Origin of the sequence: Rhodococcus sp. APC 3903 (genome assembly GCF_030407755.1) — a bacterium.
Taxonomy (GTDB): domain Bacteria; phylum Actinomycetota; class Actinomycetes; order Mycobacteriales; family Mycobacteriaceae; genus Rhodococcus_F; species Rhodococcus_F erythropolis.
On sequence record NZ_JASDCV010000004.1, the window covers coordinates 227,112 to 340,199 of the forward strand.

The following is a 113,088-nucleotide window of genomic DNA, read 5'->3' on the forward strand; positions in this document are numbered from 1 at the left end:
GAATCGACAGGCGACTCGAAAAAACTTTCGGCGGGTTCGTCCGAGGTGCTGCCGTTAGGCTGAGTGTATGACCGAACGCGACCGGGACGCCGCTGGAAAGCCCCTCAATTCGCGGCCCCGCGACGGACTCGGCCGTCCACTGCCACGTGACGCAGCGGGCGGCGTCCCGCGCATTCCCGACGATGTGCGCCTCCCTCCGGACGAGTCGATCACCGAGGCTCAGCGTCTTCTCGACCACGGGATGCCTTTTCACGCGCACGAAATTTTCGAAGGAACGTGGAAGGACGCTCCCGCCGAGGAGCGTGACCTGTGGCAGGGACTGGCTCAATTGGCCGTCGGGCTCACCCATCTACTTCGGGGCAACAACACCGGTGCCGTCTCACTTCTCGGCCAGGGTCACGAGCGCATCAGGCACTACGAAGTGGAAAGCCCGCACGGCCTCGACATCCCCGGCCTGCTGATGTGGTCCGAGCACTTGCTCGCTGAAATCGATCGCCCCGGCGATTTCCCCGCCCCTCCGATTCCGAGGTTGAGAATCCCCTGATGCCCATCTTCCCCATGTTTCCGCTCGGCTCTGCATTGCTTCCGGGTGAGGTGTTGCCACTGAACATCTTCGAGCCTCGGTACCGCGCACTGGTAGAGAACGTTCTCGAAGCTGCCGACGGCCCACTGTTCGGAGTAGTGCTCATCGCTCGTGGCCACGAGGTCGGTGGCGGCGAATCACGCCACGACGTCGGCACTCTGGCTCGGATCGAGTCTCATGTCGCAATGGGTGCCGGGCGGTATCAGTTGTATTGCCGGACCGAAGACCGCATCCGGGTCAATCGATGGCTGCCGGACGATCCCTACCCACTTGCCGAGGTCGAATTGTGGCCTGACGAGAACAACGGAACACCAGTCACTGCTTACGAATACGACTCGCTCCTCGAGCGCATCGAGTTCATGTACGGAATGTTGGGAAAGCTCGCACTTCGGGCCGGCGAACAGACTCCGCGAATGCCCGTCCCACCGGATCCCTTGGATCCGCTGGGTTCTCGGCTGTATGCCCTCGCCAGGAGCATTCCGATGGGTGACGCCGATCGCCTGGCGATTTTGACCGCGCCAGGCGCCGACGAACGTATTCGCACACTCTCGGAGGCAGTCGAGAACACCATCGAGGTCGCGCAGTTCAATCTCCTCTGAGCGCAACTACGCCATCGTCTGACCCATGTCGATGACGATTTTCGTCCCGGTGACCGCGCGGGAGAGGTCCGTCGCAAGGTAGACCACGGCGTTAGAGATGTCCTCGATGGTGGTGCGTGGGACGGACGTGAGCGGCCACTTGTACGAGTTCATGTACTCCGGATGAGTAGTGAGTACCTTACCGACGTTGGGATCGTTGCCCATCTCGGTCTCCACCGCGCCAGGGTGGATGCTGTTGACTCGAATGTCGAAGCTTCCCAATTCCGTTGCAGCAGTGCGAGCCAAACCCACGAGGCCGTGCTTGGCCGCCGAGTAGTGCGCACAACCAGGCGCTTCGGCGACGCCGGCAGCACTGCTGACGATCACGATGGAACCACCGTTGCCGGCTTCGATCATCGAGGGAACCGCAGCTGTCATCGTGCGCCACACACCATTGAGATTGATGTCCACCAGCGTCGACCACTGTTCTTCCGGCATTTCCCAGAAACGATTCCACGTAGCGATGCCCGCATTGGCGATCACGACGTCGAGGCGACCGAACTTGTCGACGCCCGACGCCACCGCCGCCCGCAGCGCCTCGAGGTCACGTACATCCGCTACCGCGGTGACGATCTCGCGCCCCTCTGCTCGCACGAGACGGGCCGTTTCGTCGAGGTCGGCTTCCGTTGCGGCCGCGTAACCCACGTCTTCGGACACCGACGCGCACACGTCGACAGCGATGACGTCGGCACCTTCCTGCGCGAGTCGGATCGCGTGATTGCGTCCCTGACCCCGCGCTGCACCGGTGATGAAGACGACCTTGCCTGCCAAGAGTTGTGTCATGGCCGGGACGTTAGACGCTGATGTGGCCCGCTGCCCCTGAGTTCCCGCTCGGCGGGAATCAGCCATCCACGATCACGACGTGCAGATTTCGCGGACCGTGTACACCTTCGACGCGTTCGAGTTCGATGTCGGAGGTTGCCGACGGGCCGCTGATCATGGTGGTGGGACGCTGCGGCGTCAGCCGCGCAATCGCCTCCGGCACTCCCACTTCCACACTGCTGCGATACACGACGCAGATGTGTGTGTCCGGTACCAGCGTCAACGCACGGCGCCCCTGCGATGGACCGGCGTCGAGGAAGATGGTGCCGGTCTCGGCGCACGCTACCTTCGAGCCGGTGACAACGGCGTCGAGGTTCTCGAGTTCGGGAGCCGGTACGTCCGGGCTGTCCACCACCAGCGTTCCGTCGAACCCGGCTACCCATGATCGGTCGAGGCCGGCGGGGATCCCCAGAGTGTTCAGTCCGTGCTGTCTCAGTATTCCGGCGACGGCATCGGCGATTTCTGTTGCAGCGCAATGGTGAACGTGCGCCTTGTAGTCCTCGAGGCGGTCGACGAACAAATCGATGAGCTCCCCGTCTGGCATGGTTCTGCCAGTCCGGTAGTTTCGCGGTATCTCGCCTTCACCGGCGGGCGCCAAGGTGATGGCATCACGAATGCGTCCGAGCACCACGTCACGTGAATTCATCTGTCTGCCTTCCCGTCACGACGAGCCTCGTCCAATGCCTCGCGGCCTTCGTCGGAGTCCCACCAGGATCGGAAGGTCTGCTTGGGTGGAGCGGGAATGTCTCTGGCAGCTGTCCAACCGTTCAGTGGAGGGGGCAACGTGGAGATCTTCCCTTTCCTGCCGGCCACGACGCGTCCGAGCCCGGCAGCTTTCTGAGCCAGCGTCCACCTGCCCTCGGTCGACATCGCCAGAGATGCGGCTTTCATCGCCAAAGACTCTGCCGTGACACCGGATTGCTCGACCTTCTGGTGCCGCAATTCGACCAGCAGCGACGGGATGTCGATCTTGACCGGGCAGGCGTCGAAGCACGCACCGCACAGACTCGAGGCAAAAGGAAGAGTCGAATTCGGATCGTCTTTGCCATGCATGCCCGCGAGCTGCGGAGTCAGTACCGCGCCGATCGGTCCCGGATAGGTGGATCCGTAGGCGTGGCCACCGGTGCGCTCGTAGACCGGGCACACGTTCAGGCACGCCGAGCACCGTATGCAGCTCAGGGCTTCCCGCCCGATCTTGTCGGCAAGCGCGGCGGTCCGGCCGTTGTCGAGGAGGACCAGGTGAAATTCCTGTGGACCGTCGTCAGGCGTCACGCCGGTCCACAGGGAGGTGTACGGGTTCATCCGCTCCCCCGTCGACGACCGCGGCAACAGTTGAAGGAAGACCTCCAGATCCTGATAGGTCGGCAGAATCTTCTCGATGCCCATGACGGTGATCAGTGTTTTCGGCAGCGTCAGGCACATTCGCCCGTTGCCCTCCGACTCCACGACGGTCAGAGTGCCCGTGTCCGCGATGCCGAAATTGGCGCCGGAGACGGCGACGGGCGTCGTCATGAACTTGTGGCGTAAGAACTTTCGTGCAGCTGCGGCAAGTTCGGCCGGGTTCTCCCCGAGGTTCGGATCGACATCTGGCATCTCACGCAGGAAAATCTCGCGAATCTCTGACCTGTTGCGATGGATCGCAGGAACCAGGATGTGCGACGGTTTGTCGTGGCCGAGCTGGACGATCAATTCCGCGAGATCGGTCTCGTAGGCGATAATTCCCTGGGTTTCGAGATGCTCGTTGAGACCGATCTCCTGCGTTGCCATCGACTTGACCTTGATGACCTCGTCGGAGCCGGTGGCTTTGACAAGCTCGGTCACAATGGCGTTGGCCTCGTTGGCATCCGCTGCCCAATGCACCTGCCCACCGCGAGCGATTACTGCAGCTTCGAACTGTTCGAGCAGTTCCGGCAACCGCGCCATGACGTCGGCCTTGATCGCCGAACCCGCATCCCGCAGCTCCTCCCAATCGGGGAGCTCTCCAGTTACGTTGATGCGCTTGGCACGGATGGTATGCGTTGCCTTGCCGATATTGCGTCGCAGTTGCGCGTTGGCCAGCTCGTGATGTGCTGCGACAGGGAACTTCTCAGTACCTCGCAGGAACCCTGCACCTTCGGGTGACCTCGGCGGAAAGCTGGGCAGACCCAGCGTCACAGCGCTCATGCGTGCACCCGGCTTTCCACCGATGCCAGAATCTCCGCGAGGTGAATGGTCTTGGCGCCCATCTGCAGTCGTGACATCCCACCGCCGATGTGCATGAGACAGGACGAATCTCCGGCGCTGCAGAACTCTGCGCCGGTGTCGGCCACATGGCGAATCTTGTCAGCCAACATGGCCGTCGACGTCTCGGCGTTCTTGATGGCAAACGTGCCGCCGAAGCCGCAGCAGGAATCTGCTTCCGGGAGTTCGACCAGATCGATGTCGCGGACGTTGCGCAGCAACTGAAGTGGTTTGTCTCCCACTCTCAACATGCGCAGTGAGTGACAGGTCGGGTGATAGGTGACCCGGTGCGGGAAGTGCGCACCCACATCGGTGACACCGAGAACGTCCACGAGGAATTCCGAAAGCTCGAACGTCTTTGCCTTCACGGTCTGCACCTGCCCACACAGCGACGCGGTGCCGTAGCGCTCGGCGACGATCTCGTGTTGATGACGGATCGAACCGACGCACGATCCCGATGGTGCGACAACGGCGTCGATCGACGCATCACCGAAAGTATCGGCGTAGTTCGCGACCAGTGGCAGCGCGCCCGGCTGGTAGCCGGTGTTGACGTGCATCTGCCCACAGCAGGTCTGCCCGGACGGAAACACGACGTCGTGCCCGAGACGGGTGAGCAGGAGGGCGGTGGCCTTGACGGCGTCGGGAAACATCGTGTCCCCGATGCAGGTGGCGAACAGCGCTACTCGCATGTGGTTCCCCGCAATCTGTCGGTGTGGTCTGACCACAGTAATACATCCCCGGACAGGCCACCCCGTAAACGGCGTCCACCCGGTTATGCTCTTGCCTCATGCCGACCGAGCCGAGCCCGCGAGCGTGGGAACAAGTACTGAGCCACCTCGAACGTCGGCTCGTTTCAGGCGAGGTGTCTCCTGGCCAGCGCCTGCCGGGAGAGAGAATTCTGGCAGCAGAGTTGGGCGTCGGACGGTCATCGGTCCGAGAAGCGTTGCGGGTCATGGAAGCACTCGGCCTCCTCAAGGCGCAGACTGGCTCCGGCCCGACGTCCGGCGCGATGATCGTGGCCAAACCGACCGGCGGCATGACCATGCTGATGCGGATGCAGGTTGCAGCACAAGGATTTCCGGTCTCGGATGTGGTGAAGACACGACTCGTTCTCGAATCCGAGGTGATGCAGTCCCTGGCATCGCGGACCCCGACGCCCGACCTCAGCACGGCCGTCGAACTGCTCGACTCGATGGATGACGTAGATCTCTCCGCCGAGGAATTCCTACTACTCGACGCGCAATTCCACGTAGCGCTCGCCGACGCGGCGGGCAATCAGGTGATCGCAGCCATGATGACCGGCCTACGAGAGTCCATCGAGGCCTACGTTCTCGCGGGCGTGCAGATCGACAGCTGGCCGAGCACCTGCATGCGACTGCGTCACGAACACCGAGGATTGGTCGATGCGGTCAACGCGGGTGACGGCGAACTCGCACGTCAGCGCATAGTCGGACACATCCGCGGTTACTACTCGGAAAGCGCTCACTCCAGCCGGTGACAGGGGGTGGTAATTGCACCCCCAGAAGTCGTGTACTGTTGGTTTCACACCGACGCGGGGTGGAGCAGCTCGGTAGCTCGCTGGGCTCATAACCCAGAGGTCGCAGGTTCAAATCCTGTCCCCGCTACAAAGAAGAGGCCCGTAGGTTGCGAAAGCTACCTACGGGCCTTTTGCTGTGCACCTTTATTAACCGCCGGGGGTTAATAAAGGCGCACAGCAGTAGCTCACACCGCCACGTTGTGAAAATCGATCTCTGCGGCCAGCATGCCGGAGAACCACCGATCCAGGTCCTCGTCGGTGACGGACTCGGGCATGGCGTCCACCTCGCACGCCAGCACCGCCACCTGAGACACGAACGGCGGAGCGACATGCATGTCTACCCAGTCCTGCAACGCTGGTTCGCGCTGTACGTTCACTGCCGCCGCCTCCCGGCACCACGACAGATACAGGGTTTCCGCGGCGTACATGCCCACCAGGGCCGCCGCCCTGCCCTCTTCGCCAGCGAGGGTCAAGGCATGCGTCGACAGCACAGACGACTCCTCGACCAGAGCCGCTGCGTCCCCCGCGTACGGGAAGCGGGAACGCAACTGCGCGAAATACTCGCGCTGTTCGCCCACCAGGTTCGACATCGACGTCACGTGGTCGAGCGCGTCGTCGAGCGTCGGGGATTCGGCGACCACCAACCCCAACACCTTGACGGCCGTCAGTACGAATGCCTCTTCGATCACGAGGTACCGGCGGAATCCCTCATCACTCAACGTCCCGCCGATGGTGTCCTCGATGAATGGAACCGCCCGCGCGGCAGCGAGATTACTCTGCTGCCGCGCGAGCAGGTCTGAGGAGCGACTCATTCGCCGGCGACCCAACTGATCAAGCCGTCGAACAGGTCGGTGTATCCAGGCCACTGCTCACAGAACTCCGGCGGAGCCCAGTGCGGCGAGCAGTCCGAGGTGAAGACGATCGACCGTCCGGCGCCGTATTCACCGGCAGCGACAAGCGGATCGCCGTTGATGGTGGCAGGAACCACGGCACCGTCCTTCGCGACGACGCGGTTGTATCCCAGGAGCGCCGGCCAGGAATCGCCGGCACCACCGAGAGCCGGGTGAGCAGCATCGACGACGGTGGGAACGATCCCGGCCGGTGTCTCGACGCGATCGTCTTCGGCCAGCATCGTCACGGGTAGTACCTCGGCGATCGCGGTCTGGCGGAAAGCTGCTCGCGCCTGGAACCCGGAGAACGAGAGGTAGCCACCGATCATCATCAGTGAGCCGCCGGCGTTCACCCAGTCACGAAGCGCGACAAGGCGATCCTCCCCGGCGCGGAACTGGTCGAAGACACCGGGAGCCAACTGCAGCGAGTTCGCTCCGATGTCGGAGAGAACGACGACGTCGAACTGGGACAACGCTTCTGCGGTACCGGGGAACTGCGTCGGCACCAGGTGTGCGGGCATGTGTGTCACGTCGTGGCCACGTGAGGTGAGCGCATCCCGAAGCGGACCGACTCCCTCGACGTAGGAATGGACACTGAACTCGTCGACGCCCTTGACGTGCGTCGACGTCGTCATCCAGCTCTCGCCGGCGATCAGTACTCGTTTACCCATGACTGCTTCTGTTTCCTTTCGCGGCCTGCTCGAAGAGCGACCTCGGGTTGTCTCGCATCAGTGCGGACACTTGCTGGGGATCTACGCCTGCGCGCACCAACCGGGCGGCGAAGGCGAGTGGTACGTAGGAGAATCCGTTTCCGCCGTGCTTTCTGAGCATTGATTTGAGGAAGAGGTCGTGACTGAGCAGGAGCTGTGATGCGTGACCGGAGGTGACCAATCCGGCTACCGCAGTGGCTGTTTCCGCCGGATGCGGCGAAAGACCCTCGCCGGGGAAATCGAAAGGCATCCCGATCATGTCGAACTCGAGAAAGACACCGCGGTCGGCGAGCGATCGTTGGTAGTCGGCGTCGTGTCCGGACGGGTCCATGTGGCACAGGACCACTGCTTGCGGATCGACGCCCATCTCGTCGACCACGATGTCGACGACGTGATGTCCGACGCGCTGCCATCCCGGAAGGTGGACGAACAGGGGCACGTCCACCTCGCGCTGGGCGATGCATGCCGCCCTCAACGCTTTCGCCTCGTTCTGAGTGAAGAGCGGAGAGACTCCGATCTCCCCGATCACGCCAGGAGCCAATTCCTTTGCCGGATCGAACTCCTCGACGAGCGAACCGGCCAGATCGTCGACACCGAGTTCGTGCACCTCGACCGGATGGGTCGTCTCGAGGTACCACCCTGAACCCATGATCACTCGCACGTCTGACTTTCGCGAGAACTCCGCCAACTTCTCCGGTGCCCGGCCCAGTCCCGGCGGTGTCAGATCAACGATCGTCCGACCACCGAGGCGGGCGAAGTCCACAAGGTCTTCCACCACGGCCGCTGCGTCGTCGACTCGACAATTGTCGAGACTGTAATACGGATTGTCGTGAAGAAGCCAGGCATCCTCGGCGCGTACCGGACCGGCCAACCGCTGTGCTACAACCGGATCCGGGGCCTCGGTGTACGCACCGGTGACATCGTTGTGCAGATGTTCGTGTGGGAGAACCAGTCCGAGTTCCGAGCTGTCCACAGTTCCCGTGACAGTACGAACCTTGCTCATGAGCGTGCAGGCCCCGAGGGTGCGGACTGCAGGTGTCGCCACAGCGCGCTCAGGGTGTGTCCCCGCATGTTGATCCAGATGGCCAGTAGCAGAACGACACCGGTGATGATCGGTGTCAAGAACGGGCTCACACCGAGCAGGGTCAATCCGTTGGCGATGATTCCGGTCAGGACGGCGCCGATGACGGTACCGATCACGGTGCCGCGACCGCCGAAGAGGTTGGTACCACCGAGAACCACCGCGGTGATCACCGTGAGCTCGAATCCCGTTGCGGAGTTGGCCGAACCCGAGCCCAGTCGAGCCGCGATCAGCAGTCCCGCGATACCGGCAGCCAAGCCGGTGAAGACGAGCGTCATCATGAGCACACGACGCGTGTTGACGCCGGACCGTCGCACGGATTCGACGTTGGATCCGATACCGGTGACGTAGCGCCCGAAGCGCATGCGGTTGAGCGCAATTGCTCCGATGACCACGACTACGAGAGCAATCCAGGCGCTGGCGGAGAACCCGAGGAACTCAGCAGTTCCGAGCTTCGCGAAGTAAGTGTCGGCCGGAACCGGAACGGAGAATCCTTCGGTCCGATACAGCGCGATACCGCGAATGACGGACATCGTCGCCAGAGTCACGATGAACGGCGGAATGCCCTGATAGGCAGCGAGCCATCCGTTGACCAGGCCCCAGGCCGCACCCATCACCGGGGCGGCGACGAAGACCAGGGACGAATCGACGCCGGCCTGGATAAGCTCGGCACTCATCGCCGCGACGAACGCGACGATCGCACCGACGGACAGGTCGATCTGACCTGCCGTGATCACGAAAGTCATCGCCACCGCGATGATCAGAACCGGAGCGATCTGGGTTGCCAGGTTCGACAGGTTCGTGAATGTCAGGAACGACGACGTGGTCGCCGAGAAGACGGCTGCGACAGCAACTGTCACCGCCAGCATCGCGAGGGTGGGCTTGTTGACGCTGTCCCACAAAGAGGGTTTCGCGGCGAGCTTGCGCTCGATCGGCGCCTGGGTCTTCTCGAGAGTGGTCATGCCGTGGCTCCCTGTGTTGCTGCCGATGTCCGTTGCGGCACCGGAGTTCGAGTGATGAGTCCGACGAGGGACTCGATGTTCAGGTCGCCGATCGGAACGTCGTCGACGCTCTGCCCCTCGTACATGACCGTGATTCGGTCACATACGCGGAACAGGTCCTGCAGGCGGTGTGTCACGAGAATGACGCCCACTCCGGCCGCTGCGACGTCCGTGATCAGCTTGAGCACCGACTCGACCTCGGCGACGGCAAGCGCTGCGGTGGGCTCGTCGAGGATCCGTACGTCTGGCCGAAAGGAAACAGCGCGGGCGATCGCGACGGTTTGTCGCTGCCCGCCGGACAATTGCCCGATCTCCTGGTAGGTCGACTTCACCTTGACATGAAGGTCGGCGAGAATGTGAGCCGCCTTCTCGTGCATGGCATGCCGGTCGAGGAATGGACCTTTTCGCGGTTCTCTGCCGAGGAACAGGTTGCTCGCGACATCGAGCGTGTCGCACAGCGCCAGGTCCTGGTAGACGATGCCGATCTTCTTCTGCTGCGCGTCGAGCGGCGTCGAGAAGCGCACTGGTTCACCGTTGACGCGCATTTCGCCGCCGTCGTGCTGGACGGCGCCCGCGAGGATCTTCATCAGGGTGGACTTGCCGGCGCCGTTGTCGCCGACGACTCCGAGTACTTCACCCTTCGCCAGCCGAAGGTCAACTCCTTGAAGGGACTTCACCGGTCCGTACGACTTGGTGATGCCCGAGAGTTCGATCAGTGGAGGTGCCATGATTACTTCTCCAAGTAGTACATGTAGTCGGCTACGTTCTCCGGGGTCACGATCTGGGTGGGGACGGGGATGTTCGCCGGAGCGCCGCGACCACAAGCCAGGTCGATTGCCGAATTCATTGCCTCGTGGCCGAATTCGAAGGTGTTCTGCTGGACCACGCCTTTAAGCCAACCGGCTTTGAGTCCGCCTACCGCCTGATCCGAAAGATCCCAACCGACTGCTTCGATGCGATCCTGCGCCTTCTGACTGTTGACCGCCGCAACGAGTCCGATCAAAGCCGGCTCACCGGTTGCGTAGACGTACTTCATGTCGCCACCGCCGGTCAGCAGGTTCTCCGCTGCGGTCTGTGCGTTCTCCTGAATGTTACGTCCGTCCACGACGGTGCCGACGGTCATTCCGCGGCCGGTCACGGTCTCCGTGAAGCCCTTCTGCCGCTCCAACTGGACAGTGCTGTTGAGCGCGCCGACGATACCGACCGTTCCGGTGTTGTTCGCGACGTCGGCCAAGGTGTTTCCGATCTTGGCACCGCCCTCGGCATTGGCCGTACCGACCTGAGTCGACAGTGCCGGATCGTCGATTGTCGCGTCGACCGCAACGACGGGGATGCCCGCGTTCTTGGCCTTGACCACCGACGGCTTGATTCCGTCCGTGTCGATTGCATCGACGATGATCGCGTCGACTCCGGCGGCGATCAGATTGTCGAAGGCGTTGGCCTGCGCCACGGAATCGTCGTTGCCACTGATGATCTGCAGGTCGACACCTGCCTTGTCCGCGACGTTCTTGGCGGCATTGTTGATCTGGTTGAAGTACAGCGCCTGAAGGTTGATGGTCACCAGACCGACCTTGAGCTTACCGTTCGTCCCGTCACAGCTTTCGGCGACTCGGGTCGGCTGCGGGATGGACGAGCCACCCGATGCGTCCTTCGAGTCACTCGACGAAGCCGAGTCACAAGCGGTGAGCGTGAGCGCGACTGCAGCTCCCAGCGCCAGAGGCAATGCACGTTTCATCATCGAGTCTCCAAAAGGGTGTGAGGGGTCAATGTTGCTGTGAAGCTGTCCAATTCATCTCGGGTGGGGCATCCACGGGGTCCGGCAGTGGCGCAAGCCAAGGCAGCCGAGGCTCCCGCGAGTCGTGCAGCGTCCACCGGTGAGCGCCCGGCGTCGACAAAAGCGATGTACGTACCGCCGAAGCAATCACCGGCCCCGACGGCATCAACGACGTCGACCACTACTGCCGGTTCGCTCGTCACCTCGCCGCCCGGTGTGGCCAGTGTCCAACCTCGCGAGCCATCGGTCACCAGCAGGTGTGTGTTGTGCTCGGCGGCCAGTGCCTGCCACTGATCGAAACCGATCCCGAACTCGCCTTCCCACAGGGCACGCCCTACGACGACGTGGTCAGCGAGCGCGAATGCGCGCAGTGCCGCGGCTTTGTTTTCACAACCGTCCAGATCGATTACCAGACTTACGCTTCCCGGCAATCCCTCTGGCAGGAAGCCCGCACGGTATCCGTCGAGGAACAGCCGTCCACCACCGGCAGCAGCCAATCGGGTGATGACAACTCCGATTCGTTCGGCATCGTTCGGGTCGTCTTGACTGATGATGGAGCGATCGCCGTCCTGCGCGATGAGTACAACTGCCGTTGACAGGAACGCATCTCGCGGCGACCAACTGGTGTCGACGCCGTCAGCCTCGAGGGCTTCGAGAAACTCGGTGGATCGCGCGTCCGGGCCCACGGCACCGGCAAAGATCACCTGCGCGCCCATTCGGGCTGCGGATACCGCAGCATTTGCATTCATTCCACCGTCGATCTGACTGATGGCCGTTGCCTGCACGCGCTCTCCGAGCACCGGCACATGTGGAACATGTACCGTCACATCGTTGTTGGCGTATCCACAAAAGACAATCATGGTTACTTTCCTGCGGCCCGGGACACTTCGCGGACCTTCTCGCCTGCGACCCGTCCCCACCAGCGTCCATTGTCCTTGACCGAGGATGCAACTATGGCGCCGTCGCATTCTTTCATCAGCGCTGCGACATTGGCAGCCGTGATGCCGGATCCGATGATCACGGGAAGAACGGTGTTGTCTCGGATCACGGAAACCTCGTCGACCGAAGCGGCGTCACCGGTGCGCGAACCGGTCGCGATCAGGACATCTGCATCGAAGAACTCGGCGTCTTCGGTCTGTTCCGCGACGGTGCGGTCCGCAACAATGGCATGCGCACCATGCTTGACGTGCACGTCAGCGAAGATCCGGACCGGGTCGGCGCCGATGCGATGGCGAAAGCGCGTCGTCTTGGCCGCCTGACCCTCGATGAAGCCCTCATTGGCAATGTAGGCATTGGCCCACTGATTGACGCGCACAAAACTCGCGCCTGCCGCCCACGCCGCGGCCACTCCGCACTCGCCGGCGTTGGACAGGATGCTGACGCCGACGGCCTTGCCGAACTCGCCGACCACCGCTGCCGTGATGACTCCCATGCTGGCGGCGGTTTCGTATCCGTGTTCGCCGGGCTTGAGGAACGGTATGTCCCAGTGATTTTCGACGATCACACCGTCGAAACCGTTGTCGACGTACGCGTGCGCTTCCTCCACAGCGAAGCGAGCAATTTCCGAAACCGGCTGCCCGGTGTAGTGCGGGCTGCCCGGCAGAGCAGGGAGGTGGACGGCCCCGATGAGAGAAGGCGTGCCGGTGAACATCTCTGCCAACGCCGAGGGCTTGGGCGGAAAGACTCCGAGCGGTGATGCGGTCACTTCAGCTACCCCATTCCATGCGCAAGATTTGCGCTGTATGTCCATGCACAAAATCTGCACACGATGTAATCGATTGCCTTGATGAATTAGCAGGTTATGCGATCAACACCGGGTTGTGTCAAGGATTTCACAATTCGAATTTGTAAACGATTGCCTCAATCGCGTTACATGCGGGACACTGGACCGTGCGGTTCGATAACTTCGGACCCGAATCGAGCAGAAAACGGGGGACGCATGCGCAAGGCGACCATTCGCGATGTCGCGGAACTGGCCGGGGTCTCGACTGCCACCGTGTCGCGGGCACTGTCCGGATCCCGCCCTGTCTCGGACGAGCTTGCAGCGACGATCAAACGAGCCGCGGATTCTCTCGGATACTCGGGAAACATCATCGCCAGCTCACTGCGTCGTAATCGGACGGACACTGTCGGCATGGTGGTTCCCAGTATCGCGAATCCCTTCTTCACTTCGCTGGTGGTCAATGTCGAACACGTCCTGGCTCAGCGCGGCCTACAACTGTTCCTGTGCGATTCTCGTTCCGATCCCGACGTGGAAGCGCAGCGGCTCAAGTCGCTCGTCTCGCGGCAGGTGGACGGAATCATCATCAGCCCGTGCCACGGCGAATTGAGTGCCGAAGCAGTACGAGCCAGCGCAGCAACGCTTCCGGTCGTTCAACTGGACCGGTTTGCAATGGATACCCAGACGGACTGGGTCGGTGTCGACGACGACGCCGCTCAATCACTCGTGATGGAGCATCTGTCCGAGCGCGGCGCGCGATCGGCTGCCTTCATCAGTTCCGAGCTGACCAATTCGTCGACCGAACTTCGCCGGGCCGGATTCTTCCGCCATGCGGATCGAATGGGAATCGAAACTCGTGACGAGTGGACACAACTCGGCGAGTATTCGATCGAATGGGGACGCACGGCGTCCAACACCATCCTGACCGGCAAGACTCGCCCCGACGCCTTGGTCTGCGCCGACGACCTGATCGCGCTCGGTGTGCTGCAGACCTGCCACGCATTGGGCATCGACGTCCCCGGCGACGTTCTGGTCACCGGTTTCGATAACATCCCCTTCTCCGAACTGTGCAATCCGCCGTTGACCACGGTCGGACAGCCGCAGGAGAGAATCGCGGAAGAAGCTGTGCGACTTCTGGATCAGGCGATGAACAACTCTTCCGAGTCGACAGCCCACATTGCGCTTGCTCCTGAACTGATTGTCCGTCAGTCCACCGTCGGCCAAGCAGCAGCCACGGCACCGTAGGCAGCGATCGCATCGTCCAGTTCGGACACCTTGACGCTTTCGTTGGCCGCATGCATCAACGAGGGAGTGCCAGGGCCCCAGATCACGACGGGAGCGCCGGGGGCGGCCGCTGCCAGCACCGAAGCGTCGGTGAAGTACGAAACCGGTTCGGTTGCAACAGAGATCGGCAAGGTAGCCAACCACGGATCCGACGCGTCGGTACGCACACCTCCCAGGTGAATCGACGTCTCCACCGAGTCGACTTCCGGTTGGGCGCGCCACCATGCAAGCAGGTCTGCGCCGTCTCCCACCGTGCGGTGATCGATCACTGCACGTGCATTGTCCGGCACGATGTTCGGAGCCGAACCGCCGCCGACCAAACCGAGGTTCCAGGTTTCGGCGCCCAGAAACGCGTCGGACGACAGCGGAAGCTCACGCCGAGCTCGATCGACGACGTCAAGCAGTTTGAGGACAGCGTTAGTTCCTCGCTGCGGCGTACTCCCGTGCGCGGCTTTTCCTTTGACGGACACTTCGAGCCACAGTGCACCGCGGTGCCCCAGGTTGATGCGATTGCCGGTCGCCTCGGGAACGATGACAGCCCCGACCTCGAGATTCGCCACGGCGTCGGCCGAACGAGCGGCCCCGAGCGATCCGATTTCCTCGTCGCTCGTCAGCAGTAGTGCGACCGGAACTCCACGTTCGAAAGCGTCGACAACCGCGGCAGTAGCGGCAACAAGGCCGGCCTTCATATCCGATGTCCCTCTGCCGAGGAACAATTCGCCGTCGACCTGTGCGGCGTACGGGTCGAACTCCCAGTCGGAGACAGTTCCCACTGGCACCGTGTCCACGTGGCAGGCGAACAATAGTCTTGCTGCCGAGGGTGCAGCTTCGTTGGTGATCAAGGCCCAGGGATGATTGCCGGTCAGGTCTGACTCGACCTTCGCCTGTGGCGCACGTGAGAGAACCAACGAGGCAATCGAATCCATCGCCCGCCGTTGAGGAGCGGCCTCCCCCGAGACCGTGTCGAGAGCTACCAGTTCCGAGAGAAGTCCGAGGGAATCCATGTACCTATTCTTGCACTGCCACGGATTCAGTGCGCTGCCAGCTGGGCGATGACGACGTAATTGTCGTCGGTCGACTCTCCTTCGACGACATCACAATTGGCGAGGATCAACCGTCCCGGAACCGATTCGCGCAACTCGTGAGTGCCCAGCAGCGAACCTTTGTGCAGCGGCCCGACTGTTTCGACGTCGTACTCGAGTGTGCCGTTCGGTGTAGCCAGGAGAATTCGATCGCCCGGCTCCACTACCCGGAGCGCCCGGAACGGTGCTTCGCGAGTGGTGTAGTTGTGCCCGACGACAACAACGGTCTGTGTGGTCTCCGTTCCCGGCATTCCGCTCTCGCCCCACCACACCGGCAGTTCGTCGACGGGATTGAGTTGCTGCCCACTCTCGCCGCCGCGCATCAGTTTCTCCGAGTGCAACGGACTGCTCAGGTACGTGACCCCGGACGCAGTCCTCAACTCGATCCTCTCGGGTTCTGCCGGATCGACGGTCACCGAAGCCGGTGCAGCCGCGATATGCGACTGCACCGGCGAGCGGTCAGGTAGCGATCCCGCATTCTCGCCCGAACATCCGGATGCGAGGAGGGCGAGGATCGCTACCGCCGAGAGGCCGGCGCTACGCAGACGTGTTGCCCGGGCCGTCATGACGCTTGCGACGAACAACCACCGTCGTAGCTGCTGCGGCGGCAGCGCCCACGACTCCGACGCCGATCAGTACAGCCGGCAGGTTGGAACTGCTGCTGCCGCTGGTACTGCTGCTTGCAGTGTCACCGAGAGCAAGTTCGACGGGGGGCAGGCTTCCTGCAAGTGCCGGATCGCCGTCGGCATCGGTGACGTAGTAGTCGACGACGTCGAAGGCTCCCTTGTTGTTGTAGTAGCCGACCAGCTTGACGCCGGTCTTGTTCACTACAGCGGTGGTCTCGTCGACCTTCGTGACTCCGGAGCCGTCGTCGGTGTGCTCACCGATGATCACTTCACCGCCGACGCCTGTTCCGTTGTCGATCTCCTTCTCGCCCTTTGCCTTGAGCTCGTCGACGATCTTCTGCGCTGCATCCGCTTCGGCTTTCGCGGCGGCCGCGGCGGCCTGAGCTTCCTTGGCCTTTGCTGCTGCGGCGTCGGCTGCGGCCTTCGCGTCTTCGGCGGCGAGGTAGAGATCCTGCGCCTTCTTGCTCGCCGCTTCGGCAGCTTCGGCCTTCTTGGCGGCTTCGGCAGCCTTTTCGTCGGCAATGGCTCGCTTGTCGGTGGCAGCCTCGCCCGCAGCATCGGCTTCGGCCTGGGCCGTCTCCGCGGCCTTCTGCGCAGCGTCGGCGTCCTTCTGTGCGGAAGCCGCAGTAGCCGCCGCTTCATCTGCGGCCTTACGGGCGGCGGTAGCAGCTTCTACCTCGGTGGCAGCTGCGGACTCGGCTGCCTTGGCCGTGGTTTCAGCGGCGGTGGCCACCTTCTGAGTTTCCTTGACGGTGATCGCGAGCTGCTTGGCGTTCCATGCGGCGGCCAGCGCCTGAGCCTTAGCGACGGCTGCCTTCGCGAAATCCCAGTTCTTGAAGGCTTCCTCGGCTTCCTTGTTCTTGTCCGCAACCAGCTTGGCGTTTGCATCCGCGGCAGCCTTCGCCTCATCGGCTTTGGCTTGCAGAGCATTAGCCTCGGCGCGCGCCTTTGCTGCCTCTTCGGTCTTGGGCCCCGAACCGGCGGCCTTCGCAGCTTCCTCGAGTTCGGCAGCCTTGGCTGCGGCCGCGTCTGCTTCTGCCTGAGCTGTTTTTGCTACCTCTTTCGCATCGGCCGCCGCGGACTCCGCAACCTTGGCTGCCTCTTCAGCTTCCTTGGCAGACTGTTCCGCGGCCCCTGCCTCCGCCTTGGCCTTGGTCGATTCGACCGCCGCCTTGGTTGCCTCGACGCTCGCCTGAGTCATTGCCTCGGTCGCCTTCACCGAAGTGTCTGTCGCTGCGGACGAGTCGACCCCTGCCGTCGCGGCTGCTTCGGCGGCCTTCGCTGCCGCGTCGGCTGCTGCTTTGGCTTTTGCTTCGGCTTCCGCCAGTGCTGCGGCGTCCGTACCTGCGGTTTCGGCACTGCCCGCGCCCGCGACCCCGGCTTCAACCTTCTCGGGTGTGGTCTCGGTGCTCGTCGCCGCGTCGGCGTCGGTGGTGGCAGCTGCCTCTTCCTCTGCGCAGGTCACCAGCGGATCGGTACTCGGAGTACACACGGTTTCGGGCTCTGCCGATGCAATTCCTGTGCCGCCCACCGCCAATCCGAGAGCTAGTACGGCACCGGCGGCCGCAGAGCGGACCCTCCGAGAATGGGCGATGGACTTCTCCGACATAGCGCTCAACCTTTCGGCCTTCTTTACGAAGACGGCAATTCCGGCGTGGACAGCCTTTACTTCGTCGGCTGAGTTCCAGACGTTACGACCGGTCGGTCCGAAAAATTGAAAGCTTATGTTCGAGACGCAGGAATCAGGACCGCGGAACGCGCCCCATCAGGTAGAACTCCGGGTTGGGCAGCATGCCGGAGAAGCTCGCCATGCGATTGCTGAGCCCGAAGAATGCAGTGATCGCGGCGATGTCCCACGCGTCCTCGTCGCCGAAGCCGTGCTCACGGAGGGCGTCGAAGTCGGCGTCGGCGATTTCGTGTGAGGCGGAGTTCACCTTGGTGGCGAAGTCGAGCATCGCGCGCTGACGATCGGAGATCTCTGCGGTGCGATAGTTGACCGCAACCTGGTCGGCAACCAGCGGCTTCTTCTCGTAGATACGCAGAATCGCGCCGTGCGCGACAACGCAGTACGTACATTTGTTGGCCGCAGAGATCGTGGTGACGATCATTTCTCGATCGCCCTTGGTGAGTGCGGAATCTTCCTTGAGCATGATCGCGTCGTGGTATGCGAAGAATGCCCGGAACTCGGCTGGCCGCCGAGCGAACATCAGGAAGACGTTGGGCACGAACCCTGACTTCTCCTGGATCTCGAGAATCCTGGCGGCGATGTCCTCGGGCACCTCGGTCAATTCAGCCTGCGGAAAACGGGTGCTCACTGCGCCTCCTGGTCAACCATCGATGTTCGATTCAAGATAATGATGATTAACTGAGTTGTCCAGATGCATTTCCTGCCCTACTTTTTCGGGCACGGATAGTCGGGTACGGCCCAAGTGATCTGCGTAGCGTAAAACCCGTGAACAGGAAGACACGATGATCGACGGACTGAACCGCGCGCTCGACTACATCGAAAGCAATCTGAGCGGCGAGATCGACACAGCCGAGATGGCAAGGCTGGCAACCACCTCGGAGTATCACTTTCGGCGGATGTTCTCGGCACTGGCCGGCATTCCCGTATCCGAATACATCCGTCGACGTCGACTCACCCTGGCCGGTGCCGAGTTGTCCGTCAGCAGATCAGGAGTGTTGGAGACCGCCGTGAAGTACGGCTACTCGTCCGCGGAAGCCTTCACACGAGCGTTCACCGCATTTCACGGCGTGAGCCCCGGCGCGGTCAAACGCGCTCCCGCCGTTCTCAAATCACAACCGAAACTTGTCATTCACGTGACGTTGGAAGGAGCCACACCGATGGACTACATGCTTGTGGACAAACCTGCCCTGACGGTAGTCGGGTTCAAGACCCGGGTTCCACTGGTTCACGAAGGTCCCAATTCTGCGATCGAAGATTTCACCCGCTCCGTGGACAAGGTTGCGCTGCGCGGTTTGCGCGAGCTGTCCGATCAGGAACCGGCGGGAATCGTCAGTGTCGTCGACAATTTGGCGCATCCCAGAACCGAAGGTACAGAACTGGATTACTACCTGGGAGTGGTCACCGGCAAACCTTCACCCACGGGTTTCGATGTGCTGACGGTCGACGCACACACGTGGGCCGTGTTCACCGCCGACGGGTCGGCAATCGAATCCGTGCAGTACTTGTGGCGAGATATCTACACGGAATGGTTCCCGGCCAACCCTTTTCGCTCCGTACCTGGTCCCGAGATCATGCGTACCGAATACAACGACGATTTCACCGTCGCGCGGTTCGAGCTCTGGATTCCGGTCGAGAGCGAGCTGAACGACGTCGGGGCGTAAAACAGCCGCCGGGTCGGATGGAAGTCACGACCCGGCGGCTGAGCCATCAGATGAAACGGACTGTCAAAGAATCAGTTTCGCTCCGGTAGCGGCAACCACGTCGTCGACGCTGATGCCCGGCGCCGTCTCCACCAGGCAGAGACCGTCGTCAGTCACGTCGATCACGGCCATGTCGGTGATGATTCGCTGGACGCAGCCCTTACCGGTCAGCGGAAGCGAGCACTCCTCGACGATCTTGTGCTCACCCTTCTTCGAGACGTGCTCCATCATCACGATGACGCGCTTTGCGCCGTGGACCAGATCCATCGCGCCGCCCATGCCTTTGACCATGTGGCCGGGGATCATCCAGTTCGCGAGGTCTCCGGTGGCACTGACCTGCATGGCACCGAGCACGGCAACGTCGACCTGGCCGCCGCGGATCATGCCGAACGACGCTGAGGAGTCGAAGAACGACGCACCGGGGAGAACGGTGATGGTCTCCTTGCCCGCATTGATCAGCTCGGGATCGAGTTCGTCCTCGGTCGGGTACGGCCCAACACCCAGAACGCCGTTCTCCGAGTGCAATACAACGGTGATGTCGGTCGGGAGGTAGTTCGGAACCAGCGTCGGCATACCGATGCCGAGGTTCACGTACTGCCCGTCCTCGAGTTCGCGCGCGACGCGGGCCGCCATCTCTTCGCGGGTGAGTTTGATGGGTAGTACAGAAGTCATGCTCGTACCGTCCGATTCTCGATGCCGACCGTCACGGGGCCGACGTGGACAACACGCTGAACGTGAATGCCCGGCGTGTGGATCTCGGCGGGGTCGAGCTCACCCGGCTCGACGAGGTGCTCGACCTGCGCAATGGTGATGCGCCCCGACGTTGCTGCAGCCGGATTGAAGTTCTGGGTACTCGCGCGGTAGACGAGGTTGCCGTGCCGGTCACCTTTCCAGGCATGGACCAGTGCATAGTCGGCGACGATGCCGCGCTCCATCACGTAGGTGACGCCGTCGAAGTCACGAGTTTCCTTGGGCGGACTGGCAACTGCGATGCCGCCGTTGCCGTCGTAACACAGTGGCAGGCCGCCGTCGGCGACCTGGGTGCCGACGCCGGCAGGGGTGAAGAACGCGGGGATGCCCGCTCCCCCGGCGCGCATGCGCTCGGCGAGCGTGCCCTGCGGCGTGAGTTCGACTTCCAGCTCACCGGAAAGGTACTGACGCGCGAACTCCTTGTTGGAGCCGACGTACGAGCTGACAGTGCGACGGATACGCCCCTTCTCCAGAAGCACTCCGAGCCCGAACCCGTCGGTGCCGCAGTTGTTGCTCACCGTTTCGAGTGATGTCGCGCCCTGCTCGAGGAGCGCATCGATGAGGATTTCCGGCACTCCGACGAGCCCGAAACCTCCGACAGCGATCGTGACGCCGTCCGGCACGTCGGCGACGGCCTCGGCAGCAGTGGGAATGACTTTGTCCATCATGTCGATCACAGTAGCGCGGTGCGTACGTATTGTGAACCCCCGTGCGCATCACGAACATTTTTCGCCCCCGGCATTGCCTGGGTCACATCTACGAACTATTCTGTTCGCAGAGCGCAACACATGTACACATTGCGAACAACTTCACGTAACCGAACGACGAGGTTCCCTATGCTGCATCTACCGCCGAGGTACCAGCGGCCGACTGGCGTCAACGCCCCGGCCGATTTCGCGGACTACAAGACCACTTCCCTTCGCCACCCGAAGCAACCGCTCAAGCTGCTCCCCCAGCGCCTCACGGAGCTCACCGGGCCGGTATTCGGCGAAGATCGCGTCGGCGCCGGCGAAAACGACCTGACCATTGCCAACGGCGGCGAAGCACAGGGACAGCGCATCGTCGTTCACGGCCGTGTACTCGACGGCGACGGAAAGCCGGTCCCCCACACACTGCTCGAGGTGTGGCAGGCCAACGCCGGTGGACGCTACCGCCACACCGGCGACAACTGGCCCGCGCCGCTGGACCCGTTCTTCAACGGGCTCGGTCGCTGCGTGACCGACGCGAACGGCCACTACAGCTTCACCACGATCAAGCCGGGCGCCTACCCGTGGATGAACCACGACAACGCCTGGCGACCGGCCCACATCCATTTCTCGCTGTTCGGCACGGCATTCACGCAGCGCCTCGTGACGCAGATGTACTTCCCCGACGATCCGATGTTCTTCCAGGACCCGATCTACAACGCGGTACCCGAAGCAGCACGTCACCGCATGGTCAGCGTCTTCGACTACGACGCCACAGTCCCCAACTGGGCTCTCGGGTTCCGCTTCGACATCGTCCTGCGCGGCCGTAATGCCTCCGTATTCGAGAACGAGGAAGACCACGATGACTGATCACACCGCGAAGCCCGCACCCACTTATCCGGTCGTCCCCGGCGACTTCACCACCGCCCCCTTCGGGGTCACGCCCTCTCAGACCGTCGGACCGTACTGGCACATCGGCCTCCCCTGGACGGACGGCCCCGACGCTGCCCCGACCGACACCCCCGGACGAATCACGCTGGCCATCACGGTGATCGACGGCGCCCGCACACCCGTCGCCGACGCGATGATCGAAACATGGCAGGCCGATACGCTCGGACGCTTCAACCATCCGGACGATCCCCGCGGCGCAGTGGACCTCACTCCGGCGGGTTTTCGCGGATTCGCCCGCAGCGCAGCAGATTCCACCGGCACCGCACTGGTCTACACCGTCAAGCCCGGAGCGCAGCCCACTGAAACGGATGCGGACGAAGCGCCGCACGTCAACGTATCGGTCTTCGCTCGCGGCATGCTCGACCGCCTGGTCACCCGCTTGTACTTCCCCGAGGACACCGACGCACACGTAACAGATCCGGTGCTGTCCTCACTGAGCGAAACCGAACGCGCGAAGTTGGTTGCAACCAAGGTCGACGGTGGGTACTCCTGGACGGTCTATGTTCAGGACGAGGACGCGAACGGCGTCGAGACGCCCTTCTTCGAGCTGTAAGAGGAGTACACATGCCCACTCGCGGCGCACTGTTCGACCCGGTGTTCGGGGCCACCCGAGTATCGGAGCACCTGTCCGACCAAGCGTGGGTCACCGCGCTGCTCGACGTGGAGGCCGCACTGAGTTGTGCGATGGCCACTGTCGGGTTGGCCGACGGGGAACATTGCGCCGCGGTGGCGACCGCCGCAGCTGAACTCTCACAACCGGGCGGCCTGGACATCGTGGCGCTCGGCCGCGCGTCGGCCGCCGGCGGAAATCCCGTCATTCCGCTGGTGAAGATGCTGCGCGAAAGGGTGGGGCAGGAAGGTGTGCCTGCCTCCGTGGTGCACCCGGGCGCCACCAGTCAGGACATCATGGACTGTGCGCTGATGCTGTTGACGCGACGCGCGGGCGCGGTGGTTCTCGCCGACCTGACCCGCGCCGCCGATTCCGCCGCCCACCTCGCCCGCATCCATCGCTCTACTCCGATGGTCGCGAGAACCCTGGGACAACAAGCACTTCCGACCACCTTCGGGCTACTGGCATCGAGTTGGTTCACCGCACTCGACGCCGCAGCGATTCGTCTCGAAATCGTGCTGTCCACGTTGCCGGTTCAATTCGGCGGAGCCGCAGGAACACTCGCTGCGTTGTATCCCGACGGACTCAGGATCGCGGACGCGCTGGCCGACGAACTCGGTCTGGCCAGGCAGGTCACTCCCTGGCACACCGACCGCGTGACCATCGCAGAACTCGCGACGACTCTCGGTATCGTCGCCGGCGCCGTTTCCAAGCCCGCCACCGACATCACCGTCATGGCGTCCACCGAGCTGTCCGAGGTCGCCGAGAGCGCTCCGGGCGGCTCATCGGCCATGCCCCACAAGCAGAATCCGGTTGCCGCGATCACCGCCCGCGCGGCAGCGCGACGTACTCCCGCCCTGGTGGCCACAGCCCTGTCGAACATGGATCACGAATTCGCTCGCGCCGCAGGCCCCTGGCACGCCGAGTGGGAAACCGTCACCGATCTCCTGCGTCTGGCAGGCGGAGCAGCGCACCAGCTTTCCGTGAGCCTCACCGGCCTGCAAGTACACACCGAGTCGATGGCTCGTAATCTAGACATCACCGGTGGCCTGATTCTCGCCGAGCGTGTCACCAAGGCCCTGTCCGCACACACTGATCGAGCACGCGACATCGTCACCGCGGCAGCCACTTCCGGAACCAGGTTGGATCGTGATCCCGCCATCGCAGAGCACCTGAGCGAAACCGAGATCGCCGAACTACTCGACCCCGCACACTATCTGGGCCACGCCACCGATCTGGTCGACCGCGCCCTCGCCGAACGCCCCACAGGAGGATCTCGATGAGCGTCGCGCTCAACTTTCAACAGACCGGCAATCCCGATGCCCCGGCAGTGGTTCTCCTGGGTTCACTCGGATCCGATCTGTCCATGTGGCAGCCGCAGATTCACGCGCTGTCGAATCGCTACCGCGTCATCGCCGTCGACCATCGCGGCCACGGCAAGTCACCGGTGCCTGCGGGCCCCTACTCCATTGCCGATCTTGCCGGCGATGTCATCGCTCTCCTCGATTCGCTCGAACTCGAGTCCGTACATCTCGTTGGGCTCTCCCTCGGCGGCGCTGTCAGCCAGTGGATCGCCGCGCACCACCCCACTCGCGTCGAGACGTTGACGTTGATGTGCACGTCCTCGCAGTTCGCCCCGACTCAGCCATGGATCGATCGTGCGCAGGCTGTCCGTGCGGACGGCATCGCGTCCATCGCGGCCGCCGTCGTCGGACGCTGGTTCACGCCGGGACTGGCCGAAAACAATCCGGAGCTTGTCGCCCGCCACGTCGCGATGGTCGAAGCCACACCCGACGAGGGTTATGCCGCCTGCTGCGAGGCGCTTTCGATGTGGGACGGCCGCGCCGACCTGGCCCGCATCGTCGCTCCGACGCTCCTCGTCGCGGGCGAGCAGGATCCGTCGACACCTCCGGCGACGTTGAGCGCGATCGCCGACGGTATCGCCGATGCGGTACTGCACGTGGTCGATCCCGGCGCACACCTCGCCAACGTCGAACAGGCCGGGCGCGTCACCAAACTGCTTGCAACGCATATTGCCTCGCACACATCTGCGCTCGCCCAACGTAGCGCCGCGGTATCGGCAGGTATGACCGTACGACGTCAGGTGCTCGGCGACGCCCACGTCGATCGTTCCATCGCCGGTGCCACCGAATTCACGGCCCCGTTCCAGGACTTCATCACTCGCACGGCGTGGGGCGACATCTGGTCACGCCCCGGCCTCGATCACCACACCCGCAGGCTCCTCACTCTCGCGATCCTCACTGCCGTCGGCAACGAACACGAACTCGACATGCACATTCGCGCTGCGCTGCGTGCCGGGATCGATCCCGACGAACTCGTGGAAGTATTTCTCCATACCGCGGTTTATGCGGGTGTGCCGAACAGCAACTTGGCTTTTGCGCTGGGAAAGCAAGCACTCGCAGACCTCTCGGCCGAACCTGAGGAGAACGAGACAACATGAGTGAGAACAGCAGCGAGCAAGCGCCGGGACCGTCACCGGACTACGTGCAGTCGCTGGCACGTGGACTGTCCGTCATCAAGGCTTTCGACGGTGAGCACCCGCGTCGCACCCTCAGCGAGGTTGCCAGGCACACCGATCTCACGCGTGCGACCGCTCGCCGCTTCCTGCTCACGCTCGTCGAACTCGAATACGTACGTACTGACGGTTCGGTGTTCTGGTTGACGCCCCGTGTCCTCGAACTCGGCTACAGCTACCTCTCCAGTCTGTCCCTTCCCGAGATCGCCGGGCCGCATCTGGAAGCCTTGTCCGCCAAGGTCCGTGAATCCACGTCCGTGTCGATCCTCGACGGTGACGACGTCGTGTACGTGGCCCGTGTTCCGGTCAGCCGCATCATGACGGTTTCCATCACCATCGGCACGCGCTTTCCCGCGTACGCCACATCCATGGGTAGGGTTCTGCTCGCCGGCTTGCCGGACGACGCCCTGGACGCCTACCTCGCCCGAGTGTCCTTCGCCCGCCTGACCGGCAAGACCATCTCCACCGCCGACGGTCTGTGTGCCGAACTCGAGAAGATTCGCGCCGACGGATTCGCGATTGTCGATCAGGAACTCGAAGAGGGTCTGCGCTCGCTCGCCGCACCCATCCGGGACGCAACCGGTGATGTGGTCGCGGCTGTCAACATCTCCACCCAAGCCGCCCGCTACAGCGCCGAAGCTGTTCGCGGTGAACTGGTTCCGGCCGCAGTCGCCACCGCGGACGCCATCTCCGTCGATCTCGGACGTACTCAGTCGTCCAACAACCACTCGGCTGCCACTCGCTGACCGAGCAGACCCAAGGAAGAACCAATGCCTGACGTTGTCATCTGTGAACCGCTCCGCACCCCTGTCGGCCGCTTCGGCGGTGTATTCCGTGACGTAGCCCCGGAAGATCTCGCCTCGACGTTGATCGCCGAACTCGTCACGCGTACCGGCATTTCCGGCGCGGAGATCGACGACGTCATTCTCGGCCAGGCTTCGCCGAACGGTGAAGCTCCGGCGATCGGACGCATCGCGGCGCTCAACGCCGGTCTGGGCGTCGATGTTCCCGGCATGCAGGTGGATCGCCGGTGCGGGTCGGGATTGCAGGCGATCATCCAGGCCGTCATGCAGGTTCAGTCCGGTGGCAGTGATCTGGTCCTTGCGGGTGGTGCCGAGTCGATGAGCCAGGCAGAGTTCTACGCAACCGGAATGCGTTGGGGCGTCAAGGGTGAAGGTGTTGCGCTCAGCGATCGTCTCGCGCGCGCCCGCGTGACAGCCGGCGGACGCGACTTCCCGGTTCCCGGCGGAATGATCGAAACGGCAGAGAACCTGCGCGCCGAGTTCTCCATCAGCCGCGAAGATCAGGACGCACTCGCAGTGCAGTCGCATCAGCGTGCTGTTGCTGCACAGAAGAACGGCGTCTTCGCCGAGGAAATCGTTCCGGTATCCGTTCCGCAGCGCAAGGGTGAGGCCCTGCTCGTCGACACCGACGAGCATCCGCGGGCCGACACTTCGATGGAATCGCTTGCACGCCTTCGTCCCATGCGCGCAAAGATCGATCCGGACTCCACCGTGACGGCAGGTAATGCCAGCGGCCAGAACGACGGCGCAGCGATGGCGATCGTCACCACCTCAGACAAAGCCCGCGAACTCGGACTGCGCCCCCTCGCACGCCTGGCAAGTTGGAGCGTTGCCGGAGTTCCCCCGCGCACCATGGGCATCGGTCCCGTCCCGGCGTCGGAGAAGGCACTCGGCCGCCTCGGATTGACCTTGGCGGACATGGATGTCATCGAACTCAACGAAGCCTTTGCGGCACAAGCACTTGCAGTCCTGCAGAGTTGGAAGCTCGAAGCCGACGACCCGCGCGTCAACCCCAACGGCTCCGGCATCTCCCTCGGCCATCCGGTCGGTGCCACGGGTGGACGAATCCTGGCCACCCTGTTGCGCGAGATGGACCGTCGCGAAGCACGTTACGGCCTCGAGACGATGTGCATCGGCGGCGGGCAGGGCCTGGCTGCAGTGTTCGAGCGCCTGTCCTGATCAAGCCCCGACGTGCGCGACGCCAGGGTCACCGAGTTCGCCGCGTAGACCGTCGAGAAAGACACGCAGCAGTTCGGTGAGTTCGGCCTGCTGCTGCTCGGTGAGAATCGACGTCAGTTCAGCTTCACGGCCGAGGACTCGGTCCACCAATTGCTCCACCAGTTCGTGACCGGCGGCAGTGAGGGTCACGAGCACTATTCGCGACCCTTCCGCGGCGGAAGACCTCTCCACCAGACCCGCGTTCTCCGCGCGCGCGAGTCGCTGCGAGATCGCACCGGCCGTGACTCCGGTCTGCTCGGTGATCTGGCGAGTCGTCAACTGATACGGCTCGCCGGATCGCCGCAGGACACTGAGTAGGTCCAGCGTGGCTGTGTCCGCACCGGCCGAGGCGAGTACCCGTCGGCGATCCTCACCGAGCAACTTGGCGCACATCCACAGCCTGGTCACAATGCCGATACCCTCTACGGGCGTGCCCGGCCTTTCGCGAAGCCAGGCCAACGCAACCGCGTCCACCGCGTCGTCCGGGTTGTAATCGCCCACCACTGCACACCTCATTTAGCTCTAAATGATACGTTCTTCGTATAGGTCTAAACGTAGCTCACGGAGGTAGGCATGACACGCACAGTTCTGGTCACCGGCGGCGGAACAGGGATCGGACGCGCAGTTGCAGCGGCGTTCGCCCGAGACGGAGACACAGTTTTTGTCACCGGCCGACGCACGGAACCACTCGAAAAGACCGCAGAGGAGTTGGGTTCCGATGTTCACGCCTTGACGTGTGACAACTCCGACCCGAAAGACCTGAAGCGGCTGCAGGATTCGCTTCCGGGAACCATCGACGTCGTGGTGCACTGCGCCGGTGGCAACACGGACTTCGATCGCGAAGCACCGTCAGATCTGGAATCCCTGGCCGCCGGGTGGCGTGCGAATCTGGACTCCAATCTCATCTCGGCAGTGCTGACTACAGCCGCAGTTCGCGATCGAATCCCCAGCGGCGGTGCCGTCATCACCATCGGATCGATTGCCGCCGACAAGGGCGCGGGCGCGTACGGCGCTGCCAAAGCCGCAGTTGCGACGTGGAATATCGATCTGGCCGCCGAACTGGGCCCCGAAGGCATCACCGCGAACATCGTCTCCCCCGGCTACATCGCCGACACCGAGTTCTTCCGAGACTTTCTGACGGACGAGCGTCGCGCGATGCTGATCGAGTCCACCAGCACCAAGCGCGCCGGAACACCGGACGACATCGCATCAGCCGTCCACTTCTTGGCCTCACCGGGCGCCCGGCAGATCACCGGTCAGGTATTGGCAGTCAACGGCGGTGAGACAACCAGTCGCTGATCATGCCAGGTGACGCTCGAAGAACGAGTCGATTCGCTTCCAGGCATCCTGCGCTGCAACAGGATCGGGACCGATTCCGAGGATGCGCTCCAACGGACGAAGCACCTTGGGTCCGGCCTCCGCGTCGTTGAGGAACGCGTGGCCGGCGGTGGGGTACTCCTTGACGTCGTTCTCGATACCGGCATTGCTGAGCGCCGTCTCCAGTTTCGCTGCCGCGCCGCGGAGCGAGAAGTCCTTGCCTCCGAAACTCCCGACGATCGGGCACGCATCCACCACTGCCTCATCGAGTTTGCGTGGAAGCTGACCGTAGTTGACCGAGGCAGCGTCGAAATCTCCGGCGCTGACCATCGCGAAGCCGCCGCCCATGCAGAATCCGATGACACCGATCTTTCCGGTGCAGTCCGGGGATTCCACCAGCCAACTGCGAGCGACTTCGATGTCGGTGAACGCCTTGCCGTGTCCTCGAAGCATCGACGTCATGGTGGGCACGAGGCACCGCTTCGCCCCGCCCGCGCTGTAGAGGTCGACAGCAAGCGTCAAGAACCCCGCAGCGGCCAGCCGCTTGGCTTGCCGCTGCATCACCTCCTCGAGCCCGAAGGCCTCGTGAATCATCACTACCCCCGGCCACGGGCCGGGGGTAGTGGGTGTTTCGAGTATCGCTCGCAGCGGTTGTGATCCGCCGACTACTGCGGCGCGGCCCGTCAGATCTATGTCCACCATGTCTCGATGCTAGGCCGACGCTGCGTCCGTAGGCTCGGAAGCGAGGTCAGGGGAGCTGTTTTCCCTGGCCCGCCGCAAGCCCGGTCAAGACCTCGGCGAGCTGCGGCAAGGCGTACGGCGCGCTCAGTGGACCGAAATTGTCGACAAAGGCATTCGAGAGCAGAAGTTCGACCGGCGCATAGGCTCGCGCCTTCACCGCGGGGAGGTTCTGGAAAACTGCGAAGTTCTCCAACCTCGTCGTCGCTTCCTGATCAGAAGCGAGGCTGAGCAAAATGTCTGCGGGTGCGAGTACCTCCGCCTGCTCCATCGACAGCGCAGTCATCTGCTCGGCGTTGTATCCGCGATAGTTGAGTCCGAGTTCGCGCAGCAGAACCCCGGGCGCACTGGCATCCCCTTGCACATACAACTGATCGCCGTACATCGAGCCGATCATGATCGACTTGCCACCCAAGCCATTCAGCGAAGCGGCGGTGTCGGAGATCAGGGCATCGGTCCGGGCGATCGCTGCAGCAGCGGCCTCGTCGACAAAAGCGGCCTGCCCGACCGTGGCGACGCCGTCACGCCACGAGGTGGTCCAGTCCAGCGCGATGACCGGCGCGATCTGGCTGAGCCTCTCGGCTGCCGGTTCGAGATAGGTCTTCATTCCGATGATGAGATCCGGCGAGTAGCGCGCGATGATTTCCGGGCTGATTTCGCCTGTGGTGTCGAAGCTTTCGAGATCGGCTATTCCAGCGGTGCTCTGCCAAGGCAGTGCACCGCGGTCCCACGCACCCGTATTGCCGTAGGCGACTGGGTGAACGCCGAGAGAGAGCAGAAATTCGAGATCCGTGAAGTCGCTGGCAACAACGATCCTTTCCGGCTTCCCCGAGATCGTGGTGGTGCCGAGCGCATTGATCACCTCGCGTTGTTCGCCGGCATCAGCGGCATCTGACGTAGCCGAACAACCCGCAAGGATGGCGGCCGCTGCCACCGCACCGACGCCGAAGAACCCACGGCGACTGAGCTGGTCCACCAGTTCAGACGTCGTGGATTCACAAATCGTTCCGTACATGTATGCACTCTCCTTCTCGGCTGCTGCGCGCGCCGAGGGCACAGCGAATGAGAGGTTAGCCCACCCTCATCTTCCATAGGGTTCCTACGTTTGCGATTCCGAGAGATCGGAGCGATAAATATGGACCGTTCTCGAGCGGACAAGTGCATTCCCGCTGATCTATCACCGCAGGCAGTTGGGCGAGCCACCAGTCCCTGCCTTCGGCGATCGGGTCGCTCCAGCGTCGAAAATCAGTCGAAGATCAGTTGCCATTCCCTCCTCGAAAGCTTCCGAATTACCGTCTTTTGCACGTCGCCCACCGTTCGACTTGCGCGGCGTGGGAGGATAGACACATCGAGATCGGGACTTCGATGTGAGGGCCCGGATCGAGTTTGTAGGGAGTATCGGTATGGCACAGGGCATCGTGAAGTGGTTCAACGGCGAAAAGGGCTTTGGTTTCATCGCTCCCGACGACGGAACACCGGACGTGTTCGTTCATTACTCTGAAATCTCGGGCAACGGCTACAAGTCGCTCGACGAGAACCAGCGTGTGGAGTTCGAGGTTGGCCAGGGCCAGAAGGGTCCTCAGGCCACCAATGTGCGCGCTGTCTAATCAGTGACACAAGAAGAGGGCCGCACCCGCAAGGGTGCGGCCCTCTTCTGCATTGTCCTTACGGCGACCCGAGAAGCGCTGTTGCACGAGCAATCAGGTGATCGCGCAGTCGAATTACGGCGGGCGTCAGGCGGTAATTGCCGACGGCCAACGCGATGGTTCGATCGCGAACGCCCGTTACCGGAACAGCGACGAGATCCGGGTGATCGACCTCGGCGATGGGGAGCAACGCGATACCGAGACCACGCGAGACCAGGGCACGAATCGTTTCGAACTCCGTGATCTCGAATGCAACCCTCGGCTCGAATCCGGTTTGCATACAGCAAGAGTCGAGCAACATCCGAAGGTGATAGGTGGGCGGACTCGCGATGAATGTCTCGTCGACCAGTTCCGCAAGGTCGACACAATCTCTCGCCGCTAATCGATGTCCAGTACCCACATGCAGGAGTATTTGCTGATGCCCCAACAGCGTTGTGGGCAAGTCCTCCGGTGCTGGAATCATCACGGCAAGATCCAGACGCCCGTCTCGGACCATTTGCGCGAGTGATTCCCCATGCGCTTGCACAAGGTTCAATCGCACCCGCGGCGCCGCCTCGTGAAACTCTGCGAGCAGCGACGGGACGCTGATCGGGCCCAATGTCAGTGGAAACCCGAATCGTACGAGGCCACCCTCCGGATCGGCGTTACTACGGACCAGACCTACTGCGTTGTCCAGCTCCTTGACGAGGCGGCTAGTTAGTTCGTGTAATTCGCGCCCTGCCGAGGTCAGTGCAACCCGGCGCCCGACCGGCTGAAAAAGCTGAAATCCCAGCGTCTTTTCGAGCGTCTTCAATCTCCGGCTGAGCGAGGACTGAGGAATCCCGAGCAGGTCGGAAGCTCTCGTGATGTGGCCTTCCTCCGCTGCCACATCGAAAGCCGCCAGAAGCGGCGCCAGCCCTTCTACTTCAGCCGATCGAAACTCATCCATATTCGGATCATAAACCGATGGTTTCTTCATTGGACGGATGAGTCTGTTTGGGACCACGATGCACATACACCCCCCACCTCTGAGGAAAGGCCGCCCATGTTCACGTCGCAACCGTCGGGATCGAAACCTGGTTCCGAAGAGCCCCCACTCGACGCAATACTCATCGGCGCCGGGATCATGTCGGCAACGCTGGGTGCATTGATAGCGAGACTCCAACCCGATTGGTCCATCGAGGTACTCGAACGGTTGGGCGAACCCGCCGGCGAAAGCTCCAACCCGTGGAACAACGCAGGAACCGGCCATTCGGGCCTATGCGAACTGAACTACATGCCCGACCCCAGCGACCCCGCGAAAGCTGTAGAGATCAGCCACCAATTCCACCTGTCTCGCCAATTCTGGGGATCACTCACGGAAACCGGCGAGCTGAAACAAACCTCATCGTTCGTCAACCCAACCCCTCACATGGACGTCGTTTTCGGCGAACGAGACATCGAATATCTACGTCAGCGCCACGCCACGCTACACGGATTACCCGAATTCTCAGCCATGGAGTACACAGAAGATCCTCAGACGGTGAATAATTGGGCGCCGCTCTTGATGCGCGGCCGAATGGATTCCGAACCGATAGCTGCGACTCGATACGCAGCAGGTACAGACGTGGACTTCGGTGCTCTGACCCGAGAACTGCTTCACACCATGACAAATCGTGGTGCACGCATCCGCACGAGCCACGACGTAACATCACTCCAGCGCATGACAGACGGCACGTGGCTTATCTGTGGGCGAAACACTATCTCTGGCATTCGGTTCCAACTGAGATCAAGATTCGTCTTCGTCGGCGCAGGCGGGTACGCACTCAGGCTCCTTCAGAAGGCGCGAGTTCCCGAGGTTCGAGGCTATGCGGTGTTCCCACTCGGAGCCCAGTTCCTGCATACCGAGAAACGCACCGTCGTCGACTCCCACAACGCGAAGGTGTACAGCCAGGCCGCGATCGGAGCACCACCGATGTCGGTCCCCCATCTCGACAGGCGTATGGTCGACGGCTGCCCGTCATTGATGTTCGGACCGTATGCCACCTTCAGCACACGACTCCTCAAGCATGGCAAGCTAACTGACTTGTTCGCTACGATCCGATTCCGAAACGTCGCAGTATTGCTTGCTGTCGGAATACAGAACATCTCGCTTGTCCGATACCTGTTCAGCCAATTACTGTCATCGAAACGGCGCAAGTTTGCCGCACTGCAACGCTTCTATCCCGAGGCCGATCCCGCAGACTGGAAGCTGATTCAGGCCGGGCAGCGCGCCCAATTGGTGAAACCTCACCCGAGAAAGGTCGGGATGCTGACATTCGGCACAGAGGTAATCACCAGCGCAGAGGGATCGATTGCCGGTCTCCTGGGTGCATCTCCGGGAGCTTCGGTTGCACCATCTGTCATGACGGACGTACTCGCCAAGTGCTTTCCGAACCACATCGAGCAATGGATGCCGGCACTTAGGGAATTGATGCCGGCACTGACACCGATCACTGATCCTGAATGACGGCCAACGCTCCCACGATATTCGACTCCGCAACCGACTTCGAGATTCCGAGATCAGCCAGAACACCTGATCCGTCTTCGAGTTCGAGCAGCGCGAGCAGGATGTGCTCGGTTCCGATGTAGTTGTGGCCCAGGCGAAGAGCCTCACGAAACGTCAGTTCCAGAACCTTGCGCGCGCGAGCGTCGTACGGAATAAGTTCTGGCAGTTCGGAAGTCGGAGCCGGGAGTACACCGGCCACTGCAGCTCGGACGGACCCGAGCTCCACCCCCTGCGCCACTATCGCCTTCGCAGCCAACCCGGCAGGCTCCTCGACAAGCCCCAGGAGCAGGTGCTCCGGCTGGATCTCTGCGTTACCGGCAGCGCGGGCTTCGTTCTGCGAGGCCATGACGACGTTCTTCGCCCGGGGAGTGAACCGGTTGAACCCTTCGTTCGGATCCATCGGCTTCTGATCACTCGGCGCCTTGGGAACAAAACGCTTCTGCGCAGCCTGCTTCGACACACCCATGCTCGCACCGATCTCCGTCCACGACGCTCCCGACCTGCGCGCCTGGTCGACGAAGTGGCCGATCAGGTGATCTGCAACTTCACCGAGATGATCAGCTGCGATCACGGCGTCGGAAAGTTGGTCGAGCGCGTCGGTGTGCACCTTCTTGATCGCGTCGATGAGGTCGTCGAGTCGAACCTTGTTGGTCATTTCCACTGGCTTGCTCATGCGTCAACCATAGGTTGACGCAATCGAAAACGTCAACCCTAGGTTGACGATCGTTTTCGCCGCACTGCGATTAGCCGGAAAAGAACTCACGCAGAGCCGGGACAATAGCGTCGTCGGCAACGCCGTGACCCTGACCGGGGATCTCCAAAGTCTTTGTCCCCGAGACTTTTACAGCGATTCGCGTCGCCGAAGAAGGTGCCCATTGACCACTGTCACCGCCGTACATGACCAATGTAGGGACGGTAATGGAGGCAAGCCAGTCGAGCGACTGACAGCCGTGATCACACACGGCGACGTCGTAAGGCAAGGTGTGCGCGATGGCGCACATGTCGGGCCAATCGGCACTCCGCTTGATCTCGTCGACCATCTCCGGGGATGCACCCGTCAGATCCAGAAAACGCGTCACAGCACCTTCCCTGTCGCCGGCCGCGATCAACCGCTCCAGGTCACTTTGGGCAGTCTCGTCACGCTGGTCGTCGTCCATGTACGGCGCCTCGTAGACGGCGAGCTTACGCATCGGCACGGCCTGCGCTGCGGCTTCCAAAGCCAGCGCAGCACCCGACGACAATCCGTAGACCAGCGGCGTTTCACCGGTGGCAGCGACGACCGCCCGCAAGTCCTCCACCTCGGCGTCGATCGAGAACGCACGACTGTCACCACTGTCACCGCGTCCCCGCCTGTCGTACGAGTACACCGTGAAGTCCGCCGCCAACGCAGCAGCGAGAGAATCGAACCATCCTCGATCGCAGAACGCTCCGGCAACCAGAACCACTGCTGGTCCGGCACCGGAGCGTTCGTATGCGATGGTCGTACCGTCGCGGGATTGCACTACCGCTGGGGATTGCTCTGTTTGCACGTCGATCTCCTCAGGTTTGGTCAATGCCTACCTGATTAGACCGCCCGCGTTACCGAAACTCATCGGTCCGGTCGGCAGAGGCTTCAGCTGATCTTGTTGTACAGGGCATCCCAACCCTGTGCCACGTATGAAATCGTGTAGATCGAACCGTAGAACGTGGAGCCACCCAGACTGGTGACGTTGCCAGCCTGCACTGCCGGGAGTCGCTGCCACAGCTTGCTCGCCACCAATGCCTGGTACGCGGCACTGTCCTCGTTTTCGGTGATCATGAAGCCGTCGACGCCGGCCAGCACATCGAGGCCTTCGAGGCTGACGCCGCCCTCGGGATCGAGGCCCTCCGAGGTGGCAGTTTTGCCACCGATGTCGCCGAGCGTCATGTCGCTGGGCTTGTCGCCCTTCTCGGACGTACGGATGCTCGTGACGTACAGCGTGTTCGTGTCTGGCATGAACGAGACACTGGCAACGGTTTTGGACGCAATCTTCTCGGCATGACGACTGCGGATGTCGGAAATCAGATTGTCGTAGTCGAGCGTCAATCGATCGAGTGTGGCCGTTCGACCGAGCCAGCCCGACAGCCGCGAGAGGTTTGTACGCCAGTCGTCGGTGAACTCGGTCGTCAGAACCGGTGCGATGGTGGACATCTCGGCGACCGGCCACCACTCGCTCTCGTAGTTGAGGCACACGATCAGGTCGGGCTCGAGCGCCAAGATCTGTTCGCGGTTGGGGATCTCCGACAGGAACGGCACCGACGAATCGATAGGCACCCACGGTGTCGCCTGGGCGTACGTGTAGCCGACGAGCGGAAGTTCCAGAGCTACAGCAGGTTCCAGATCGAGCCGCGAGTCGATCGCGACAACCCTCTTCGGATTGACGGGAATGTCGTAGGTACCGAGAGGTGTCGTAACAGAACGCATTTCGGTTTCACCCGAACTGCTCCCGCTGTCACCGCAGGCCGCCAGGAACGCGCCCAGTCCGGCGATTCCGGCGCCGAAGCCGAACTGCCGACGTGTGAGGTCCGAAACGAGGCGGTTGTCGGAGTAGCCCTCGGGAAGCAAGAGCGTGGATTGAGCGGGCATGCGTGTCGAACCTCCAGAAGAAATGAATCATCCACTGTTGCGAGCGGATAAGGATGCCCTAACAGCGTACGCAGGGAGGGTCGTCGCGATCGGCCCAGAAATAGTCGAATCAGGCCAATTCGCACCCCTTACTTGTCGAGTTTGCGCATCTCGACGAAGTAGACCGCACTGAACGCGAGGTAGGTGCCGACGATTCCGAGGACCGAGATGATCAGGACGAGAGCGAGAAACATAGCCATGATGGTCTCCACTGACACGGGTTGTTCACGATGTCGATCGAGAGAAAATGGCTTCGAACTGCGGCGCTGCGACTCGAAGCGGGGCCGAAACTTTCGGTTACACACACCACGCTAGCCCCAGGCGTCTCGAGTTTCGATGAACTCGAGGTGAACACTCCTACGGCTACGTCACACTTTTCTGTCGGACGGTCAGTTCGGTCCGAGCACCTGTCCGGACCATTCGACCAAGGGCGTCAGTGCGCGCCACGCTGTGCGAACTTCCTTCAATGTCCTGGCGCTGTCCAGCCACGACGGGCTCGGGTAACTACGACCAGCAGTCAGCGACTTGTGACGCAGCAATTCGATCCGCGGGTGATCGACCGTGTATCCGCGAGGCGCCGTCTTGAGCTTGTCGCCGCCGATCGTGCATCCGGCCTTCTCGACGGAGGCCAGGATCTTCTCGAGCTCCGGCCCTCGAACGTCGTCGTCGACAGCCGCACGATAACGCGCGATGGTCTCCGAACTGCTGGCGTAGAAACCACCGGCCACCATCAACCCTGCCGCGTCGATCTGCACGTAGTAGCCACAGCTCTCGGCGAGACCGACGAACGCTCCCTGGTGTGTCTTGTACGGGATCTTGTCCTTCGAGAATCGAACGTCACGATATGGCCGAAAGAGCTTGGCCGTGCCGAATTCGTCCTCCAACGCCGCGGTCAACGACGCCATCGGACGACGAACCACTTCGTCGTACGTCTCCTTGTGCGCTGCCCACCAGGTCTTGCTGTTGTCGGCCTCCAGGTCTTCGTAGAAGTCGAGTGCAGCAACGGGTATGCCAGTGAACGCAGCCATGGCGTAAGCCTAGCTGCCTGTACGGCTTTGGACCGCCTGCCCTGCGACGATGCCCGGATCGGCCGGAATCCGTAGAATGCATGGGGATGATTTCCGAAATACAAGCATGGGAACTGACCGACACCAACCGAGACTGGCTGATACACCGACCCGTCGAGATCGCGATCTACGTGGCGCTCGCAGTCGTTCTGCGCTTCGCACTGCACCGCGGGATCGATCGAATGTCGAAGCCTCGCAAGTCTCCGAACGCCAAGGTGAACGAGCGCCGATCGCAGCGAGCCCGGACCATCGGTTCGGTACTCAAATCGACGGTGTCCATCGTCATCCTCGTCTGGTGTGTGCTGCAGATCCTCGGCATTCTCGGGATCAACGTCGCGCCGTTCATCGCATCCGCCGGAGTCATCGGTCTTGCCATCGGTTTCGGTGCACAAAACCTGGTGCGTGACTTCCTCTCCGGCATCTTCATGTTGCTCGAGGATCAGTACGGTGTCGGCGACGTCGTCGATCTCGGCGACGCGGTCGGCACCGTCGAAACAGTGGGCCTGCGTGTCACCACGATTCGAGATGCCAACGGCACCTTGTGGTACTGCCGCAATGGCGAAATCCTGCGAGTGGGCAACATGAGTCAGGGTTACGCCACTGCAGTTCTCGATCTCCCGATCGCCCACAACGCGAACGTGCACAAAGCGTGCGAGGTGGCGACGCGAGCTGTCCTCGAGGCGGCGGAGTCCGAACCGATCAGGGCGGACATGATCGACAAACCGGAGATGCTGGGAGTCAATTCGGTTACTGCCGAGGCAATTACCATTCGAGTGACGGCGCAGGTCAAGCCTGGGCGCCAGTGGGCAGTCCAGCGCGCATTTGCACGCTCGGCGCTGACTGCGTTCGAAGAGCAGGGAATCGAGGCACCTTACCTGCCTGTTCTGCGCTGACGGTTGAGACGGAATCGTCTGCCCTTTCCATCAATTACGCGAGCCCCCGGCGGGGTCGAAACCACCGGGGGCTCGCTGGTGCCTGAAGCACGATTCAGACGGTGGAGGTCGAGACCTCCCGATCTGCCGAGCTGTTGCCAAACACCCTGTGCAGGAACATCGTCAGAGCAATTGCTGCCACGATTCCGATCAGCGGCGGGATTCCCACCTCGAACTCACCGGAAAGCCAAGCGAGGAACGCTGCGACGGCATAGACGGCGAGGTTTCGCCAGTGGACCGGCTGCGGGGTGTAACCCTCGGGAATGCCGCGCCGCCAGCGGCACAGGAAGTCCGCGATGATCACACCGCCCAATGGCGGGATGAACGTTCCGAGCAGGCTCAGATAGTCGACAAGATGGTTGTGCACACCGGTCAGAGCGAGCGCCGTGCCGATCACACACCCACCGATGACGAACGGGGTCTTGCGGGGCTTTCTGAACAATTCGGCGCCGGCCACCCCGAAGGCGTATGCGGTGTCGGCGTTGCTCTTCCAGAGGTTCCCGAACAGCAAGACCAGGCCCCAGCCGACAAGCCCGAGGTTGTAGAGAATCAGCACGAAGTCACCTTCGTGGAACGTGATGGCTCCGATGGCACCGAACAGGATCATCAATCCGTTTCCGAGGAGGAACCCGATAACGCAGGCCCACACCGCTTGTGATCCGGAACGGGCAAACCTGGTCCAGTTGGGCGCTTGCGTTCCCGCCGATACAAACGTGCCGACCACAGTGGTGATTGCGAGCGCGATCGTCATGGTCGTCTGCGGTTGAACCGAGACCAGGCCGGAGAACCCACCGACTTCCTTGAGGGACCGGAACACGACCCAGCAGGCCAACGCCAGGATCAAGGGCGTCGAGACGAGCGAGACCCAATACATTCCGCGGTAGCCGTAGCAGGCGGTGATGCACATCAAGATGCTCGCCGCGATCATCACCGACGCCCGCGCGAGATAGGAATCCCAGCCCAATGCCTGCGCGGTGAGATCGCCGATCGTGCCGATGATGACTCCGTACCAGCCGATCTGGGTACCGCCCAGCAGGATCGAAGCGAGCTTGGACCCGCGAGTGCCGAAACTGTAGCGCGCCATCACAACTGTCGTCAGCCCGGTTCGAGCTCCGACGAACCCCATCATGGCGACGTACACCCCCAAGATGGCGGATCCGGCGGCGATCACCACCATCAGTTTCCAGAACGAGAACGCGGTACCGAGCGCTGCTCCGGCCAACATCGTCGGTGTGAAGATGGTGAACCCCAACAACACCACCGCGAGCGAGAAGAACGGCTTTCGTGCATGAAGCGGAACCGGACTAACGGGATAGTCCGGATCGATCGGGTGGCCTGTGCTCTCCGAATCGCCTGCGACCGTGGCAGGTTCGACGGCGCTGCTCATACAACTTCGCCGATGTCTTCGAGCCACAGGCTCGGGCGCTCGGCCAGCATGCGGTCCATCAGTGCCACACACTCCGCGTCGTCGACGACGTCGACCTGAATTCCGCTGCTGCGCAACCATTCTTCCGACGCCTCGAAGGAACGATTTTCGCCGACTACGATTCGAGGGATCTCGTACAGGCGCGCCGTTCCGGCGCACATGAAGCACGGTGACAAAGTCGTGTAGAGGACACACTCGCGATACACCGAGGCCGGCAGTCGTCCGGCGCGCTCGATGCAGTCGGTCTCTCCATGACGGATGGCGCTGTTCATCTGAACCCGGCGGTTGCGTCCGACTGCGAGGACCTCGCCGCGGTGAATCAGCGCCGCGCCGATCGGCACGCCGCCCTCCTCCCAACCGATCTTCGCCTGTTCGATCGCAAGTCCGAGAAAATACTCATCGGTGTGTGCCGGGTGGTTCATGTGCGCTCCTGGAGTCTGACCAAAATCGTCGATTGTGGCTCGTGTCACAATCCGACCACGGTGGTAACAGCCCGACAAGGGACAACCTGTCAGTTCGGCAGAACTAGCTCTATGACGAAGTGCCCCCTCGGCGGACGATATAGAAATGCTCCCGACTCTGCGACAAGTTCTTGCGATGCCCTCGTTCAAGGCCGCCGCAATCGAGGTGCTCGCGGGCGACGTCGATACCGCGGTGGTCCGCTGGGTCCATTCGTCCGAGGTGTACGAGATGGGTGGGCTGCTGTCCGGAGGTGAGGTCCTCCTGACCACGGGCCTCGGTCTGCACGGGCGATCTCCCGAGCAGCTCACCGCCTACATCGACCAGTTGGCGGACGCGGGATGCGTCGCGCTCGCGATGGAGGTCGGCCGCTCGTTCCTCACGGCCCCTCCCGAACTCGTCGAAGCATCGCGCCGACGCGGGCTCGCGTTCTTGGCCCTGCACGCAGTAGTGCCCTTCGAGCGGATGGTCGAAGACTTTCACGACCTCATGCTCCGCCGCACTCTCGGTTCGGCACAGGCGGGCGAGCCTGTCTGGCAAGAACTTCTGAGTCTCGTGGTGGCAGGCCAGGGTATGACCGCGCTGCTCGACAAGGTGTCACGACTCGCGGGGTGCGGCGTCGATCTCCTCGACGCGGATGGCAGAACCGTCGAGCGCAGCACAACCGGCGCAGAGCGATCCGAGACCGAACGCACGATCCACGACGTACGCGGTCCGACGAACTCACTCGGTCGACTTGTCCTGTGCGGGCCCGCAACTACACGCCGAACCGCCGTCGCAAACTGCGCCGCCGTCGCGGTGGCTCTGGAACTCGGCCGTCACGGCGATCTCGGCCCAAGACAGTCACTCGCCCAATCGGTGATCACCGACGTGGTGGGCGGTGTGCTCACATCGCACGGCGACTTGTCCGAACGACTGACAGCGGCCGGGTGGACGCCGTTGTCGGAGGGGCACCACGTCCTCGTCGCCGCTGTCGACATCGATCGGCAAACGCCGGTTCGAGAGCTCGCTGACCAAGTACGCGACGCCGTGCGGGCCGTGCTCGGCTCCTGTGTCGTCGGGACTGCGGCCAATCACGTCATCGTGCTCGCGCATGGGTGGGCGTCCGCATCCCCCGCTCGAGTGCGGACTGCGTTCACCGAAGCCGACGAGCTGCTACGCCGCGGGCCGGGCGGTTCCGCGGTACGCACGCTCGGAGTGGCGACGCCGGTCGAGGATCTGTCGGGCGTCGGTGCGGCGGTCGCGCAAGCTCGCGAAGTCGTCCAGATCGCACGGCGTTTCGGCACCCGGACCGGAGTGATCCTCGCCAGGGACGTCGGCGTCCAACGACTGCTCGCCGCCGGCACGACACCCGCTTCCTTGTCCTCGTTTGTCACGGAGCAACTCGGTTCGCTGATCGCTTACGACACAGCACATTCCGCCGACCTCGTCCGGACACTCGACGCGTACCTCGCACATCGGGGCGGCAAGGCGAGAACCGCGGATTTCCTCGGCATTCGGCGCCAGTCGCTTTATGCACGGCTCACTCGTATCGAGAAGCTGATGGGAGTTTCCCTCGACGATCCGGCGCAGGTGGTGTGTCTCGGGCTTGCACTGACCGCATGGCGCATGCGTACCGGCCTTGACCCACAAGCTGCGTTCGAGCGTCTCCCCGGGTGAGCGACAACCTCTGCGATGATGAACGAATGACCGGAGCAGCGGAATTGATGATCGAGATCCCTGCCGGCGAGGTGCATCTCAGAGACGATCGCAAAGGCACTGCGTGGACCTCGAAAGTCGAATCATTCCGCCTCGCTCGCCATCTCACCACCAGGGCACTGCTTCACGGAGATTCGGCGGACGATCCGAGCAAACCCGCGGTCGACCTCTCTTGGAAAGACGTCATCGCAACCTGCAACACACTGTCAGTCGCGGACGGTCTGTCGCCCGTGTATCACGACATCGACACCGAGTCTCCCTGGTGGGACCGGGCGGCAACCGGCTACCGACTCGCCACCGAGGCCGAGTGGCAGTACGCGTGCAAAGCCGGCACCTCCGGCTACCGCTACGGCGAAATCGACGAGATTGCCTGGTACAGCGACAATTCAGGGGGACGAGCACATGACGTCGGGATGAAGGCACCCAACAACTGGGGCCTGTACGACATGATCGGCAATGTCTGGGAATGGTGCTGGGATCTCTACGACCCCGAGGTTTACGGCACGTACCGGATCTTCCGCGGCGGCAGTTGGGCCGAAAGTGAGCGCGGTTGCGGCGCTACCGTACGGAGGCGAAGCCACCCGACGTTTGCCATCGACGACCTGGGATTTCGCCTAGCTCAGACGATCTGAGGGCAGACGGCCGAGGACTTCGAGCACAGCCTCGATCTCTTCTCGACTGCGCAGCTTAACTATCAGCAGCGACGGCACATCGACAAGGACCGTGGCCATACGCTCGCCGTTGCGTCCGTCGCTTCGCCAGGCCCAGCGCACCACATGATCCGGATCGAACAGAATGGTGTGCAGTGGCGGCTCCATGTTGCGATTCCACAACACCTCTCGCTGCAATCGCCGACGCACGGTTCGTGTGATCACCTGGCGCATCACCGTCCGCCGAGGCAGATCTAACCACAGCATCAGGTCCGCACGCTCGGCCAGAAGCTCACGCACCGCACCGTACTGCCACTCGGTCACCCAGGCCGGCTCACTGGAAAAGCGTCGTACTTCGGTTTCGAAACTCTCGAGCGGAACCCAGTCGGGCCCGTGGAACAGCGAGTCCAACTCGGTGTGTTCGATCCCGAGAAGCTGCCCGATTCGACCCGCGAGAGTCGTCTTTCCGGCGCCCGAGGTCCCCGCGACAAGGATCTTCTGCGGACGAGTCGTCAGCGAGGCGGGGTCTACGAAAGGCACCGATACACACTAGGTGCCTTACACTTCGCAGTCCACCCATTCGATGTAACCGGTGCCGTTGATCGACGCACCGTCGAAACTCCCCCGGTAGGTGTACGCGCCGACGTATCCCTTACCGTGGCCATAGCGCCACTCCGAGTCGATCTCGGCCTCGAACTCGACAATCGTCCTGCCGTAATCGCGTACCTGCCAACGCAGTACGCGCGGCACACGCATCTCACGTCTCTGCGGGTCGACATGCAATGCGTCAGCGTATTCGAGTACGTCGAACACCACATCGTCGAAGACTCTTGCGCTGCCGTCCACAGTCCGAATGTAGGCGAGCTTGCACGCCGTAACCCCTGAAGCTCGAACATCGGTGAGCAACAATTGATGCCGGTCGTCGAGCTGAACGATCTGGTAGGTGAAGAAATCGGCCGGGAGCTTCCAGGACTCGGGAAGGGCGCGGCGGGTCAACGATTGCGGTGTCATGCACCGCGCGTATTCGACGGTGCACGGAGCCGAAATACTCACCGGGCCATCCGGACTCGAGATCGTCCCGGAACACTGCGCCAGCAGACTGACGTGGTCGTAGACGGGATTGCGCACGAACCACGACGCTTGATCTGATGCCACGATCTCGAGATCGACGTCGAAAGAGTCGTATCGTCCGGTGACATGGAACTTCGGATAGCTGTTGTCGATGATCAGGTTGTCACCGAAGGCGATTCGCGAACCATCTTCTTCGAACGCACACTCATCGGCAGCGTCATACGCCCGATAGAAGTGATGCCCCGGCGCTGCGGTAGAACTCAGCACGGTTGCGGTGTTTCGCGCGTCGGGTGCAGCGAGATAGTCGTTGTCGAACACCACCGTCCCCGTTGCACCGATCAACGTCATGGTGTTGAGGTAACGGAAAGGCCCTGGCAGTCGGGGAACGAAGATCCCGTAGTGCGTCCACGCGAACTTCCGCGAAGCCAGGTGCGGACGCATCATCTCGGGCCGATCGAACGGGCGTACCGATTCCGCCATTCGCTTGTCGATCAGCGGTAGCGCGCCGTCCAGCAAGGCCCGAACCGCGGGTCGCCACAATCGGCGCGAGCGGGTGGCTGGAACAGGGTCGGAACGATCAACGGTTTGTCCGGTCACGCCCCTAAGTTAATGTAACCAGCCGTAACAAACAAGTGTCGAAGTTTCCTCGACGACCTCACACCCTGAACACCCGCGCCCTGCCCACGGGGCGAATAGCATGTGAGAATCCGCGTACCGGAACCGGTCGCAGAGAGGGCGCAACAATGCAGCACGAAGAGTCGTCGTTTACCGGAGTAGCCGGCACCAAGATCGTCTACGACGTGTGGACACCGGACCGCGAACCCACCGGGGTTCTTGTCCTGTGCCACGGACTCGGCGAACACGCGAGGCGCTACGACCATGTTGCTGCGCGGCTCGGGGAACTCGGGCTCATCGTGTACGCACCCGACCATCGCGGACACGGACGCTCTGGCGGCAAGCGCGTTCACCTGAAGGAATTCTCCGACTTCACCGACGACGTCCACACGTTGTTCTCGATCGTGACGGCGGCACATCCCGGCAAGGACAAGTTCCTGCTCGGCCACAGTATGGGAGGCGCAATCGCACTTTCTTATGCCCTCGACCATCAGGCCGATCTCAAAGCACTCGCCCTGTCCGGACCTGCTGTGATCATCGCAACCGGCACTCCGAAGATCGTGATGCAGCTGGGCAAGATCGTCGGCAAGTACCTCCCCGACGTGCCTGTCGAGAACCTGGAAGCGGCTGCCGTATCGCGTGATCAGAAGGTCGTCGACAAGTACAACGCCGACCCGCTGGTTCACCACGGCAAGGTTCCTGCCGGAATTGCGCGCGGCATGATCACCGCCGCGGAAGGCTTCCCGGCGCGCCTGCCATCGCTCACCATTCCCGTACTGCTTCAACACGGCTCGGACGACCGATTGACGGACCCCGCCGGCAGCAAGCTCGTAGCAGAGTTGGCCGGTTCTTCGGACGTCACCTTGAAGGTGTACGACGGCTTGTATCACGAGATCTTCAATGAGCCTGAGCAGGAAGAGGTTCTGAACGATCTGATCGAGTGGCTGCGCCCGCGGGTCACCGGAGCATAATCATGTCGACGTGCGGGATCCTGCTGGCTGCCGGGGCCGGATCCCGCATGGGCAAACCGAAAGCTCTCGTTACGGGCACGGACGGCCAGCCTTGGCTTCGCCACGGGGTGGCGACGCTGCAGTCCGCCGGACTCTCACCGGTCATCGTGGTTCTCGGCGCACAGGCCGAGGACGCCGTCGAACTGCTGCCCACCACCGATGTCATTGTGGTGAAATCGGATTGGGAACAGGGAATGAGCGCATCACTACGCTGCGGACTCGAGGCAGCCATGCAGATCGAGGGTGCCGAGGCGGCAGCGATCTCCCTGGTCGACGTCCCGGACCTGAACACCGACACCGTGACGCGAATCGCGGGTCAGGGCATCCCATCACGAAACATACTGCGAAGAGCTGTCTTTCACGGAAGGCCCGGCCATCCTGTCCTGATCGGACGCGACCATTGGCCGACGCTTGCAGAGTCACTCACCGGGGACGGCGGCGCCAACACCTATCTACGCGAACACGGCGTGGAGTTGGTGGAGTGCAGCGACCTCAGCAGCGGCGTCGACGTCGACTATCCCGAAGCCTGATCGCACTGTCACAATCCTCCCAGGTGGTGGGTGTCCGAATTCGGTGTAAAGATGATCCGATGAAACGTACCGTCGCCGCCCTGCTCGACATCGAGATCGACGAGGCGACCAACCTGGAGTTCAAGATCGCGGTGACGCGCGCGCCGGGTGTCGAACTGCTGGAAACGATGTCGTTCGTCCATGACGGCAATCCGATCGAACCCCGTGAGATCATCGCCGAACACGGCACCCGGATTCACCTACTCGACTGTGCCCCAGGCAAACTGATCGTCAGCTACGACGCAACCGTCATCGGCCGCGCAGAACCGTCGTCGGTCGGCGACTACGACGTGTCGAAATATCTGCGCCCCAGTCGGTATGCCGAGGCCGACAAGTTCTTCGGTTTTGTCGCCGGGCAATTTGATCTCGCCACTCCCCCGGCCGAACTCCTCCTCGAAGTCACGCGCTGGGTGAGTACACATTTGAGTTATGTTCCCGGCACCAGTCGCGGCACCGACAGTGCGGTAGACACCTTACTGGCAGGCGCCGGAGTGTGCCGCGACTACTCGCACCTGACCATCTCACTATTACGCGCCGTGGGGATTCCCGCGCGCTTGGTGGCCGTCTACGCGCCGGGCTGCGATCCGATGGATTTTCACGCCGTCGCCGAAGCCAGTATCGACAACGTGTGGCGCGTTGTCGACGCAACGCAATTGGCGCCGCGCAGCAATCTTGTGCGGATCTCGACCGGGCGAGACGCCGCGGATACCGCCTTCCTCGACAACCACGGCGGTTCGATCACGTTGCATGCCTCGGAAGTTCGCGCAGTCGTCGAGGGCGTTCTCGACAACGACGACTACGCAACACTCACGTCGATCGGCTGACAAACACCTCAGGCGCTGATCTGGTTCTGCGAGGCCATCGTTCGCTCGAGGAACTTGACCGTGAGATCAACGATCGCCTTACCCTCCCGAAGAGCTTTGCCGATCACCGGGAAAGCATGGATCTGCCCACTCCAGATGTGCGTTTCGACGGCTTGTCCTGCCTTGATCAGGTTTTCGGTCATGATCTCGACGTCCGGACGCATCAGTTCGTATTCGGCGGACACCAGGAACGACGGCGGAATCAGACTGGCGTCGGCGTTGATCGGAGACTGCGCACCAGGAATCTCGTCCGGACCCTCCAGCCACCGGTCCTTGAGCTTTTCGACCTGTGACATCGGTAGGTAGGCATCGCGTTTCATGAAATCGGGATCGTGGTCCTCGAGGTTCACGTTGAGAAGAGGGGAATATCCCACCACGGCAGCGGGCCGCGTGATTCCGCACAGTGCGGCAATTTCGGCGACCTTCATGGCCAGGTAACCGCCCGCCGAATCACCGGCAAGCACAATCTTGTTCGGGTCTTCCGCTGTCTCGAGCAACGCGGTGTACGCGGCCATCGCATCCTTGACGGAGGTGCCGATGGAACCTTCCGGCAGCTGACGGTAGCGCACGGAGATCACCGGCACTCCGGCCTTCGCCGAGAGCAAACCGCACAGCGCGCGGTGCGTTGCCAGACCGCAGAAGACGAACCCACCACCGTGGAAGTAGAGGATCGTGGCTCCGGCCAACTCGCCCTGCGCTTTGCGTGGATGCTGCACCTTCTCGCTTGGCACACCACCAAGCGTGAAAGGCTCGATGTCGAGGTTCTTCGGCTTCGGCAGTTTGTCCGCCATCGCGTCGAGTCGCTCGAGTTGGCGGATGCCGCGTTCCGTGGTCGGCCAGAGGGTGAACATCGGCTTCACGAACGTCCTGGTCAGGCAGAAGATAACCCGCGCTCGGGGACTCACGTTCCAATGCCATACCGTCGAATCTCGCGTCCGCATAGCGTCCTCCCAGGTCAAGACGTTTTGTGCATGTGAGTTACACATACTTGTCGACTGCTGTTGTGAACGATAACTGACGCTGCATCAAAACGACACGACGGGTAGGCATGAATTACTCGAGCGTGTGTAAGTTCGGCTCGCAATCACGGCTGGGAGAGATAAGCGGAGAGTCCGCGGTGCCCGCCACGCATCATCGCTTCATGATTCCACTCGAATACCGGCTTCGCGATCTTCGAGGCCAGACCGAGCGCTCCGAACACCGCTACTTGTTGCCGAAAGTCGGCGACGCAGCCAGATTCAGCGGGGCGTACCACCCAGCTACTCCACCCGGTCATGGCCCCGGAGAGGCGCACTTGCAGATGGCGGGCAACGGGGTCTTCGACCTCGCGTCGCCCGAAGACGAGCAGCGTCAGAGGGACAGCGCTGCGGATGGCCATGGAGCCCGAGTGCTCGTCGGTCGCCCGGACTCGGCGTATCTGAGGCCACCACTGCGAATACCGCTCGGCATCCGCGAGAACGTCGTAGACGCGGTCGGCAGAGGCCGGGAGCGTCCAGACGCTGTGGAAGTCGAAGTCGGTCACGATCAGGCCGTCTGAGCAGCAGCAGTCACCCATGCACCGTAACCCGAACCTCGGGTGCTTACACGCCTGGCATGCTCAGTATTCGAACGTCTCCACCCGTCGCAGGATCTCCTCCGCGATCTTGGCGGGACTCCCGCCCACGTCGACGACAATGGCTTGCTCGTCCGGGTCGACTGCCTCGAGCGTCGAGATCTGGGAGTCGAGGAGCGAGGCGGGCATGTAGTGATCGAGGCGGGCGGTCAATCGCTGGCCGATCTGATCCCGCGAACCGGCGAGGTGCACGAATACGACGTGCTCACCGCGAAGCACGTCGCGGTAGCTGCGCTTGAGTGCCGAACACGTGACGATGCCCGGCTGACCGGCGTCGGTATGGCTCTTGATCCAGACGGCGATCTTGTCGAGCCAGGGCCAGCGATCGTCGTCGTTCAGCGGATGCCCGGTCGCCATCTTGTCGATGTTCGCCTGCGGGTGCAGATCGTCGCCTTCTTGAAGGTCCCAGCCCATCGCTCCGGCGAGCATGCCCCCGACCGTCGACTTTCCCGAACCCGAGACACCCATCAGGACGAGCACGGGATACTGCTTCTGCTGTGCCGCTTCGCTGTTCATGTGCTCGCCTACCTAGATGAATGCGCTCAACACGAGCACTCCGGCCAGGCCCGATACCGAGATGATGCATTCCATCACGGTCCAGGTCTTGAGGTTCTGTACCACGCTGACGCCCAGATACTCCTTCACCAACCAGAATCCGGCGTCGTTGACGTGCGAGAGGAAGAGCGAGCCTGCGCCGATCGCCAAGACCATCAGCGAGACATGTGCGGACGAGAGGTCGGCCGCAACCGGAGCGAGGATGCCCGACGCTGTCACCGTTGCCACCGTTGCCGAACCCGTTGCGACGCGGATCAATACCGCTACCAGCCAGGCCAGGAACAGCACGGGAAGGCTGCTGCCCTTGATCGCGTCGGCGATCACTCCGGCGATACCGGTGTCGATCAGGACCTGCTTGAAACCGCCACCGGCGCCGACGATCAACAAGATGCCTGCGATGGGAGGTAGGGAACTCTCGAGTGACTTCGAGATGGCCTTGCGGTCCATTCCGCCGCCGCGACCCAGCAGCACCATTCCAACCAGAACCGCGAGACCCAAAGCCACAACGGGTGTTCCGAGGAAGTCGAGGACGGATTTGGGGAGTGCCTCGGAATCGGGTGCGATCACGTCGGCGAATGCCTTGCCCAGCATGAGAACAACCGGGAGGAGGATCGCTGCGAGAGTCGCCGCAAACGAAGGGCGCTGCTGCTTCTCTTCTTCACCTCGATCTTCGCCTGTGACAAAGAGATCCGGAACCTTCACGTCGACCCACCGCGCTGCGTACTTGCTGAAGACCGGACCGGCGAGAACAACAGTGGGGATCGCGACGAGGACACCGAGCGCGAGCGTGAGGCCGAGGTTTGCGTTCAATGCCGAGACTGCAACCAGCGGCCCTGGGTGCGGGGGAACCAACCCGTGCATGGCCGAGAGGCCGGCGAGGGTGGGGATCGCGATGCGCATCAGGGACAATCCGGATCGCCGCGCGACGAGGATGATGACCGGCATCAACAGAACGAGACCGATCTCGAAGAACATCGGCAGACCGATGACAGCGCCGACCAGAGCCATGGTCCACGGGAGTGCCTTGGTGCTGGAGCGGCCGACCAGTGTGTCGACGATTCGGTCGGCACCACCGGAATCGGCGAGGAGTTTGCCGAACATCGCGCCGAAACCGATCAGGATTCCGACGCTTCCCATGGTCGATCCGAAACCGGTGGCGAATGCTGCAACCGACTCTGCCGAACCGAGGCCGGCCGCCAGACCGACACCTACCGCGCCGATGGACAGCGCGAGGAAGGGATGCAGGTCGAGCCAGGTGATCAGCGCGATGATGACCGCGACGCCGGCGACTGCAGCGATGATCAATCGTGCGTCGCTACCAGCGGGGACGACCTCGGCCGCCAGCAATGCTGTGGTGTTCATAGGGACTCCCAGTCCGATGAGTGATTGAGGTCACTGTTCCTTAATTAACCTACAATTTCAAGAGCAGACACTAATTTGTAGTATTTATTCGCCTTGCACCGGGCTTACTCCATACGCATGGGACGATCTACGTATGCCTTCTGTCCCGTTTCAGCAGTTACACGACTCGATGCTGGAACAGCTCGGCCAAGACATAGTCGGTGGCGTTCTCGCCCCGGGAACCACGATCTCCGCCGACGAGGTGGCAACGCGCTACGACGTGTCGCGAACCGTCATCCGCGAAGTTGTCCGCGTTCTCGAATCTCTCGGATTGGCTTCGGTTCGTCGACGCGTCGGAATCACCATCCTGGGCTCCGAACACTGGAACTCGCTCGACCCCAATGTCATCCGCTGGCAACTGGCCGGTCCTGATCGGTTCGAGCAGCTTTCGATCCTGAGTGAACTCCGTTCCGGTATCGAACCCCTGGCGGCGCGACTGGCCGCAACTCGCGCAACACCCGAGCAGTGCGGCGCTCTGACCGCAGCCGTCATCGGCATGTCAGCTACCTCTCGCGCTGCCGATACCGGTGCCTATCTCGGCCATGACTCCGACTTCCACCGCACCCTGCTCGCCGCCTCCGGTAACCCGATGCTGCGGGCGATGTCGCAGATCGTCGTCGAGATACTCGAAGGCCGCACACGCCACTCCTTGATGCCCCACGAGGCCGACCCCGAAGCGATTCACCTGCACGGAGTGGTCGCATCAGCCATTCAGTCCGGCGACGCCGACGCTGCAGAAACCGCGATGCGCTCGATCGTCGCGGAATCCGCAGAAGCGGTCGAAACAATGCGCGAAAGCCCCGAACCGCCGCCTCATCTGTAAGTCGAGCCACAGACTCGCCGGAATTGGCCCGCAACTGCTCCGCAAGTGGAACGCTTGGCGCCATGACAGCACTCGCTACCCAGAACAGCGCACTCTGATGGCCCGCCCGGTACGCGTCGTCGTCCTCGGTGCCGGATCGTGGGGAACCACGGTGGCCGGCCTCGCTGCCCGCAACACTCCCACCCTGCTGTGGGCACGAAATTCCGAAGCGGCTGACGAGATCAATTCGCAACGGACCAACTCCAAATACCTTGGTGAGCGCAAACTTCCCAAGGGACTCAAGGCAACCTCGGATCTGGTCGAAGCCGCTCGTGAAGCGGACGTACTCGTATGTGGGGTGCCTTCGCACGCCGTTCGCGCCACCCTCGCCGAGATCGCCAACGAGGTTCGGGCGTGGGTCCCGGTGTTGTCACTGTCCAAGGGCCTCGAGCCCGGCACCCGGCAGCGCCCCACCGAAGTGATCGCCGAGTGCCTGCCCGGCCATCCCGTCGGACTGCTCGCGGGCCCCAACATCGCCAAAGAGATCGTCGACGGCATGGCCGCGGCATCGGTCGTGGCCACCCAGGACGATCGCGTCGCCGCCGCGCTGCAACCCCTGTTCGCGTCGTCGGTCTTCCGCGTCTACCGCAACACCGACGTGCTCGGCTGTGAACTCGGCGGCATCCTCAAGAACATCGTTGCCATCGCCTCGGGCATGGCCGACGGCCTGGGAGTCGGGGACAACACTCGTGCGATGGTGCTCGCGCGCGGTCTCGCCGAAATGACCCGACTCGGTGAAGCGATGGGCGCCAACCCGCGCACCTTTGCCGGCTTGACGGGCGTCGGCGATTTGATCGCCACCTGCATGGCTCCGACTTCTCGCAACCGTCGCGTCGGCGAAGCTCTGGCGCAGGGATTGACCGTCGAGGAGGCGGTCGCCAAGCTCGGCCAGGTCGCCGAGGGAGTAAAAACTGCCCCTACCGTCATGGATCTGGCTCGCGAATACGGAGTCGACATGCCGATTGCCGCGGAGGTCGAGGCCGTCATCGGTGGTCGCCAAAGTGCCAGCGACGCATATCGCGGACTTCAGAAAGTTGCCCCGGGCGGCGAGCACGAGGTGGCGTGAGGAAGATCTACAGGTATCTAGCGATTTGGCTAGATACCTGTAGATCGCCCGAGATCACGGAATTGGAGCGTCGACGAAGATGTCGATCGCCAACGGTGACTGACCGCCGTACTGCGAGAAGTCCGAAATCCCCGCCTCGCGCAGGACATCGACGTCGAGCACCGTCCGACCGCTTTCCGTGCCGGCGGGACGTCCGAGAATCTCGACAGCCGCATCGGCCATGATCTCGGGTGAACGCGAGTGATCGATACTGTCGTCTCCCCCGAGCAGGTTTCCGACGGCCGCCGTGGCGATCATGGTCTCCGGCCACAGACAATTACTCGAAATCGATGCACCTGAATACTCCGCGGCGATACCCAAGGCCGCCAATGTCATTCCGTATTTGGCCAGCATGTAGCCCGGATGAGCACCCAACCAGTGCGGCGAAAAGTTGAGCGGTGGCGACAGCGTCAATACGTGCGCGTTGGCCGAAACCCGAAGGTACGGAAGGCACGCGCGGGTGAGCGCGAAGGTGCCACGGACGTTGACCTGCTGCATCAGATCGAATCGCTTCATCGCGAGGTCTTCGGTTTTCGAAATGTCGAGGACGCTCGCGTTGTTGACCACGATGTCGATACCGCCGAAGTGCCCTACCGCTGCATCGACGGCGTGCGTGATGTCGTCGTCGTTCCTCACGTCACCGACGACGGGAACGGCATGACCCCCAAGCTCGTTCAACTCGTCCACAGCCGTGTGGATAGTTCCGGGCAACCGGGGGTCAGGCGTATCGGTCTTGGCGAGCAACACGATATTTCCGCCGCGGCGCGCTATCGCACGGGCGATGGCAAGTCCGATGCCACGGCTTCCCCCGGACATGATGGCGGTTCGTCCGCGGAAGTTCTTGTCGTCCAAAACGAATCCTTGTCATCGTCGACGGTCTTCGTCGCTGCGGATGTGGCCGCGGGAAGTCCCGGCACGACCACTCGTCGACTTCCACGATATGAGCGCCTTCACGCGATGACTACGGCCGCGGAGCATCAACAATCGTTGATCCATTGTCCCGTCAGGACAACTGATCAATGCGGTCAGCCACCCACCGGGCGCAGGATCCACCATCCGCCGAGCACGAGCACCGCGACGTTCACGAGCAGAAACAAACCGACCCAGACGATCGCGGGTATCGGTGAGAGCCTGGCCAATTGGTCGGCGTCCGAGTCCGGTGCCCCGCCTCGCCGCATTCGCTGCCGTTGAAGTTCCACGACCGGGCGCGGTCCGGCAAAGAGCAGGAAGAGCGTCAAGAAGTAGGCAGCAGCCACCTGCTGCTCCTGGGTCCCCCACCAGACGAGTCCGAACAACACGGCTCCCACCACGGCAAGTGAGAAGACTCCGTAGAGGTTTCGGATCAGAACCATCATCACCGCGATCACGAATACGCCGATCCACAACACCGAGACCGCACGCTGCGCGCCCAACAACCCGGCCGCGCCGAGTCCGAGAATCGACGGTCCGACGTACCCCGCGAACGTCATCAGAATGACGCCAAAGCCGGTCGGTTTGCCCGACGAAATCGCGACACCCGACGTATCCGAATGCAGGCGAAGACCTTTCAACCGTCGACCGACCAGGACTGCGACGATCAGATGAGCGCCCTCGTGTGCGATGGTGACGACGTTGCGGGCGATCCGCCACAGGTGTGGTTCGAGAACGATGATCACGGCGATCAACGCGGCCAGTTGAACCACCCACGCCGGCGGATTGGGACTGAGCGCCGCCACCCGATCCCACGCGGTTTCGAGCGCGTTCACTCCGCTTGTCCGCGCAGGTATCGGCCGAAGTGCGGGACCGTGAATCCGATGGACCCACGTTCTGCCGAATAGATCAGTCCCTTCTTGATCAGTCCATCGCGTGCCGGCGAAAGGGAAGCCGGCTTGCGCCCCAACTCGACGGCGATCTTCGCGGTTGCGACGGGTCCGTCGTCACCGGCGAGATCGGCCATGGCGCGCATGTACTCACGCTCCGCGGGCGTTGCTCGCTCGTACCGTGATCCGAAGAAGCCGACAGCGAGTTCTTCCTCAGCCGTCGGCGCGCCGACGCGCACGTCTTCTGCCGTGATCGGACTCGACGCCGCCACATCCCACGTGGCCTTTCCGTAGGCCTGAACGAAGTACGGGTACCCGTCAGCCGCTTCGTACAGAGCGTCGAGCGCAGATTCGGTGAACTCGACGTCCTCACGCTCAGCAGGCGCAATCAGTGCCTGATCTGCAGCTTCCCGCTCGAGCCGATCGATGCGGTGGTAGCTGAACAGGCGCTCCGAGTAGCTTTTCGACGCCGACAGCACAGCAGGCAGATGCGGAAGCCCCGCCCCGACGACGATCAACGGTGCCGCGTCCTGACTCAACTCGTGGCAGGCCCCGCAGATCGCCGAGACATCCGCGGCACCGAGGTCCTGCATCTCGTCGATGAAGATGGCGATCCCGACGCCGACATCCCTGGCCAGCGACGACGCGTCGAGCAGCAACTCGACGAGGTCGATCTCGATGTCGCCGCTGTCTGCCCGACCCTTGATCGCGGGTGCATCGATGCCTGGCTGCCAGCGCTCGCGCATTCCCTTGTCCGCAGTGGCGCGTAGGGCAAACGATTTGAGGACTCCGAGGAACTGCTCGACCCGCTCGGGATCGCGATGGGAGACCGCGATCTCTCGGACTGCCATGTGCAGCGCCGACGAGAGTGGGCGTCGTAAATCCTGATCGGGGCGCGCCTCGATCTTGCCGGTCCCCCAGCTTCGGGAGATCGCGGCCGAACGCAACTGATTGAGCAGGACGGTCTTGCCGACGCCACGCAAGCCGGTGAGGACAACACTTCGTTCCGGGCGGCCACGCGCAATTCGCTCGAGAACGACGTCGAAGGCGTCGATCTGCTTGTCGCGCCCGGCGAGTTCCGGCGGGCGTTGACCGGCACCGGGGGCATACGGATTGCGCACGGGGTCCATGCCCATCGACGGTACAAGCAGAGTAGACGAATATCCCGCTCTCTAGCGCGTGTCCTAGAGAGAACTAGGAACCGCAATATCGGCTCGACCTTGTCGAACCAGGCTCCCGGCATCGTCGTCTAACCGTCCAGGCTCGACGCTCGGGCGAAGTCCCCGGCCACTTGGGCCCCAATTGCCCCGGCCAGAATGATTGCCGGATGCGCCGCGGCAAGATAGAGCCCCGACACGCCTTCGGCGAAGCCCAGCAGCGGGCGGCCACCACGCGGGATGGGACGGTCAGCGACTACCGCCTCGATCAGTTCCACTTGGTCACCGTCCACGAGCTGACTGCGGATCGCGTGCAGCGTCGGCCCCGCAAGCTCACGAGCATCTCCGGAGAACCCGACCGGAACATCTTCAGCCGCAATCAGTGTCGTGTCGTCCAATTGCCGGATCTCGAAATCCGGAGTGGAGAGTATTCCGTTCACCAATGGGTGGGGCGTCGAGAATCTGATGAGGCAACACGGGGAGGCGTCGACCTCGACGTCGACTCCCGCCGACGCCGCGAGTCCAGGGATCGCGGTACCCGCAGCGAGCACGGTGGCCGATCCGTAGACGGGACCGTCGGCAGTCATTACTCCGTACACTCTCATGCCCTCCGTGAGCACCCCGCGCGCACTGACATCGGAATACACTGTGGCACCGCACTCTTCGGCACCTCGCAGGAGCGATCGAGCGAACGCAACCGGGTCAACGCCACCGTCATCAGGCGCGTACGCTGCGACCGAGGGGGCCGTCCGCAATCCCGGCTCACGAGCAAGGATTTCCTCTTTACCGATGAGGTCGACGGGATGGCCGAGTGCTCGATGAGCATCTACGAACGCTCGAGTCTCCGCTTCCGTCTCTTCCCAGGTGATCGCGCCTCTGCGGCGCAAACCGAATGGCTCGACGAGTTCGCGCTCCAGGCGGTCGAATTCGACTGCGGCGCCTTGCCGGAACGGATCTGAGTAAGTTTCTGCGGCGCTCTTCGAGAGGCCGACCCAGGCAAAGGAGTTGCCGGTCACCCCTCCTGCCACCGAGCCGTGCTCCAGCACGGTGACTCGGAGACCAATGCGCGCCAGGTGATACGCGATCGACGCGCCGACGACACCGGCACCAATCACCAGGATCGGTCTGTCGTTTCGACCATTCGGATGCGTCACCAGTGGACCATATCTGCGAGCCGCGACCTGGATCCACTCAATTTGGATGCGAGGACTTCGGCGTTAGCGGAGGACTAGGCCTGTTCCCGCTCGGCGTACATCGGGAACGATACGGTGTGCTCATGCTCTGGCGTTGGTTCGCAGTCGTGATCGTCATCCTCGCTGTTGCCGGCATTTGGCACGTGACCATCCCCGACCGTCCTGTTGCCGCAATAGTCGACGCCGAGACGCTGGGGTGCGCGACCCCGTATCCGATCGGCCCGCTCCAGACGACACCAACTGCGACAGTTCCAGACGATTTCGTACCCGTCGCCGCAGTCACGTGCGACCCGTATGTCAGCGACAACGTGGCAGCCGACCGAACCGTCAGCTTCTCTGCTCATCGTTGGGAGGGCGATTTCAGTCGGGCGGTGGAAATGCTGAACCGCTCGTCCGCGCACAAGACTTGGTTCCCCGAAGGCTGCGGTGACAACTACAGCCTGGCTGTCCTGGACCAATTCTGGTTGGTCGACGATCGAGGCCGAGCAACTCGGCCGGGGTATCCCTCCGATTCGTGTGGACTACCAAAACCCGGTGGCCTGGCCGCCATCAAGGAACTGACACCGGTCGGCAGTACCGAACACCGAATAGCGTTGTCCGACGACCAGATCTACGAACTGTCGCATTGCCGGCCGGCCTACCGACCAGCCACAACAGGTACCGCGGCGCTGACGTCGCTGTCGGCGGGCAGCGTTTTCTGCCGATTCTCCGCCACCGAATTCGTAGGCACATCGTCTACGACGGAAACCTTCGACGGACTTCCACCCGCTCCCGACTGTGACGCGGTGGCCACCGAGGTGGCGTCGACGATCTACGTGGACCGTCCTACGAACGAGGAACGATTACTCACCGTCGAGATCGACGGCTGTCGGCGCGTCATCGCCGACGGATACGCACCGATGCAAGCGTCGGACGAGCTGTTGGTGTCTTTCCGGTAGTGCTGCGCCACAATGCAGTTGATCTCCTGCCCGGATGCGTAGGTCCCGATGTGACCAGTGACAGCCCGCAACCCTGTCAGACGCCCGGGAACTGAAGCTGCGCTTGGGTCTTTCCCAGAACCGTCTGGCCCTTGTGCATGACGGTGACATCGATACGCACAGTCCGCGTTGTGGAGTCGATCCGCGCGATCTTCGCAGCGATGGAGAGATCAGCACCATCGACGGCATCGACTACGACGGGCCGAGTAAAGCGAGTTTCATACGAGATCACACCGCTCGGGTCACCAACCCAGTCGACGATGGCCTGCAAAGCAATTCCGGCAGTGAGCATTCCGTGCGCCAGAACTCCCGGTAGCCCAGCCGCAGTAGCGATTGCGTCGTTGAAATGGATCGGGTTCATGTCGCCGGAGGCACCGGCGTAGCGAACTAGGTCATCACGAGTGAGGACCAGATCAACCTTCGCGACGATGTCACCAAGGACGAGGTTTTCGAAAACCGGCACGACGGGTACGGTCATGCGCCTTCTCCTCGCGCCAGCAGGGTCGAGGTGACCGTTGCGACCAAAGCGTCGGTCACGTCGTGGATCTCGGAAACTGTCGACAGGATCGCACTGCCTGCTCGCACTGTCACCCCTGTAATCGTCAGTGTCGTAGACAGGTCATCGCCGGCGACTATCGGACGCTGATGCTCGATCTTCTCGGAAGTATGGACCACACGAGTCGGATCGAGCCCAGTATCCGGCGTGCGCAGCAGTGCCATGATCGCTCGCTGCTGGACAACGGTTGTGAATGTTGTCGGCGCGATGACATCGACGAACCCGGCCTCCCTGGCGACACCGACATCATGGTGCAAGGGATTGCTCGAACGCACCGCCAGAGCGAACTCGCGAATCTTTTCGCGCCCGACAAGGTACGAAGACGAGGGAAACACCCGGCCGGCGAGCGCTGGGTTCACAGGAGACATCCCGGAATACTAACGGCGGCCGACTTCGGGTTCATTCGTGGCCTGAGGTCTCGTCGGCCCGAGAATGCGATCGAGGAGACGCTCAACCAACTGGGCCGCCAATTCTGCTGTGGCGTAGCCGGGAAGCATCCCCTGGGCGAGCCCGGCGACAGCCGCCAGAATGAGCTCGGCGTCGAGGTCGGGATCCATTGACGGCGCAACCGCGTCCCGATTGGTCACTCGTTGAAGCTGGCCGGAAATGAGCACTGTCAACTCTCTTGGGGCAGTGAGGGTTTCCTCGGCGGCGATTCCTTGTCCGGTCAGTGCGGCAGCGTGGAAGGCACCGAGAACAATCGCTTCCTCCCGACGTTGTCGATCGAGTGGGAGCATGCCGACAAGGAACGCTGAAATAACCTCGCGGGGTGTCGCTTCCGCGCCAAGAACAGACAACTCCTGCATCAAGCGAGCACCCGCATCCTGACGCACAGCTTGATGCGTCGCGAGAAGGAATTCCCGCTTCGTGCCGAAGTAGTACTGCACAAGTCGCACCGAAATCCCAGCCTCGGCAGCAACGGACTGAAATGTCACCGCCGCGAGCCCACCGTCGACAATCACTCGCCGCACCGCATCGGTGATCTCCCGTTGCCTCACTTCATGGTCGACCAGTCGCGGCATGAGGCTGTCCTTCCCCTTTCGAATGGATGACTTTGACTCGTTAATGATACGCACGTACCGCATTAGTGATACGGTCATACCATCAAAATTGAATGCAGCGAGAGGGAGGCTCATGCCGAAGATCGGACGATTCAAGAACGAAGCATCAAAGCAGGCGTACGAGAGCATCTACCGAGAACTGGAGGGCACCTGGCCGGTTCCGTCGACACAACTCGACGTGCCGACATCGTTCGGAACCACCCATGTCCGTAGGTCGGGGACCGGCACGGAGACGCCGATCGTCCTGCTGCACGCAGTCGGCGCCAATTGTCTGCAATGGCACATCGTCATCGAGGACCTGTGCCGGGACCGAGTCGTTTATGCGCTGGACACGATCGGTACTGCAGGCCGCAGTGTGCAGACCGCTCCATTGACCGGGGAATCCGACTTCGCCACCTGGGTGGGCGAGGTATTGAACGAACTCGGGGTCGATCGCGTCCACCTGGTCGGCTACTCGCATGGTGCGTGGCACGCCGTTCTAGTAGCACTTCACGCCCCTGAACGACTGGCGAGTGTGACCCTAATCGAACCGGGCGGAGTCTTCGACAAGCCCTCGTGGCGTGTGCTGCTGAAGATGGTCCGCGCCGGTATGCGCCGCACCGACAAAAATATTCGCAAGCTCAACGATTGGCTGTCCCCCGGGTACGTCATCGGCGATCGCGAGTTCGCTTTGGTTACAGAGGCATTGAACTACCGGCCCGGTGTCGGGTGGGCACGAATGCTCAAAGATGCAGAAGTGCAGTCGATCTCGGTTCCAATGCTCGTAATCTCCGGCGCTGAGACGGTGGTCTCCAGCCCCGAGCGGGTGGCCGCGAGGTTAGCTGATCTTGTACCTGAAGCCGAAGTGGAGATTTATGCCGGAACCGGCCACGGAATCCTGGGACACATACCTGATCGGGTAATTCCCCGACTCATGAAGTTCGTCCGCAATCATGACGACGCGAAGCGGACGTGATCTCGCGGACCAGCCGCCGACAAGGTAGTGATGAAGCCGGTCAATCAGCCGGCCAAGGCGGTACAACTGACAGATGAGAACATTCCTCTCCGACCGCCGCGGTCAGGTAATGGTGGCCGTTGCCGCCGCCATTTTGGTCGTAGCGGGAGGTCTGTGGTGGACGAAGACCATCTCCTTCACCGAAACTGCAGTAGTTCAGTTCAGTAGTAATCGAACCGGACTCTACGACGGGTCCCCGCGCGATGCGTACATCGGTGATCGGGAAGCCTCCAACGGCATGTCCGTTCCTGCTGAAAAACTCGCGCAGATACTCGGTGGCAGTGCTTCCGACTACGAGTCCGATCTGACGATCACAGATGCGGACGTACCTGGGCTCGCGGTGACTGCCCGAGGTCGAACCCCCAGCGCTGCCCGAGCATTGGCGACCGACGCCGCCGAAGCTCTCTGTTCGATGTTCGAAGAAGCCAACGCAATGACTTCCGGAGGGTTCACGTTCACCGTCGTTCCACCGGGGAACTGACGGATCTATGGTCAGTAGCGCGGCCGCACCAGGTTTATGCCTGTTCGCGCTCGGCTGCGAGGGCGACCGCCTGTTCAAAGGTATGGACGAGCACTGCACGTCGAGCGACCTTGTGATCCTCGTCCGGTTCGAGTTCGTCAATGTAGCCATCCCACACGCGCAGATATCGATCGCGCCAGTCGATCAGCACTTGTGTCGATGGAAAGGTCACACCGACTCGTTTCGTCTGGGCAATATCGGTGAGGATCTCGAGCCACGCCGGCACCATCTCCCCGCCCCATTCATCCGGCTCCAGACTCGAATCATCTTCGAACTCGGCAGTGATGTCGTCCACGATTCGACCGGTCAGGGCCCCCAACCCATCCGCGACGGTGTCACTGTCAAAGTTTCCCGGACCCCAGACTCCCACAAGCCCTCCCATATCGATTGCGGATAAATTCAGGTCGACAGTCGCGTTCCCGTCGCAGCAGGCCGTGAGCGTGCCCGCAGTCGCAGGTCGGCAATTGCAAATTGGAGAATCTGCCGCCCGCTCAGTCAGAGCTTGCGGTCATTGGCGCCCGCCCAAATCGGACTGTCGACTATCTTCCGAAACTTCGGCGACCCGCCGATTGCTGAGATTTTGAGCATCAACCAGTTCCAGATTCTCACAGCCACCTCCACGTCGTGTTTCACCGTCAACACTAACCGACCGGCAGGACTCTTTCGGCTACCGGTACACCACTATGCGTCGACCAGTTAGATCAGGTGTGAACTCGAACTGGCGCAACAGATCGCCGGGAACTGAAGGAGCGCTTGGGTCTTTCCCAGAACCGTCTGGCCCTTTGTGCGTGACGGCGATTGGTTCTGGGTGCATCGATCCGGTCGGAAGCACTGCGATGTTGTCGGCACACGGAATTGCGCTCGGTGGAGATCGAGGATCCGTATCCACGGGTGTCGCAGGCAATTCCTGAAGATTCGTAGGGGAATTAGCTGCGCATCGCCACCCCCAACAGCGATTCCGTCGATCGTGTAACAACCACACGAAGAACAGCCATCGATCTCCGAAAGGAAGCCTGATCCGGCGAGACCGCAAGGTAGTGTCACATCTGCCCAGCAAAACTCGCCACGATCTCGAGAAGACGGTCGGCTCTGCCAACTGCCACCGCTGACGTTACGACGTTGCTGGGCAGGTGTTTACGAAGAAGGATTTCGCACGCGGGGTACCGATCACTGATGGGACTGATCACCCCTTCTCTGAAAGATGTTGGTAACGAATCGAACCCCGAGCATAGAGGTGCAACGATTGGGCGAGTTGATTCAACGCCCCCGGTGTGCGATCTATCTATTTGCGCCAATCATCCTCGGTAACGGTTTAATTCGCCGAACGGGGCCGGGTACTGCAATAGCTGGTCGAGTATTCGATCACGCGTCTTACGCTAAGGAAGGACCGAGAACATGACTGAAGTAATTTCGTGGATTGTCCAGAATCCGATTGGTGCCGTCGTCGCGTTTGTTGCCGACATCGTAATATTGACGATGTCGTCTGTCGCGGGATACTCGTAACCGAATCCGCCCGTCCTTCACGGTATTCCTAAGTCGAGGAACTACATTCGAAACGCAGAGGGCAACCAACCGCAGCGTACCGTCGGCGCTCGTCACTGACCTTTCGTGGCCTCATATGCCCAACTGCGCCGGGTCCGTACTGACGTCCCTCGTGTCGAGTGTCATACCACCAGTTTCAATCGATCACGCCATCACTACTCAGGAGGAATCACAATGGGTTCGATCAACGCATTCAACGAATGGGTCAACCAAGCTACGTATGCGGGCGACCCGTTTGCCACCGCCATAGCGATCGTCCAGTTCTTCGCGGTGAGTCTCGTCAACCTGTTCACCGGCGGCCCCATTCTTTAAAGGAGCCCACTCGGTTCCACTTCTGCTCGGCGTCCATCGCAGCCTGTTCTTCGGCTGTACAGCTCCGCGCGAAGGGGGCCGGGACATCGCTGACGAGCATGATGCGTAGTTCGGCCTCGCGGATGGTCAGTGAACGCAGTTTTGGACGGTCGATCAGGACGAGTCGCCATCGGAGCGAATGAACACCGAAGTGCCCAAGCATGTTCGACGCTTGGGCACTGTCGGGATTGTTACCCGTCAGTCGGGGTGGGCTCGGGGTTTTCCTGGATGTATCGCAGATCGCGAACCCGTACGCTATCGCAATGGACTTGATGGTCTGGATCGTCACGACGCCATTTCTTGCGGCAGCACTGGCGGGTGTGATGCGACGAACGCTGGGGACGAGAGTCGGATGGCCACGAACACTTCTGGTCGCGGTGATAGCGCTCTCGGTGGGTGTCCCCCTGTCTGGCTACGCCGCGACATTCGCAGGAATTGCCAGCCAGGACGATCAACTTCTGGTGAGCGTGGGAACAGCACTCATATTCTTCGGAGTTGTCGCGATATGGGTGTTCGCAGCATGCCTGGCCGCATTGGTTTTCCTCGAAGTCGTGGTTCCTACAGGATCCCTACCAGGTCCGTCGGAAGCATTGCGGCGCAGCCGAAAATCGTGGCGCCGAACGAAGCGGTACGTCCAGATCATGGGCATCGTCGTGCGAGCGGGAGGCGGGCCCGCTCTCCGTGCTGGGCCGTCAGCGCCTCAGTTCGGGGACGCACTGGTGGAAGTAATCAACCGGTGCGGTGTCACTTTCGTCAAGTTGGGACAGATCCTCGGCACGCGAGACGACCTCATACCACCCGAGTTGGCTCACACCCTCTCTTCTCTGCAAAGTTCGGCACGCCCGGCTGATCCCGACCGTATCGCGGAGCTACTGGCATCGGAACTCGGCGACGCACCAGAGTCGGTGTTCGCGTCGTTCGATGTGGAGCCGTTCGCCGCCGCCTCTGTCGCACAGGTACATTCCGCGCGCACCGTTGAAGGCGTCGACGTTGTGGTGAAGGTTCAACGTCCCGAGGCGAGCGCACAAGTGAGCGTGGATTGCGATATCTTCCTTCGCGTTTCGGCGCTCGCGGAGACCCGTTTTCCCTGGGCACGCGATATCGGAGTTCATCGACTCGCCGGGGGCCTCGTCACGTCACTACTCGAGGAACTCGACTACCGCACCGAATCAGCGAATACCAGCGCGATTTCTTCCACCATGTCGAACCGCCCGGATATCGTCGTTCCGCACATCTACCCCAACCTCAGTAGTGGACGGGTGCTCGTGATGGAACGGCTTCACGGCACACCGCTCTCCGACGGTGAGGCCGCGCTCACCGGCCTCGACCGCGACACCCGCAGCAGCGTCGCCAACGAACTTCTTGCGTCGTTGCTCGACGGGATCTTTGTCCACGGGGTGTTTCACGCGGACCTGCACCCCGGCAACATCATGATCCTCGATGACGGCCGGGTCGGGCTCCTCGACTTCGGCGCAGTAGGGGTTCTGGACGGCGAGACACGGATCTTGTTCGCAGTGCTCCTCAACGCTGCCCTCGCAGGTGATCCGGTGGCGACAGTCGACGCCATGATGATGGCATTCGACGTACCGCCCGAAGTTGATCGCGGAGCACTACGTCACCAGGTGGGCCGAGAGATCACCCTGCTCAGTGTCCAACCCAATGTTTCCATGGCATCGTTCGCGAGAATGTTCACCGTGCTTCGAGAACACCGAATCGGAGTGCCGGGAGACGTTGCCGCCGCTTTCCGTTCGCTCGCGTCTTTGGAGCGCGCCCTCCGGCTCCTGGATCCGCAGATCGACCTCGTCGCTGCTGTTCGGGCCGAAGTACCCCGACTGTTGACCCAGGTCGCCAGCCCGACTGCAGCCGCGCAGGCAATCCTGTCGACGACGGCGGTCACAACCGCGGTGGTCAGGCGCCTGCCTGGTCAGCTCGACCAGATCGCGACCTCGATCGCATCGGGAAGCTTCACACTTCGCACACGCTCGGTCGCACACCCCGACGACAGGCGATGGCTACGACGGTCGGCGAACAACGCCCTGGGTATGGCGGCGGGAGTGACCGCGCTGATTGTCGCGGCGATCCTTCTGTTCGTACCTGGTGGACCACAACTCACACCTCAGCTGTCGGCCTACGCACTCGTGAGTGCGGTACTGGGCTTCGTCGGCGTCGTTCTGTGCATGCGGACCGTGTTCCGTTTGTTCACACTCGACAACAGGTAACCGAGAACTGATTTTCATCGCTTGATCTCGATGTCGTCGAAGTCGAGCGCCAGGAGCGTCGGCCGCGAGAGAACGCGGCCGCCTGGCCCTCTCGGGAGCACACGTCGTCGAGTGGGAAAGGTGAGACCGTCGAACTCGCGATGCTGGTCGCAGTAGAGAGCAGCTTTCGCCCAGCTGCCTACCGGTTCGGCGACGAAGTCGTGACGGCGGATGAGGCCACCGTTCTCGACATAGAAAGTCTGCTGCCGGCAATGGGTATCGATCGCCGGCGCGAACGTTGCCTGAAGTCGTCGCCATTGCTGCCCGGATTCCTGCCAAGGTTCGGCTTCGGCGACAGTGATGTCGTCGCGGGCGAGCAGCAGCGGTGCCGTCAGATAGTTCCAAAAGGCGTAGCCGGCGAAGTAAGCGGTGTCGAGTGCGTCCCAGTGGAGGTTGCGCCGGACTCCACTCAACCCGAAAAACGCTGAACGTGGGTTGGTTCGACTCCCGAGTTCTTCGCCGTCACGAGTTTCGATCCGCACGACCCCCTTGTCGAACACAGCGCACTCGCCGACACGCGGAAAGTCTTGGAGGACAGTGCGTTGCTCGGCGACTTCAACCTCGACCGTGAACTTCGCCAACTTGTTGCCTGGGAAGCGCTGAGGCAGCAGACCGCCCAAACGTCCCCGTGCCGTGATCGCTGAAATGGACTGCCAATGTTCGACTCCGCCATGTGCGGTGAGGACTTCATCGAGTAGTTCGTTCATATGTCGACGCTCTCCGTCCCCTGACGGAACTGTGGAAATCAGCGATCAGACGGACGCGTAGTTGTAGTTGCGTTCCTGCCGCGGTACCACTGCCACCCCGCGGTGATGATGACAGCGCCGGCAAGGGACCCGAGGATGCCGCTCGGGCGCAACGATAATCCGTCGCCTGCAATCAAACTCACAAGCAATCCGCCGACCAGCGAACCACCAATTCCCGCGATGAACGCGAAGGTCCAGTCCACTCGTGCGGTCGTTTTCCCCAGAATCAGCTGGGCTCCCGCTCCGATGACGATCCCGAACAGGAGTATTCCGATGATGAGCATGAGACAAGGCCCTTTCGTGGAGTGACGACGCAAGGCGCGAACGACTTACTCTGCACCATCTTTCCGGTATGTCTCTTATGTCGTGGTGAAATCCGTGTGAAAGATCGTCGTCGCCCATTCCACGTTGCTAGGTCGATGCCAGTGTCGTCGCCCAGCGGTAGTCCGCCTTACCGGCCGGGGTTCGCTTGACTTCATCGACAAGCACGATCGTGCGCGGCACCTTGTAGCCGGCCAACGTCTTGCGGCAATGTTCCTGTACCGCTTCGAGAGTCAGCTCGTCGGATCCGGGGTAGGTCGCGATCACCGCTGCGACCTGCTGCCCCATGCGCGCATCGGGTGCGGGAACAACGAGCGCGTCGGAGATCGCCGGATGTGCGTGAAGGGCAGCCTCGACCTCCTCGGCGAAGACCTTCTCGCCACCGGTGTTGATGCACTGCGAGCCACGGCCGAGGAAGACAATGGTGCCGTCTGCTTCCACCTTGCCCATGTCGCCGAGCACCGAAAGGCGGGTGCCGTCGGCGCGGGTCGGGAACGTGCGGGCGGTCTTCTCTTCGTCCTTGTAGTACCCGAGCGGGACGTTTCCGATGCGCGCGATGTAGCCCACGTCGTCGGAGCCCGCTGGAATCTCTTCGAGGCGCTCGTCGACCAGAATCATGTTCGGCGAGGGCGGCATTCGCAGATTGCCCGCCTCGTCGATGGAGAAGGCGCCGTCGTTACCGGACTCGGAGGCTCCGAAGTTGTCCCGCAGCAGCAGGTCCGGCTTCACCGCCAGCATACGATCCCGAACACTCGTGGACCAGATCGCGCCACCCGAGGTGATCGAGAACAGGGTGCTGAAATCGACCTCGTCTTTGCGTCGTTCCATCTCGTCGACCAACGGCAGTCCCATGCCGTCGCCGACGATCAAGATCACCTGTACCGAATCCTTCTCGATCGCTTCGACGACCTTCTCCGCGTCGAACTCGCGTCGTAAAACAACTCGCGCACCAAGGGTGAGGAAGGTGAACAGCGAGTACAACGCGGCGCCATGCATCAGCGGGGCTGCAATGAGGAACGAAAGTTCCGGAAATTCCTTTGCAGCACTGGCAATCTCGGCGAGGTCCTGTCGCGCTCCCTCACCGTACGGATTGCCGCCGGAGAGCGGCTTACGGAAGAAGTCGTCATGACGCCACATGACACCCTTCGGGTATCCGGTGGTCCCGCCGGTGTAGAGGAGGTACACGTCGTCGCCAGAACGAGCGTCGAACTCCCCCACCGGCGACTGTTCACGAGCGTCGTCGAACGAAACCACAGAAACTTCATGCGCTTTTGCTGCGGCGACCAGTTCGGCGTCGATCTCGCCGATCACGATCACCGTCTTCACCTTCGGGCATGCACCGAAGAGGGAAGCAAGGACACGCTGATGCTCGGGGAGTTCCACGACCACTGCGACCGAGTCGGAGTTGGTGAAGATGTACTCGAGCTCCGCGGGTGTGTACCGGTAGTTCACGTTGATCGGGACCGCACGGATCTTGATCAACCCGAGGATCGACGTGACATGTTCGACGCTGTTCTTCAGGAACAGGGCTACATGATCGCCGCTCGAGATGCCGGCTTGCGCGAACAGGTTGGCCGTTCGGTTAGCCTCCGCATCCAACTGAGAGTAGGAGAAATTCTCTCCCTCGTAAGTCAATGCAACGCGATCAGGGACTGAGCCGGCAACGGTCTCGAATATGTCAGCAAGATTGAACTGCATTGTCTTTCCTTTCAGAGTCCGCGCCGCGACATCGAGGCAGATAACCCTGAATCTAGAACACGTTCCATGTCGCCGGAGGTAAAACGGAACGATTAGCTGATCATTACCTGGACCTGACCTTTATCGGTGCGGCGACGGCCGAGGCTGCCCCACCCGACATCCACTCGGCGAGCAAGGTCTGCCACGACCCGCAATGGCAGCGCAGGTAGGTGACCGTCCCCTCGCTGGTTCGGTGCCGGGATTCGACCTCCCAGCGATGGATGCAACCGATCGGCGTGATCTCTGTTTTCTTCATGCAACGAGCATGATGTAATGGCATTGTGCATCTCAACCCTTACGGCGAATATGCGGTGACGCTGGCCGCCGACCTGGCCAATCGAAACCCCGAGACCCTGGCCGAACTCGTCGAACGCTGCGTCGATGCAGGCATCATTCTCGATTTCCCCATCGCCGAGAAGGACCTCGACGAGACCCTCGACCTTCTGATCGAGTGGTCGAAAATCGTCGACGTCACGGAGGAGGCAGCCCGCGCCGAACTGGTGAACGTCATGCTCGAGCAAGCGTCGGCGTATCCGCGCATGACCAACCACGCGAACGACGGCTGGCATCTGCACTACCGCGATCCCCAACAGTCGCTCGCCGAGGTCCTCAAGGCACTCTTCTCGGTAGGCACGGCGCTACACCTCGTCGGCCGCGGCATGCACCGATTAGGTCGATGCACCCTGGACGAGTGCACCAACATCTACGCGGACACCTCCCGCAACGGCAATCAGCGGTACTGCTCCCCCACGTGCGCGAACCGCGACGCGGTGCGGCGTCATCGTGCACGCAAGTGAGTTGCACCTACTACGACGTGGGACCCACTACCTCGAAATCCGAGCCACCTTGGTACTCGAACTGAAAGCTACCGCCGCTGCTTCCCGAGCTGATCCGATTCCACGCGTCGATCAAGTCCTGAACCGTGTTGTATCCCAGATCCTCCAAAGATCCTGAGAGACTTCCGGTTCCCGCGCCCTCGAACCAGCCGCCGACCACAACTGCCTGCGGAATCGCGATAGTGGGGTTGGTCGGATCGAGCAGTCGAACGCATGCTCCCGCAACGGCGTAAACCCCGGCCGGCAGATTACCGACGGTCCGCGTGATCGTCTGCCCAGGCGAAACGGCAAACAGATCGAGGATGTTACTGACGGTCGGGTACACCAACACGCCAGGCTGGAGCAGCTTTGCCGGATCGCGAATCACGTCGGGGACATCCCTGGCATTGAGGATCGCCACCGTGCAGTTGATGAAGCTGAACCGCGGGTTCGGGTTGGTGATGGTGAAGGTGATCGCATTGTCCGCTGCGCTCACCGATACCGGAGGCGGAAGAATCGCTGGTGCTGCCGACGCCGTCGCCGGAGTCATGACAACCAGTCCCACGATGGCGGCCGACGCCGCGACAATGCTTCCGAGAGCGCGTTTGAATCCACGACTTCGCATTTCCGAACCTCCAGGCAAGTCGGTCAGATCACCAGATGCATGAAGAATAGACCGCTCAGTCGGAAAATTGGGGAGACAAGCAGCGAGCTACCCGAAAAGTCCTTCGAGGCTGCCGCTACCGAACAGGTCGCTCAGGCTCCCGGTATTGATGCCGCTGAACGGTCCACCGATGACAACGAGGCTCGGCACGCCAGGAACGGGCTTACCCAACGTCTCGAGATCGAGAAGATCGGAGCAGGCACCGAGCACGGCGTAGGTTCCGTCCGGAACATCGGTCACGGTATCGGTGACCGTCTGCCCCTTGCCCACGTCGAACAGCGAGGCCGGATCGGTGATCTTGGGGTACACCACAAGGTTCGGATCAAGCAGTTTCAGCGGATCATCAAGCACAGCAGCAGAATCCGCGGCATTGACGACGAACGCCTGGCACAACGGGGCAATTCCCGTGTTGTTGTTCGTGATCGTCAGCGCCAGATCGTTTCCGGTCACCTTGTACGAGACGACCGGGGGGACCACCTCGGCCGACGCAGTCGCAGGATTGACCATCGCGACGCCTGCCGCGGTTGCAGCGGCGACTGCCACGGTTCCCACTACGCGACGTACTCCACTCGTGCCCAGCTTCATCGAGGATCCTTTCGTACTGCGCCTTGAGTTCGGCAACAGTGCGCAGCCTAGATCGGATCTAGCGCCCGAAATGGCCCAATTGCCCCGCCGGGAGGGCATGCCCGAAAGATCGGGACAAACGTCCCCTTCTCGAAGAGCTAGCTTTTCGACTCAGTTCCCACTGGAGACGAAGGGCGTTCGCACCGGTCCGCCGACCGAACCGTGCGGTGCTACCAATCCACGCTTTTCGAGGATCGGACGCACACCCTCACCGAACTGATACGCCTCTTCGAGATGCGGATAGCCCGACAATACGAAGTGATCCAGTCCGATCGCCGCGTACTCGGCAATCCGATCAGCCACTTCTTGGTGCGAACCGACCAATGCGGTACCTGCTCCCCCTCGCACCAATCCGACGCCGGTCCACAGGTTCGGCGCAATCTCCAGCGACCGCGCTCCGACGCCCTCCTTGTAAGCCGAACCACCGCCGTGCAATTCGAGCATCCGACGCTGACCTTCGGAGCCGGATCGCGCAAGACTCGCCTGAGCCTGCTCGACGGTCGCCGGATCGAGCGCACTGAGCAGCCGATCCGCTTCTGCCCATGCCTGTTCCGAGGTGTCCCGGCTGATGACGTGCAAACGGATTCCGTAGTCGAGGTGACGACCTTGGACTTCCGCGAGGTCGCGGATCCAGGCGATCTTGGCGGCAACAGCGGACGGCGTCTCACCCCAGGTGAGGTAGGTATCCGCGTAGCGCGATGCGACGGTGCCGGCCGCCGGCGAGGATCCGCCGAAGAAGATGGGCGGTACCGGATCCGGAATACGCTGCAGCGTAGCTTTTTCCACGTTGACGTACTCGCCGGAGAAATCAACCGGACCGTTACCGGACCACAACTGGCGGATCACGTCGAGGAACTCGCCGCATCGTGCGTACCGTTGGTTCTTGTCGAGGAAGTCACCGAACGTGCGCTGCTCGTGGTCCTCCCCGCCGGTCACGACGTTGAGCAGCAGACGACCGCCCGACTGCCATTGGAAGGTTGCGGCCATCTGAGCGGCAAGCGTGGGGCTGAGCAATCCTGGGCGCAGAGCAACCAGAAACTTGAGTGTCTCGGTGGTCTCGAGCATCATCGCCGTCGTCAGCCATGCGTCTTCGCACCACGCGCCGGTGGGCGTGAGGACGGCTTCGAAGCCGTTCGTCTCGGCGGCCGCGCCGATCTGATTGAGGTATTTCAGCGTCGCCGGGCGATCACCGGACATCGAGCTGCCGTGCCCACCCGCCATCAGATTCCGGGAATCACCGTAAGTAGGCAAGAACCAGTGGAAGCGCAGTGACACGGTGATTCCTTTCGTCGACGTACAGGCAGAACTCTTCTGTCATTACAACCACAGTCCACCTCGAAGAACAGGGTTGAAATCACCCTGATCGCTAGGGGTGCCCACTTTCGGCGCCGGCGATACCTTCGTGAATTTGCACCGCGACCCGGGGGCTCCGATGACCACGTTTGCCGAAGTCGAGCACAATTCACCGTTCTCGAACGAGACCGACGACGAGCGGCGATCCAGATTGAGAACCGTCGTCGCCGCGAGCCTGCTCGGCACGACGGTCGAGTGGTACGACTTCTTCCTCTACGCAACGGCAGCGAGTCTGGTCTTCAACCAACTGTTCTTCCCGAACCAGAGTTCGTTCGTCGGGACCATGCTCTCTTTTGCGACCTTCGCAGTCGGCTTTCTCGTTCGCCCCATCGGTGGAGTGGTGTTCGGTCACATCGGCGATCGCATCGGGCGCAAGAAGACGCTTGCTCTCACGATGTTCATCATGGGTATCGCGACGGCGCTGATGGGCGTTCTTCCGACCGCCGCTCAGATCGGAGTCGTTGCACCGATTCTGCTTCTGCTGCTTCGTATCCTGCAGGGATTTGCTCTCGGTGGTGAGTGGGCCGGAGCTGTTCTCTTGGCAGTCGAACACAGTCCGGAGAAGAAGCGCGGACTGTTCGGCAGCATCCCGCAGATCGGATTGGCCCTCGGGTTGGCATTGGGCACAGGAATGTTCGCGCTGCTTCAAACAGTCTTCGACGACGACCAGTTTCTCCGTTTCGGCTGGCGCATCGCCTTCGTCCTGAGCTTGGTGCTCGTGATCGTGGGGTTGGTGGTCCGCTTGAAGGTGGACGAGACGCCCGCCTTTCAGGCCGTTCGCGACCTCGAACAGCGCTCGTCCGCCCCGCTCAGGGAAGTCTTTCAAGGAAAAGCCGCGCGAAACACCGTACTGGGCATGTTGTCTCGCTGGGGCGAGGGCGCCGCGTTCAACACCTGGGGCGTCTTTGCAATCACGTATGCAACCAAGACGCTGCATTTCGAAAAGGTTCCCGTACTTCTTGTGGTCACCGTGGCCGCAGTAGTGATGGCGATCTTGCTGCCGTTTTCCGGTTTACTCACCGATCGGTTCGGCCCGCAACGGGTCTACATCGTGGGCATCGCCGCGTACGGCCTCGCGATCTTCCCCGCCTTCGCACTGTTCGGTACTGAGAACCTCCTGCTCTTCGGAGTCGCGATGGTCGTGGTCTTCGGAGTGATTCATGCCTTGTTCTACGGTGCCCAGGGAACCCTGTATGCGAGCCTCTACCCCACAGAAATCCGGTACACCGGGTTGTCGGTCGTCTACCAGTTCTCTGGTATCTACGCCTCCGGCGTCACACCTCTGATTCTGACGGCACTGATCGGCGCCAGTGGCGGTTCACCGTGGCTGGCATGTGGATATCTCGTGGCCACCTCGGCGATCAGCGTCGTCGCCACTGCGGCGATCAGGAAGCGTGATCTGCACTTGTAGCTGTCGTCATACAAATATCTTCCTATCTTGCATATTTGCTAGATATAGATAGAAACACCTGCCAAGAAGATCTAATCGAGATACGTCTTCGCATCGGATACATCGGTGTATCGTTTGGGTTCCACCCCGACGGAGGCGCCGATGACGACTGGAACGGACAACTCGCCGGCCAAGCGTGTCACCAAACGCCGTGGTCAAACCAGGCAGCGCCTGCTCGACGCGGCTGCGGACGCCTTCTCTGAATCGGGGTTCGGGCACGCCACGGTCGAGCAGATCTGCGAACGCGGCGGTTACTCCCGAGGCGCGTTCTACTCCAACTTCGATTCACTCGACGAACTGTTCTTCGCGATGTGGGAGCAACGATCTGCAGCTATGCTCGCCGATCTGCGGTTGGCGACGGAGTCGATCACCGCCGGCAACACCGTCGACATCCATGCCGCTGTCGCCCGGATCGTGGCGGTGGTTCCGGTCGACCCGCAGTGGTACCGGATCAACGCGGAATTCACCGCTCACGCGCTCCGCAACCCGGCACTTCGCAAAGCCCTTGCCGACCGTGAAGACGCGATCCTTCGCACCCTTTTGCCCATTGTGGAGTCCGCACTCAGCGACGTCGGGCGAACAATCGTCGGCGACCCGACTGCGTTGGGACGGGCATTGGTCGCAGTGCACGACGGCACCAGCGTGCAGTGTCTCGTCGACACCGACACCAACGCCGCCTTCGCACTGCGCCGCGATATCTTCACTCGAATCCTGCTGTCCTACAGCGAAATAATCCAGAACAACCAATCGAAAGAGGAGCTGTCGTGAGCGAACAAGCTGACGTCATCGTTGTCGGGGCAGGGCTGGCGGGACTGGTCGCCACCTACGAACTGACACGCGCCGGCCGCAAAGTCCTTGTCGTGGAACAGGAGAACGCAGCCAACCTCGGCGCGCAGGCATTCTGGTCGCTCGGCGGACTCTTCCTCGTGAACAGCCCCGAGCAACGCCGACTCGGCATCAAGGACTCTCTCGAGTTGGCAATGCAGGACTGGATGGGCACTGCCGGATTCGACCGTGAGCGCGAAGATCACTGGCCTCGCCAGTGGGCCAAGGCGTACGTCGAGTTCGCGGCCGGCGACAAGCGTCAGTACCTGCACGATCTGGGGCTCCGCCTGATGCCGAATGTCGGCTGGGCCGAACGTGGCCGCGGAATGGCTCTTGGACACGGCAATTCGGTACCGCGATTCCACCTCACCTGGGGAACCGGCCCCGGCGTGGTCGATGTCTTCCTGACCAAGGTGATCGCCGCTCAGAAGCGTGGACTGGTCACGTTCAAGCACCGCCACCAAGTCGATCAACTCGTCGTCACCGACGGTGCGGTCACCGGTGTCCGCGGAACCGTCCTCGAACCTTCCAGTGATCTGCGCGGCGTGAAGAGTTCGCGCACCCCCATCGGCGAATTCGAGTTCGCTGCACAGGCCGTCGTGGTCACCTCCGGTGGAATCGGCGGCAACTACGAACTGGTGAAGAAGAACTGGCCCGAGCGACTCGGCAAGGCACCGAAGCACATGCTGACGGGAGTACCTGCACACGTCGACGGACGTATGCTCGAAATCACCGAATCCGCGGGCGGAAACATCGTGAACCGCGACCGCATGTGGCACTACACCGAAGGCATCCAGAACTGGAATCCCATCTGGCCCAACCACGGAATCCGAATCATCCCCGGACCGTCCTCGATGTGGTTCGACGCCACCGGCAAGCGTCTGCCGGTCCCCAACTTCCCCGGCTTCGACACGATGGGAACCTTCAAGTACATCCTCGACAGCGGCCACGAGTACACGTGGTTCATCCTCGATCAGAAGATCATCGAGAAGGAGTTCGCACTCTCGGGATCGGAACAGAACCCCGACTTCACCAACCGCGACTTCAAGCTCCTCCTCGAACGAATCAAGAAGGGCGCGCCGGGACCAGTCGAGGCGTTCAAGCAGAAGGGCGCAGACTTCGTGGTGCGCAACAACCTTCGTGATCTGGTCGACGGTATGAACGCCCTCACCGACGAACCGCTCCTCGACTACGAGGACATCGAGCGCGAGATGATCGCCCGCGACCGCGAAGTCGACAACAAGTACAGCAAGGACTTCCAGGTCACCGCCATCCACGGGGCCCGTAATCTGTTGGCAGACAAGATCGTGCGCGTCGTTGCACCGCACAAGATCCTGGACCCCAAGAACGGCCCACTGATCGCGGTCCGGTTGCACCTGCTCACCCGCAAGACCCTCGGCGGCTTGGAAACCAACCTGGATTCACAGGTCATCAAGGCCGACGGCAGTGTCTTCGACGGCCTGTACGCAGCCGGTGAGGTCGCGGGCTTCGGCGGCGGCGGAGTCCACGGTTACAGCGCGCTCGAAGGGACCTTCCTCGGTGGCTGCATCTTCTCCGGCCGCGCAGCCGGACGAGCACTGGCGCGCGACCTGTAGCCCCGAAATCAGGCGAGCGAATGCGTGACCAGTATGTGGTGGGCGCGCATTCGCCGTGCCTCATGCACGGATTGATGGTGGTGATGGTGCGTCGGCCCGCGCGCGTGGCGGACCAGATCGTGAACAGTACGGATGACGGTCGGCATTGCGACCCTCCCTCAGGAGATTGTGACTGCTGCTCTTGTCAGTGGAATCACTGTCTGGACAACGCCACTCGCGCCACCTCCTCCGGGTCGATCAGGTGGGTATGGTCATCGTCGCCGACGTCGATCTGCACTACCTCGATACGGCCGTTGAATGTGGTTGCGCCACTGTAGTCGACACTGACAGGCATGCCGTAATCGTCACCGATGTCGGTGGTCTCGTCCGCCGAGAAGACCATCGGTTGGGTCTGCTCGACGCGACCCGAACCCACTTCGTGACCGTCGTGATAGATCGTGACACCGCCGCCCCTCGCGAGACCACCGCCGTCGTAGGCGAACTCAACTCTGATCTGATGTGATCCTGCCGGAATGTCAACGTCGGACCCGACGACGAACTCGGTCATGCCGAGCAGGTTGTAGACGAATTTGGCGCGACCTTCCCGCGCGTAAAGTGCCCAGCCGCCGAACCTGCCGCCCTGCGCGATCATCACACCGTTGGCAGTAATGCCATCCGCGATGTCGACTGCTGCTGTGACACTGAACGATCGATTCTTGATACTCAGCACGCTGTGCTCGCTCAGCCGTTTCATTCCGGGAAACAGAACCTGTCGGTTCCCGGACACCAACTGCGGACGCCCCGCGATGTGAGGGTTGAACCTCTCGAATCTTCGGTCGTCGATCGGAAGCACGTTGTACTTGACTGCTTCGATCAACCACAAGCGTTGCAGTGCAGCGAGTTTCTCCGGCAACTCGGCCGCCAAATCCTTGGACTGCGTCCAATCCTGCGACCCGTCGTAGAGCTCCCACACGTCGTCGTCGAGAGCGGGGAGTGCCTCCGCGAACAGCCACGGAGTGCTGTGTCTGGTGACCGCACTCCAACCCTTGTAATAGATACCGCGATTGCCGGCCATCTCGAAGTACTGCAGATCGTGACGTTCGGCGGCTTCGGCGTCGTCGAAGGTGTAGACCATGCTGGTCCCCTCGATCGGTGATTGTTGGACGCCGTTGACGAAGGTCGGTTCCGGCAGTTTCGCGACCTCGAGGATCGTTGGTGCGACGTCGATGACGTGGGTGAATTGCGACCGCGTCTCACCCTTGGTCCGAATCCCCGCCGGCCAGTGCACGATCGTTCCGTTGCGAGTGCCACCCCAATGCGAGGCAACCTGTTTCGTCCACTGGTACGGCGTGCACATTGCCCATGCCCACCCCACGGAGTAGTGGTTGTACGCGTCCTTGGTACCGAACTTGTCTTTCACTTCCGCCATGAACTCGGGTGTTTCGATGGCGGCGAGTCCGTTGAAGTTGGCCATCTCGTTGAAGGCTCCGTTGATCGTCCCCTCTGCAGACGCTCCGTTGTCGCCGATGATGTAGTACACGAGGGTGTTGTCGAGAGCTCCGAGTTCCTCGATCGCATCGACAAGCCGGCCGACATGGAAATCGGTGTGTTCGAGAAACCCTGCATAAACTTCCATTTGGCGTTCGAGGACAGGCTTCATCTCCTCACTCATGTCCTCCCACGCCGGAATGGCCTCGGGGCGCGGGGTGAGGACCGCATCCGCGGGGACGACTCCCCGCTGCTTCTGCTGCTCGAGAATCGATTCGCGTTGCGCGTCCCAACCTCCTGCGAACCGGCCCTCGTACTTGTCTGCCCACTCCTTCGGAACATGGTGCGGTGCATGTGTGGCGCCGGGTGCAAAGTAGACGAAGAACGGCTTGTCCGGAGCCAATGACTTCTGCATCCGAACCCAGTCGATGGCGTGATCGGCCAGGTCCTCGGTGAGGTGGTAACCCTCCTCCGGTGTCTTGTCCGCCTCCACGGGCGCGACACCCTCGTACAGCGCCGGGTAGTACTGGTTGTTCTCCCCGCCGATGAATCCGTAGAAGTGCTCGAATCCGCCTTCTCCCGTCGGCCACGATGTGAACGGCCCCACCGGGGATGTCTGCCACGGCGGTACCTCGTGGCACTTGCCGAACTGCGCCGTCGAGTATCCGTTCAGTTTCAACGTCATCGGCAGTGCGGCTTTGGTATTCGGGCGCAGACCGGAAAGTCCAGGAGCCGAGGTCGCGGTTTCGGTGACCGAGCCCATACCGACCGAATGGTGGTTGCGCCCACTCAGCAGTGCGGCGCGGGTCGGTGCGCACAGCGCAGTCGTGTGAAACCGCGTGTACGTGAGCCCACTACTTTGCAATCGCTCAGCAGTCGGTGTGTCCGCTGGTCCGCCGAAGGCACTGCTCGCGCCATATCCCACGTCGTCCAACAGGACCACCAGAACATTGGGTGCCCCGGCCGGCGGCAGTAGCGGAGTGATCGGCGGAAACTCCGTGTCCGGATCCTTCGCGTCGTACGTCACCAGACCAAGATGTTGTCGATCCGGAATCGGTAGTACAGCGCGGCTCTGGCCTGTCGGATCCGTCATGACGTCTCGCCTTCTGTCTCTCACATGGGCCTTTCAAGCGTTTCAGGATCACGACGACGTCGACATCATCCGTTTCGGGTGAAGGCGCACCATTGCCGCAGCGTGGAGGCTTGAAGGGTGGATCAGCCCGGACGTTTCGCTCCCACCCCGATCGGGCATGCCTTCCTCGTCCCCCGGCGCCGTGTGCGTGCCGGCCTGACCCAGATCCTGTGCGTCGTCGTAGGACTGGCTGCCGGACTGGCGATGCCATATTTACGTAGCGGCCCAATGATTCCCGCCCGTCAGGTCAGCGAGATGCTCGTTGCACTCGGGCTGGGGTTACTGGGTGTAGTCGCAGTGATCTTCTCGCTACTGTTCCTTGTCGTCCAGTGGGCCGCGACCACCTTCACTCCTCGCTTGTTGTTGTTCCGCGACGACCCCATCGTGTGGCGGACGTTTGCCTTCGCCATAGGCCAGTCGGTTTTCGACATCACGGCAGCGCTCGCCATCAGCAACGAAACGGATGTGTCCGTGGTTGTGCCAAGTCTCGCAGTGCTGGCGCTCTTGGCCACGCTGACGCTGATCAGGCTGCTCCAGCTGCGCGCATTCTCGGCCATCCAGTTGGCTCCTGTACTGACCTCGATCTCGAGTCGTGGCCGAGCAGTCTTCGCCGCCGTGTACCCCACCACCGATCGGGAGTTGCCTCCTCTACCAACACTTCCGGTGATCACGACTGTCGAGTGGCATCGACCGCCGGCCGTTCTGCAACAGATCCTCGTCGAAGATCTCCTGCAGAGCGCTCGGAACTGCCGATCCATGGTGGTCCTCCGAGTGTCGCCGGGTAGCACGCTGCGAGACGGATTGCCGCTCGCCGACGTCTACGGCGGACCCATGCCCGCCAACACGATCCTTGACGCCTTGGTCAGTGGGAGTGAGCGGACCTTCACCCAGGACCCCCTACTCGCGATTCGGTTGTTGGCTGACATCGCGCTCAGAGCGCTCTCACCCGCTATCAACGATCCTGCGACGGCCGTGCAGGCTCTGGACGAGATCGAGGACCTCCTCTCTCTGGTGGCCTCCGTGCGCGCAGATTCGATCCGGGCCGTCGACGAGCGTGGTGATCTGCGTGTGGTGATTCCGCTACCCGACTTCACGACCTTCGTCAGAACCGGACTGGACGACGTCATTACCTCGGCATCGAACTCACCACTCGTTCTGGGCCGACTTCGCGACCTACTTTCGCACGTCGCCGCCCAATCGGAGTCTCGGAACCGCGATATTCTCGCCATGCGCGCCCGCTGGATTGATCAGCTGTCACAAGGCTTCCCGCGACTCGAACCGCCGTTGTGAACCCGTACAGATTTGTTGGTGATCGCGTCAAGGCATCGTCAAGATCGGTCTCAGCTCAACGGGAAGTATCGATACTGACTCGGTGAGACATGCAGTGATACTCGGACACCGTGGAGTCATATCGTCGACCACCCGCGCCGGCGGCGAACCTGAGAAGCAAAAGCTCTCCGTCGCAACCGGACTGGCGGGTCTGTCGCTCGACGCGATGGCCTCGGTGTCGTACGGTCCAGAGGCCATCGTGTTGGTGTTGGCCCTCGCCGGCGGCGCGGGGATCGGCTTCACCGTGCCGGTGACGATCGCCATCGCCGTGCTGCTTGTGGTCCTGGTGGCGTCGTATCGCCAGGTGATCGCCGCATTTCCCGAAGGCGGTGGCGCATACGCCGTCGCAAAGAAGCATCTGAGTCCTCGCGCAAGCCTGACTGCCGCCGCATCGTTGATCGTCGACTACACCCTCAACGTCGCGGTGTCGATCGCAGCCGGTGTCGCGGCTCTGACCTCCGCCTTCCCTGCGCTTCTTCCCTACACGGTCTGGATCGCACTGGCGATACTCGGCGGCATCACGGCACTGAATCTGCGGGGCATCGCAGATTCCGCGCGGGTATTCATGTTGCCCACCGTGGTTTTTGTCGTCAGCATCTTCACGGTGATCGGTGCCGGACTACTTCGGGAAAACCCTGCCGCCGCCACGGCTCCCTTCCTCGCCGACAACGCACACACGATCGGCATTCTCCTTCTGCTCAAGGCATTTTCGAATGGTTGCGCCGCATTGACCGGTGTCGAAGCCATCGCCAACGCGGTACCCAGTTTCAAGAAGCCTCGCGTGCGTAGCGCTCAGCGTGCCGAAGTAGCTCTGGGAATCCTGTTGGGCACCATGCTGATCGGCCTTGCCGTGTTGATCGAGAAGTTCTCACTGGCCCCGGTCCCTGGAACAACGGTCCTGTCGCAACTCACTTCCGCTGCCCTCGGAAATGGTGTGGGCTACTACGTCGTCCAATTCTCCACCGTGATTCTGTTGGCGTTGGCCGCGAACACCTCGTACGGCGGACTTCCCAACCTGATGCGGATCCTCGCCGACGACAACGTGCTCCCGCACCGCTTCAGCCGGAAGTCGACGCGCGACGTCTTCACGTACGGCGTTTTGTCGCTCGGTGGCGTCGGTGCTCTCCTGCTCATCGGATCCGGCGGAAACATGAACACCTTGGTGCCGCTGTTCGCCATCGGTGTATTCATCGGATTTACGCTCGCGCAGTTCGGCATGGTGCGCCACTGGCTCACTGAACGGACACCGGGCTGGAAGTGGCGATTGGCGCTCAACGGTTTCGGCGCTGCGTTGACTTCGATCGCAGCAGTGGTGACTACCGCCATGAAGTTCACCGAGGGCGCCTGGCTGATCGCTCTCGCGCTCCCTGCGCTCGTCCTCGGCATGGAACGCATCCGCGGTGCGTACACACATATCGGTACGCGGTTAACCGTTCAGGGTGAGAACGATTCTCTGTCTATCGGATACAAACCAGCGGTCCTAGTACCCGTGTCCGAAATTACGTCGCTCTCCACCCGCGCGATGGCCGCGGCAACGGCAATGTCTTCGCAGCCCATCGCAATTCGAGTCTGCCTGGCCCACGAATCGACGACGGACTTCACCCGCCGATGGCAAGCCCGACACCCGAATTCGCGTTTGATCGTCATCGAGGACACCGAGAATTCCGTGGGGAACACCCTCGCTCGATACATCCGCACACACTTCCCCCACCGGGAAACCTTTGTTGTCGTCGCCACCATCGACCCGGCGACCAGATGGCACCGATTCCTCCCGAGCCAACGGACCGACGAGATCGCTCATGCACTGCGCAAACACACCGAGGCCGTCGTGTGTCAAATTCCGGTCCGGATAGATCCCGCTCACCGCGATCCCGCCCTACGCGCATGAGCCGACGCTCAGAGCGAGGTCCCGAACAACATGCCAGTGCCACCAGGACTAGCCCATATGCCGAGATCCCGATCAACGCCATGGTCGACCGACCACCAGTCGCCTGATCGGACCGCGTGTGCTTTGACCTTCATCTCTTGCCCTTTCCCTGACGTGGCTCGGCCATTCCGAGCTGGTTGCGGATCGCCTTGGCCGTCAACTCGGGAATTTCCGAGTGCCGGGCAACGACTGTTCGTCGTGATCAGAAAAGCGTCAGTACTGAGAGCTCGAGCGGGCTCTCGTCGATCTGGACAGAAGTATCCGGTAGTCACGATTGTGAAGCGGCCGTAGCGTTCGCCATCGCATGAGTCGCTCCACCCTCATGCCTACACCTCGCACTCGACGCCCGACAGCCTCAGGTTCGGCCATCCGTCCGTATCCCGCAGGATCTGTCGATCGTGAGTGGAAACCACCACGGCTGCCTCAGTAGCGCTGAGCGCCTCGGTCAACTCATCTACGAGAGCAATGGACAGGTGATTGGTCGGCTCGTCCAAGAGCAGCACGTGCGGGCGGCACGCGAGCGCAAGGGCGAGATCGAGTCGGCGTTGCTGACCCATCGACAGCTCGCCGATCCGCTTGCTCATCTCATATGCACGCAGGAGCCCCAACGATGACAGCGAGACTGCAGAACCCGTCTGAATCGTCCCAACCGCCACGAGTTCGTCGACCCGTGAAGAGTAAAACTCGCCCACCCGCTGTTCTGGAGGCAGCGACGATTCCTGTTGGAGCAGTACCACCCGCGCACAGTGCGCTGTATGAGAGCGCCCTGTCGTCGGATCCAATTTGCCTGCCAGCACCGATAGGAGTGTGGATTTTCCGGAACCGTTCGGTCCCGTCACCACATGCTTGGACCGCCCGTCGACGCGCAGCGATGTCGGTACGACTAGGCGACCAGCTACGGTTACCCCGCTTGCAACCAGCAGGGAAACTCCAGACCGAGTCGGCAAGTCGGGAAACCTCAGCCTTTGAGGAGGCTCGGGAACGGGAAGGCGCTGCGATTCCAAGGTCTCGCGGCGACGGTGCACGCTTTGCACGAGGCCGGCGGCCCGAGTTGCGCGCTGATGTTTCCCTGCCCCTTTGCCTGGACGCCATCCACTGACGAGACGATTCTGTGCAGTAGTGAGATCCTCACGCAGTCGTGCCGTCTCCACCTTCTGTCGCTCGTAGTCTTGCTCCCATCGCGCGCGCTCACCTTCGCGGCCCGCCCGGTAGCCCGCGTATCCGTCGCCGTACACGCGGGGGCGGCCATCCGGTGTCGGGTCGAGCGCGAAGACGTTCTGCGCGACGTCGGCCAGAAATGCGCGGTCGTGGCTGACCACAACCACCCCTCCGGCTCGGGCACGGAGCCTCTCGGTGAGGTAGTCGAGTCCTACGCAGTCGAGGTGGTTGGTGGGCTCATCGAGCAGCAGGAAGTCATCGCTCGCCCCGAGCAGGCATGCCAGACGCACCCGATAGCGTTGTCCGACAGAGAGTTCGGTTAAGCGACGGGAGTGGTCGGTTTCGGCGCTGAGGGCGGCGAGTGCGATGCGCACCCGCCGCTCGGCGTTCCAAGCATCCAGTCTCTCCGCTTGTTCGAGCGCGGTAGCGAACCGCTCATCGGCCTTGATCTCCCCTGAGGCAAGACCGAGAGATGCGGCATCGAGTTCCGCCAGAGCGCACAGCGAATCGGCTATCGCATCTGCTACGACCCGGCCGACGGTGCGTGTGTCGGTTGTGAGCATCTCCTGCTGCGCGAGACCAAGTGTGCCGACACGTGTAACTGTGCCGCTATCCGGTTGAAGTGTTCCGGCGAGGACGTGTAGAAAAGTTGACTTTCCGCGGCCGTTCTCGCCCACAACCGCCCAGCGCGAGGAACACGTTACCGCGAGGTCGACCCCGCTCAGGACAGGTACGCCGCCGAATGAAACGGCGACGTTGGACACGACAAGTTGCGCATGCGAGCGCGCAGGAGTGATCGTTGAATCAGGCATTTGAATCCCTAAAAAGGGCGCGCTACAGAGACATACCGATGCTCGACCGAGCGCGCAGAAGTTGACGGAGACCCACAAGGGTCAGAGGTTCACGATCGACTGCCCGGCTCGGATTGCTCGACGAGCTCGGGGAACCAAATGAAATCCGTCACTCAAAGATCAAATGCATGTCGTCACGATAGCAGGAACCGGATGGACCATGCTCGGCAATAACCCACTGGCGGCACGTCGACCAATCGATCAAATCCAGCCATTGCCAACGTGGCATTCCCGCTGCGGGGCTTTGGATCAGGTCTCGTGTGTGTGTGTGTGCAGGCGTCACCATCCACTCACCTGCCGTTATTGTGAATGTTCTCGGATCATCCCGCGCAAGCTGTTGTGTGCCCCCATCAGTTCATCGTCGGTTTCCCGAACTTGATTGACAGGCTCCGCGACTTGGTTTGTGAGCCTGGCGTTTTCATCCTGTCATCGCACATTCGCTGCTGCCAGCTCGTCTACCCGTTGACGCAAAGTTTCGTTCAATTCGAATTCCAGTTGTTTGCCGAGGTTTTCGCGCAGGATCGTCTTCAATCGGTCGATTGATGGACACGCTTCGCTCCCCTCCTCAAATTGCTCGAGGCAATAGTCGCGCAGATCGAGCACTTGGTAATCAGACGTTCGAAGGCGACCGCGAACGCTCGACTCAGATTGCGGCATCGACTGCGGGCAGTCTTCTGCAACACTGTGGAGATGACGTAGCTCAATGGACGATGGTGGCACCCAGCGAATGAGGACAACTGGGTTTCCGGAATACTCTCAGCAGGGTCCGACGAAGCGCCTTGTTAGAGCTGATAGGCACACTCGCCGACAGCGCCGGCACGCAAGAATGGCCAAATAGTACAGGGTGGGTTTCTCTCAAAGGAATTACAACAAAAAGCTGCACGGTCTGGCGCCTTCGAATCTGCTGCGAAAATCTATCTAGACGCGGCGCGGGAGCATCGTTGAGTACGCTGACAACTTTCGACACAGGGTGTTGCGAAGTATCAAACGGGTCATAACTCGAATTGCCGGTCAATGGCAGGGACGTTAAAGGGGTGCGATGTCGAGATTCGTGCAGTTCATCGACAGTGAAGTCGTTCAGCGTTGGGCGTCTACGATCGCCACCATCTTGTTTCCTGTGCTTGTTTTACCTTCTGCAGTCGACGCCGCAGTCGAGGACGCCTCCGCATTGAACTGGACACTCCTCCTGATCGTGATCGGTGGATCTGTCGCCTTCCTTGCGACCGCCATTACGAAGTGGCGCAAGCACTATTCCCGACGGAAAGATGCCTGACCTCCGGCAGTCGCCGTTCCTACTTGATTCCAGCTGTATCAAGGACCGATCGATGAACACTGACTTCGTCTAACTGTCCGATGATCGAGACACCACTTCGGCTCTAATCACATGCTCAGAGTTGAGCGGGTCAAAACAGGATCTAGTCAAAGCCGATCGTGTGTTCTCGCCGTACGAGATTCCACCCTGTCGTCAAAACGAGCGCCCCGACGGCAGTTCCAAAAAGGGGTCCGCCAATGAGCAGTCCAGTTATGAATCGGTAAACCGAGACCTTCTCGATCTGGGTCGATTCGAGGTCGTGCGGCTGGTAGCTGAATGTGTAGATCGTGAAGGGTTGGGAGGCGTACCACCACAACACGGCAGCACTTACGAGTCCGCACACTAAGCCGAAACCGGCGAAGGCCAGCACAGTAACGGTCGCCGAGCGGCGTTGCCCCTTCAAAACTTCTCTTCCATCGCCACAAACGCACGCTACCCAATGAGAAACTGCACACGAACGGCGGAAGGGTTTGAGCAGAACACCGCCACCTAGTGGGCCCCACCTCACCGGGATCAGGCAGGTGGCCGATGCAGTTTCACCGAATACCCATTCGGGCAGCGGATGGAAATGTCGACGCCAACGAGTACCCTAAGCGCATCTAGTGGTTACATTGATGCGATTCGCCTACATGTTGTGATCGAGGCCTTCAGGTTTCCGAGATGCGCGTACAGCAAAGCCCCGACCGGAGGGGTGAGCCGACAGACGGGGCCTGTGCAAGATTGGAGCCGTGGTGGATGGCTTCGCACTGGCACACAACGCAGCGGGCAAAATTCCGGTTCGGATCGATCCGGCTCACCGCGATCCCGCCCTACGCGCGTGAGCCGACGCTCAGAGCGAGGTCCCGAACAACATGCCGAGCAGATACGTTGCGCCGGCAGCGCCGTAGCCGATCGCAAGTTGGCGTAGCGCCCGCTTGAACGGCGGCCCGCCCGACAGCAACCCGACCACAACGCCCGTCGTCAGCAACGCGATCCCCACGAGAACAGATGCGACGATCAGAGCCGTCATGCCTTCCAGGCCGAACAGATACGGCAACACCGGAATGATTGCGCCCGAGGCGAAGAAGCAGAAACTTGCCGCCGCTGCGCCCAATCCGGTTCCGACGGCTTCATGGTCGTCGACAACGTCAGCGGCGCCGAAGGTGCTGTTCGCGAGGACCTCGGCGGCGCGCTGGTCCGCATCCTCGGCGGACATGCCGCGGGCCCGGTAGACCAGGGACAATTCGTTGGCGTCGACGTCGAGCAGGCCGACAGCTTCACTGGCCGCGGGACCAGGATTGGACGCTTCCAACAACTCTCGCTGCGAGCGGACTGAAACGTACTCGCCGGCTCCCATCGACAGGGCGCCGGCCAGAAGCCCGGCCATGCCGGTGATCAGAACGATCTGGTTGGAGACGCCGCTACCGCTGATGCCGAGCACGAGAGCGAGATTGCTGACGAGGCCGTCGTTGGCTCCGAAGACGGCGGCACGAAACGTCCCCGAAAGTCTGTTCCGACCCCGAGTGGCCAAGGCCCGCACCACTTCTTCGTGGATCTTCTCGTCCGCGCCCATCGATGCGGTCGCGTCGGCATCGTTCGGATAGGGGGATCGTGTTTCCGCGCGCTGCGCAAGAGCGAGCACGAAGACGGAGCCGAAGCGTCTGGCCAGAAAGCCCAGTATCCGAGTGCGGATATCACCGCGAAGTGGTTTGCCGACGTGATCGCCGAGGAGCGCTCGCCAGTGCGCCTCGTGTCGGCCCTCCGCGTCGGCCAGGGCGAGAAGGATTTCGCGCTCCTCGCCGCTGCGCCTACCCGCGAGGTCGCGGTAGACGGCGGCCTCGGCTTGTTCGTCGGCGAGGTATCGTCTCCAGCGCTTGACATCTCGCGGGTCTGGATCGGGTCGTGCGGCCGGAACTGTGGACATCGTGTTCCCCTTCCGGTGAGGCGGTCACGCTTCGAGTACGCGGTCCATCCACGTCGTCAGATCATTGATGACGTCGTCGCGGTTGGTCTCGTTGAAGATCTCGTGCCTGGCGCCCGGATAGGTGTAATAGGTGACGTCTTCGATCCCCGCCGAGTTGTACCGTTCGACTGCGACGTCGGTACGGCTCAGCGCGGCGTTGAGAGGATCCGAGGTACCGACGAAGACCAGGATCGGAAGGTCTTGTCGCACGCCCTCGACGTCGACGAACCTCGGCCCCGCTGCGATAAGTCCGCCCATGCCGGCGTCGTCCAGGCTGAAACCGCACAGTGGATCGTTGATGTACAAATCCACCTGCGCTTCGTCACGGCTGAGCCAGTCGTGCGGAGTTCGGGCCGGTTCGAATTCGGCGTTGAACTGGGCGAGGACGTCCGGGCCGTCGTTGACGAGGCTCTCGATGAGTTGATCGACCGCGGTGGTCCCCGACAGTGCAACGGCGTCGATCAGGTGCGAATGATCGAGGATGTACTGCTGCGAAGCGAACGAACCGAGGCTGTGGCTGAGCAATACGACGGGCAGGCCGGGGTGTTTGTCGCGGATGATGCCCGTGAGGGTCACCATGTCTGCCACCAAGCGGTTCCAGCCGTCGTCGCCGATGTTGCCTGGGCCGGCGTGCATGCTCTCACCGTGGCCGCGGTGGTCCGCCGCATAGACGTGGAACCCGCGAGCATTCAGGGCTTCGGCAACGTGTGCGTAGCGTTTTGCGTGCTCACCCATACCGTGCGCGAGTTGAACAACCCCTCGAGGTTCCTGCTCGGTGGGCCATTCGTGGACATGAATGACCACTCCGTCGTCGCTGGTGAAGGTGAACATGCGCTACTCCCGGTGGTCGCGATCCGGACAGGTCATTTCTCATGCTAGATCCGCAGCAGCAATCCATCCGGGAAGTAGGTCCTGATCACCGGCGAGCCTGATTCGTTTCTGCACATCCGGCCTCGGATTCGGATATACCGGACACGGATGTTCCGGAGCCAGTTGTCGACCAGCTTGAGGAGTACAGAGCGATGAATCCCAACCGCATGCGCAACGTCGGCTTGTTGGCGGCTCCACTTGCTGCTCTCGCCCTTCTCAGCGGTTGCGGCTCGGATGAAACGGGAACGGCCGAGAGTTCACCGGCACCAGCCTCAACGACGACCGCCTCTGTGCCGACGACCCAGACCGGTACTGCCGCACCTTCGACGACCCATACCGATCACACCCAAACCACAACCTCGACGGCACCCAATCCCGAAGGCTGCGCGATCGGGGAACTGAACGTCACCCTCGGCCAACCGAGCGGCGCCGCTGGTTCGGTGGAGCTTCCGGTGGTCTTCACCAACACGGGCGGCCGCACGTGCACGCTCGACGGTTTCCCCGGCGTCTCGTATGTCACGGGAGCATCTGGAAACGAAGTGGGTGCTGCCGCCGGCCGCTCCGGATCCGGATCACTCGTCTCCCTTGCCCCTGGCTCTGCCGCAACGTCTTTGGTGCGCGCCACGAACGTCGAGAACTACCCGGCAGATCAGTGCGGCGTGACCGACGTTGCGGGACTGAGGGTTTACCCACCTAACAGCTACGACTCGGTCTTCCTCGCCTACCCCACCAAGGGTTGCTCGATGACCGGCGCGAACATCAACCAGCTGACGGTCGCGCCGGTCGCCCGCTGAGTCACGGCTTGAGTCGTCGTAGGCCCCAGCGCGCCGGCAGGAGGAACAATCCCGAAAGGAACAGGACGAGTGCAGCTTCCGTGAACTGGAAACGCCAGAACCGATCAGCTGAGTGGTAGCGAACTTCGTAGTGGTCGACGCCGTGTTCCCGCAAACAGATCTCCATCTCTCTGTTCTGCTGCGCTGAGAGCACATCCATGCGGAGGCTGTACTCGGCGCCGGTCTCCTCCGGGCGCTGGTCGTACGGGTTCTCGCCGCCTGATCCACCCCACGTGCACTCGTCGTATTTGACGTCGACCCAGTTACCTCGGAGGTCGACATATCCCTGCGCGAGTTCCCAATTGACCGCGGGGATACTGGTATCGCTCGAATAGTAGGAACTGAATCCGGCGACGGGTGACGTTCGGACACTCGGCTCGGCGTAATCGGGTCGTGCAACCAACTGAAATGCTGCCAGGATCGCAACAACACCGACCATCGTGATCGCCATTGCGCCGATCGAACTACGCACCAGCAAAGCCAGTGCTGCTCCGAGCATGAGTGCCATGAATGTGTATGCACCCAAGACCAGTCCGCTGGATTGAAAGAGCGGATACGACAGGTTCGATATCTCGACGAAAGTCGAACGCCCGGCAACAAATCCATACCGGGAGTTGTCCGGGAGGGATCGAGCCCATTGCAATGCAAATCCGAGCAATGCGGAAGCCACAGAAATCGGCAGGAAGACGATCAACACACGGGTCCAGAACCACCGAGTCCGACTGACCGATTGAGTAAGCCCCAGTACGTGTGTTCCTTGTTCGACATCCCGCGAAAACACGGTTACCCCGATCAACACGCCGAGGAACACCGGCAGAGCCGTCGCAACCACTGTCGTCAGGGTGAGAGCCGTCTCTGCCGTGCAGATCGCGGTGATGTCGCCGAAGCAACTGAGTGGCGATCCGAAGCGTTGGGTTTGTCCGCTGCTCTTGATGATCGCACCACTCGACAAGACAATGACTGCTAGTGCCGCGATGAATCCAAGCGACACAACGAGCGATGTCCGGTGGTGCCGCCACGTAACCCAGATCATGCCGCCACCATCGTTTCTGCGCTCAGGTGCCCGAGCACCACGTCGTCGAGAGTTGCGTCGTCGATCACCCAGCCGGCCCGAGGGCTCGGACGGACTCCCTCCACCACATGAGAATTCGACCGCATCCCCTTGTCGGTATGAATGACCGCACCGGCGCCGACCACGTCCGAAGGATCGCCGTCCCCGATCAATACGTAATGGGCAGCGATCAATTCATCCAACGGACCGGACAATCTCGCGTTTCCGCCGCCCAGCAGAAGAAGTCGATCCGAGACGTCTGCTAATTCGGAAACGATGTGTGAAGACAACAGAACCGTGGTGCCGTACTCGGCAACGTCTTCGAGCAGAGTGGTCGCGACGGACCGCCGCGCCACGGGATCAAGATCCGCCAAGGGCTCGTCGAGTAGAAGCAACTGCGGTCTGCGCCCGAGCGCCAAAGCCAGTGCAACCCTGGTTCGTTGACCTGGTGACAGAGTCTTCGCCTTTGCATCGAGAGCAATCCCAGCGCGCTCCACCAGATCCAGAGCGTACTTCGCATCCCACTCGTCGTTGGTGTATGCGCCGAATCGAAGAAGTTCTGCAACAGTGAATTTGGGATACAGCGGCTTGTGCTGAGCGAGGTACGACAGGCCTGGGCAGATGCCGTCCTGATCCGGCGTGCTGCCCAGGACGGAGATCGAACCGTGGTCAGGCATCGTCAACCCGACAGCCAAGGACATCAGTGTGGACTTACCGGCGCCGTTAACCCCGACCAGGGCAGTGATGCTTCCCGTTGCGACCTCGAAAGTGCAGGCGTCGAGCACCTTCTTCTTGCCGAAGCGCTTGTCTACGTCCTGCATCGTGAGCGCAGATTCTTGCTCAGTCATGATGTCTCCCCCTGCTTTCCGGACGGATCCGATTCGATGAACGTCTTCTCGAGCTCCAAACTCACCAATGCTTCGATGTCCGTGCGCTCGAGTCCGGCGGCCACGGCATCTGCAACCCATCGCGCCAACTCACGACGTAGCGCAGAGCTTTCGGCCATACCGGGCTTGGCCAGGGACTTCACTACGAACGTGCCCAATCCGGGCCGCGGGGCGACAAGTCCGTCGCGCTCGAGTTCCTTGTAGGCCTTCAGGACTGTGTTCGGGTTGATCGCGAGCGCTCCCACGACGTCCTTGGCTGTGGGCAGCCGATCACCGACTTGGAGATCACCGAGCCTGAGCGCCTGCTTCACCTGAAGGACCAATTGCACGTAAGTGGGAATGCCGGATCGGCGGTCGATACGGAAGTCGATCATCCGAACCCTTTCACTAGTTCATTAGTGGAATAGATATTTACCCTGCCTTGACCTCCCGGGTCAAGCCAGACGACCCCTGTAAAGTGCAGATGCCCCGGTTCACCGGGGTGCCACGCTGCTCGTGTGAAGTTCGGTGAAACCCCGGCACTGTCGACGCAACTGTGAATTCGCCCGTCACTACTCGAGGCGAACGAGTCAGGTCACCGGCCTCGTGGCGACACGATGGTTCTCGGACGAAGGACCGCTCGTGGCGCTTCGCCTCGCGGCCGCGCTGCTCGCGACCCTTCACCACTAGCGGAGGGGTGGCTGTGAGTACTCGGCCGACACGTAGATTCAGATCTGTACTTGCAGCACTGACGGTGAGCACCGCACTGCTTGCCGGTGCCTGCAGTAGCTCGCCGTCCGACGCACCCGCAACCACAGCCGCCTCGGACGGCTCGTTCCCGGTGACTGTTGTTTCCGGTCCCACGGATTCCGGCACGGACATCACCATCGAGTCACGTCCGCAGTCGATCGTGTCACTCAGTCCCAGCGCCACCGAGACCCTGTGGGCCGTCGGCGCGGGCGATCAGGTGAAGGCCGTCGACAATCAGTCCGACTACCCGGCCGGTATCCCGGTCACCGATCTCTCGGGCTTTCAACCGAACGTCGAAGCCATCCTCGGCTACGCACCGGATCTGGTGATCGCATCGGATGACATGAACGATCTTGTCTCCGGGCTGCAAAAGGCGAAGGTGCCGACACTCCTACTACCGGCAGCCACAAGCATCGACGACGTCTACGCCCAGATCGAGCGCGTCGCGAAGGCCACCGGCCACGAGGACAAGGGCACCGAAGTTGTCGACACCATGCGCTCGGACATCGACGCCGCTGTCGCCAGTGTTCCTGCGCGCCAACAGCCGCTGACGTACTTCCACGAACTCGACTCCTCGCTCTACACCGTCACGAGTTCGAGCTTCGTCGGGCAGATCTACTCGCTGTTCGGAATGAAGAGCATCGCCGACGCCGCGGGGCAGGGCGACTATCCGCAGCTGTCCGCCGAATTCGTGGTGCAGGCCAATCCCGATCTCATCTTTCTCGCAGACTCCCAATGCTGTGGAGTGACAGCAGAATCCGTCGCCGCTCGGCCCGGGTGGAGCGGCATGAAAGCGGTTACCGGTAACCAGATCCATGTGCTCGACGAAGACCTCTCCAGCCGCTGGGGACCTCGTGCCGCCGATCAGGTGAAGGCCGTCGCGGCCATCGTTGCCCAAGTTCCCGCGGCCTGAGCACTCGATGATCAAAGCCGGTATCTCCCAACATCGGACCGCCGTTCTGCTCGGCGCCGCGCTGATTCTGTGCGCTGCCTTGCTGATCGGTGTTCTGGTGGGGCCGGCCGGTTTGACGCCTGATCGAACCATTCTCGAACTTCTGGACGGAATACCCGGCATCCACCTCGATTCCGGTCTCACCGCGACACAGCAGGCGATTCTCTGGCAGATCCGGCTTCCGCGAGTAGTCCTGGGCGCGTTGGTCGGAGCAATGTTGGCCGTTGCCGGTGCCGCCTACCAGGGCGTGTTCCGAAATCCCTTGGCAGATCCGTATCTCCTCGGCGTTTCCAGCGGAGCCGGACTGGGCGCAACCCTCGCCATCGTTTCGGGTGGAGCGCTGGGCATGTTCGGAATTCCCATGGCCGCCTTCGTCGGTGGTGTGCTGGCCGTGTTCGCAACTTATTCGCTCGGCCGAAGCATAGGCGGGCCGCAGAACGCGGTAGTCATCATCCTCGCCGGTGTCGCAGTCGCAGCGTTCACGAATGCAGCGCAGACTTTTGTTCAGCAGCGGTTCGACGATTCACTCCGCGAGGTCTATTCCTGGCTGCTCGGCGGATTGTCCACCGACGGTTGGTCGGAAGTTCTGGTTGTCCTGCCGTACGTCGCGCTGGCATCTGCCGTCATCCTGGTACACCGACGCGTACTCGACGTGATGGCCGTAGGTGACGTCGAAGCCGCCAGCCTCGGCGTCGACCCGGCCAGATCACGCCTGGTACTGGTGCTCGCCGCAACTCTGGGAACGGCGGCGGTCGTGAGTGCAAGTGGACTGATCGGCTTTGTCGGAATCGTTGTTCCCCATGCGGTTCGACTGGTCGTCGGCCCGTCGCATCGACTGCTTCTCCCCCTGTCACTCATGCTCGGAGCGGCGTTTCTCGTCCTCACCGACGTTGCCGCGCGCACGGTCATGGCACCGGCCGAACTCCCCATCGGGGTTGTGACCGCGATGATCGGCGCTCCGTTCTTCCTTCTGGTTCTGCGCCGCAGCCGGGTCTCGGCATGACCGACAGCGCAGTGCGGTGCCGCGACCTCCGAGTCAACCTCGGCGGCAAGGACGTCGTCGACGGCATCGATCTCGATGTGACACCCGGCGATTGGGTTGCCGTGGTCGGGCCGAACGGCGCCGGCAAGACAACCTTGATGCATGCCCTCGCCGGATTGATTCCGTCTACCGGTGAGCTCTCGGTCGGGGGACTGAGTCCTCGCAATTCCAGCCGCAAGGCGATGTCCGCCGTCGTCGCGTTGATGCCTCAGCGTCCGGTAGTACCCGAGGGCTCAACGGTTAAGGAACTGGTTGCGCTCGGCCGCACTCCCTATCTACGACGCTTCGGAACCGAAACCGCCACTGACCGTTCGGTGATCTCTTCGGTGATCGAGAGGCTCGACCTCACCGAGTTCGCAGATCGACGAGCCACCGAACTTTCCGGCGGCGAATTGCAGCGCGTGGTCCTCGCTCGGGCATTGGCTCAAGAACCTCAGGTACTGCTCCTGGACGAACCCACCAGCGCCCTCGACATCGGTCACCAGCAGCAGGTTCTCGACTTGGTGGAGGAACTGCGTGAGGCCGACAACATCACGGTCATCGCCGCGATGCACGACCTCACTCTCGCGGGTCAGTACGGTCGACGAATCGTGCTGCTGGACAAGGGCAGCGTGGTTGCCGACGGCGCACCCTCAGCGGTGCTGGAGGCAGACCTCCTCGGCCGCGTGTACGGCGCCCGGGTCGAAATCCTGGACCGGCCCAGCGGTCCCATAGTTGTTCCGATTCGGCAGGAAGGCACCCGCTGATGGAATTGGTGATGCTCGGCACCGGCGCTGCCGACGGTTGGCCGAACCCGTTCTGCACTTGCCCTTCCTGCCTGGCCGCCCTGTCGAGTGAAACCATCCGCGGGCACACTGCTGCCCTGGTGGACAACAGAATCCTGTTGGACTGTGGACCCGAAATACCGCGTGCCGCGTCGCGATTCGGTCGCACGCTGGCACACGTGGAACACATCCTGTTGACGCACTCTCATCCCGATCACCTCGGCCCGATGGCATTGCTGTTCCGGTCCTGGGCATCGCGCACCGAACCACTACAGGTTCTCGGACCACCCGACGCGCTCGCTCTCTGCCGAGACTGGGTGGGCCCGGATGACCCGGTGACCTTCACACCGCTCGAGACCGGCCAGTCGATCATGTTGGGCACCTATCGTGTTCGCGCACTCGAAGCCGCGCACGAAGTACCCACCCTTCTCTACGACATCACCGACGCATCCGGAACCCGAATCTTCTGGGCCACCGACACCGGGCCTCTGCCCGAATCCACTGTCGACGCACTTGGCGACGCCCGTTTCGACGCCGTCTTTCTCGAAGAGACCTTCGGCCACAAAACTGACCACGGCACCGGGCACCATGATCTGCCGAGTTTCGCGGAGACGGTGACCCGACTACGCAATTGCACCGCGATCACCGATCGAACCGATGTGGTCGCCGTACACCTCGGGCACCACAACCCAGTCGAAAACGAACTCTCGGAAGCACTTCGCTTGTCCGGGGCGCGAGCGGTTCCGGATGGAGCTGTGCTCGAGATCGGGGTAGGACAGGGCCATCGAACTCTGGTCACCGGTGGCGCCCGCTCGGGCAAGTCCACTTACGCGGAGGGCCTGCTTGCCGGCTACCGGAACGTCACGTACATCGCCACCGGGGATCCGCAGGACGACGATCCCGACTGGATCGAACGAATTGCGTCGCATCGCGCGCGGAGGCCGTCGACGTGGACGACGGTAGAGACCTCCGACGTGACCGAGATTTTCGCGGCCGCAACAACACCGATCCTGCTCGATTGCCTAGGCACGTGGTTGACCGCACGTCTGGACCGACATCAGGCGTGGGCGACAGAAGATCTCAGCGCCGTCCACGCAGATATCGACCGGTTGGCCGACGCCTGGACCGCCTGTCCGGTTCCGATTGTCGCCGTCACGAACGAAGTGGGAAGCGGCGTCGTCCCGGACACGAAGTCCGGGAGGCTGTTCCGCGATCTACTCGGTCTGGTGAACAGCCGCATCGCCAGTGAATCGGAGTCCGTGGTCCTGATGACCGCCGGACTCCCCCTGAGCCTGCGCGTGTGACGTCAGAGCAATCCGGTGAGCTGACGCGCACAATCGAGTAGAAAACCGACCAACTCTCGATCCTCATCCGTCACTCGCCCGCTCGCTCCCTGAACACACAACCCGCCTGCCACCTGGTCTGCGTGATCTCGAACCGGTACTGCCACCGCGGATCGACCCAGGCGGCATTCCTGGTTCTCGAATGCAAAACCCTGCAGGCGAACAGACCTCAGCTGCTCATACAACGCATCGAAATCACCGAGGGTGAACTCCGTGACCCGGCGAAGTTCCAAACCCGAAAGCAACCGCTCGTCGTGCGCCAACAGAACCTTCCCCAGCGCATTCGCGTGAAGGTTCTTGGCCAGTGCCGCTATTCCGATGATCTCGTGATCCGGATCCTTGTCGACGAACCGCAAGCGCCCACCGGCGAATGACGCGACGTGCAATCCGAACCTCGTGTGTGTCCGCATGTCCTCGACGCGCTCGTGCAGCGTCGGCGCCGGACCACTCGACGACGCCGCATGCGAGAGCTCGGCAGTCCGACGTCCCAACGCGAACCCTGACAGGTCCGGCACCCGCACGAGAAAGCCCTCCGCCACCAGCAGATTCAGCATCCGGTACGCCGTGGCCGATGGAACGCCTGCAAAAGTGGCGATCTCCTTCGCGGTTGTTCCCGGTCCCAGATGAGCCACCGCCTCGAGCATCCCCAGCGCCTTCTGAACCGCACGCGGTTGTTGTCCACTGAAGTGGGTCTCTTCGCCGATCTGTTTTCCTGATCGTGGACCAGCGGTTGCACGGTCCGCGGTCACCGCCCATGCTCCGGCGAGTCACCCTCGGCGGTCCCACGATCCGGAACGAGTCGCCTTCGCCCGTCACCGTCGATCAGCAGAGTGCCAGCACCGGGCAACAGGTCCGCCGTCTCGACGCTGTCGAAAGCACCGACCATCAGAAGGCTTTCAGGTCTGGCTCTACGGAGCAATGCGCTCCACACTGTCCCCGACACAGCAACAGCAAGAGCAGCGATCGGCAGTGCCCACATCCCGTGAACCGCCCCGTCGAGAACGATGTAGACCAATAGACCGGCACCGGCGACGCTCACGGACACGGTGCATATCCGGGTCAGCGACGTATGTTCCCCGATTCGGCGCAAGAACTTCCACGAAGCAAAGGCCACCAGCGTGTAAGCGCAGACCAACGCGGTCTCCACCACGCCGTCGAAGGATCCCGAATCGTCGCGAACCGTATCCGAATAGATGAATACGCCTGCCGCACTTACCGCGACGAACGCAAGTACCGCAACGTACGGGGTGCGGAACCGTCTGTGCACGCGAGCGAGCGGCGCAGGCAGTACCCGTTCGATCCCCATCGAATACAACAACCGCGAACCCGCCTGCGCACAACCGAGAGTGGATGCGAACCAGGAACACGTCATTCCGATCTTGACTGCCAGAACCACCTCCGCGCTGGCCCCCGATGCCGTTCCCTCGAAGTACGCTCCGACGATCGTCGCGCCGTGGCCGGTCATCGCCGCCCAGGCCGCAAAAACGAAGAGCACCCCGCAGATGATCGGCGAAATGAGAACCGTGCGTGTGACGCTGATGAGTGGTCGCTTCGCTTCCGGGCCGAAGAAGGCCGAACTTTCGAAGCCCGCCATGCTGAGCACCGTCAGCATCGCGAGAAACGGAACTGCACTCAGCGACGGATTCGGCAGGGCAACAGCAGTTGTCGTGTCACTGTGCGTCGCCAGCATGACCACGACGATGAGAATCAACGAGCACGCTTCGACGACCAGGATCGCTCGGGTGGCGAACCGGACGCCGCGCACTGCAATCCACGCGACGGCCAGGGCAATCGCCACCGTCGTGATCACCGTCGCGGCAGTCCCTCGCACGTCGGGGCCGACAATGGCGATGGTATCGAGCAGACTCGGAACTGCCTGTGAGAAAACCGAAACCGAGATTCCGAGATACCCGAGTACCAGTGCGGCACCCGCCGTCAGTGTCGCCCGGATACCGGCGCCCGCCGTCAGGGTCGCCCGGATACCGGAGCCTTGGAAGACGAAGCTGTACAACGATCCTGCTGCGGCCAGTCTCCGCGTGAATTGAGTGATGCAGAACGCAACGAGAAACACCGCCGAAGTTGTCGCAGCAATCGCAGCCAACCCGACGTAGCCGGGACTGTAGGTGATCATCCACAGGGCGATGAACACCATTCCCGTTGCCGGAGCGATCGTGGAGAGTGATTGCCCCAACAGGTCGATCGGGGTCAGACGTCCTCGTCCGAGACCACGGAGCGGGGAGAACACGGGCTCACTGTGTTGATCCGCATTCTGCGCTCGCGTGATCGCTGCACGCAGTGCCGCACTCACGGCCATGTGTCACCGTCCGTCGCGTCCAGGCCCGAACCTACGAGCGAATTGTCAGAATTCGGTCAAGTTAGTCCGCTTATGTTTCCGCGCAGTTTCCACGATGGCGCACACAGAACTTTCAAGTGAGAATCCGACTCTGTTTCCCACCCCGCGTCATGCCGGATCAAGGGCGGCCGACGGTATCCGGCCCCTCCGGCAGCACCTTGACCTGCGAGTTCTCCGATTCTCACACGACAACTGCTCTCTCAGTTGCACCTCGTCCAGGCGTAGCGCGGTCGACGCGGATTCGCAGCATCGCCCGTACAGGATGTGTCCCACACACCACCGGCACTACCCGAGAGGAACGGAGGAAGCATGGACTTGGTCAGCGCCACCACTTCGGCGATCATCGGATTTGTTCTCCTGCTCGCCGGCATTCCCAAGCTGAACGACCACGACGGGGTCCTTCGTTCGGTGCGCGGATACAAAGTGTTGCCGGTGCGACTCGAAGTACCGATCGCTCGCATCCTTCCCGTCGCGGAAACCGTCGTAGGCATCCTTCTGGTTCTCGGCGTGGCCCATCGCCTCGCCGCCTTGGTTGCTGCCGTCATGTTCGCGTCGTTCTTCACGGGCCTCACGATCAACCTCCTGCGTGGGCGACGCGATCTGGACTGCGGATGTTTTGCATTCGGAGTCGGCGAGATTCCGCGTATCGGATGGTTCCACGCCGTTCGCGCCGGAACACTCGCGGTGATCGCTGTGGCACTGTCGGTCACCGCCGGACAGGCTGAGATCGGCGTCCAGGTCGTGGCGGCGACCTTCGGATTCCTCCTCGTTCTGGCGGGAGTTGCTCTCGCACAGATTCGTTCGGTGGTCCACCTCGGACGACGCCCGGTCGACGACTACCTGTCGAGCGCCTCCATCCGCCTCCGAACCGCCGAAACCGCGTCCCGGTACGGCTCGTGACTCACATCCCCACCACTGAAAACTCGAAGGCAGGACTACCACGATGACCACTTTCCTCCTTGTCGCGACAGTGATCCTGGTGATCGCCGTAGCCGTACTGTTCTTGATGGTTCTTGCTCTGGCTCGTGAAATCGGCCGCGTACAAGTACGTCTCGGACCTCTCGGTGCCCGGATGATGGATACCGGCCCCAAGGTCGAACAGGCGGGCCCGTCGTTTGCCGGTCTCATCGATCAGGAAGGACGGACCGTCGGAGTCGGTGGTCACCGCGACAAGCCGCAACTCCTGCTGTTCACCGCTCCGAGTTGCTCGACGTGCAAGAGTCTTCTTCCCGGCGTAAGGGCAATGGCCCGAGCCGAATCGGATCTCGACGTGATCATCATCTCCGACGGAACACCCGAAGAGCATCGCGAGTTCCTGGCCGGCAGCGGGATCGGTTCCGAGCTCAGTTACATCGACGCTCGAGACGTCGGTATCGCGTACCAGGTGGGCACCACTCCGTACGGCGTGATTCTCGACGAGCACGGCAAGATCCGAGGAAAGGGCCTGTGCAATCACATGGCTCAGGTGGAAAGCCTGCTCAATGCGCTCGAATCCGGCACTCCCTCACTCCAGCACCTTCATGCCCAGGCGAAATCCGGCAGCGCGGCCTGATCTTCCTGCACAGTTCGATCCTCTTCACGAATCAGGAGAAAATCGTTGGACGACAATGAATTCCCGCAGCACAACATGACGGAGAACCGATATCCCGTCGACGAGGCGACAGTTCAGGCCCAGGCCGAATGGATGGCGGGCCAGGGCGGTTCGCTCACCAGTCGAACCGGACGCAAACTCTCCGAACGAGTTTCGCGGCGATCCATGATCAGTCGGATCGGCAAGTGGACCATGGGTGTGTCAGGAGTGGCGCTGATCAGCACACTTCCTGTGACACGTAGTGCCTTCGCCCAGGAACCCGAGGTTCCTGCGCCGGCACCTGGCCCCGAACCTCTTGTCCCTGTCTACGACGGTAAAGATCCGGCCGAGTGCGAGTACTGGCGCTGGTGCAACATGGACGGAACGTCCTGTGCCGCATGCAACGGCGGTGGTGTCACCACCTGCGCCCCTGGCAGCAAGCCCGGCGCAGAGTTCTGGGTCGGATGCTGCACCAACCCTGATACCGGCAAGACCTATCTGATCGCCTACTACGACTGCTGCGGTGCGCCTTCGTGTTCCAACGCATTCTGCGGCGAACCGGACATGCAGGCAGTGATGTACAACCCGGTCTCCGGAAGCTACGACCAGGAAATCATCTGGTGTGTCTCCGACGAGTCTCAGGCATACACCTGCACGATGGCGCCCATCATCGGTGAGGACTGCCAGACTCGACCGGCCGAGCGCCCCAAGGTCGGTGCCGGATCATGAGCAGTCCGCGAACCCGAAAACTGGCGCGACCCGCCGTTGCCGTCATCCCACTCACCGTCGTACTCGCGCTGGCCGGTTGCAGTTCGTCCGACAACGACGAACCTTCCAGCGCAGTCGATGTCACCTATCCGACAGTTCCGTTCACTGCTCCGGGCGAGGGGATCTCCCTCGGTCACGACGACCAGGAAATCGGCGATACCATTCCCGAGCCGTTGCACGTCGGTTCGATCACCCCGATCGCAGCTGACCGCTTGCTGGGCGTCGAAGGTGGATTCGGCCAGCTCGAGCTCAGCGTCAACGTCATCGATCCGAAAACCGGTGTGGCCGAGAGCCGAATCACCGTCGGCCCGGGTATCTGGGATCCGGTCATTCACGGATTCGTCGGGGATTCCGCCGAGGATCCTGCGGTGCTCGCTGCCGAGGTGTGGCGCCCCCGAGGTTCCCGCGGCGCAGCAGATTTCACGGTCAGCACCTACTCCGGAAACCTGCTGGAACCAGCCGAGGTCATGCTTCCGGACGTCGCACGCGTACATTCCCGTCCCGGCTCGAACGCCGTGACGTCCGACGGCAAGTTCTTCGTCACGTGGGACGACGGTTTGTACGGAATCAGAGTGGTCGACCTCGAGAAGAAGGAAGCGACCGGTGCACTCCAGATAGTCGGCTGCGGTCCGTTCACGTGGATGGTCGATCACGAGCTGTACAGCGTCTGCGAGGACACCCGGGAACTGCTGCACGTCACGATCGGTGACGACGGTGTTCCGAAGGAAACCGCCCGAAGCAAGGTCCTACCCGAGGATTTTGTCTCCACCCGCAAGGTCACGTGGGCATCGGAAGCGAATAAAGCCTTGCTGGTCAGTGAGAACGGCGATGTGTACGTCTTCGACTTCTCCAACGGACTGCCTCAGGAAGGTGTCAAGCCGATCGGAAACGCCGGGCAGGACTCCGGTCGATTCTCGGAGAACGTCATCAATGCCGACGCAACCCGGCTCGCAATCGCGTACACGGACACGGCTATTCATCCGGACTCTGCTCGGGGAGGCTCACTGGTCAAGATCGACTTGTCCGACGCAACGACCTTCGCCCCGGTGAAGAGCTTGACGCTGGCAGACCTCGGCTTGACAGACATCAAGAGCATGACCTTTTCCGTCGACGGCGCCACGTTCTACGTGCTCGGTTCGGGACCTGAGGTCGAAGGCTCCGCTCCGCAGAAGATCGTGGGTTACAACGCGAGCACCGGCGAGCAGGTCAGTTCCGTCGATGTCTCGGGCAACGTCGGTGATGTCAGCGGGTTGATCACACCAGAAGTACTCCGATGAGTCGTCCCGGATCCGGTGTGGTGATGGGCCGGCGCCGCTTCCTGAGTTTGGGAGCACTCGGCGCCGGAGCACTCGGGCTCGGCGCAATGGGGACAATTGCCGGATGCAGTTCCACTGCAGCATCTCCGACGCCCACAACCGATCTCGACTACATTCTGCCCACCGGCCCCGAAGTTGCCGCCGCAGAATCGGCGCGAGCCTGGAACGGGACCACCGCTGCGTTTGCCCTTGCCGCCGGATTCTCGACGGTAGATCTTGGCGGACGCCTCGTGGACACGTGGACGTACGGAGGCGCTGCGGTGGCTCCGGAACTTCGACTGAAGTCCGGTGACCGGGTGAACGTCAGCGTCCAGAACGGCCTCGATGCCGAAACAACACTGCACTGGCACGGAATTCGAATCCGCAACGACATGGACGGCGCGGCACCCACCACGCAGGCCCCCATCGGCGCCGGTTCGAGTTTCGAGTACAACTTCATCGCACCGGATCCGGGAACGTACTGGTACCACTCGCACAGCGGATTACAAGCCGATCGGGGGCTCTTCGGCGCCATGATCGTCGAGGATCCGAACGACATCACCGGGGCCGACGCCGATGCCGTTCTGGTGCTCGACGACTGGCTCGACGGATTGGGTACCACACCGGATTCCGTCCTGATGGCCCTGAACCCGGCAATTTCGGGCGGGCACGGCGGACACGGCGGTGGGGCAACGACTCCGGCGGAACACTCGGAAGCCGACATGTCCGTCGCGCAACAGTTGGTGAGCGGTGGACACGGTTCTTCCGAACCACTCGGCGGGATGACTCAACACATCGCGTATCCACTGCACTTGATCAACGGGCGGCCACCCAACGATCCTGCTGTCGTCACTGCAGCGCCCGGTTCGACCCTTCGACTGCGAATCATCAACGCAGCGGCCGAAACTCCGTACCGGTTTGCTGTGGCCGGTCACGAGATGACAATCGTCGCTACCGATGGCTACGACGTGGAACCAACTCCCGCCGACACCATCATCGTCGGAATGGCCCAACGCTACGACGTACTGGTGACGGTGAAGTCGGGAACATGGCCGGTGGTGGCGAAGGTCGAGGGCCGAGATGGTTATGCGTCGACCGTCCTACGCAGCACCGACGCGTTGGCGCTGGCGAATCCGGATGTGGGCGGAAACCTCTCGGAACTGGCCGGCCGACTGGTCATCGAAAGCGAACTCCGGCCCACGGAATCCGCACGGCTCGAGACGAAGTCGCCTGATCGCGACTACCACATCGAATTGATCCAGGCCGGCGATCGGTACGTCTGGGGAATGGCGGGAGCCGATGCGGGCAAGCTCGTCATGAAACAGGGCGAACGGGTCCGGATCACGATGAAGAACACGTCCACGATGTGGCACCCCATGCACACCCACGGCCACACGTTTGCGGTACCGGATTACGGCGGACTTCGCCGCGACACCGTCAACGTCCTACCCGGCACCGAGCTTGCCATCGAGTTCGACGCCGACAATCCCGGCGAGTGGATGTTCCACTGCCACAACGCCTACCACTTCGAGGCCGGCATGACGGCAAATCTGCGTTACGTCCGCTGACAAGTCGAAGAATGGAGAGAACACCTCATGAAGAAACTCGTTCCCGCTTTCCTGGCCGCGTGCGCTGCCCTGAGCCTCACCGCCTGCAGTAGTGATGCCGGTGCGTCGTCGGACGAACCTGCAGTCGTGATCGAGGTGAAGAACATGGCGTACACACCGGCATCGGTCACCATCGAGAAGGGACAGACCGTCGAATGGAAGTTCGACGACAGCGGACTCCCCCACGACGTGGTCGGCAACGGTGATCTCGACGGGAAACTGAAGAGCGAGTTGCTCACCGAGGGAACCTTCTCGTACACGTTCGACGACGCCGGCACCTTCACCTACCACTGCACGCCCCATCCGATGATGGTGGGCACCGTGATCGTTCAATAGTGAGGAGGTGGATCGTCGGCTTCGGCCTCGCTGTCGCGGCGACGTGTGTCCCAGCTTGCGGCACAGAAGATCCCGTCCCCGACGTGGTGGTCGAGATCAGCAATGTTCAGTTCAGCCCGATGGACGTCACCGTGGAACACGGCGGCACCGTCGAGTGGCGCTTCGACGACGGTGGACTCCTGCATCATGTGGAATCACCCGGCCTGTTCGACAGTGGTATCACCGGAGACGGAACGTTCCGGCACACGTTCGAGAGCGTCGGCGTCTACGAGTATTCGTGCTCCGTCCACCCGTACATGATCGGCGTCATCACAGTGCTGTGAAACCTGGCTCATCACTTTTCGCTGCGACTTCGGCTCAACACTTTTCCTGAACCACAAACACTTCGGAGGATCTGATGACTACTGTTCTCTCACACGGCCCACTGCAGACCGATGTCCCTGACATCCGGCCGACCCTTCAAGGCTCGGTCGGCACCGCGACCCGTGTCAGCCTCGTCGCGGCGGGCGCCGCTGCGGGTGCCGGCCTCGCACTCGTGGCCACGCCATCTGCGACAACAGCTTTGACCACAGCTGTTATCGGCGCCGGACTGGTTACGTCGCTGGCTGCGAACTGGTCGACCTGCGGAATGTCCGTCGCCGGAGTTGTTGCCGCGCCGAAGCAGGTAGATCGGAAGGGATCCTCGACTCCCGTCCGCCGACTCGGCTGGCACGCTCTGGGTTCGGTCACGACGGGAGCCGTCACCGGGGCATTGATCGGCGCTCTCGGTGCGGCGATGTCCGGGTACGTCCCGATCAGCTGGGCACTGGGCATCTGGGCCGTCGTCGCGGTTGCGTACGGGCTGCACGAGTTGGGTGCAGTGAGGATGCCGACTCTGATGCGGCGCCAACAGCTTCCGCGCCATCTGCGCCGCACAATGGCGCCCTGGAAGGTCTCGCTGATCTTCGGCGCGATCATCGGTCCGGGATTTCTGATCTTCATCCGCTCGAGTGCGTACTACCTCCTGGCACTCGGCGTCATGGCTTCGGGTTCACCGACTCTCGGGGCGGCGCTGTTCACGGTCGTATCCCTTGGCCGCTGCATGCCCAGCCTCGCGGCAATCGTGCACACCAAGCGTGGTGGCTCGATGCCGGGATTCCTCTCGATCATGTGCGTCGTGGACCGTCGCGTGCAGAGCGTCACCGGCGCGTCATTGATCGCACTGGGAGCATTCGCCGCCGCAGCACTGATCTGACTGTCGAGCTAGCACCCTTCACCTCGAGTGAACACACGCTCCGACTCTCCGGAGCGTGTGTTCACTCGACAGAAACCGTGCGCACTCACCCCGCGTCAGGGAATCGACAGCGCCACCTGGACCGAGTCCTCCGACGGCGACGTCACCTTTGCGTCCCGACTCCAGAGCATGTCCAGCGCTGCCTTGGGCTTGGCAAGAACCCACTCCCGCGCGGCGTTCTTGATCAGCGTCGGAGTTGCGCACCCGCAATCGCTGTTCACACCGTCTGCGTCGATGCCGACGTCTCGGCACAACGCAACAGCGCGGGGCACGTGATACCCCTGAGTGACGATCAACGCCTCGGTTACCCCATACGTATGTATGGCCCGAAAGCAGGTGTCATAGGTGTCGAGGCCGTACGGATCCCCCACGATGCGACGCTCATCTATTCCCTGCTCCACCAGGTAGTTCGTCATCGCCGCGATCTCGTCACCCGAGCCGCCGTTCGCGTCGCCGGAGACCAGGACCGCTTTAGCCTTTCCCGCTTCCACCAGTTCGACTGCTGCGTCCAGCCGCCCTTTCAGGAAAGCCATCGGCTTACCGTCCTTGATCTGCGCGCCCAGCACGATCACAACCGGAGCGTCGGGAGCATCGGCGGCGTCTGACGTATGTCCGGCCGACGCCACGGAGATCCACACGATCGAGCCCGCGTAGACAACTGCTCCGAGCACCGCAATGCCTGCGACCCAACGAGGCCACCTGCGCTTGCGCGGCGGTTTCACTGGATCTGCAGCAGCTTCGTCCATTCGTCGATCAAACCACACGGTTTGCTCATGGCTCGAGTGCTCGGTCGATCCTCCATCCCTCCGCGCCACTGCGCTCGGCCCACAGACCCGAGTACTTTCCACCTCGCGCGATCAGGTCTTCGTGGGAACCGACCTCCTCCACCCCTCCGGCTTCGAGGTAGACGATGCGATCTGCTCCCTGAATAGTCGACAGGCGATGAGCGATGATCACCACCGTTCGACCACGGGCCAATCGGTGAATTGCCTCGGTGATGGCGACTTCGTTCTCTCCGTCGAGGGCGGAGGTCGCTTCATCGAGAAGAACAATCGGAGTGTCCTTGAGGAATGCCCGCGCAATCGAGACCCGCTGACGTTCACCGCCGGACAGCAGTGATCCGCCTTCACCTACCCTGGTCTCCTCACCGCTCGGCAAACGGTCGATCACTTCGCCTAGCCTGGAATCCACCACTGCTTGACGGACCTCCGACTCGGTGGCATCCGGTCTCGCCAACCGAACGTTCTCCAGGATGGTTCCGTCGAACAGGTAAACCTGCTGTGAGACAGTCGATATCCGAGACATCAATGCTCTCGTTCCGATGTCGCGAACATCGGCTCCCCCGATGGATACCGCACCTTCGTCGACGTCCCAGAATCTGGAGATCAGCCGAACCAGAGTTGTCTTTCCGGAACCGGAAGGACCGACCAGAGCAGTGACCGAGCAGTCCGGGAATTCGAGGCTCACGTTACGAATCACGCGATCCGGGCCGTAGCCGAAGGAGACCGAATCGAACCGAATATCATACGAGGTAGGCTCTTTCGGCACCTCAGGCTCCGCCAGCACCGGTACATCGATCATCTCTCGGACAGATCCGAGCGACACCCGGGCCAGTGAGATACCTTCACCGAATCCTGCGAGCATTTGCATCGGCTCCACAAACCTCACGGCCAACACGAGAACAACGATCACGCTTGCTGTGTCGATGGACCCGGTGGTGACCAGCAGTGCCGCCAGAACCAGGACGGTGAGAAAGGCAACCTGAACGACGATCATGAAGCGCAGCAGATACTTGTCGACCGATCCGATTTCCTGCAGGTGTGCGTCCCGGTTGGACACAAGAGCTTCGTCCAACCGAGTCCAGCCTTCGCCACTCTTACCGGCCGAACGTAGAACTTGCTGCGCCTGTGCATATTCGACGACGCGCGATGCCAACTCGGATTCGCTCTTGCCGATCGCCTCGTATTCGGGAACAACCGCCCGTTGCACGTTGCGGTAAGCCCGAATCCCCAGTGGAACGAAGACGACCATCGCGAGAGACAGTCGCCAGTCCACAAACAAGACAGCGATCGCCACTGTCGCTGGAGTCACCGTGACGGTGACGAGTTGCGCGATGATCATTCCCGGGATGCTCATCAAGATAGCCGTGCCCTCGGTGACCAGGCGAGTGAACGCCCCACGGTTTGCCTTGCTGAACCACCCGAGCGGAACCTGCACCAAGTGCTCACCGAGGCGATGCATGATTCCACCGGCAAAACCCTCGATTCCGATGCGGTACGCCCGATTCTCGGCGATCCACCGTACGGCGCCACAGGCCACCGCCACGAGAGCAGCCGTGACAACCCACGGAACTGCGGCGTCGTAATCGCCGCGAACCACCGCTTTCAGGATCGGAATCATCAGTGCAAAGACGACACCCTCGAGTATCCCGGCGAGCGTGAAACCTGCTATCTGACCTCGCATCCCATTGTCGCGCCCGAGGATTTCGTCCAGGTCTCGAATCATTGCAGCGCCTTTCGCGGAGATGCGTCTTCCACGAGGGGGTTCTGGAGCGCCCACATCCGCGCGTAGGTTCCGCCGAGCGCCGACAACTGTTCGTGCGTACCTTTTTCCACGATCCGTCCGGCGTCGAGAACGAGTATCTGATCGGCGTATCGGACGGTGTGCAGTCGATGAGCGATCACCATCAGGGTGCCGCCGTCTGCACTGATCTCGCCCAGTGCGCGTTGAACGGCCGATTCACTGTGGGGATCGGCCTGCGAAGTCGCCTCGTCCAGGATGACGATCGGCGGGTTCTGAAGGATGGCGCGGGCGATCGTCAGGCGTTGCTTCTCCCCACCCGACAGCTCACCGCCCGAACCACCACCGATCTCGGTGTCATACCCGTCCGGCAGTCGCATGATCACGTCGTGAATCTGCGCCCGCCTCGCCGCTGTCTCCACTTCCAGATCCGTTGCATCCGGTCGACCGAGCCGAATATTCTCGCGCACGCTGTCCCGCAGGAGCACAACATCTTGGAAGACGATGGCCATCGATCTCAAGACTTCACGACTGGACTGATCTCGTAAATCGCTTCCGCCCAGTCGAATAGACCCGTCCGTCACGTCCCAGAACCGCGGAAGTAGACGCGCCAAAGTGGTCTTGCCGGAGCCGGAGGGGCCAACGATCGCGGTCACGGTGCCCGGTTGCATCTCGAAGGAGATGTTCTCGAGGACGCGCTGCCCAGTGGTGTATTCGAAGCCGACGCTGTCGAATTCGACCAAAGTGCTGCGAGCAGGCACTGCATCCTGAGGTTCGGCCAGCTCTGGTTCGCCGAGGATGCTCTCGACGTGAGTCGCTCCCAGTTGGCCTTCGCGGTAGAGGTTGGCCATCGTTCCCATGTGCAGAACCGACGACGGAACACCGATTCCGACGACCAGAAAGGCAACTAGAGCTACCGGGGTAATCCAACCCCCGGACAACATTGCGGTTCCCGTCGCCGTGATGACCACGATGAGTACCGCCGGTGAGAGGAGGATCGACATCGCGACCACCGGCCTTCCCATCCCCGACATCCATCGCACGCACACCGCAACCATCGAATCGACAGCGCTCGAGTAGCGCGCGAATGCGCGACTCCCACTCCCGTACGTCTTGACGACCTCGATACCGTCGCCCAGTTCTACTGTCGCAGAGGTCAATGTCGACATTGCAAGATTCCAGGAGTCGACGTTCGTTCGATAGGCTCTGCGCATCGACGGCGCGGCAAGAGCGAGACACACTCCGATGTAGCCGACCAGGACCAGGCTGAACTTCCAGTCCATCGCCACCAGATAGATCAGGGCCACTATCGGCGACAGGATCGCGGGTACCACGTCGGCGGGAAGGTGAGCGACGAGAAGATGCATCCGCTTCACGTCGTCGGTCATCGCCTGCTTCACTTCACCGGTGCCACCATTTGCAAACCACCCCAGAGGAACTCGGGACAGATGCCGAGCGATACGCGAGCGGATCGAGTATTTGAAATGCGCGTCGGCGGTGTGGCACACGGTCAGCGCTGCGTTGTAGACGACAAAACCGAGAATTGTGCCCGCTGCACCGATTGCGGCCCACAGCCAGACCAGGTTCAACGACGAGTCGGTCAGGAGCACCCGCGCGATCTCGACCACCGAAACGTAGGGCAGGAATCGTAGCGGCACCGACAGCGCCGACAAACCCGCACCCAGGAGCAGGCGATTTCTCACGGGAGCGATCATGCGACCCAAAGCGTCTCGGTCGACCAGACCAGGCGAGTCTTCGAAGGCCACAGTCTCCTTCACTGTCATCGAGTTACTCACTCTTCGACGATGATCGTGCCGGTCATGTTCGGATGTGGTGTGCACGTGTAGGTGAACGTTCCGGCTTTGTCGAAGGTCTGACTGTAGGTTCCGCTTCCTTGGAGATCGCTCTTGATCCCCAGCTCGGCGAACACGACATCGTGCGGCATTCCCTGGTCCTCGAAAATCCACGTGACCGTCTGTCCTGTGTGCACAGTGACGGAGTTCGGTGAGTACGCAAGGTTCTTCACCGAGATCTCGACCGGCGCGTGCTCGGTGGAACCCTGTGATTCACCTCCGCACGACGTCAGCGTGAACACCGCTGCAACAGCGATCAATGTGGTCAACCCGGCGCGAACTGACATTCTGCTCTCCTCATCGAACGTAGTGGAGGTCGGCAGTCATCCCGGCCTCGAAGTGGTACGCGTTGTGACAGTGGAACATCCACCGTCCTGGATTGTCGGCGTCGAAGTCGATCGCCAATTGTGCACGCGGAAGTACGATCACGGTGTCTCGGCGAAGCCCGCCGTACGAGGGAACCGAGAAGGTGTGCCCGTGGGTGTGCATCGGATGCCACATATCGGTGTTGTTGTTCATGACGATTCGTATTCGCTCGCCCTGCTTCATGATCAACCGACCCACATCGGTGCCCGCCATTCCCCAGACGTATCGATCCCCGGCCTGGATGAGATCAACCGAATACTCACGATCCGGCACCCGCTGTTCCCACGCGCCCGACGGTCGAAGCGTCGGTTCCAGAACGAGTCGGCCGCCGGACCCTGACAGCACTGCAGGGGAAGTCAGGTCGACGCTCGCTACCGAATCCGGTGTCCGAAGCAGGCACGCGGCGCCACCTGGCTTCCCTTCCACCTTCGCGGCGATAGGCCACGAACCGGACTGCACCGTCACCAATACGTCGTATCGCTGCGCGGGTGCGATCAGAATCTCGTCTCCGGCTGTGTAGGCGATGTCCTGCCCGTCAGCACTGACAACGGTCAACTCGTGCCCGGCGACCGAGAAACGGTACGGAGTCTCCGCCCCGGCATTGATCACACGCAATCGAAGCCGTGTTCCGGCCGCTGCACTGACGACGAAGGGATCTTCCACAGGCCGTCCGTTGATCAGGTGCAGTGGATACGTGATGTGCGTTGCCATTCCACCGAGCGCCTCGGAATTACCGTGACCGCTGGCGAGAAATTCTGCGGCAGAATCAATCTCTGCATCATCGACTTCCGGTGGAGCTCCGCCGTGCCCATGGTGTCCTCCCTGCACGTCCGGTGACAATGCGCGAAGCACTGCATCCGGGGTTGTTCCCAGCCCGTCGAGCCAGTCGTCGATCACGATGACGACGTCCTCGTCGGCTCCGGTCCGGTCGTTCGGGTCCTCGACCACTAGTGCACCGAATAGCCCTCGATCGGCCTGCAATCCTGAATGGGAGTGGTACCAATATGTTCCGTGATCCGGGGCCACGAAGTCGTAGGTGAACTCGGCACCTGGTCGGATTCGTTCCTGGGTGACCGGTGGGACACCGTCCATGTCGTTGCGGATCGCAATGCCGTGCCAGTGCACCGAGGTCTCCGCCGGAAGGTCGTTCTGCAACCGAACGTTGAGCCGGTCTCCCTTGTAGATTCGAATCTCCGGACCCACCGCTTCTGCACCGTACGACCATGTGTCCACCCCTCTGGCGCCCAGACTCACCCGAGCCGGTGCAGCTGTCAGATTCCGTTGGACTGTGTGCCCGCTACGAAATCTCGCCTGTTCGGCAGCACGAACTTCGTCGTCGAACGGTGAAATCTCAGAACTGGTTTCGTTCGCCGAGCCACGGCTGCACGCACTCAGTGCCACAGAACCCAAAGCCGCAGAACCCACAGCCGCGGAGCCAAGAGTCACCGCTCCCCATCGCAGAGCCAGGCGCCGACTCAACGCACTCGAACTCATGCCGTCAGCGCCGTGAATTCCTGATAGCGCGTCGCGGCAACAGCTTCGGTTCCGGTGCCGGTCAGATTGCCGGCAGCCATGGCATCCATGTCCTCGATCATCCAGAAAGTGGCGAAGGGATGAGTGGCGAGCCACATGTCTCCGTTGACCTTGGCCACTCGGTTCTCCTGCACCGCTGAAAGACTCGAGAACCCGGGAACACCGGCAACCTTGCCGAACTCGTACACGCCCTCGTCGAACACGGCTACGATCCGAGCATCCTGCGCCGGGATTGCCTCGTCGGACAGGGGCGCATACGGCAGTCCTCCAGCGGCATTCGCTCGCTGGGATTCCGGACGCCCGAAGCCGCTCTCCGCCAACAGCAACGACGGCGGCGCCTGCTCGGTGGTGGTGGCAAGGATTCCAGAACTGCTCATCAACACCGACACGGTGTTCGCTTCACCACCGGACCGAGCAGAGACGTCAGCGATCTTGCCTTCCAAAGCGACAGTCAACTTGTCGGCAACCGACTGACGATCAAAAGCGCGTCCGAAGAAGGCAAGATTCTCACGCCACGGAGTTGTGACGGCCGGGACCGGCACTGTGGGGACGGTCGACGCGAGGGAGTCGTAGTAGCTCCGATCGCCCATCGACGTGAAGATGACCAGTCCAGGATCCTGGGCGAGGACCTGCTCGATCGGGGGTGCACCGAGCGGCGGCACCGTGACCACCTCGGTACCCGCTGACGCCAAGATGTCCTGGCCGATCTCCGATCCCCACGACGTGAAGACCACGTCAGGGGTGATGCCGACGGCAAGGAGACCGAGTGCGGCGTATTCGTCGAGGGAAACAATTCGCCCGAGGTCGCCCGGAACCGACGTCTCACCGAATTCGTGGGACACAACACGCGTTCCCTCGGCAGGTTCCGTCGTCGGTCCCGCCTCACTCGAGCTACAGGCGGCCGCAGTCAGGGCAACGACACTGACCAGCAGCGAAGCACCCAGCCTCGATAGGTAACCGGGTCGCGTTTTCAACTTCATGGTGTCCTTCAGCTTCGAATAATCGGGGGTTCGCTACAAATCGGAGCACTGCTCGGATTTGGCAAGTAAACCTCACCTAAGTTCATCCGTCAATCGGTTGCGTCGACTACGCGACCCGATCCGACGCCGCTAAGCTCGGTCGGACCATGACTGCGCCATCACCTGACAAGAAGTCCGCCGCGAAATCACAGCGCCGCCGGAGTTACAACACCGGGATCACTGCGGACGCCGTGCTGACCGTGGCGCTCGGGCTCAGTCGCGAGCACGGAGTCGAGGGCTGGTCGCTGCGGCAGCTGCTCAGCGAACTCGATACGTCGTTCTCCGTCGTCTATCGACTCGTCGGAGATCGGGACGCGCTCTCGGCTGCGGTGGTCGACAGTGCGGTGTCGGCCGTGAACGTGCCATCCGCACAAGAAGATTGGCGTCAATGGCTGACGCATCTACTCTTGCAGATGCGAGAGGCCTTGATCGAGTGTCCAGGCGCGGCACAGTGGCTGCTGATGAACGGAGTTGCCACCCAGCGCAGCCGGGAACTCGTGGAGGCCGGATTGGCTTCACTGACCGCCGCCGGGTTCGGGGAAGAAGCCGCTCAGGCTTACACCGTCGCCTTCACTTCGACAACCACACTGATTGCCATGAACGACGCCAGGCGCATTCCCAGCGGACAGCCTTCACCCGATCACAGCGCGATGCTGGAACGCCTGAGCAACGACGGACCCTCAGATCCCCGTTCATCGATGGAGACACTGATCGGGAAATTTGCCGGTCCACCGGATGCTGCGGAAGCAACACGGGCAGAACACTATCGCTACACACTCGACCGTGTCCTCGACGGTCTAGAGGCGCGACTGGACGCAATCAAAGAGTCACAGAAATGACCGCGGGGTCGCTGTCGCACTTGTGCGACAGCGACCCCGCGGATGATCTGGATTCTCGGTATGCCTAGCGGAACAGGTTCGCGACGAACGGAATCGTGTCGGCCTGCGATTCGACCAAAGCGCCGCTGTGATCGGTGTTGTAGGTCTTGAACGTGACCGGTTCACCGTTGGCGACCAACGCTGCAACCAGCGAAAGTGCAGACGGTGCAGGGACATCCACGTCAAGCAGGCCCTGGCCGATAAAGATAGGGCGGTCGTATCCACTGGTCGGTACACCCATGTAATCGTTCAGCAGACCCTGGAAGTTCGGGATCTGACTGAGCGGGCGGGAGAAGATGTCACCGAGGACCAGATCCTTGGATGCCTCGTCCAGATCTGCGGCGCAGAGCTTTTCGGCCGAGTCGACCTTTTCCCTCCCCAAGTCGTTCAGGTAGGAATTCAAGTCGATCTCGGGGTGCGCTTCCCGCAAGCCCGCGAGGATGTAGAGCGCGTACGACGTCAACCCGCCGCCGAGGGCGATGGGAGGGAAGCCCGGACCGGCAGGCAGGAGGGTCAACTCGATGTTGGCCGGCACTCCGGTACCCACGCCACCGCGGTAGTCGAGCGAATCCCCTCCGTACTCGGTTGCGTAGCGGGCCGTCGTGATGGCCGCACCGCCGCCCTGCGACTGTCCGACCACTGCCCAACGATTCGAGATGGAGGAGTCGATGACCCGGGCCGCCTTGACCGAGTCGACTACGCTGTGCGCCTCCACCTTTCCGTCGAGGTACGGCATCAGCCCTGGTGTACCCAGACCGACGTAGTCGGTGGCGACGACGGCGTAGCCCTCCGAGAGCCAGCGCCCCAGGTACGGGTAGTCACGTTCGGGCAGGCCGGGACCGACCAGCGAAGGGGCACAGGAATCGTCGAGTCCGGTGGTGCCGTGCGCCCAGGCGATGACGGGCCAACCACCTTCCGGTGCCGGGCCGGCCGGGACGTAGTACGCGCCACTGCTCAGCGCGGGCCCGCCGTTGGAACCGATGGTCCAGTACGTGAATCGCTTGGCGTCGGCGGTACCCGGAATCCACAGATCCTTCGGTAGCGGCTCACTCGACACCACAGTGCCGGTGGCTTGCGACGCGCTCGGCGCCTGCGCGGACGCGATGGGCGCAGCAACGGCGGAGCCGATCGTTGCAGCACAGAGGGCTGCGATGGATATACGGGCAAACGACTTCGACTGGAATTTCACGTCTGACGACTCCGGTTCGTGCGGTGGGCGACCTCGTTGGACGTTATCGTAGATTTTGTTTAACCGATCGGTCAAGCAAAATCTTGCAGCTTTGCGACACGTACATGTCGAGATCCCGGCCCCGACTCCGACCCAGTATCGAACCGGCACGAAGAAACAGTAGGAGGATGTGTCCATGGCACACGTACAGCGTTTCGACCACATCGGCATCACCGTCGCGGACCTCGAATCAGCGACGGCGTTCTTCGTCGGTCTGGGTCTCGAGGTGGAGGGCACCGGATCCGTGGAGGGCGAGTTCGTGGAAACCGTCTGCGGTATCCCTGGAGCAAAGTGTGAAATCGCCATGCTGCGCCCTCCGGGCGAAGGGTCACGGCTCGAGCTCTCGTCCTTCGTCACGCCCGACCACGTACCCGGATCGCCTGCTCCGATGGCCAACGAGATCGGTCTGCGCAACGTGTCTTTCGAGGTGGGCGATCTCCAGGCGGCGGTCGACGCGGTGGCTGCGGATGGTTACGGGCTCATCGGCGGGATCGGCGAGTACGAGAACAGCGTGCGCATGGCCTACGTGCGTGGGCCGGAAGGGATCATTGTGTCCCTGTTCGAGCAGATCGCCTGAAGCGTCACGGCAATCGGACCGTCAGATCGCCTTCCACGAGCTGACCAGAGCGCCCATCGCGGCCGCGAATTCGGCAAACGCCGCGTCGATTCTGACGCGGTCACCGGTCGTCACGAGATCGAGCGTCAAC

116 protein-coding genes and 1 tRNA gene (1 of these 117 cut by a window edge) are annotated in these 113,088 nt (G+C 62.0%); 50 read left to right on the forward strand and 67 right to left on the reverse strand.

The window, feature by feature from the left end:
• Positions 1-67 precede the first annotated feature (67 nt).
• Complete coding sequence (locus tag QMA15_RS07810) at positions 68-544, forward strand: DUF309 domain-containing protein (RefSeq protein ID WP_069145544.1); 477 nt, start codon at positions 68-70, stop codon at positions 542-544.
• Positions 544-1,182 carry an LON peptidase substrate-binding domain-containing protein gene (locus QMA15_RS07815; RefSeq protein WP_003940076.1) on the forward strand — a complete coding sequence of 213 codons (639 nt, stop codon included), beginning with the start codon at positions 544-546 and terminating at the stop codon, positions 1,180-1,182. Before QMA15_RS07810 ends, QMA15_RS07815 begins: the two co-directional genes overlap by 1 nt.
• Before the next feature lie 6 nt (positions 1,183-1,188).
• Here QMA15_RS07815 and QMA15_RS07820 read toward each other — a convergent pair whose 3' ends face one another.
• The 4 genes from QMA15_RS07820 to QMA15_RS07835 are packed head-to-tail and all read right to left on the reverse strand — an operon-like array spanning position 1,189 to position 4,952.
• Entirely contained in the window at positions 1,189-2,004 is an 816-nt protein-coding gene (locus QMA15_RS07820) for a mycofactocin-coupled SDR family oxidoreductase (protein WP_069145543.1), read from the reverse strand.
• Between the two features lie 58 nt (positions 2,005-2,062).
• The gene (locus tag QMA15_RS07825) at positions 2,063-2,689 is read right to left on the reverse strand and encodes an LUD domain-containing protein (RefSeq protein ID WP_069145542.1); all 627 of its coding nucleotides are present in this window, start codon (positions 2,687-2,689) and stop codon (positions 2,063-2,065) included.
• Positions 2,686-4,206, reverse strand: coding sequence for a LutB/LldF family L-lactate oxidation iron-sulfur protein (locus QMA15_RS07830; protein ID WP_020909268.1), 1,521 nt, complete (start codon positions 4,204-4,206; stop codon positions 2,686-2,688). The genes QMA15_RS07825 and QMA15_RS07830 overlap by 4 nt, the downstream gene beginning before the upstream one ends.
• Positions 4,203-4,952, reverse strand: coding sequence for a (Fe-S)-binding protein (locus QMA15_RS07835; RefSeq protein ID WP_020909269.1), 750 nt, complete (start codon positions 4,950-4,952; stop codon positions 4,203-4,205). The genes QMA15_RS07830 and QMA15_RS07835 overlap by 4 nt, the downstream gene beginning before the upstream one ends.
• 98 nt (positions 4,953-5,050) lie before the next feature.
• Here QMA15_RS07835 and QMA15_RS07840 point away from each other — a divergent pair, with 98 nt between their 5' ends.
• Positions 5,051-5,761: an FCD domain-containing protein gene (locus QMA15_RS07840; protein WP_029256358.1), complete on the forward strand. Its 711-nt coding sequence runs from the start codon at positions 5,051-5,053 to the stop codon at positions 5,759-5,761.
• A gap of 53 nt (positions 5,762-5,814) precedes the next feature.
• A tRNA-Met gene (locus QMA15_RS07845) sits at positions 5,815-5,888 on the forward strand.
• A gap of 97 nt (positions 5,889-5,985) precedes the next feature.
• On the opposite strand, the gene QMA15_RS07850 is transcribed toward QMA15_RS07845, so the two are convergent.
• The 8 genes from QMA15_RS07850 to QMA15_RS07885 are packed head-to-tail and all read right to left on the reverse strand — an operon-like array spanning position 5,986 to position 12,961.
• Positions 5,986-6,612, reverse strand: coding sequence for a TenA family protein (locus QMA15_RS07850; RefSeq protein ID WP_029256359.1), 627 nt, complete (start codon positions 6,610-6,612; stop codon positions 5,986-5,988).
• Positions 6,609-7,361, reverse strand: a complete 753-nt coding sequence (locus QMA15_RS07855) for a glutamine amidotransferase (protein ID WP_003939869.1) — start codon at positions 7,359-7,361, stop codon at positions 6,609-6,611. The genes QMA15_RS07850 and QMA15_RS07855 overlap by 4 nt, the downstream gene beginning before the upstream one ends.
• Positions 7,354-8,403: a phosphotriesterase gene (locus tag QMA15_RS07860; protein WP_003940279.1), complete on the reverse strand. Its 1,050-nt coding sequence runs from the start codon at positions 8,401-8,403 to the stop codon at positions 7,354-7,356. The genes QMA15_RS07855 and QMA15_RS07860 overlap by 8 nt, the downstream gene beginning before the upstream one ends.
• Positions 8,400-9,443, reverse strand: a complete 1,044-nt coding sequence (locus tag QMA15_RS07865; RefSeq protein WP_003939698.1) for an ABC transporter permease — start codon at positions 9,441-9,443, stop codon at positions 8,400-8,402. Before QMA15_RS07865 ends, QMA15_RS07860 begins: the two co-directional genes overlap by 4 nt.
• The gene (locus tag QMA15_RS07870) at positions 9,440-10,210 is read right to left on the reverse strand and encodes an ATP-binding cassette domain-containing protein (protein ID WP_290283829.1); all 771 of its coding nucleotides are present in this window, start codon (positions 10,208-10,210) and stop codon (positions 9,440-9,442) included. Before QMA15_RS07870 ends, QMA15_RS07865 begins: the two co-directional genes overlap by 4 nt.
• Before the next feature lie 2 nt (positions 10,211-10,212).
• Positions 10,213-11,220, reverse strand: coding sequence for a substrate-binding domain-containing protein (locus tag QMA15_RS07875; protein ID WP_019745494.1), 1,008 nt, complete (start codon positions 11,218-11,220; stop codon positions 10,213-10,215).
• Positions 11,217-12,116: a PfkB family carbohydrate kinase gene (locus QMA15_RS07880; RefSeq protein ID WP_029537090.1), complete on the reverse strand. Its 900-nt coding sequence runs from the start codon at positions 12,114-12,116 to the stop codon at positions 11,217-11,219. The genes QMA15_RS07875 and QMA15_RS07880 overlap by 4 nt, the downstream gene beginning before the upstream one ends.
• A gap of 2 nt (positions 12,117-12,118) precedes the next feature.
• On the reverse strand, positions 12,119-12,961 hold the full coding sequence (locus QMA15_RS07885; RefSeq protein ID WP_069145540.1) for a BtpA/SgcQ family protein: 843 nt from the start codon (positions 12,959-12,961) through the stop codon (positions 12,119-12,121).
• A gap of 234 nt (positions 12,962-13,195) precedes the next feature.
• Between QMA15_RS07885 and QMA15_RS07890 the strand changes: the two genes are divergently transcribed.
• Complete coding sequence (locus tag QMA15_RS07890) at positions 13,196-14,221, forward strand: LacI family DNA-binding transcriptional regulator (protein WP_019745496.1); 1,026 nt, start codon at positions 13,196-13,198, stop codon at positions 14,219-14,221.
• On the opposite strand, the gene QMA15_RS07895 is transcribed toward QMA15_RS07890, so the two are convergent.
• The 4 genes from QMA15_RS07895 to QMA15_RS07910 all read right to left on the reverse strand — a co-directional run bounded on the left by QMA15_RS07895 (position 14,182) and on the right by QMA15_RS07910 (position 18,283).
• Complete coding sequence (locus QMA15_RS07895) at positions 14,182-15,264, reverse strand: M20/M25/M40 family metallo-hydrolase (protein ID WP_290283830.1); 1,083 nt, start codon at positions 15,262-15,264, stop codon at positions 14,182-14,184. The genes QMA15_RS07890 and QMA15_RS07895 overlap by 40 nt on opposite strands.
• 26 nt (positions 15,265-15,290) lie before the next feature.
• The gene (locus tag QMA15_RS07900) at positions 15,291-15,908 is read right to left on the reverse strand and encodes a sortase (RefSeq protein WP_069145538.1); all 618 of its coding nucleotides are present in this window, start codon (positions 15,906-15,908) and stop codon (positions 15,291-15,293) included.
• Positions 15,880-17,577 (reverse strand): hypothetical protein, encoded by a 1,698-nt coding sequence (locus QMA15_RS07905; protein WP_069145537.1) that lies wholly within the window; start codon positions 17,575-17,577, stop codon positions 15,880-15,882. Before QMA15_RS07905 ends, QMA15_RS07900 begins: the two co-directional genes overlap by 29 nt.
• Positions 17,578-17,710: 133 nt before the next feature.
• A complete protein-coding gene (locus QMA15_RS07910; protein WP_069145536.1) occupies positions 17,711-18,283 on the reverse strand; it encodes a peroxidase-related enzyme in 573 nt (190 codons plus the stop codon).
• A gap of 154 nt (positions 18,284-18,437) precedes the next feature.
• Between QMA15_RS07910 and QMA15_RS07915 the strand changes: the two genes are divergently transcribed.
• Positions 18,438-19,316, forward strand: coding sequence for an AraC family transcriptional regulator (locus QMA15_RS07915; RefSeq protein WP_019745501.1), 879 nt, complete (start codon positions 18,438-18,440; stop codon positions 19,314-19,316).
• A 63-nt stretch (positions 19,317-19,379) separates the two neighbouring features.
• Here QMA15_RS07915 and QMA15_RS07920 read toward each other — a convergent pair whose 3' ends face one another.
• Together QMA15_RS07920 and QMA15_RS07925 are read right to left on the reverse strand one after the other, a co-directional pair.
• Positions 19,380-20,027: a CoA transferase subunit B gene (locus QMA15_RS07920; RefSeq protein WP_069145535.1), complete on the reverse strand. Its 648-nt coding sequence runs from the start codon at positions 20,025-20,027 to the stop codon at positions 19,380-19,382.
• Positions 20,024-20,770: a CoA transferase subunit A gene (locus QMA15_RS07925; RefSeq protein ID WP_069145777.1), complete on the reverse strand. Its 747-nt coding sequence runs from the start codon at positions 20,768-20,770 to the stop codon at positions 20,024-20,026. The genes QMA15_RS07920 and QMA15_RS07925 overlap by 4 nt, the downstream gene beginning before the upstream one ends.
• A 171-nt stretch (positions 20,771-20,941) precedes the next feature.
• Here QMA15_RS07925 and pcaH point away from each other — a divergent pair, with 171 nt between their 5' ends.
• The 6 genes from pcaH to QMA15_RS07955 are packed head-to-tail and all read left to right on the forward strand — an operon-like array spanning position 20,942 to position 26,870.
• Complete coding sequence (gene pcaH, locus QMA15_RS07930; protein WP_007730015.1) at positions 20,942-21,661, forward strand: protocatechuate 3,4-dioxygenase subunit beta; 720 nt, start codon at positions 20,942-20,944, stop codon at positions 21,659-21,661.
• Positions 21,654-22,295: a protocatechuate 3,4-dioxygenase subunit alpha gene (gene pcaG, locus QMA15_RS07935; protein ID WP_060937919.1), complete on the forward strand. Its 642-nt coding sequence runs from the start codon at positions 21,654-21,656 to the stop codon at positions 22,293-22,295. The genes pcaH and pcaG overlap by 8 nt, the downstream gene beginning before the upstream one ends.
• 11 nt (positions 22,296-22,306) lie before the next feature.
• Positions 22,307-23,635, forward strand: coding sequence for a 3-carboxy-cis,cis-muconate cycloisomerase (pcaB, locus tag QMA15_RS07940; RefSeq protein ID WP_069145534.1), 1,329 nt, complete (start codon positions 22,307-22,309; stop codon positions 23,633-23,635).
• Positions 23,632-24,813: a 3-oxoadipate enol-lactonase gene (pcaD, locus tag QMA15_RS07945; protein WP_290283831.1), complete on the forward strand. Its 1,182-nt coding sequence runs from the start codon at positions 23,632-23,634 to the stop codon at positions 24,811-24,813. The genes pcaB and pcaD overlap by 4 nt, the downstream gene beginning before the upstream one ends.
• On the forward strand, positions 24,810-25,634 hold the full coding sequence (locus QMA15_RS07950; RefSeq protein ID WP_290283832.1) for an IclR family transcriptional regulator C-terminal domain-containing protein: 825 nt from the start codon (positions 24,810-24,812) through the stop codon (positions 25,632-25,634). Before pcaD ends, QMA15_RS07950 begins: the two co-directional genes overlap by 4 nt.
• A 24-nt stretch (positions 25,635-25,658) precedes the next feature.
• Entirely contained in the window at positions 25,659-26,870 is a 1,212-nt protein-coding gene (locus QMA15_RS07955; RefSeq protein WP_029256371.1) for an acetyl-CoA C-acetyltransferase, read from the forward strand.
• Here QMA15_RS07955 and QMA15_RS07960 read toward each other — a convergent pair whose 3' ends face one another.
• Complete coding sequence (locus QMA15_RS07960; RefSeq protein ID WP_257207229.1) at positions 26,871-27,410, reverse strand: MarR family transcriptional regulator; 540 nt, start codon at positions 27,408-27,410, stop codon at positions 26,871-26,873.
• Positions 27,411-27,482: 72 nt separating this feature from the next.
• Between QMA15_RS07960 and QMA15_RS07965 the strand changes: the two genes are divergently transcribed.
• Positions 27,483-28,208: an SDR family oxidoreductase gene (locus tag QMA15_RS07965; protein ID WP_290283833.1), complete on the forward strand. Its 726-nt coding sequence runs from the start codon at positions 27,483-27,485 to the stop codon at positions 28,206-28,208.
• Here the strand turns inward: QMA15_RS07965 and QMA15_RS07970 are convergent, their stop codons facing one another.
• The gene (locus tag QMA15_RS07970; protein WP_030536547.1) at positions 28,209-28,928 is read right to left on the reverse strand and encodes a dienelactone hydrolase family protein; all 720 of its coding nucleotides are present in this window, start codon (positions 28,926-28,928) and stop codon (positions 28,209-28,211) included.
• A gap of 46 nt (positions 28,929-28,974) precedes the next feature.
• Positions 28,975-30,021, reverse strand: a complete 1,047-nt coding sequence (locus QMA15_RS07975; RefSeq protein WP_290283834.1) for an ABC transporter substrate-binding protein — start codon at positions 30,019-30,021, stop codon at positions 28,975-28,977.
• A gap of 346 nt (positions 30,022-30,367) precedes the next feature.
• Here QMA15_RS07975 and QMA15_RS07980 point away from each other — a divergent pair, with 346 nt between their 5' ends.
• Positions 30,368-30,571 (forward strand): cold-shock protein, encoded by a 204-nt coding sequence (locus QMA15_RS07980; protein WP_003939930.1) that lies wholly within the window; start codon positions 30,368-30,370, stop codon positions 30,569-30,571.
• Between the two features lie 58 nt (positions 30,572-30,629).
• On the opposite strand, the gene QMA15_RS07985 is transcribed toward QMA15_RS07980, so the two are convergent.
• Positions 30,630-31,538 carry a LysR substrate-binding domain-containing protein gene (locus tag QMA15_RS07985; RefSeq protein ID WP_060937915.1) on the reverse strand — a complete coding sequence of 303 codons (909 nt, stop codon included), beginning with the start codon at positions 31,536-31,538 and terminating at the stop codon, positions 30,630-30,632.
• A 96-nt stretch (positions 31,539-31,634) separates the two neighbouring features.
• Between QMA15_RS07985 and mqo the strand changes: the two genes are divergently transcribed.
• Positions 31,635-33,077 carry a malate dehydrogenase (quinone) gene (gene mqo / locus QMA15_RS07990; protein WP_290283835.1) on the forward strand — a complete coding sequence of 481 codons (1,443 nt, stop codon included), beginning with the start codon at positions 31,635-31,637 and terminating at the stop codon, positions 33,075-33,077.
• Here the strand turns inward: mqo and QMA15_RS07995 are convergent.
• From QMA15_RS07995 to QMA15_RS08010, 4 genes are all read right to left on the reverse strand, one after another.
• A complete protein-coding gene (locus QMA15_RS07995; RefSeq protein ID WP_030536545.1) occupies positions 33,061-33,789 on the reverse strand; it encodes a Clp protease N-terminal domain-containing protein in 729 nt (242 codons plus the stop codon). The two genes, mqo and QMA15_RS07995, sit on opposite strands and share 17 nt — an antisense overlap.
• 70 nt (positions 33,790-33,859) lie before the next feature.
• A complete protein-coding gene (locus tag QMA15_RS08000) occupies positions 33,860-34,645 on the reverse strand; it encodes an alpha/beta hydrolase (protein ID WP_069145774.1) in 786 nt (261 codons plus the stop codon).
• A gap of 83 nt (positions 34,646-34,728) precedes the next feature.
• On the reverse strand, positions 34,729-35,721 hold the full coding sequence (locus QMA15_RS08005) for an ABC transporter substrate-binding protein (protein WP_007729992.1): 993 nt from the start codon (positions 35,719-35,721) through the stop codon (positions 34,729-34,731).
• A 428-nt stretch (positions 35,722-36,149) separates the two neighbouring features.
• Entirely contained in the window at positions 36,150-36,788 is a 639-nt protein-coding gene (locus QMA15_RS08010; protein WP_290283836.1) for a DUF2461 domain-containing protein, read from the reverse strand.
• Between the two features lie 86 nt (positions 36,789-36,874).
• Between QMA15_RS08010 and QMA15_RS08015 the strand changes: the two genes are divergently transcribed.
• On the forward strand, positions 36,875-37,720 hold the full coding sequence (locus QMA15_RS08015; protein WP_024487521.1) for a mechanosensitive ion channel family protein: 846 nt from the start codon (positions 36,875-36,877) through the stop codon (positions 37,718-37,720).
• A gap of 94 nt (positions 37,721-37,814) precedes the next feature.
• Here the strand turns inward: QMA15_RS08015 and codB are convergent, their stop codons facing one another.
• Positions 37,815-39,146: a cytosine permease gene (gene codB / locus QMA15_RS08020; protein WP_153211521.1), complete on the reverse strand. Its 1,332-nt coding sequence runs from the start codon at positions 39,144-39,146 to the stop codon at positions 37,815-37,817.
• Entirely contained in the window at positions 39,143-39,607 is a 465-nt protein-coding gene (locus QMA15_RS08025; protein ID WP_003940577.1) for a nucleoside deaminase, read from the reverse strand. Before QMA15_RS08025 ends, codB begins: the two co-directional genes overlap by 4 nt.
• Positions 39,608-39,782: 175 nt before the next feature.
• Between QMA15_RS08025 and QMA15_RS08030 the strand changes: the two genes are divergently transcribed.
• Positions 39,783-41,303 (forward strand): PucR family transcriptional regulator, encoded by a 1,521-nt coding sequence (locus QMA15_RS08030; protein ID WP_223257826.1) that lies wholly within the window; start codon positions 39,783-39,785, stop codon positions 41,301-41,303.
• Positions 41,304-41,329: 26 nt separating this feature from the next.
• Positions 41,330-41,974: a formylglycine-generating enzyme family protein gene (locus QMA15_RS08035; protein ID WP_181447542.1), complete on the forward strand. Its 645-nt coding sequence runs from the start codon at positions 41,330-41,332 to the stop codon at positions 41,972-41,974.
• Here QMA15_RS08035 and QMA15_RS08040 read toward each other — a convergent pair.
• On the reverse strand, positions 41,957-42,532 hold the full coding sequence (locus QMA15_RS08040) for an AAA family ATPase (RefSeq protein WP_141488316.1): 576 nt from the start codon (positions 42,530-42,532) through the stop codon (positions 41,957-41,959). The genes QMA15_RS08035 and QMA15_RS08040 overlap by 18 nt on opposite strands.
• Before the next feature lie 18 nt (positions 42,533-42,550).
• Complete coding sequence (locus tag QMA15_RS08045) at positions 42,551-43,660, reverse strand: DUF6670 family protein (RefSeq protein ID WP_290283837.1); 1,110 nt, start codon at positions 43,658-43,660, stop codon at positions 42,551-42,553.
• A gap of 146 nt (positions 43,661-43,806) precedes the next feature.
• Here QMA15_RS08045 and QMA15_RS08050 point away from each other — a divergent pair, with 146 nt between their 5' ends.
• The 3 genes from QMA15_RS08050 to QMA15_RS08060 are packed head-to-tail and all read left to right on the forward strand — an operon-like array spanning position 43,807 to position 46,081.
• Positions 43,807-44,649 carry an alpha/beta hydrolase gene (locus QMA15_RS08050; protein ID WP_020970959.1) on the forward strand — a complete coding sequence of 281 codons (843 nt, stop codon included), beginning with the start codon at positions 43,807-43,809 and terminating at the stop codon, positions 44,647-44,649.
• A 2-nt stretch (positions 44,650-44,651) separates the two neighbouring features.
• On the forward strand, positions 44,652-45,218 hold the full coding sequence (locus QMA15_RS08055; RefSeq protein WP_264613412.1) for a nucleotidyltransferase family protein: 567 nt from the start codon (positions 44,652-44,654) through the stop codon (positions 45,216-45,218).
• Between the two features lie 59 nt (positions 45,219-45,277).
• The gene (locus tag QMA15_RS08060; RefSeq protein ID WP_279163526.1) at positions 45,278-46,081 is read left to right on the forward strand and encodes a transglutaminase-like domain-containing protein; all 804 of its coding nucleotides are present in this window, start codon (positions 45,278-45,280) and stop codon (positions 46,079-46,081) included.
• 8 nt (positions 46,082-46,089) lie between these two features.
• On the opposite strand, the gene QMA15_RS08065 is transcribed toward QMA15_RS08060, so the two are convergent.
• The 4 genes from QMA15_RS08065 to QMA15_RS08080 all read right to left on the reverse strand — a co-directional run bounded on the left by QMA15_RS08065 (position 46,090) and on the right by QMA15_RS08080 (position 49,649).
• A complete protein-coding gene (locus QMA15_RS08065) occupies positions 46,090-47,061 on the reverse strand; it encodes an alpha/beta hydrolase (RefSeq protein ID WP_279163525.1) in 972 nt (323 codons plus the stop codon).
• Between the two features lie 143 nt (positions 47,062-47,204).
• Complete coding sequence (locus QMA15_RS08070; RefSeq protein ID WP_269576819.1) at positions 47,205-47,642, reverse strand: SRPBCC family protein; 438 nt, start codon at positions 47,640-47,642, stop codon at positions 47,205-47,207.
• A gap of 75 nt (positions 47,643-47,717) precedes the next feature.
• Positions 47,718-48,248 carry a gluconokinase gene (locus QMA15_RS08075; protein ID WP_020909302.1) on the reverse strand — a complete coding sequence of 177 codons (531 nt, stop codon included), beginning with the start codon at positions 48,246-48,248 and terminating at the stop codon, positions 47,718-47,720.
• 12 nt (positions 48,249-48,260) lie between these two features.
• Positions 48,261-49,649, reverse strand: coding sequence for a gluconate:H+ symporter (locus QMA15_RS08080; protein WP_019745529.1), 1,389 nt, complete (start codon positions 49,647-49,649; stop codon positions 48,261-48,263).
• A gap of 133 nt (positions 49,650-49,782) precedes the next feature.
• Between QMA15_RS08080 and QMA15_RS08085 the strand changes: the two genes are divergently transcribed.
• Positions 49,783-50,511 carry an FCD domain-containing protein gene (locus QMA15_RS08085; RefSeq protein ID WP_020909304.1) on the forward strand — a complete coding sequence of 243 codons (729 nt, stop codon included), beginning with the start codon at positions 49,783-49,785 and terminating at the stop codon, positions 50,509-50,511.
• Positions 50,512-50,608: 97 nt separating this feature from the next.
• Positions 50,609-51,616, forward strand: coding sequence for an NAD(P)H-dependent glycerol-3-phosphate dehydrogenase (locus tag QMA15_RS08090; protein WP_019745531.1), 1,008 nt, complete (start codon positions 50,609-50,611; stop codon positions 51,614-51,616).
• Between the two features lie 54 nt (positions 51,617-51,670).
• Here QMA15_RS08090 and QMA15_RS08095 read toward each other — a convergent pair whose 3' ends face one another.
• The 4 genes from QMA15_RS08095 to QMA15_RS08110 all read right to left on the reverse strand — a co-directional run bounded on the left by QMA15_RS08095 (position 51,671) and on the right by QMA15_RS08110 (position 55,765).
• Positions 51,671-52,507 (reverse strand): NAD(P)-dependent oxidoreductase, encoded by an 837-nt coding sequence (locus QMA15_RS08095; protein WP_279163524.1) that lies wholly within the window; start codon positions 52,505-52,507, stop codon positions 51,671-51,673.
• A 173-nt stretch (positions 52,508-52,680) separates the two neighbouring features.
• Entirely contained in the window at positions 52,681-53,400 is a 720-nt protein-coding gene (locus QMA15_RS08100) for a M50 family metallopeptidase (RefSeq protein ID WP_003940327.1), read from the reverse strand.
• Complete coding sequence (locus QMA15_RS08105) at positions 53,397-54,584, reverse strand: ATP-binding protein (RefSeq protein WP_007729973.1); 1,188 nt, start codon at positions 54,582-54,584, stop codon at positions 53,397-53,399. Before QMA15_RS08105 ends, QMA15_RS08100 begins: the two co-directional genes overlap by 4 nt.
• 119 nt (positions 54,585-54,703) lie before the next feature.
• Complete coding sequence (locus QMA15_RS08110; protein WP_279163523.1) at positions 54,704-55,765, reverse strand: FAD-binding oxidoreductase; 1,062 nt, start codon at positions 55,763-55,765, stop codon at positions 54,704-54,706.
• Positions 55,766-55,887: 122 nt separating this feature from the next.
• On the opposite strand from QMA15_RS08110, the gene QMA15_RS08115 reads away from it, so the two are divergent.
• Entirely contained in the window at positions 55,888-56,742 is an 855-nt protein-coding gene (locus QMA15_RS08115; RefSeq protein WP_279163522.1) for a hypothetical protein, read from the forward strand.
• Positions 56,743-56,818: 76 nt separating this feature from the next.
• Here QMA15_RS08115 and QMA15_RS08120 read toward each other — a convergent pair whose 3' ends face one another.
• The 3 genes from QMA15_RS08120 to QMA15_RS08130 are packed head-to-tail and all read right to left on the reverse strand — an operon-like array spanning position 56,819 to position 58,359.
• On the reverse strand, positions 56,819-57,259 hold the full coding sequence (locus QMA15_RS08120; protein WP_279163521.1) for a MaoC/PaaZ C-terminal domain-containing protein: 441 nt from the start codon (positions 57,257-57,259) through the stop codon (positions 56,819-56,821).
• Positions 57,256-57,705: a MaoC family dehydratase N-terminal domain-containing protein gene (locus tag QMA15_RS08125; RefSeq protein WP_019745537.1), complete on the reverse strand. Its 450-nt coding sequence runs from the start codon at positions 57,703-57,705 to the stop codon at positions 57,256-57,258. Before QMA15_RS08125 ends, QMA15_RS08120 begins: the two co-directional genes overlap by 4 nt.
• Positions 57,706-57,714: 9 nt before the next feature.
• Positions 57,715-58,359 (reverse strand): TetR/AcrR family transcriptional regulator, encoded by a 645-nt coding sequence (locus QMA15_RS08130; RefSeq protein ID WP_021331849.1) that lies wholly within the window; start codon positions 58,357-58,359, stop codon positions 57,715-57,717.
• Between the two features lie 112 nt (positions 58,360-58,471).
• Here QMA15_RS08130 and QMA15_RS08135 point away from each other — a divergent pair, with 112 nt between their 5' ends.
• Both QMA15_RS08135 and QMA15_RS08140 read left to right on the forward strand, forming a co-directional pair.
• Complete coding sequence (locus QMA15_RS08135) at positions 58,472-59,353, forward strand: alpha/beta fold hydrolase (RefSeq protein ID WP_021331848.1); 882 nt, start codon at positions 58,472-58,474, stop codon at positions 59,351-59,353.
• 73 nt (positions 59,354-59,426) lie between these two features.
• Positions 59,427-59,873: a hypothetical protein gene (locus QMA15_RS08140; RefSeq protein ID WP_134771703.1), complete on the forward strand. Its 447-nt coding sequence runs from the start codon at positions 59,427-59,429 to the stop codon at positions 59,871-59,873.
• Between the two features lie 34 nt (positions 59,874-59,907).
• Here QMA15_RS08140 and QMA15_RS08145 read toward each other — a convergent pair whose 3' ends face one another.
• Positions 59,908-60,207 (reverse strand): DUF4259 domain-containing protein, encoded by a 300-nt coding sequence (locus QMA15_RS08145; RefSeq protein ID WP_223304584.1) that lies wholly within the window; start codon positions 60,205-60,207, stop codon positions 59,908-59,910.
• A gap of 1,421 nt (positions 60,208-61,628) precedes the next feature.
• On the opposite strand from QMA15_RS08145, the gene QMA15_RS08150 reads away from it, so the two are divergent.
• Together QMA15_RS08150 and QMA15_RS08155 are read left to right on the forward strand one after the other, a co-directional pair.
• The gene (locus QMA15_RS08150) at positions 61,629-61,766 is read left to right on the forward strand and encodes a hypothetical protein (protein WP_021345701.1); all 138 of its coding nucleotides are present in this window, start codon (positions 61,629-61,631) and stop codon (positions 61,764-61,766) included.
• 302 nt (positions 61,767-62,068) lie between these two features.
• Positions 62,069-64,024 (forward strand): AarF/UbiB family protein, encoded by a 1,956-nt coding sequence (locus tag QMA15_RS08155; RefSeq protein WP_290283846.1) that lies wholly within the window; start codon positions 62,069-62,071, stop codon positions 64,022-64,024.
• Between the two features lie 14 nt (positions 64,025-64,038).
• Here QMA15_RS08155 and QMA15_RS08160 read toward each other — a convergent pair whose 3' ends face one another.
• From QMA15_RS08160 to QMA15_RS08175, 4 genes are all read right to left on the reverse strand, one after another.
• The gene (locus tag QMA15_RS08160) at positions 64,039-64,770 is read right to left on the reverse strand and encodes a hypothetical protein (RefSeq protein ID WP_290283848.1); all 732 of its coding nucleotides are present in this window, start codon (positions 64,768-64,770) and stop codon (positions 64,039-64,041) included.
• Positions 64,771-64,808: 38 nt separating this feature from the next.
• Entirely contained in the window at positions 64,809-65,093 is a 285-nt protein-coding gene (locus QMA15_RS08165) for a hypothetical protein (RefSeq protein ID WP_003939785.1), read from the reverse strand.
• A 127-nt stretch (positions 65,094-65,220) separates the two neighbouring features.
• Positions 65,221-66,828, reverse strand: coding sequence for an AMP-binding protein (locus QMA15_RS08170; protein ID WP_029256389.1), 1,608 nt, complete (start codon positions 66,826-66,828; stop codon positions 65,221-65,223).
• A gap of 103 nt (positions 66,829-66,931) precedes the next feature.
• The gene (locus tag QMA15_RS08175; RefSeq protein WP_021331840.1) at positions 66,932-67,123 is read right to left on the reverse strand and encodes a hypothetical protein; all 192 of its coding nucleotides are present in this window, start codon (positions 67,121-67,123) and stop codon (positions 66,932-66,934) included.
• Positions 67,124-67,148: 25 nt separating this feature from the next.
• On the opposite strand from QMA15_RS08175, the gene QMA15_RS08180 reads away from it, so the two are divergent.
• Positions 67,149-67,664: a CGNR zinc finger domain-containing protein gene (locus QMA15_RS08180; RefSeq protein WP_003940315.1), complete on the forward strand. Its 516-nt coding sequence runs from the start codon at positions 67,149-67,151 to the stop codon at positions 67,662-67,664.
• Positions 67,665-67,674: 10 nt separating this feature from the next.
• On the opposite strand, the gene QMA15_RS08185 is transcribed toward QMA15_RS08180, so the two are convergent.
• From QMA15_RS08185 to QMA15_RS08195, 3 genes are all read right to left on the reverse strand, one after another.
• Complete coding sequence (locus QMA15_RS08185) at positions 67,675-68,307, reverse strand: hypothetical protein (protein ID WP_279163517.1); 633 nt, start codon at positions 68,305-68,307, stop codon at positions 67,675-67,677.
• Between the two features lie 87 nt (positions 68,308-68,394).
• Positions 68,395-68,931, reverse strand: coding sequence for a hypothetical protein (locus tag QMA15_RS08190; protein ID WP_020970975.1), 537 nt, complete (start codon positions 68,929-68,931; stop codon positions 68,395-68,397).
• Between the two features lie 150 nt (positions 68,932-69,081).
• Positions 69,082-70,245 (reverse strand): LLM class flavin-dependent oxidoreductase, encoded by a 1,164-nt coding sequence (locus QMA15_RS08195; protein WP_003940457.1) that lies wholly within the window; start codon positions 70,243-70,245, stop codon positions 69,082-69,084.
• Between the two features lie 157 nt (positions 70,246-70,402).
• Here QMA15_RS08195 and QMA15_RS08200 point away from each other — a divergent pair, with 157 nt between their 5' ends.
• The 3 genes from QMA15_RS08200 to QMA15_RS08210 all read left to right on the forward strand — a co-directional run bounded on the left by QMA15_RS08200 (position 70,403) and on the right by QMA15_RS08210 (position 74,193).
• Entirely contained in the window at positions 70,403-71,734 is a 1,332-nt protein-coding gene (locus QMA15_RS08200) for an MFS transporter (RefSeq protein WP_020909324.1), read from the forward strand.
• A gap of 141 nt (positions 71,735-71,875) precedes the next feature.
• On the forward strand, positions 71,876-72,541 hold the full coding sequence (locus QMA15_RS08205) for a TetR/AcrR family transcriptional regulator (RefSeq protein ID WP_020909325.1): 666 nt from the start codon (positions 71,876-71,878) through the stop codon (positions 72,539-72,541).
• A complete protein-coding gene (locus QMA15_RS08210; RefSeq protein WP_019745556.1) occupies positions 72,538-74,193 on the forward strand; it encodes an FAD-binding dehydrogenase in 1,656 nt (551 codons plus the stop codon). Before QMA15_RS08205 ends, QMA15_RS08210 begins: the two co-directional genes overlap by 4 nt.
• Positions 74,194-74,386: 193 nt before the next feature.
• Here the strand turns inward: QMA15_RS08210 and QMA15_RS08215 are convergent, their stop codons facing one another.
• Positions 74,387-76,753, reverse strand: coding sequence for an arylsulfatase (locus tag QMA15_RS08215; RefSeq protein WP_020909327.1), 2,367 nt, complete (start codon positions 76,751-76,753; stop codon positions 74,387-74,389).
• A 117-nt stretch (positions 76,754-76,870) separates the two neighbouring features.
• Here QMA15_RS08215 and QMA15_RS08220 point away from each other — a divergent pair, with 117 nt between their 5' ends.
• Together QMA15_RS08220 and QMA15_RS08225 are read left to right on the forward strand one after the other, a co-directional pair.
• Entirely contained in the window at positions 76,871-78,082 is a 1,212-nt protein-coding gene (locus tag QMA15_RS08220; protein ID WP_279163516.1) for a DUF2254 family protein, read from the forward strand.
• A 94-nt stretch (positions 78,083-78,176) separates the two neighbouring features.
• Entirely contained in the window at positions 78,177-80,009 is a 1,833-nt protein-coding gene (locus tag QMA15_RS08225) for an APC family permease (protein ID WP_279163545.1), read from the forward strand.
• A 365-nt stretch (positions 80,010-80,374) separates the two neighbouring features.
• On the opposite strand, the gene QMA15_RS08230 is transcribed toward QMA15_RS08225, so the two are convergent.
• A complete protein-coding gene (locus tag QMA15_RS08230) occupies positions 80,375-82,018 on the reverse strand; it encodes an ABC-F family ATP-binding cassette domain-containing protein (protein WP_019745560.1) in 1,644 nt (547 codons plus the stop codon).
• Positions 82,019-82,483: 465 nt separating this feature from the next.
• Positions 82,484-82,660 (reverse strand): hypothetical protein, encoded by a 177-nt coding sequence (locus tag QMA15_RS08235; RefSeq protein ID WP_019745561.1) that lies wholly within the window; start codon positions 82,658-82,660, stop codon positions 82,484-82,486.
• A 436-nt stretch (positions 82,661-83,096) separates the two neighbouring features.
• On the opposite strand from QMA15_RS08235, the gene QMA15_RS08240 reads away from it, so the two are divergent.
• Entirely contained in the window at positions 83,097-83,330 is a 234-nt protein-coding gene (locus tag QMA15_RS08240) for a hypothetical protein (protein WP_019745562.1), read from the forward strand.
• An 868-nt stretch (positions 83,331-84,198) separates the two neighbouring features.
• Here QMA15_RS08240 and QMA15_RS08245 read toward each other — a convergent pair.
• Positions 84,199-85,272, reverse strand: a complete 1,074-nt coding sequence (locus QMA15_RS08245) for a VIT1/CCC1 family protein (protein ID WP_019745564.1) — start codon at positions 85,270-85,272, stop codon at positions 84,199-84,201.
• A 24-nt stretch (positions 85,273-85,296) separates the two neighbouring features.
• Complete coding sequence (locus QMA15_RS08250; RefSeq protein WP_003939910.1) at positions 85,297-86,142, reverse strand: alpha/beta hydrolase; 846 nt, start codon at positions 86,140-86,142, stop codon at positions 85,297-85,299.
• A 191-nt stretch (positions 86,143-86,333) separates the two neighbouring features.
• Between QMA15_RS08250 and QMA15_RS08255 the strand changes: the two genes are divergently transcribed.
• A complete protein-coding gene (locus tag QMA15_RS08255; RefSeq protein ID WP_019745565.1) occupies positions 86,334-86,975 on the forward strand; it encodes a DUF4232 domain-containing protein in 642 nt (213 codons plus the stop codon).
• Position 86,976: 1 nt separating this feature from the next.
• Here QMA15_RS08255 and QMA15_RS08260 read toward each other — a convergent pair whose 3' ends face one another.
• Genes QMA15_RS08260 through QMA15_RS08270 form a run of 3 tightly spaced genes read right to left on the reverse strand, consistent with a single transcriptional unit; the run spans position 86,977 to position 89,326 of the window.
• Complete coding sequence (locus QMA15_RS08260) at positions 86,977-88,047, reverse strand: ABC transporter permease (protein ID WP_037133523.1); 1,071 nt, start codon at positions 88,045-88,047, stop codon at positions 86,977-86,979.
• Positions 88,044-88,913: an ABC transporter ATP-binding protein gene (locus QMA15_RS08265; protein WP_019745567.1), complete on the reverse strand. Its 870-nt coding sequence runs from the start codon at positions 88,911-88,913 to the stop codon at positions 88,044-88,046. Before QMA15_RS08265 ends, QMA15_RS08260 begins: the two co-directional genes overlap by 4 nt.
• Positions 88,910-89,326: a GntR family transcriptional regulator gene (locus QMA15_RS08270; RefSeq protein WP_007729675.1), complete on the reverse strand. Its 417-nt coding sequence runs from the start codon at positions 89,324-89,326 to the stop codon at positions 88,910-88,912. Before QMA15_RS08270 ends, QMA15_RS08265 begins: the two co-directional genes overlap by 4 nt.
• Before the next feature lie 308 nt (positions 89,327-89,634).
• Here QMA15_RS08270 and QMA15_RS08275 point away from each other — a divergent pair, with 308 nt between their 5' ends.
• Genes QMA15_RS08275 through QMA15_RS08290 form a run of 4 tightly spaced genes read left to right on the forward strand, consistent with a single transcriptional unit; the run spans position 89,635 to position 93,743 of the window.
• Complete coding sequence (locus tag QMA15_RS08275; protein ID WP_046380064.1) at positions 89,635-90,594, forward strand: ABC transporter substrate-binding protein; 960 nt, start codon at positions 89,635-89,637, stop codon at positions 90,592-90,594.
• Between the two features lie 7 nt (positions 90,595-90,601).
• Positions 90,602-91,636: an iron ABC transporter permease gene (locus tag QMA15_RS08280; protein ID WP_019745569.1), complete on the forward strand. Its 1,035-nt coding sequence runs from the start codon at positions 90,602-90,604 to the stop codon at positions 91,634-91,636.
• Entirely contained in the window at positions 91,633-92,421 is a 789-nt protein-coding gene (locus QMA15_RS08285) for an ABC transporter ATP-binding protein (RefSeq protein WP_019745570.1), read from the forward strand. The genes QMA15_RS08280 and QMA15_RS08285 overlap by 4 nt, the downstream gene beginning before the upstream one ends.
• Positions 92,421-93,743 (forward strand): bifunctional adenosylcobinamide kinase/adenosylcobinamide-phosphate guanylyltransferase, encoded by a 1,323-nt coding sequence (locus QMA15_RS08290; protein WP_019745571.1) that lies wholly within the window; start codon positions 92,421-92,423, stop codon positions 93,741-93,743. Before QMA15_RS08285 ends, QMA15_RS08290 begins: the two co-directional genes overlap by 1 nt.
• A 2-nt stretch (positions 93,744-93,745) precedes the next feature.
• On the opposite strand, the gene QMA15_RS08295 is transcribed toward QMA15_RS08290, so the two are convergent.
• On the reverse strand, positions 93,746-94,531 hold the full coding sequence (locus QMA15_RS08295) for an IclR family transcriptional regulator (protein WP_019745572.1): 786 nt from the start codon (positions 94,529-94,531) through the stop codon (positions 93,746-93,748).
• Positions 94,528-96,096: an APC family permease gene (locus QMA15_RS08300; RefSeq protein WP_019745573.1), complete on the reverse strand. Its 1,569-nt coding sequence runs from the start codon at positions 96,094-96,096 to the stop codon at positions 94,528-94,530. The genes QMA15_RS08295 and QMA15_RS08300 overlap by 4 nt, the downstream gene beginning before the upstream one ends.
• 348 nt (positions 96,097-96,444) lie before the next feature.
• Between QMA15_RS08300 and QMA15_RS08305 the strand changes: the two genes are divergently transcribed.
• From QMA15_RS08305 to QMA15_RS08340, 8 genes are all read left to right on the forward strand, one after another.
• Positions 96,445-97,035 carry a MauE/DoxX family redox-associated membrane protein gene (locus QMA15_RS08305; protein ID WP_007729691.1) on the forward strand — a complete coding sequence of 197 codons (591 nt, stop codon included), beginning with the start codon at positions 96,445-96,447 and terminating at the stop codon, positions 97,033-97,035.
• A gap of 43 nt (positions 97,036-97,078) precedes the next feature.
• Complete coding sequence (locus tag QMA15_RS08310) at positions 97,079-97,687, forward strand: redoxin domain-containing protein (protein WP_019745575.1); 609 nt, start codon at positions 97,079-97,081, stop codon at positions 97,685-97,687.
• Positions 97,688-97,762: 75 nt separating this feature from the next.
• Complete coding sequence (locus QMA15_RS08315; RefSeq protein WP_029256402.1) at positions 97,763-98,434, forward strand: methylamine dehydrogenase light chain; 672 nt, start codon at positions 97,763-97,765, stop codon at positions 98,432-98,434.
• Positions 98,431-99,750, forward strand: a complete 1,320-nt coding sequence (locus tag QMA15_RS08320) for a hypothetical protein (RefSeq protein ID WP_290283874.1) — start codon at positions 98,431-98,433, stop codon at positions 99,748-99,750. The genes QMA15_RS08315 and QMA15_RS08320 overlap by 4 nt, the downstream gene beginning before the upstream one ends.
• A complete protein-coding gene (locus QMA15_RS08325) occupies positions 99,747-101,336 on the forward strand; it encodes a multicopper oxidase family protein (RefSeq protein WP_290283876.1) in 1,590 nt (529 codons plus the stop codon). Before QMA15_RS08320 ends, QMA15_RS08325 begins: the two co-directional genes overlap by 4 nt.
• A gap of 27 nt (positions 101,337-101,363) precedes the next feature.
• Positions 101,364-101,711 carry a plastocyanin/azurin family copper-binding protein gene (locus tag QMA15_RS08330; RefSeq protein WP_003940240.1) on the forward strand — a complete coding sequence of 116 codons (348 nt, stop codon included), beginning with the start codon at positions 101,364-101,366 and terminating at the stop codon, positions 101,709-101,711.
• Positions 101,711-102,034: a cupredoxin domain-containing protein gene (locus QMA15_RS08335; RefSeq protein ID WP_019745578.1), complete on the forward strand. Its 324-nt coding sequence runs from the start codon at positions 101,711-101,713 to the stop codon at positions 102,032-102,034. Before QMA15_RS08330 ends, QMA15_RS08335 begins: the two co-directional genes overlap by 1 nt.
• 74 nt (positions 102,035-102,108) lie before the next feature.
• Positions 102,109-102,945 carry a methylamine utilization protein gene (locus QMA15_RS08340; protein ID WP_290283880.1) on the forward strand — a complete coding sequence of 279 codons (837 nt, stop codon included), beginning with the start codon at positions 102,109-102,111 and terminating at the stop codon, positions 102,943-102,945.
• A gap of 95 nt (positions 102,946-103,040) precedes the next feature.
• Here QMA15_RS08340 and QMA15_RS08345 read toward each other — a convergent pair whose 3' ends face one another.
• From QMA15_RS08345 to QMA15_RS08370, 6 genes are read right to left on the reverse strand one after another with little or no spacing between them, the layout of a single operon-like run.
• The gene (locus tag QMA15_RS08345; protein ID WP_047889045.1) at positions 103,041-103,730 is read right to left on the reverse strand and encodes a YdcF family protein; all 690 of its coding nucleotides are present in this window, start codon (positions 103,728-103,730) and stop codon (positions 103,041-103,043) included.
• 25 nt (positions 103,731-103,755) lie between these two features.
• Positions 103,756-105,489 (reverse strand): ABC transporter ATP-binding protein, encoded by a 1,734-nt coding sequence (locus QMA15_RS08350; RefSeq protein WP_020909347.1) that lies wholly within the window; start codon positions 105,487-105,489, stop codon positions 103,756-103,758.
• Complete coding sequence (locus tag QMA15_RS08355; RefSeq protein ID WP_223257910.1) at positions 105,486-107,300, reverse strand: ABC transporter ATP-binding protein; 1,815 nt, start codon at positions 107,298-107,300, stop codon at positions 105,486-105,488. The genes QMA15_RS08350 and QMA15_RS08355 overlap by 4 nt, the downstream gene beginning before the upstream one ends.
• Entirely contained in the window at positions 107,297-107,644 is a 348-nt protein-coding gene (locus QMA15_RS08360) for a plastocyanin/azurin family copper-binding protein (protein ID WP_047889044.1), read from the reverse strand. The genes QMA15_RS08355 and QMA15_RS08360 overlap by 4 nt, the downstream gene beginning before the upstream one ends.
• Before the next feature lie 10 nt (positions 107,645-107,654).
• The gene (locus QMA15_RS08365) at positions 107,655-109,217 is read right to left on the reverse strand and encodes a multicopper oxidase family protein (protein WP_047889043.1); all 1,563 of its coding nucleotides are present in this window, start codon (positions 109,215-109,217) and stop codon (positions 107,655-107,657) included.
• Positions 109,214-110,236, reverse strand: a complete 1,023-nt coding sequence (locus tag QMA15_RS08370) for an ABC transporter substrate-binding protein (RefSeq protein ID WP_041815331.1) — start codon at positions 110,234-110,236, stop codon at positions 109,214-109,216. Before QMA15_RS08370 ends, QMA15_RS08365 begins: the two co-directional genes overlap by 4 nt.
• Positions 110,237-110,382: 146 nt before the next feature.
• Between QMA15_RS08370 and QMA15_RS08375 the strand changes: the two genes are divergently transcribed.
• A complete protein-coding gene (locus tag QMA15_RS08375; RefSeq protein ID WP_290283890.1) occupies positions 110,383-111,114 on the forward strand; it encodes a TetR family transcriptional regulator in 732 nt (243 codons plus the stop codon).
• A gap of 64 nt (positions 111,115-111,178) precedes the next feature.
• On the opposite strand, the gene QMA15_RS08380 is transcribed toward QMA15_RS08375, so the two are convergent.
• The gene (locus QMA15_RS08380) at positions 111,179-112,342 is read right to left on the reverse strand and encodes a lipase family protein (RefSeq protein ID WP_007729711.1); all 1,164 of its coding nucleotides are present in this window, start codon (positions 112,340-112,342) and stop codon (positions 111,179-111,181) included.
• Between the two features lie 175 nt (positions 112,343-112,517).
• On the opposite strand from QMA15_RS08380, the gene QMA15_RS08385 reads away from it, so the two are divergent.
• The gene (locus QMA15_RS08385; protein WP_029256408.1) at positions 112,518-112,958 is read left to right on the forward strand and encodes a VOC family protein; all 441 of its coding nucleotides are present in this window, start codon (positions 112,518-112,520) and stop codon (positions 112,956-112,958) included.
• A 21-nt stretch (positions 112,959-112,979) separates the two neighbouring features.
• Here QMA15_RS08385 and QMA15_RS08390 read toward each other — a convergent pair whose 3' ends face one another.
• Positions 112,980-113,088 carry the 3' end of a TetR/AcrR family transcriptional regulator gene (locus tag QMA15_RS08390; RefSeq protein WP_029256409.1) on the reverse strand. The gene runs 491 nt beyond the window's last position, so only the last 109 of its 600 coding nucleotides appear in the window; its start codon lies off the right edge, out of view — the gene reads right to left on this strand; the stop codon is at positions 112,980-112,982.

Bases quoted from the DNA above. Each gene is read 5' to 3' on its own strand.
- QMA15_RS07810 (WP_069145544.1), top strand. From the start codon at position 68: ATGACCGAACGCGACCGGGACGCCGCTGGAAAGCCCCTCAATTCGCGG.
- QMA15_RS07815 (WP_003940076.1), top strand. From the start codon at position 544: ATGCCCATCTTCCCCATGTTTCCGCTCGGCTCTGCATTGCTTCCGGGT.
- QMA15_RS07820 (WP_069145543.1), bottom strand. From the start codon at position 2,004: ATGACACAACTCTTGGCAGGCAAGGTCGTCTTCATCACCGGTGCAGCG.
- QMA15_RS07825 (WP_069145542.1), bottom strand. From the start codon at position 2,689: ATGAATTCACGTGACGTGGTGCTCGGACGCATTCGTGATGCCATCACC.
- QMA15_RS07830 (WP_020909268.1), bottom strand. From the start codon at position 4,206: ATGAGCGCTGTGACGCTGGGTCTGCCCAGCTTTCCGCCGAGGTCACCC.
- QMA15_RS07835 (WP_020909269.1), bottom strand. From the start codon at position 4,952: ATGCGAGTAGCGCTGTTCGCCACCTGCATCGGGGACACGATGTTTCCC.
- QMA15_RS07840 (WP_029256358.1), top strand. From the start codon at position 5,051: ATGCCGACCGAGCCGAGCCCGCGAGCGTGGGAACAAGTACTGAGCCAC.
- QMA15_RS07850 (WP_029256359.1), bottom strand. From the start codon at position 6,612: ATGAGTCGCTCCTCAGACCTGCTCGCGCGGCAGCAGAGTAATCTCGCT.
- QMA15_RS07855 (WP_003939869.1), bottom strand. From the start codon at position 7,361: ATGGGTAAACGAGTACTGATCGCCGGCGAGAGCTGGATGACGACGTCG.
- QMA15_RS07860 (WP_003940279.1), bottom strand. From the start codon at position 8,403: ATGAGCAAGGTTCGTACTGTCACGGGAACTGTGGACAGCTCGGAACTC.
- QMA15_RS07865 (WP_003939698.1), bottom strand. From the start codon at position 9,443: ATGACCACTCTCGAGAAGACCCAGGCGCCGATCGAGCGCAAGCTCGCC.
- QMA15_RS07870 (WP_290283829.1), bottom strand. From the start codon at position 10,210: ATGGCACCTCCACTGATCGAACTCTCGGGCATCACCAAGTCGTACGGA.
- QMA15_RS07875 (WP_019745494.1), bottom strand. From the start codon at position 11,220: ATGATGAAACGTGCATTGCCTCTGGCGCTGGGAGCTGCAGTCGCGCTC.
- QMA15_RS07880 (WP_029537090.1), bottom strand. From the start codon at position 12,116: ATGATTGTCTTTTGTGGATACGCCAACAACGATGTGACGGTACATGTT.
- QMA15_RS07890 (WP_019745496.1), top strand. From the start codon at position 13,196: ATGCGCAAGGCGACCATTCGCGATGTCGCGGAACTGGCCGGGGTCTCG.
- QMA15_RS07895 (WP_290283830.1), bottom strand. From the start codon at position 15,264: ATGGATTCCCTCGGACTTCTCTCGGAACTGGTAGCTCTCGACACGGTC.
- QMA15_RS07900 (WP_069145538.1), bottom strand. From the start codon at position 15,908: ATGACGGCCCGGGCAACACGTCTGCGTAGCGCCGGCCTCTCGGCGGTA.
- QMA15_RS07905 (WP_069145537.1), bottom strand. From the start codon at position 17,577: ATGTCGGAGAAGTCCATCGCCCATTCTCGGAGGGTCCGCTCTGCGGCC.
- QMA15_RS07915 (WP_019745501.1), top strand. From the start codon at position 18,438: ATGATCGACGGACTGAACCGCGCGCTCGACTACATCGAAAGCAATCTG.
- QMA15_RS07920 (WP_069145535.1), bottom strand. From the start codon at position 20,027: ATGACTTCTGTACTACCCATCAAACTCACCCGCGAAGAGATGGCGGCC.
- QMA15_RS07925 (WP_069145777.1), bottom strand. From the start codon at position 20,770: ATGGACAAAGTCATTCCCACTGCTGCCGAGGCCGTCGCCGACGTGCCG.
- pcaH (WP_007730015.1), top strand. From the start codon at position 20,942: ATGCTGCATCTACCGCCGAGGTACCAGCGGCCGACTGGCGTCAACGCC.
- pcaG (WP_060937919.1), top strand. From the start codon at position 21,654: ATGACTGATCACACCGCGAAGCCCGCACCCACTTATCCGGTCGTCCCC.
- pcaB (WP_069145534.1), top strand. From the start codon at position 22,307: ATGCCCACTCGCGGCGCACTGTTCGACCCGGTGTTCGGGGCCACCCGA.
- pcaD (WP_290283831.1), top strand. From the start codon at position 23,632: ATGAGCGTCGCGCTCAACTTTCAACAGACCGGCAATCCCGATGCCCCG.
- QMA15_RS07950 (WP_290283832.1), top strand. From the start codon at position 24,810: ATGAGTGAGAACAGCAGCGAGCAAGCGCCGGGACCGTCACCGGACTAC.
- QMA15_RS07955 (WP_029256371.1), top strand. From the start codon at position 25,659: ATGCCTGACGTTGTCATCTGTGAACCGCTCCGCACCCCTGTCGGCCGC.
- QMA15_RS07965 (WP_290283833.1), top strand. From the start codon at position 27,483: ATGACACGCACAGTTCTGGTCACCGGCGGCGGAACAGGGATCGGACGC.
- QMA15_RS07970 (WP_030536547.1), bottom strand. From the start codon at position 28,928: ATGGTGGACATAGATCTGACGGGCCGCGCCGCAGTAGTCGGCGGATCA.
- QMA15_RS07980 (WP_003939930.1), top strand. From the start codon at position 30,368: ATGGCACAGGGCATCGTGAAGTGGTTCAACGGCGAAAAGGGCTTTGGT.
- QMA15_RS07985 (WP_060937915.1), bottom strand. From the start codon at position 31,538: ATGGATGAGTTTCGATCGGCTGAAGTAGAAGGGCTGGCGCCGCTTCTG.
- mqo (WP_290283835.1), top strand. From the start codon at position 31,635: ATGTTCACGTCGCAACCGTCGGGATCGAAACCTGGTTCCGAAGAGCCC.
- QMA15_RS07995 (WP_030536545.1), bottom strand. From the start codon at position 33,789: ATGAGCAAGCCAGTGGAAATGACCAACAAGGTTCGACTCGACGACCTC.
- QMA15_RS08005 (WP_007729992.1), bottom strand. From the start codon at position 35,721: ATGCCCGCTCAATCCACGCTCTTGCTTCCCGAGGGCTACTCCGACAAC.
- QMA15_RS08010 (WP_290283836.1), bottom strand. From the start codon at position 36,788: ATGGCTGCGTTCACTGGCATACCCGTTGCTGCACTCGACTTCTACGAA.
- QMA15_RS08015 (WP_024487521.1), top strand. From the start codon at position 36,875: ATGATTTCCGAAATACAAGCATGGGAACTGACCGACACCAACCGAGAC.
- codB (WP_153211521.1), bottom strand. From the start codon at position 39,146: ATGAGCAGCGCCGTCGAACCTGCCACGGTCGCAGGCGATTCGGAGAGC.
- QMA15_RS08025 (WP_003940577.1), bottom strand. From the start codon at position 39,607: ATGAACCACCCGGCACACACCGATGAGTATTTTCTCGGACTTGCGATC.
- QMA15_RS08030 (WP_223257826.1), top strand. From the start codon at position 39,783: ATGCCCTCGTTCAAGGCCGCCGCAATCGAGGTGCTCGCGGGCGACGTC.
- QMA15_RS08035 (WP_181447542.1), top strand. From the start codon at position 41,330: ATGACCGGAGCAGCGGAATTGATGATCGAGATCCCTGCCGGCGAGGTG.
- QMA15_RS08050 (WP_020970959.1), top strand. From the start codon at position 43,807: ATGCAGCACGAAGAGTCGTCGTTTACCGGAGTAGCCGGCACCAAGATC.
- QMA15_RS08055 (WP_264613412.1), top strand. From the start codon at position 44,652: ATGTCGACGTGCGGGATCCTGCTGGCTGCCGGGGCCGGATCCCGCATG.
- QMA15_RS08060 (WP_279163526.1), top strand. From the start codon at position 45,278: ATGAAACGTACCGTCGCCGCCCTGCTCGACATCGAGATCGACGAGGCG.
- QMA15_RS08065 (WP_279163525.1), bottom strand. From the start codon at position 47,061: ATGCGGACGCGAGATTCGACGGTATGGCATTGGAACGTGAGTCCCCGA.
- QMA15_RS08075 (WP_020909302.1), bottom strand. From the start codon at position 48,248: ATGAACAGCGAAGCGGCACAGCAGAAGCAGTATCCCGTGCTCGTCCTG.
- QMA15_RS08080 (WP_019745529.1), bottom strand. From the start codon at position 49,649: ATGAACACCACAGCATTGCTGGCGGCCGAGGTCGTCCCCGCTGGTAGC.
- QMA15_RS08085 (WP_020909304.1), top strand. From the start codon at position 49,783: ATGCCTTCTGTCCCGTTTCAGCAGTTACACGACTCGATGCTGGAACAG.
- QMA15_RS08090 (WP_019745531.1), top strand. From the start codon at position 50,609: ATGGCCCGCCCGGTACGCGTCGTCGTCCTCGGTGCCGGATCGTGGGGA.
- QMA15_RS08105 (WP_007729973.1), bottom strand. From the start codon at position 54,584: ATGGACCCCGTGCGCAATCCGTATGCCCCCGGTGCCGGTCAACGCCCG.
- QMA15_RS08115 (WP_279163522.1), top strand. From the start codon at position 55,888: ATGCTCTGGCGTTGGTTCGCAGTCGTGATCGTCATCCTCGCTGTTGCC.
- QMA15_RS08120 (WP_279163521.1), bottom strand. From the start codon at position 57,259: ATGACCGTACCCGTCGTGCCGGTTTTCGAAAACCTCGTCCTTGGTGAC.
- QMA15_RS08125 (WP_019745537.1), bottom strand. From the start codon at position 57,705: ATGTCTCCTGTGAACCCAGCGCTCGCCGGCCGGGTGTTTCCCTCGTCT.
- QMA15_RS08130 (WP_021331849.1), bottom strand. From the start codon at position 58,359: ATGCCGCGACTGGTCGACCATGAAGTGAGGCAACGGGAGATCACCGAT.
- QMA15_RS08135 (WP_021331848.1), top strand. From the start codon at position 58,472: ATGCCGAAGATCGGACGATTCAAGAACGAAGCATCAAAGCAGGCGTAC.
- QMA15_RS08140 (WP_134771703.1), top strand. From the start codon at position 59,427: ATGAGAACATTCCTCTCCGACCGCCGCGGTCAGGTAATGGTGGCCGTT.
- QMA15_RS08150 (WP_021345701.1), top strand. From the start codon at position 61,629: ATGGGTTCGATCAACGCATTCAACGAATGGGTCAACCAAGCTACGTAT.
- QMA15_RS08155 (WP_290283846.1), top strand. From the start codon at position 62,069: ATGGACTTGATGGTCTGGATCGTCACGACGCCATTTCTTGCGGCAGCA.
- QMA15_RS08160 (WP_290283848.1), bottom strand. From the start codon at position 64,770: ATGAACGAACTACTCGATGAAGTCCTCACCGCACATGGCGGAGTCGAA.
- QMA15_RS08165 (WP_003939785.1), bottom strand. From the start codon at position 65,093: ATGCTCATCATCGGAATACTCCTGTTCGGGATCGTCATCGGAGCGGGA.
- QMA15_RS08170 (WP_029256389.1), bottom strand. From the start codon at position 66,828: ATGCAGTTCAATCTTGCTGACATATTCGAGACCGTTGCCGGCTCAGTC.
- QMA15_RS08175 (WP_021331840.1), bottom strand. From the start codon at position 67,123: ATGAAGAAAACAGAGATCACGCCGATCGGTTGCATCCATCGCTGGGAG.
- QMA15_RS08185 (WP_279163517.1), bottom strand. From the start codon at position 68,307: ATGCGAAGTCGTGGATTCAAACGCGCTCTCGGAAGCATTGTCGCGGCG.
- QMA15_RS08190 (WP_020970975.1), bottom strand. From the start codon at position 68,931: ATGAAGCTGGGCACGAGTGGAGTACGTCGCGTAGTGGGAACCGTGGCA.
- QMA15_RS08200 (WP_020909324.1), top strand. From the start codon at position 70,403: ATGACCACGTTTGCCGAAGTCGAGCACAATTCACCGTTCTCGAACGAG.
- QMA15_RS08205 (WP_020909325.1), top strand. From the start codon at position 71,876: ATGACGACTGGAACGGACAACTCGCCGGCCAAGCGTGTCACCAAACGC.
- QMA15_RS08215 (WP_020909327.1), bottom strand. From the start codon at position 76,753: ATGACGGATCCGACAGGCCAGAGCCGCGCTGTACTACCGATTCCGGAT.
- QMA15_RS08230 (WP_019745560.1), bottom strand. From the start codon at position 82,018: ATGCCTGATTCAACGATCACTCCTGCGCGCTCGCATGCGCAACTTGTC.
- QMA15_RS08240 (WP_019745562.1), top strand. From the start codon at position 83,097: ATGTCGAGATTCGTGCAGTTCATCGACAGTGAAGTCGTTCAGCGTTGG.
- QMA15_RS08245 (WP_019745564.1), bottom strand. From the start codon at position 85,272: ATGTCCACAGTTCCGGCCGCACGACCCGATCCAGACCCGCGAGATGTC.
- QMA15_RS08250 (WP_003939910.1), bottom strand. From the start codon at position 86,142: ATGTTCACCTTCACCAGCGACGACGGAGTGGTCATTCATGTCCACGAA.
- QMA15_RS08255 (WP_019745565.1), top strand. From the start codon at position 86,334: ATGAATCCCAACCGCATGCGCAACGTCGGCTTGTTGGCGGCTCCACTT.
- QMA15_RS08260 (WP_037133523.1), bottom strand. From the start codon at position 88,047: ATGATCTGGGTTACGTGGCGGCACCACCGGACATCGCTCGTTGTGTCG.
- QMA15_RS08265 (WP_019745567.1), bottom strand. From the start codon at position 88,913: ATGACTGAGCAAGAATCTGCGCTCACGATGCAGGACGTAGACAAGCGC.
- QMA15_RS08270 (WP_007729675.1), bottom strand. From the start codon at position 89,326: ATGATCGACTTCCGTATCGACCGCCGATCCGGCATTCCCACTTACGTG.
- QMA15_RS08280 (WP_019745569.1), top strand. From the start codon at position 90,602: ATGATCAAAGCCGGTATCTCCCAACATCGGACCGCCGTTCTGCTCGGC.
- QMA15_RS08285 (WP_019745570.1), top strand. From the start codon at position 91,633: ATGACCGACAGCGCAGTGCGGTGCCGCGACCTCCGAGTCAACCTCGGC.
- QMA15_RS08290 (WP_019745571.1), top strand. From the start codon at position 92,421: ATGGAATTGGTGATGCTCGGCACCGGCGCTGCCGACGGTTGGCCGAAC.
- QMA15_RS08300 (WP_019745573.1), bottom strand. From the start codon at position 96,096: ATGGCCGTGAGTGCGGCACTGCGTGCAGCGATCACGCGAGCGCAGAAT.
- QMA15_RS08305 (WP_007729691.1), top strand. From the start codon at position 96,445: ATGGACTTGGTCAGCGCCACCACTTCGGCGATCATCGGATTTGTTCTC.
- QMA15_RS08310 (WP_019745575.1), top strand. From the start codon at position 97,079: ATGACCACTTTCCTCCTTGTCGCGACAGTGATCCTGGTGATCGCCGTA.
- QMA15_RS08315 (WP_029256402.1), top strand. From the start codon at position 97,763: ATGACGGAGAACCGATATCCCGTCGACGAGGCGACAGTTCAGGCCCAG.
- QMA15_RS08320 (WP_290283874.1), top strand. From the start codon at position 98,431: ATGAGCAGTCCGCGAACCCGAAAACTGGCGCGACCCGCCGTTGCCGTC.
- QMA15_RS08325 (WP_290283876.1), top strand. From the start codon at position 99,747: ATGAGTCGTCCCGGATCCGGTGTGGTGATGGGCCGGCGCCGCTTCCTG.
- QMA15_RS08330 (WP_003940240.1), top strand. From the start codon at position 101,364: ATGAAGAAACTCGTTCCCGCTTTCCTGGCCGCGTGCGCTGCCCTGAGC.
- QMA15_RS08340 (WP_290283880.1), top strand. From the start codon at position 102,109: ATGACTACTGTTCTCTCACACGGCCCACTGCAGACCGATGTCCCTGAC.
- QMA15_RS08345 (WP_047889045.1), bottom strand. From the start codon at position 103,730: ATGGACGAAGCTGCTGCAGATCCAGTGAAACCGCCGCGCAAGCGCAGG.
- QMA15_RS08350 (WP_020909347.1), bottom strand. From the start codon at position 105,489: ATGATTCGAGACCTGGACGAAATCCTCGGGCGCGACAATGGGATGCGA.
- QMA15_RS08360 (WP_047889044.1), bottom strand. From the start codon at position 107,644: ATGTCAGTTCGCGCCGGGTTGACCACATTGATCGCTGTTGCAGCGGTG.
- QMA15_RS08365 (WP_047889043.1), bottom strand. From the start codon at position 109,217: ATGAGTTCGAGTGCGTTGAGTCGGCGCCTGGCTCTGCGATGGGGAGCG.
- QMA15_RS08370 (WP_041815331.1), bottom strand. From the start codon at position 110,236: ATGAAGTTGAAAACGCGACCCGGTTACCTATCGAGGCTGGGTGCTTCG.
- QMA15_RS08375 (WP_290283890.1), top strand. From the start codon at position 110,383: ATGACTGCGCCATCACCTGACAAGAAGTCCGCCGCGAAATCACAGCGC.
- QMA15_RS08385 (WP_029256408.1), top strand. From the start codon at position 112,518: ATGGCACACGTACAGCGTTTCGACCACATCGGCATCACCGTCGCGGAC.